This window comes from Lysinibacillus alkalisoli, assembly GCF_014643595.1.
Classification (GTDB): Bacteria; Bacillota; Bacilli; order Bacillales_A; family Planococcaceae; genus Metalysinibacillus; species Metalysinibacillus alkalisoli.
In genome coordinates this window covers 173,014-288,356 of the sequence record NZ_BMJT01000002.1, presented here as the reverse complement: position 1 = coordinate 288,356, position 115,343 = coordinate 173,014, and the positions used below count along the sequence as shown (strand labels likewise).

General features: G+C 36.9%; 123 protein-coding genes and 2 riboswitches (1 of these 125 running past the window's edge). Of the genes, 39 read left to right on the top strand and 84 right to left on the bottom strand.

The genetic code is table 11. From position 1 onward, the window contains the following. Nucleotides 1-42 precede the first annotated feature (42 nt). The 3 genes from IEW44_RS03880 to IEW44_RS03870 all read right to left on the bottom strand — a co-directional run bounded on the left by IEW44_RS03880 (nucleotide 43) and on the right by IEW44_RS03870 (nucleotide 1,839). A complete protein-coding gene (locus IEW44_RS03880) occupies nucleotides 43-564 on the bottom strand; it encodes a hypothetical protein (protein ID WP_188613711.1) in 522 nt (173 codons plus the stop codon). Between the two features lie 105 nt (nucleotides 565-669). Beyond that, complete coding sequence (locus tag IEW44_RS16105) at nucleotides 670-777, bottom strand: DUF4260 family protein (protein WP_188613710.1); 108 nt, start codon at nucleotides 775-777, stop codon at nucleotides 670-672. 222 nt (nucleotides 778-999) lie between these two features. Continuing rightward, nucleotides 1,000-1,839 carry a pyridoxamine kinase gene (locus IEW44_RS03870; protein WP_188613709.1) on the bottom strand — a complete coding sequence of 280 codons (840 nt, stop codon included), beginning with the start codon at nucleotides 1,837-1,839 and terminating at the stop codon, nucleotides 1,000-1,002. 307 nt (nucleotides 1,840-2,146) lie between these two features. On the opposite strand from IEW44_RS03870, the gene IEW44_RS03865 reads away from it, so the two are divergent. Then, on the top strand, nucleotides 2,147-2,986 hold the full coding sequence (locus IEW44_RS03865) for a DUF4352 domain-containing protein (RefSeq protein WP_188613708.1): 840 nt from the start codon (nucleotides 2,147-2,149) through the stop codon (nucleotides 2,984-2,986). A gap of 17 nt (nucleotides 2,987-3,003) precedes the next feature. Here IEW44_RS03865 and IEW44_RS03860 read toward each other — a convergent pair whose 3' ends face one another. From IEW44_RS03860 to IEW44_RS03850, 3 genes are all read right to left on the bottom strand, one after another. Then, complete coding sequence (locus IEW44_RS03860; protein ID WP_188613707.1) at nucleotides 3,004-3,399, bottom strand: hypothetical protein; 396 nt, start codon at nucleotides 3,397-3,399, stop codon at nucleotides 3,004-3,006. A 121-nt stretch (nucleotides 3,400-3,520) separates the two neighbouring features. Then, nucleotides 3,521-4,714 (bottom strand): AI-2E family transporter, encoded by a 1,194-nt coding sequence (locus tag IEW44_RS03855; protein WP_188613706.1) that lies wholly within the window; start codon nucleotides 4,712-4,714, stop codon nucleotides 3,521-3,523. Nucleotides 4,715-4,879: 165 nt separating this feature from the next. Then, complete coding sequence (locus tag IEW44_RS03850) at nucleotides 4,880-6,055, bottom strand: MFS transporter (protein WP_188613705.1); 1,176 nt, start codon at nucleotides 6,053-6,055, stop codon at nucleotides 4,880-4,882. A gap of 187 nt (nucleotides 6,056-6,242) precedes the next feature. Between IEW44_RS03850 and IEW44_RS03845 the strand changes: the two genes are divergently transcribed. Then, a complete protein-coding gene (locus IEW44_RS03845) occupies nucleotides 6,243-7,844 on the top strand; it encodes an ABC-F family ATP-binding cassette domain-containing protein (RefSeq protein ID WP_188613704.1) in 1,602 nt (533 codons plus the stop codon). A gap of 45 nt (nucleotides 7,845-7,889) precedes the next feature. Here IEW44_RS03845 and glpK read toward each other — a convergent pair whose 3' ends face one another. From glpK to pdxR, 6 genes are all read right to left on the bottom strand, one after another. Next, the gene (gene glpK, locus IEW44_RS03840) at nucleotides 7,890-9,383 is read right to left on the bottom strand and encodes a glycerol kinase GlpK (RefSeq protein WP_188613703.1); all 1,494 of its coding nucleotides are present in this window, start codon (nucleotides 9,381-9,383) and stop codon (nucleotides 7,890-7,892) included. Nucleotides 9,384-9,405: 22 nt separating this feature from the next. Next, nucleotides 9,406-10,212: an MIP/aquaporin family protein gene (locus IEW44_RS03835; RefSeq protein ID WP_188613702.1), complete on the bottom strand. Its 807-nt coding sequence runs from the start codon at nucleotides 10,210-10,212 to the stop codon at nucleotides 9,406-9,408. 149 nt (nucleotides 10,213-10,361) lie between these two features. Next, entirely contained in the window at nucleotides 10,362-10,928 is a 567-nt protein-coding gene (locus tag IEW44_RS03830; protein ID WP_188613701.1) for a glycerol-3-phosphate responsive antiterminator, read from the bottom strand. A gap of 12 nt (nucleotides 10,929-10,940) precedes the next feature. Next, on the bottom strand, nucleotides 10,941-12,584 hold the full coding sequence (locus IEW44_RS03825) for a glycerol-3-phosphate dehydrogenase/oxidase (RefSeq protein WP_188613700.1): 1,644 nt from the start codon (nucleotides 12,582-12,584) through the stop codon (nucleotides 10,941-10,943). Nucleotides 12,585-12,734: 150 nt separating this feature from the next. Next, nucleotides 12,735-14,714, bottom strand: a complete 1,980-nt coding sequence (locus tag IEW44_RS03820; protein WP_188613699.1) for a cation:proton antiporter — start codon at nucleotides 14,712-14,714, stop codon at nucleotides 12,735-12,737. A gap of 48 nt (nucleotides 14,715-14,762) precedes the next feature. Further along, nucleotides 14,763-16,148, bottom strand: coding sequence for a MocR-like pyridoxine biosynthesis transcription factor PdxR (pdxR, locus tag IEW44_RS03815; RefSeq protein ID WP_188613698.1), 1,386 nt, complete (start codon nucleotides 16,146-16,148; stop codon nucleotides 14,763-14,765). Nucleotides 16,149-16,249: 101 nt separating this feature from the next. Between pdxR and IEW44_RS03810 the strand changes: the two genes are divergently transcribed. Then, nucleotides 16,250-16,690 carry a GNAT family N-acetyltransferase gene (locus IEW44_RS03810; RefSeq protein ID WP_188613697.1) on the top strand — a complete coding sequence of 147 codons (441 nt, stop codon included), beginning with the start codon at nucleotides 16,250-16,252 and terminating at the stop codon, nucleotides 16,688-16,690. Between the two features lie 288 nt (nucleotides 16,691-16,978). Beyond that, nucleotides 16,979-18,094, top strand: a complete 1,116-nt coding sequence (locus tag IEW44_RS03805; RefSeq protein ID WP_188613696.1) for an S-layer homology domain-containing protein — start codon at nucleotides 16,979-16,981, stop codon at nucleotides 18,092-18,094. Between the two features lie 42 nt (nucleotides 18,095-18,136). Here IEW44_RS03805 and IEW44_RS03800 read toward each other — a convergent pair whose 3' ends face one another. The 7 genes from IEW44_RS03800 to IEW44_RS03770 form a co-directional block, all read right to left on the bottom strand. Further along, the gene (locus IEW44_RS03800) at nucleotides 18,137-18,838 is read right to left on the bottom strand and encodes a hypothetical protein (RefSeq protein WP_188613695.1); all 702 of its coding nucleotides are present in this window, start codon (nucleotides 18,836-18,838) and stop codon (nucleotides 18,137-18,139) included. Beyond that, on the bottom strand, nucleotides 18,835-19,701 hold the full coding sequence (locus IEW44_RS03795; RefSeq protein ID WP_188613694.1) for an ATP-binding cassette domain-containing protein: 867 nt from the start codon (nucleotides 19,699-19,701) through the stop codon (nucleotides 18,835-18,837). Before IEW44_RS03795 ends, IEW44_RS03800 begins: the two co-directional genes overlap by 4 nt. Nucleotides 19,702-19,714: 13 nt before the next feature. Then, the gene (locus IEW44_RS03790; RefSeq protein ID WP_188613693.1) at nucleotides 19,715-20,065 is read right to left on the bottom strand and encodes a GntR family transcriptional regulator; all 351 of its coding nucleotides are present in this window, start codon (nucleotides 20,063-20,065) and stop codon (nucleotides 19,715-19,717) included. 132 nt (nucleotides 20,066-20,197) lie between these two features. After that, nucleotides 20,198-20,779, bottom strand: a complete 582-nt coding sequence (locus tag IEW44_RS03785; protein WP_188613692.1) for a hypothetical protein — start codon at nucleotides 20,777-20,779, stop codon at nucleotides 20,198-20,200. Next, nucleotides 20,776-21,408: an ATP-binding cassette domain-containing protein gene (locus IEW44_RS03780; RefSeq protein ID WP_188613691.1), complete on the bottom strand. Its 633-nt coding sequence runs from the start codon at nucleotides 21,406-21,408 to the stop codon at nucleotides 20,776-20,778. The genes IEW44_RS03785 and IEW44_RS03780 overlap by 4 nt, the downstream gene beginning before the upstream one ends. A gap of 14 nt (nucleotides 21,409-21,422) precedes the next feature. Next, nucleotides 21,423-22,151 (bottom strand): hypothetical protein, encoded by a 729-nt coding sequence (locus IEW44_RS03775; RefSeq protein WP_188613690.1) that lies wholly within the window; start codon nucleotides 22,149-22,151, stop codon nucleotides 21,423-21,425. After that, on the bottom strand, nucleotides 22,148-22,969 hold the full coding sequence (locus IEW44_RS03770; protein WP_188613689.1) for a hypothetical protein: 822 nt from the start codon (nucleotides 22,967-22,969) through the stop codon (nucleotides 22,148-22,150). Before IEW44_RS03770 ends, IEW44_RS03775 begins: the two co-directional genes overlap by 4 nt. Before the next feature lie 466 nt (nucleotides 22,970-23,435). Between IEW44_RS03770 and IEW44_RS03765 the strand changes: the two genes are divergently transcribed. After that, the gene (locus IEW44_RS03765; protein ID WP_188613688.1) at nucleotides 23,436-23,675 is read left to right on the top strand and encodes a hypothetical protein; all 240 of its coding nucleotides are present in this window, start codon (nucleotides 23,436-23,438) and stop codon (nucleotides 23,673-23,675) included. A 67-nt stretch (nucleotides 23,676-23,742) separates the two neighbouring features. Here the strand turns inward: IEW44_RS03765 and IEW44_RS03760 are convergent, their stop codons facing one another. From IEW44_RS03760 to IEW44_RS03750, 3 genes are all read right to left on the bottom strand, one after another. Beyond that, the gene (locus tag IEW44_RS03760; RefSeq protein WP_188613687.1) at nucleotides 23,743-24,582 is read right to left on the bottom strand and encodes a YitT family protein; all 840 of its coding nucleotides are present in this window, start codon (nucleotides 24,580-24,582) and stop codon (nucleotides 23,743-23,745) included. A 121-nt stretch (nucleotides 24,583-24,703) separates the two neighbouring features. Continuing rightward, nucleotides 24,704-24,853 (bottom strand): 50S ribosomal protein L33, encoded by a 150-nt coding sequence (rpmG, locus tag IEW44_RS03755; RefSeq protein ID WP_188613686.1) that lies wholly within the window; start codon nucleotides 24,851-24,853, stop codon nucleotides 24,704-24,706. Nucleotides 24,854-24,875: 22 nt separating this feature from the next. Beyond that, on the bottom strand, nucleotides 24,876-25,874 hold the full coding sequence (locus IEW44_RS03750) for a ZinT family metal-binding protein (RefSeq protein ID WP_188613685.1): 999 nt from the start codon (nucleotides 25,872-25,874) through the stop codon (nucleotides 24,876-24,878). A 132-nt stretch (nucleotides 25,875-26,006) separates the two neighbouring features. On the opposite strand from IEW44_RS03750, the gene IEW44_RS03745 reads away from it, so the two are divergent. After that, a complete protein-coding gene (locus IEW44_RS03745; RefSeq protein WP_188613684.1) occupies nucleotides 26,007-26,381 on the top strand; it encodes an iron chaperone in 375 nt (124 codons plus the stop codon). A gap of 43 nt (nucleotides 26,382-26,424) precedes the next feature. On the opposite strand, the gene IEW44_RS03740 is transcribed toward IEW44_RS03745, so the two are convergent. Beyond that, nucleotides 26,425-26,895, bottom strand: a complete 471-nt coding sequence (locus IEW44_RS03740) for a hypothetical protein (RefSeq protein WP_188613683.1) — start codon at nucleotides 26,893-26,895, stop codon at nucleotides 26,425-26,427. 14 nt (nucleotides 26,896-26,909) lie between these two features. Then, a complete protein-coding gene (locus IEW44_RS03735; protein WP_229704148.1) occupies nucleotides 26,910-27,122 on the bottom strand; it encodes a helix-turn-helix transcriptional regulator in 213 nt (70 codons plus the stop codon). A 120-nt stretch (nucleotides 27,123-27,242) separates the two neighbouring features. Here IEW44_RS03735 and IEW44_RS03730 point away from each other — a divergent pair, with 120 nt between their 5' ends. The 4 genes from IEW44_RS03730 (at nucleotide 27,243) to IEW44_RS03715 (ending at nucleotide 30,314) form a co-directional block, all read left to right on the top strand. Further along, nucleotides 27,243-27,836 (top strand): helix-turn-helix domain-containing protein, encoded by a 594-nt coding sequence (locus IEW44_RS03730; protein ID WP_188613681.1) that lies wholly within the window; start codon nucleotides 27,243-27,245, stop codon nucleotides 27,834-27,836. Nucleotides 27,837-27,991: 155 nt separating this feature from the next. Then, on the top strand, nucleotides 27,992-28,789 hold the full coding sequence (locus IEW44_RS03725; RefSeq protein WP_188613680.1) for a hypothetical protein: 798 nt from the start codon (nucleotides 27,992-27,994) through the stop codon (nucleotides 28,787-28,789). Between the two features lie 62 nt (nucleotides 28,790-28,851). Continuing rightward, the gene (locus tag IEW44_RS03720) at nucleotides 28,852-29,832 is read left to right on the top strand and encodes an S-layer homology domain-containing protein (protein ID WP_188613679.1); all 981 of its coding nucleotides are present in this window, start codon (nucleotides 28,852-28,854) and stop codon (nucleotides 29,830-29,832) included. Nucleotides 29,833-29,852: 20 nt separating this feature from the next. Next, a complete protein-coding gene (locus IEW44_RS03715; RefSeq protein WP_229704147.1) occupies nucleotides 29,853-30,314 on the top strand; it encodes an NUDIX domain-containing protein in 462 nt (153 codons plus the stop codon). A 75-nt stretch (nucleotides 30,315-30,389) separates the two neighbouring features. Here the strand turns inward: IEW44_RS03715 and IEW44_RS03710 are convergent, their stop codons facing one another. From IEW44_RS03710 to IEW44_RS03690, 5 genes are all read right to left on the bottom strand, one after another. Further along, nucleotides 30,390-31,073, bottom strand: a complete 684-nt coding sequence (locus IEW44_RS03710; protein ID WP_188613678.1) for a hypothetical protein — start codon at nucleotides 31,071-31,073, stop codon at nucleotides 30,390-30,392. Between the two features lie 128 nt (nucleotides 31,074-31,201). Then, nucleotides 31,202-31,879: a M23 family metallopeptidase gene (locus tag IEW44_RS03705; RefSeq protein ID WP_188613677.1), complete on the bottom strand. Its 678-nt coding sequence runs from the start codon at nucleotides 31,877-31,879 to the stop codon at nucleotides 31,202-31,204. A 239-nt stretch (nucleotides 31,880-32,118) separates the two neighbouring features. Then, nucleotides 32,119-32,391 carry a hypothetical protein gene (locus IEW44_RS03700; protein WP_188613676.1) on the bottom strand — a complete coding sequence of 91 codons (273 nt, stop codon included), beginning with the start codon at nucleotides 32,389-32,391 and terminating at the stop codon, nucleotides 32,119-32,121. Nucleotides 32,392-32,417: 26 nt separating this feature from the next. Then, nucleotides 32,418-32,717, bottom strand: coding sequence for a hypothetical protein (locus IEW44_RS03695; protein WP_188613675.1), 300 nt, complete (start codon nucleotides 32,715-32,717; stop codon nucleotides 32,418-32,420). Between the two features lie 84 nt (nucleotides 32,718-32,801). Continuing rightward, entirely contained in the window at nucleotides 32,802-34,400 is a 1,599-nt protein-coding gene (locus tag IEW44_RS03690) for an AAA family ATPase (protein WP_188613674.1), read from the bottom strand. Nucleotides 34,401-34,537: 137 nt separating this feature from the next. Between IEW44_RS03690 and IEW44_RS03685 the strand changes: the two genes are divergently transcribed. Continuing rightward, entirely contained in the window at nucleotides 34,538-36,217 is a 1,680-nt protein-coding gene (locus IEW44_RS03685) for a methyl-accepting chemotaxis protein (RefSeq protein WP_188613673.1), read from the top strand. A gap of 611 nt (nucleotides 36,218-36,828) precedes the next feature. Then, complete coding sequence (locus IEW44_RS03680; protein WP_188613672.1) at nucleotides 36,829-38,178, top strand: alanine/glycine:cation symporter family protein; 1,350 nt, start codon at nucleotides 36,829-36,831, stop codon at nucleotides 38,176-38,178. Between the two features lie 87 nt (nucleotides 38,179-38,265). On the opposite strand, the gene IEW44_RS03675 is transcribed toward IEW44_RS03680, so the two are convergent. From IEW44_RS03675 to serC, 8 genes are all read right to left on the bottom strand, one after another. Then, the gene (locus tag IEW44_RS03675) at nucleotides 38,266-38,652 is read right to left on the bottom strand and encodes a DUF4181 domain-containing protein (protein ID WP_188613671.1); all 387 of its coding nucleotides are present in this window, start codon (nucleotides 38,650-38,652) and stop codon (nucleotides 38,266-38,268) included. A gap of 37 nt (nucleotides 38,653-38,689) precedes the next feature. After that, entirely contained in the window at nucleotides 38,690-38,974 is a 285-nt protein-coding gene (locus tag IEW44_RS03670; RefSeq protein WP_188613670.1) for a hypothetical protein, read from the bottom strand. 83 nt (nucleotides 38,975-39,057) lie between these two features. After that, the gene (locus tag IEW44_RS03665; RefSeq protein ID WP_188613669.1) at nucleotides 39,058-39,231 is read right to left on the bottom strand and encodes a hypothetical protein; all 174 of its coding nucleotides are present in this window, start codon (nucleotides 39,229-39,231) and stop codon (nucleotides 39,058-39,060) included. An 83-nt stretch (nucleotides 39,232-39,314) separates the two neighbouring features. Then, entirely contained in the window at nucleotides 39,315-39,938 is a 624-nt protein-coding gene (locus IEW44_RS03660; RefSeq protein WP_188613668.1) for an HAD-IA family hydrolase, read from the bottom strand. Further along, a complete protein-coding gene (locus tag IEW44_RS03655; RefSeq protein ID WP_188613667.1) occupies nucleotides 39,935-40,294 on the bottom strand; it encodes a hypothetical protein in 360 nt (119 codons plus the stop codon). The genes IEW44_RS03660 and IEW44_RS03655 overlap by 4 nt, the downstream gene beginning before the upstream one ends. A gap of 13 nt (nucleotides 40,295-40,307) precedes the next feature. Continuing rightward, entirely contained in the window at nucleotides 40,308-41,054 is a 747-nt protein-coding gene (locus IEW44_RS03650) for a DUF3298 domain-containing protein (protein WP_188613666.1), read from the bottom strand. Further along, entirely contained in the window at nucleotides 41,047-41,559 is a 513-nt protein-coding gene (gene sigV, locus IEW44_RS03645; RefSeq protein WP_188613665.1) for an RNA polymerase sigma factor SigV, read from the bottom strand. The genes IEW44_RS03650 and sigV overlap by 8 nt, the downstream gene beginning before the upstream one ends. Nucleotides 41,560-41,685: 126 nt before the next feature. Then, nucleotides 41,686-42,771 (bottom strand): 3-phosphoserine/phosphohydroxythreonine transaminase, encoded by a 1,086-nt coding sequence (serC, locus tag IEW44_RS03640; protein WP_188613664.1) that lies wholly within the window; start codon nucleotides 42,769-42,771, stop codon nucleotides 41,686-41,688. A gap of 172 nt (nucleotides 42,772-42,943) precedes the next feature. Here serC and IEW44_RS03635 point away from each other — a divergent pair, with 172 nt between their 5' ends. After that, on the top strand, nucleotides 42,944-43,306 hold the full coding sequence (locus IEW44_RS03635; RefSeq protein WP_188613663.1) for a hypothetical protein: 363 nt from the start codon (nucleotides 42,944-42,946) through the stop codon (nucleotides 43,304-43,306). A 94-nt stretch (nucleotides 43,307-43,400) separates the two neighbouring features. Here the strand turns inward: IEW44_RS03635 and IEW44_RS03630 are convergent, their stop codons facing one another. The 11 genes from IEW44_RS03630 to IEW44_RS03580 all read right to left on the bottom strand — a co-directional run bounded on the left by IEW44_RS03630 (nucleotide 43,401) and on the right by IEW44_RS03580 (nucleotide 54,010). Then, entirely contained in the window at nucleotides 43,401-43,766 is a 366-nt protein-coding gene (locus tag IEW44_RS03630) for a methyl-accepting chemotaxis protein (RefSeq protein WP_188613662.1), read from the bottom strand. Nucleotides 43,767-43,837: 71 nt separating this feature from the next. Next, a complete protein-coding gene (locus IEW44_RS03625) occupies nucleotides 43,838-44,146 on the bottom strand; it encodes a hypothetical protein (protein ID WP_188613661.1) in 309 nt (102 codons plus the stop codon). Nucleotides 44,147-44,267: 121 nt separating this feature from the next. Beyond that, a complete protein-coding gene (locus tag IEW44_RS03620) occupies nucleotides 44,268-45,062 on the bottom strand; it encodes a VOC family protein (protein ID WP_188613660.1) in 795 nt (264 codons plus the stop codon). After that, nucleotides 45,049-45,549 carry a nucleoside 2-deoxyribosyltransferase gene (locus tag IEW44_RS03615; protein WP_188613659.1) on the bottom strand — a complete coding sequence of 167 codons (501 nt, stop codon included), beginning with the start codon at nucleotides 45,547-45,549 and terminating at the stop codon, nucleotides 45,049-45,051. Before IEW44_RS03615 ends, IEW44_RS03620 begins: the two co-directional genes overlap by 14 nt. 18 nt (nucleotides 45,550-45,567) lie before the next feature. Beyond that, nucleotides 45,568-46,872 carry a purine-cytosine permease family protein gene (locus IEW44_RS03610; RefSeq protein ID WP_188613658.1) on the bottom strand — a complete coding sequence of 435 codons (1,305 nt, stop codon included), beginning with the start codon at nucleotides 46,870-46,872 and terminating at the stop codon, nucleotides 45,568-45,570. Nucleotides 46,873-46,986: 114 nt separating this feature from the next. Continuing rightward, nucleotides 46,987-47,304, bottom strand: a complete 318-nt coding sequence (locus IEW44_RS03605) for a cupin domain-containing protein (RefSeq protein ID WP_188613657.1) — start codon at nucleotides 47,302-47,304, stop codon at nucleotides 46,987-46,989. Nucleotides 47,305-47,319: 15 nt separating this feature from the next. After that, nucleotides 47,320-49,053 carry a hydantoinase B/oxoprolinase family protein gene (locus tag IEW44_RS03600; protein WP_188613656.1) on the bottom strand — a complete coding sequence of 578 codons (1,734 nt, stop codon included), beginning with the start codon at nucleotides 49,051-49,053 and terminating at the stop codon, nucleotides 47,320-47,322. Between the two features lies 1 nt (nucleotide 49,054). Next, nucleotides 49,055-51,100: a hydantoinase/oxoprolinase family protein gene (locus IEW44_RS03595; RefSeq protein WP_188613655.1), complete on the bottom strand. Its 2,046-nt coding sequence runs from the start codon at nucleotides 51,098-51,100 to the stop codon at nucleotides 49,055-49,057. 16 nt (nucleotides 51,101-51,116) lie between these two features. Further along, the gene (locus tag IEW44_RS03590) at nucleotides 51,117-51,662 is read right to left on the bottom strand and encodes a helix-turn-helix domain-containing protein (protein ID WP_188613654.1); all 546 of its coding nucleotides are present in this window, start codon (nucleotides 51,660-51,662) and stop codon (nucleotides 51,117-51,119) included. Nucleotides 51,663-52,219: 557 nt separating this feature from the next. Further along, the gene (locus IEW44_RS03585; RefSeq protein WP_188613653.1) at nucleotides 52,220-53,311 is read right to left on the bottom strand and encodes a serine hydrolase; all 1,092 of its coding nucleotides are present in this window, start codon (nucleotides 53,309-53,311) and stop codon (nucleotides 52,220-52,222) included. A 147-nt stretch (nucleotides 53,312-53,458) separates the two neighbouring features. Then, complete coding sequence (locus IEW44_RS03580; RefSeq protein WP_188613652.1) at nucleotides 53,459-54,010, bottom strand: hypothetical protein; 552 nt, start codon at nucleotides 54,008-54,010, stop codon at nucleotides 53,459-53,461. Nucleotides 54,011-54,542: 532 nt separating this feature from the next. Between IEW44_RS03580 and IEW44_RS03575 the strand changes: the two genes are divergently transcribed. Both IEW44_RS03575 and IEW44_RS03570 read left to right on the top strand, forming a co-directional pair. After that, nucleotides 54,543-55,865 carry an MATE family efflux transporter gene (locus IEW44_RS03575; RefSeq protein WP_229704146.1) on the top strand — a complete coding sequence of 441 codons (1,323 nt, stop codon included), beginning with the start codon at nucleotides 54,543-54,545 and terminating at the stop codon, nucleotides 55,863-55,865. A gap of 53 nt (nucleotides 55,866-55,918) precedes the next feature. After that, nucleotides 55,919-56,740 (top strand): helix-turn-helix domain-containing protein, encoded by an 822-nt coding sequence (locus IEW44_RS03570; protein ID WP_188613650.1) that lies wholly within the window; start codon nucleotides 55,919-55,921, stop codon nucleotides 56,738-56,740. Between the two features lie 44 nt (nucleotides 56,741-56,784). On the opposite strand, the gene IEW44_RS03565 is transcribed toward IEW44_RS03570, so the two are convergent. From IEW44_RS03565 to IEW44_RS03550, 4 genes are read right to left on the bottom strand one after another with little or no spacing between them, the layout of a single operon-like run. Next, on the bottom strand, nucleotides 56,785-58,770 hold the full coding sequence (locus IEW44_RS03565) for an iron ABC transporter permease (RefSeq protein ID WP_188613649.1): 1,986 nt from the start codon (nucleotides 58,768-58,770) through the stop codon (nucleotides 56,785-56,787). Nucleotides 58,771-58,774: 4 nt separating this feature from the next. Next, nucleotides 58,775-59,740, bottom strand: coding sequence for an ABC transporter substrate-binding protein (locus IEW44_RS03560; protein ID WP_229704145.1), 966 nt, complete (start codon nucleotides 59,738-59,740; stop codon nucleotides 58,775-58,777). Nucleotides 59,741-59,753: 13 nt separating this feature from the next. Further along, nucleotides 59,754-60,716 (bottom strand): ABC transporter substrate-binding protein, encoded by a 963-nt coding sequence (locus IEW44_RS03555; protein WP_188613648.1) that lies wholly within the window; start codon nucleotides 60,714-60,716, stop codon nucleotides 59,754-59,756. Nucleotides 60,717-60,731: 15 nt separating this feature from the next. Continuing rightward, entirely contained in the window at nucleotides 60,732-61,508 is a 777-nt protein-coding gene (locus IEW44_RS03550) for an ABC transporter ATP-binding protein (protein WP_188613647.1), read from the bottom strand. 203 nt (nucleotides 61,509-61,711) lie between these two features. Between IEW44_RS03550 and IEW44_RS03545 the strand changes: the two genes are divergently transcribed. The 3 genes from IEW44_RS03545 to IEW44_RS03535 all read left to right on the top strand — a co-directional run bounded on the left by IEW44_RS03545 (nucleotide 61,712) and on the right by IEW44_RS03535 (nucleotide 63,849). Beyond that, nucleotides 61,712-62,575 (top strand): helix-turn-helix transcriptional regulator, encoded by an 864-nt coding sequence (locus IEW44_RS03545; protein WP_188613646.1) that lies wholly within the window; start codon nucleotides 61,712-61,714, stop codon nucleotides 62,573-62,575. Continuing rightward, the gene (locus IEW44_RS03540) at nucleotides 62,572-63,075 is read left to right on the top strand and encodes a hypothetical protein (protein ID WP_188613645.1); all 504 of its coding nucleotides are present in this window, start codon (nucleotides 62,572-62,574) and stop codon (nucleotides 63,073-63,075) included. The genes IEW44_RS03545 and IEW44_RS03540 overlap by 4 nt, the downstream gene beginning before the upstream one ends. A gap of 132 nt (nucleotides 63,076-63,207) precedes the next feature. Further along, nucleotides 63,208-63,849, top strand: a complete 642-nt coding sequence (locus IEW44_RS03535; protein ID WP_188613644.1) for a response regulator transcription factor — start codon at nucleotides 63,208-63,210, stop codon at nucleotides 63,847-63,849. Nucleotides 63,850-63,981: 132 nt separating this feature from the next. Here IEW44_RS03535 and IEW44_RS03530 read toward each other — a convergent pair whose 3' ends face one another. Further along, nucleotides 63,982-64,731: a class I SAM-dependent methyltransferase gene (locus tag IEW44_RS03530; protein ID WP_188613643.1), complete on the bottom strand. Its 750-nt coding sequence runs from the start codon at nucleotides 64,729-64,731 to the stop codon at nucleotides 63,982-63,984. Between the two features lie 245 nt (nucleotides 64,732-64,976). Here IEW44_RS03530 and IEW44_RS03525 point away from each other — a divergent pair, with 245 nt between their 5' ends. Continuing rightward, the gene (locus IEW44_RS03525) at nucleotides 64,977-65,378 is read left to right on the top strand and encodes a GyrI-like domain-containing protein (protein ID WP_188613642.1); all 402 of its coding nucleotides are present in this window, start codon (nucleotides 64,977-64,979) and stop codon (nucleotides 65,376-65,378) included. A gap of 70 nt (nucleotides 65,379-65,448) precedes the next feature. Beyond that, nucleotides 65,449-66,435 (top strand): alpha/beta hydrolase, encoded by a 987-nt coding sequence (locus IEW44_RS03520; RefSeq protein WP_188613816.1) that lies wholly within the window; start codon nucleotides 65,449-65,451, stop codon nucleotides 66,433-66,435. Nucleotides 66,436-66,497: 62 nt separating this feature from the next. Here the strand turns inward: IEW44_RS03520 and IEW44_RS03515 are convergent, their stop codons facing one another. Continuing rightward, entirely contained in the window at nucleotides 66,498-66,785 is a 288-nt protein-coding gene (locus IEW44_RS03515) for a hypothetical protein (RefSeq protein WP_188613641.1), read from the bottom strand. Between the two features lie 104 nt (nucleotides 66,786-66,889). Here IEW44_RS03515 and IEW44_RS03510 point away from each other — a divergent pair, with 104 nt between their 5' ends. Then, the gene (locus tag IEW44_RS03510; RefSeq protein ID WP_188613640.1) at nucleotides 66,890-67,282 is read left to right on the top strand and encodes a hypothetical protein; all 393 of its coding nucleotides are present in this window, start codon (nucleotides 66,890-66,892) and stop codon (nucleotides 67,280-67,282) included. A gap of 134 nt (nucleotides 67,283-67,416) precedes the next feature. On the opposite strand, the gene IEW44_RS03505 is transcribed toward IEW44_RS03510, so the two are convergent. Then, nucleotides 67,417-68,496: a branched-chain amino acid aminotransferase gene (locus tag IEW44_RS03505; protein WP_188613639.1), complete on the bottom strand. Its 1,080-nt coding sequence runs from the start codon at nucleotides 68,494-68,496 to the stop codon at nucleotides 67,417-67,419. A gap of 195 nt (nucleotides 68,497-68,691) precedes the next feature. Next, nucleotides 68,692-68,787: riboswitch (TPP riboswitch) on the top strand. A gap of 75 nt (nucleotides 68,788-68,862) precedes the next feature. On the opposite strand from IEW44_RS03505, the gene thiM reads away from it, so the two are divergent. The 4 genes from thiM to IEW44_RS03485 all read left to right on the top strand — a co-directional run bounded on the left by thiM (nucleotide 68,863) and on the right by IEW44_RS03485 (nucleotide 71,370). Next, nucleotides 68,863-69,639, top strand: a complete 777-nt coding sequence (gene thiM / locus IEW44_RS03500; protein ID WP_188613638.1) for a hydroxyethylthiazole kinase — start codon at nucleotides 68,863-68,865, stop codon at nucleotides 69,637-69,639. After that, nucleotides 69,608-70,429, top strand: a complete 822-nt coding sequence (gene thiD / locus IEW44_RS03495) for a bifunctional hydroxymethylpyrimidine kinase/phosphomethylpyrimidine kinase (RefSeq protein WP_188613637.1) — start codon at nucleotides 69,608-69,610, stop codon at nucleotides 70,427-70,429. Before thiM ends, thiD begins: the two co-directional genes overlap by 32 nt. After that, a complete protein-coding gene (gene thiE / locus IEW44_RS03490) occupies nucleotides 70,416-71,030 on the top strand; it encodes a thiamine phosphate synthase (protein WP_188613636.1) in 615 nt (204 codons plus the stop codon). The genes thiD and thiE overlap by 14 nt, the downstream gene beginning before the upstream one ends. A 64-nt stretch (nucleotides 71,031-71,094) precedes the next feature. Beyond that, nucleotides 71,095-71,370 (top strand): hypothetical protein, encoded by a 276-nt coding sequence (locus IEW44_RS03485; protein WP_188613635.1) that lies wholly within the window; start codon nucleotides 71,095-71,097, stop codon nucleotides 71,368-71,370. Between the two features lie 147 nt (nucleotides 71,371-71,517). Here IEW44_RS03485 and lepB read toward each other — a convergent pair whose 3' ends face one another. The 4 genes from lepB to IEW44_RS03465 are packed head-to-tail and all read right to left on the bottom strand — an operon-like array spanning nucleotide 71,518 to nucleotide 75,807. Beyond that, the gene (lepB, locus tag IEW44_RS03480; protein WP_188613634.1) at nucleotides 71,518-72,057 is read right to left on the bottom strand and encodes a signal peptidase I; all 540 of its coding nucleotides are present in this window, start codon (nucleotides 72,055-72,057) and stop codon (nucleotides 71,518-71,520) included. A gap of 60 nt (nucleotides 72,058-72,117) precedes the next feature. Beyond that, a complete protein-coding gene (locus IEW44_RS03475; protein WP_188613633.1) occupies nucleotides 72,118-74,487 on the bottom strand; it encodes an ABC transporter permease in 2,370 nt (789 codons plus the stop codon). Then, complete coding sequence (locus IEW44_RS03470) at nucleotides 74,487-75,269, bottom strand: ABC transporter ATP-binding protein (protein ID WP_229704158.1); 783 nt, start codon at nucleotides 75,267-75,269, stop codon at nucleotides 74,487-74,489. Before IEW44_RS03470 ends, IEW44_RS03475 begins: the two co-directional genes overlap by 1 nt. Beyond that, nucleotides 75,262-75,807, bottom strand: coding sequence for a sigma-70 family RNA polymerase sigma factor (locus tag IEW44_RS03465; protein ID WP_229704144.1), 546 nt, complete (start codon nucleotides 75,805-75,807; stop codon nucleotides 75,262-75,264). The genes IEW44_RS03470 and IEW44_RS03465 overlap by 8 nt, the downstream gene beginning before the upstream one ends. Before the next feature lie 182 nt (nucleotides 75,808-75,989). Here IEW44_RS03465 and IEW44_RS03460 point away from each other — a divergent pair, with 182 nt between their 5' ends. Next, complete coding sequence (locus tag IEW44_RS03460) at nucleotides 75,990-76,379, top strand: hypothetical protein (protein WP_188613631.1); 390 nt, start codon at nucleotides 75,990-75,992, stop codon at nucleotides 76,377-76,379. Between the two features lie 75 nt (nucleotides 76,380-76,454). On the opposite strand, the gene IEW44_RS03455 is transcribed toward IEW44_RS03460, so the two are convergent. From IEW44_RS03455 to IEW44_RS03435, 5 genes are all read right to left on the bottom strand, one after another. Next, nucleotides 76,455-76,997, bottom strand: a complete 543-nt coding sequence (locus tag IEW44_RS03455; RefSeq protein ID WP_188613630.1) for a CueP family metal-binding protein — start codon at nucleotides 76,995-76,997, stop codon at nucleotides 76,455-76,457. 97 nt (nucleotides 76,998-77,094) lie between these two features. Then, nucleotides 77,095-78,351, bottom strand: coding sequence for a hypothetical protein (locus tag IEW44_RS03450; RefSeq protein WP_188613629.1), 1,257 nt, complete (start codon nucleotides 78,349-78,351; stop codon nucleotides 77,095-77,097). A 14-nt stretch (nucleotides 78,352-78,365) separates the two neighbouring features. After that, a complete protein-coding gene (locus IEW44_RS03445) occupies nucleotides 78,366-79,409 on the bottom strand; it encodes a dihydrodipicolinate synthase family protein (protein ID WP_188613628.1) in 1,044 nt (347 codons plus the stop codon). Beyond that, the gene (locus tag IEW44_RS03440) at nucleotides 79,409-80,425 is read right to left on the bottom strand and encodes an NAD-dependent epimerase/dehydratase family protein (protein WP_373286127.1); all 1,017 of its coding nucleotides are present in this window, start codon (nucleotides 80,423-80,425) and stop codon (nucleotides 79,409-79,411) included. Before IEW44_RS03440 ends, IEW44_RS03445 begins: the two co-directional genes overlap by 1 nt. Before the next feature lie 15 nt (nucleotides 80,426-80,440). Continuing rightward, nucleotides 80,441-81,676, bottom strand: coding sequence for an Nramp family divalent metal transporter (locus IEW44_RS03435; RefSeq protein ID WP_188613626.1), 1,236 nt, complete (start codon nucleotides 81,674-81,676; stop codon nucleotides 80,441-80,443). 214 nt (nucleotides 81,677-81,890) lie between these two features. Here IEW44_RS03435 and IEW44_RS03430 point away from each other — a divergent pair, with 214 nt between their 5' ends. Next, entirely contained in the window at nucleotides 81,891-82,190 is a 300-nt protein-coding gene (locus IEW44_RS03430; RefSeq protein ID WP_188613625.1) for a hypothetical protein, read from the top strand. Nucleotides 82,191-82,235: 45 nt separating this feature from the next. On the opposite strand, the gene IEW44_RS03425 is transcribed toward IEW44_RS03430, so the two are convergent. After that, nucleotides 82,236-82,550 carry a DUF3784 domain-containing protein gene (locus tag IEW44_RS03425; RefSeq protein ID WP_188613624.1) on the bottom strand — a complete coding sequence of 105 codons (315 nt, stop codon included), beginning with the start codon at nucleotides 82,548-82,550 and terminating at the stop codon, nucleotides 82,236-82,238. A gap of 89 nt (nucleotides 82,551-82,639) precedes the next feature. Here IEW44_RS03425 and IEW44_RS03420 point away from each other — a divergent pair, with 89 nt between their 5' ends. Beyond that, a complete protein-coding gene (locus IEW44_RS03420) occupies nucleotides 82,640-83,287 on the top strand; it encodes an HAD family hydrolase (RefSeq protein WP_188613623.1) in 648 nt (215 codons plus the stop codon). Nucleotides 83,288-83,507: 220 nt separating this feature from the next. Continuing rightward, the gene (locus IEW44_RS03415) at nucleotides 83,508-84,500 is read left to right on the top strand and encodes an LLM class flavin-dependent oxidoreductase (RefSeq protein ID WP_188613622.1); all 993 of its coding nucleotides are present in this window, start codon (nucleotides 83,508-83,510) and stop codon (nucleotides 84,498-84,500) included. A 130-nt stretch (nucleotides 84,501-84,630) separates the two neighbouring features. On the opposite strand, the gene IEW44_RS03410 is transcribed toward IEW44_RS03415, so the two are convergent. From IEW44_RS03410 to IEW44_RS03400, 3 genes are read right to left on the bottom strand one after another with little or no spacing between them, the layout of a single operon-like run. Further along, a complete protein-coding gene (locus IEW44_RS03410) occupies nucleotides 84,631-85,104 on the bottom strand; it encodes a glutathione peroxidase (RefSeq protein ID WP_188613621.1) in 474 nt (157 codons plus the stop codon). 41 nt (nucleotides 85,105-85,145) lie between these two features. After that, a complete protein-coding gene (locus tag IEW44_RS03405) occupies nucleotides 85,146-85,505 on the bottom strand; it encodes a DUF5391 family protein (protein ID WP_188613620.1) in 360 nt (119 codons plus the stop codon). 11 nt (nucleotides 85,506-85,516) lie between these two features. Continuing rightward, nucleotides 85,517-86,959, bottom strand: a complete 1,443-nt coding sequence (locus tag IEW44_RS03400; RefSeq protein ID WP_188613619.1) for an MDR family MFS transporter — start codon at nucleotides 86,957-86,959, stop codon at nucleotides 85,517-85,519. 162 nt (nucleotides 86,960-87,121) lie between these two features. Between IEW44_RS03400 and IEW44_RS03395 the strand changes: the two genes are divergently transcribed. After that, nucleotides 87,122-87,442: a hypothetical protein gene (locus tag IEW44_RS03395; protein ID WP_188613618.1), complete on the top strand. Its 321-nt coding sequence runs from the start codon at nucleotides 87,122-87,124 to the stop codon at nucleotides 87,440-87,442. Between the two features lie 81 nt (nucleotides 87,443-87,523). Here the strand turns inward: IEW44_RS03395 and IEW44_RS03390 are convergent, their stop codons facing one another. Beyond that, entirely contained in the window at nucleotides 87,524-88,699 is a 1,176-nt protein-coding gene (locus IEW44_RS03390) for an aminotransferase class I/II-fold pyridoxal phosphate-dependent enzyme (protein ID WP_188613617.1), read from the bottom strand. A 185-nt stretch (nucleotides 88,700-88,884) separates the two neighbouring features. Between IEW44_RS03390 and IEW44_RS03385 the strand changes: the two genes are divergently transcribed. The 6 genes from IEW44_RS03385 (at nucleotide 88,885) to yfkAB (ending at nucleotide 92,807) form a co-directional block, all read left to right on the top strand. Further along, on the top strand, nucleotides 88,885-89,379 hold the full coding sequence (locus IEW44_RS03385; protein ID WP_188613616.1) for an RNA polymerase sigma factor: 495 nt from the start codon (nucleotides 88,885-88,887) through the stop codon (nucleotides 89,377-89,379). After that, the gene (rsiV, locus tag IEW44_RS03380) at nucleotides 89,372-90,199 is read left to right on the top strand and encodes an anti-sigma-V factor RsiV (RefSeq protein WP_188613615.1); all 828 of its coding nucleotides are present in this window, start codon (nucleotides 89,372-89,374) and stop codon (nucleotides 90,197-90,199) included. The genes IEW44_RS03385 and rsiV overlap by 8 nt, the downstream gene beginning before the upstream one ends. A 111-nt stretch (nucleotides 90,200-90,310) precedes the next feature. Continuing rightward, nucleotides 90,311-90,637: a fluoride efflux transporter FluC gene (locus tag IEW44_RS03375; protein WP_188613614.1), complete on the top strand. Its 327-nt coding sequence runs from the start codon at nucleotides 90,311-90,313 to the stop codon at nucleotides 90,635-90,637. Continuing rightward, nucleotides 90,630-90,944: a fluoride efflux transporter FluC gene (locus IEW44_RS03370; RefSeq protein WP_188613613.1), complete on the top strand. Its 315-nt coding sequence runs from the start codon at nucleotides 90,630-90,632 to the stop codon at nucleotides 90,942-90,944. Before IEW44_RS03375 ends, IEW44_RS03370 begins: the two co-directional genes overlap by 8 nt. A gap of 17 nt (nucleotides 90,945-90,961) precedes the next feature. Beyond that, nucleotides 90,962-91,582: a YczE/YyaS/YitT family protein gene (locus IEW44_RS03365; RefSeq protein WP_229704143.1), complete on the top strand. Its 621-nt coding sequence runs from the start codon at nucleotides 90,962-90,964 to the stop codon at nucleotides 91,580-91,582. A 115-nt stretch (nucleotides 91,583-91,697) separates the two neighbouring features. Beyond that, a complete protein-coding gene (gene yfkAB, locus IEW44_RS03360; RefSeq protein ID WP_188613611.1) occupies nucleotides 91,698-92,807 on the top strand; it encodes a radical SAM/CxCxxxxC motif protein YfkAB in 1,110 nt (369 codons plus the stop codon). Nucleotides 92,808-92,929: 122 nt separating this feature from the next. Here the strand turns inward: yfkAB and IEW44_RS03355 are convergent, their stop codons facing one another. From IEW44_RS03355 to IEW44_RS03295, 13 genes are all read right to left on the bottom strand, one after another. Then, nucleotides 92,930-97,957, bottom strand: a complete 5,028-nt coding sequence (locus IEW44_RS03355) for an S-layer homology domain-containing protein (RefSeq protein ID WP_188613610.1) — start codon at nucleotides 97,955-97,957, stop codon at nucleotides 92,930-92,932. Nucleotides 97,958-98,119: 162 nt separating this feature from the next. Then, nucleotides 98,120-98,295, bottom strand: a riboswitch (cobalamin riboswitch). Nucleotides 98,296-98,427: 132 nt separating this feature from the next. After that, on the bottom strand, nucleotides 98,428-98,877 hold the full coding sequence (locus IEW44_RS03350) for an HXXEE domain-containing protein (protein WP_188613609.1): 450 nt from the start codon (nucleotides 98,875-98,877) through the stop codon (nucleotides 98,428-98,430). Nucleotides 98,878-98,929: 52 nt separating this feature from the next. Continuing rightward, the gene (locus tag IEW44_RS03345) at nucleotides 98,930-99,946 is read right to left on the bottom strand and encodes an inorganic phosphate transporter (RefSeq protein WP_188613608.1); all 1,017 of its coding nucleotides are present in this window, start codon (nucleotides 99,944-99,946) and stop codon (nucleotides 98,930-98,932) included. A gap of 15 nt (nucleotides 99,947-99,961) precedes the next feature. Next, entirely contained in the window at nucleotides 99,962-100,582 is a 621-nt protein-coding gene (locus IEW44_RS03340) for a DUF47 domain-containing protein (protein ID WP_188613607.1), read from the bottom strand. 360 nt (nucleotides 100,583-100,942) lie between these two features. Continuing rightward, complete coding sequence (gene leuD, locus IEW44_RS03335; RefSeq protein WP_188613606.1) at nucleotides 100,943-101,530, bottom strand: 3-isopropylmalate dehydratase small subunit; 588 nt, start codon at nucleotides 101,528-101,530, stop codon at nucleotides 100,943-100,945. Beyond that, nucleotides 101,531-102,943, bottom strand: a complete 1,413-nt coding sequence (gene leuC / locus IEW44_RS03330; protein ID WP_188613605.1) for a 3-isopropylmalate dehydratase large subunit — start codon at nucleotides 102,941-102,943, stop codon at nucleotides 101,531-101,533. 18 nt (nucleotides 102,944-102,961) lie between these two features. Next, on the bottom strand, nucleotides 102,962-104,062 hold the full coding sequence (gene leuB / locus IEW44_RS03325; RefSeq protein WP_188613604.1) for a 3-isopropylmalate dehydrogenase: 1,101 nt from the start codon (nucleotides 104,060-104,062) through the stop codon (nucleotides 102,962-102,964). Between the two features lie 108 nt (nucleotides 104,063-104,170). Next, on the bottom strand, nucleotides 104,171-105,205 hold the full coding sequence (ilvC, locus tag IEW44_RS03320) for a ketol-acid reductoisomerase (RefSeq protein ID WP_188613603.1): 1,035 nt from the start codon (nucleotides 105,203-105,205) through the stop codon (nucleotides 104,171-104,173). A gap of 53 nt (nucleotides 105,206-105,258) precedes the next feature. Next, complete coding sequence (ilvN, locus tag IEW44_RS03315) at nucleotides 105,259-105,771, bottom strand: acetolactate synthase small subunit (protein WP_188613602.1); 513 nt, start codon at nucleotides 105,769-105,771, stop codon at nucleotides 105,259-105,261. Continuing rightward, complete coding sequence (gene ilvB / locus IEW44_RS03310) at nucleotides 105,768-107,528, bottom strand: biosynthetic-type acetolactate synthase large subunit (RefSeq protein ID WP_188613601.1); 1,761 nt, start codon at nucleotides 107,526-107,528, stop codon at nucleotides 105,768-105,770. The genes ilvN and ilvB overlap by 4 nt, the downstream gene beginning before the upstream one ends. 329 nt (nucleotides 107,529-107,857) lie before the next feature. Next, nucleotides 107,858-109,528: a dihydroxy-acid dehydratase gene (ilvD, locus tag IEW44_RS03305; RefSeq protein WP_188613600.1), complete on the bottom strand. Its 1,671-nt coding sequence runs from the start codon at nucleotides 109,526-109,528 to the stop codon at nucleotides 107,858-107,860. A gap of 238 nt (nucleotides 109,529-109,766) precedes the next feature. Beyond that, a complete protein-coding gene (locus tag IEW44_RS03300) occupies nucleotides 109,767-111,077 on the bottom strand; it encodes a D-arabinono-1,4-lactone oxidase (protein ID WP_188613599.1) in 1,311 nt (436 codons plus the stop codon). Then, complete coding sequence (locus tag IEW44_RS03295; protein ID WP_188613598.1) at nucleotides 111,065-112,222, bottom strand: alanine racemase; 1,158 nt, start codon at nucleotides 112,220-112,222, stop codon at nucleotides 111,065-111,067. Before IEW44_RS03295 ends, IEW44_RS03300 begins: the two co-directional genes overlap by 13 nt. 358 nt (nucleotides 112,223-112,580) lie before the next feature. Here IEW44_RS03295 and IEW44_RS03290 point away from each other — a divergent pair, with 358 nt between their 5' ends. Together IEW44_RS03290 and IEW44_RS03285 are read left to right on the top strand one after the other, a co-directional pair. Then, nucleotides 112,581-113,123: a cysteine hydrolase family protein gene (locus IEW44_RS03290; RefSeq protein WP_188613597.1), complete on the top strand. Its 543-nt coding sequence runs from the start codon at nucleotides 112,581-112,583 to the stop codon at nucleotides 113,121-113,123. Nucleotides 113,124-113,218: 95 nt separating this feature from the next. Continuing rightward, nucleotides 113,219-113,479 (top strand): GlsB/YeaQ/YmgE family stress response membrane protein, encoded by a 261-nt coding sequence (locus IEW44_RS03285; protein WP_188613596.1) that lies wholly within the window; start codon nucleotides 113,219-113,221, stop codon nucleotides 113,477-113,479. Nucleotides 113,480-113,534: 55 nt separating this feature from the next. On the opposite strand, the gene IEW44_RS03280 is transcribed toward IEW44_RS03285, so the two are convergent. Then, nucleotides 113,535-114,080, bottom strand: coding sequence for a hypothetical protein (locus tag IEW44_RS03280; RefSeq protein ID WP_188613595.1), 546 nt, complete (start codon nucleotides 114,078-114,080; stop codon nucleotides 113,535-113,537). 109 nt (nucleotides 114,081-114,189) lie between these two features. Beyond that, nucleotides 114,190-114,825, bottom strand: a complete 636-nt coding sequence (locus IEW44_RS03275; protein ID WP_188613814.1) for a lytic transglycosylase domain-containing protein — start codon at nucleotides 114,823-114,825, stop codon at nucleotides 114,190-114,192. A 175-nt stretch (nucleotides 114,826-115,000) separates the two neighbouring features. Here IEW44_RS03275 and mscL point away from each other — a divergent pair, with 175 nt between their 5' ends. Beyond that, nucleotides 115,001-115,343 carry the 5' portion of a large conductance mechanosensitive channel protein MscL gene (gene mscL, locus IEW44_RS03270; RefSeq protein WP_188613594.1) on the top strand. 38 nt of this gene lie beyond the right edge of the window, so only the first 343 of its 381 coding nucleotides appear in the window; it begins with the start codon at nucleotides 115,001-115,003; the stop codon falls past the right edge of the window.

The following is a 115,343-nucleotide window of genomic DNA, read 5'->3' as shown; positions in this document are numbered from 1 at the left end:
TAAAAGAGGCTGAACACTAGTTATGTCCCAGCTTCTTTTATTTTAAATGATGGTAATCATTTTTATATGCTCTGTCTGTGCTTGCTGTTCCGTTATAATGTGGACTTTCCCTATTAAAAGAGGAACGTTATATACATTCAATGGTTTTCCTTCATACTTTACTGTTGTTTGAGTGATCTCTAATTCTGCGAAATTAATAGTAAAGATTTCATTTTTTAAAGATTTTTCAAATACATCAGTAGGATTACTTGCAATCATACCTTCATCCCTTGCAAATAAAAAGATTTCATTCAACTTCTCTTTTACAAAAATGGCTGCCTTACCTGTTTTAAATGACTGTAAATGATATCTAGCTAACCCCTCTTGTTGTTTGTCGATTCCTTCTTGTAGCAATGTCGATATACGAAAATCTGTATTCATCTCCTTGACTTCTTCTACAGTCGTTTCTTCTGAAAAATCAGCTAACGAAAACATAAAAACAACAATAACACTAAATACAGTAATCACTACTAGATAGATTAAGTTTTTTACAATATCCAATGTTGATTTAATAAATGACTTCATATCTTTTCATCCTTACTATTCATCTCTTGTCTATACTAAGCAGAAATAGGCTAATTTTGCAAGTTATGTTTGACTTTACACAAGGTCTATATGTGTGAAGTGATCCTAATACTTTACCCTATATCCCGTCATGCGATCAAAATAAATATGAGCTAGCCAAATTAAAGTTATCATAAGCCCTATTTGAGAAGATAGACTAATGGCAATAATCATTGTAAGCAAACACTATGCACCATATTATATACATACGTCCTACCTTTGTATTGATAGCATAACCTAGCATCAACAAGGCAAACAAGAAGAAGAATCAACAAAGTACAATTATAAGCCTGTTATTAGTAGAAAAATAACCGTAGATTCAATCCGTAATAAGAGATTGTCATTTTAGCCGCTCTCCTTCATTAAATAAATCCAGTACCCTTTGCTCTATGGCGCTTATAGCAAGAGGGATAGATGTTGTTCAAAATGTACCCCTTCAATTTCTGGCGTGTGATACTGTGCTGTTGTTGTAATAGCTTGAGTTAAAAAGTGCTCTGCTAAAAGCATGCCTTCTTGTATGCTCTCCCCGCGTAAGATACTTCCCATAATAACAGAGGCAAATAAGTCACCTGTACCCGAATAATTTTTGCCGTTGTATAATTTTTTATTAAAATATGTAGTCGTATCATCTACAAATAAGTTGCCAATATAGGCTTGATTAGCAGGTGGTATGATACCTGTAATGATAACTTGAGCTTTTGTTTTGTTTTGTAAAATTTGTGCTTGTTCTTGCAACGCTTGAATAAAATCTGCCTCATGTTTGTATCGAGAAAGCTTTTCGTAACTTTGATTCGTTAATAAGCAACATTCTGTAATATTAGGTGTAATAATATCTGCCTGTTCAACCAATGCACGCATACGTGATAGCATATCACCTTTATACAACTTATATGCCTCGCCCTGATCTCCCATAATAGGGTCGACAAGCAGCTTTGTGTGGGATGTTTTAAATTGTGCTAGTAAATCAAATATCGCATCTATTTGGGCACGCCCTGTGACAAAACCCGTATAAATCCCATCAAATGTAGCCTTATACTTGCCCCATTCTTCAAAATAATTGGGCATCTTCTCTGTTAAATCTTCGTAAAAAAAACTTGGATAATCCGTTTGTGCAGACAATACAGCCGTTGGTAATGGGCATGCTTGTACCCCCATCACTGATAGTACGGGAATTGCCGCAGTCAGCGAACACTTGCCAAATGATGATAAATCTTGCACGACAGCAACTTTTTTCATAATAGCCTCCAATATAAAACAATATGTGGCTTTATTTTAGCATATAATTACACAAGTATTGGTTGTAAATATAGCTAGTTCATTTGTCCTTATTTTGAGCTATTTTAACATCAATCAATTCCATATTAGTAATCTGTTTATAATATTTAACTATCACAAAGGCTTTAAATCTATTTTAAACTCTTAACTTTAATATATCTAAAATAAATCTTATAGCTTCCACTTTTTTAAAAGTATCTAAAAATAAAATGATATAGCATTAAAATACTTTTTATGTATAATAATTGTATATAAGGAGGTATTTTCTATGAAAAAAATATTGTTGAGTGGTTCCATTTTATTGTTTTTATTAGGAGGATGTGGAAGTAATAACGATGAATCACAGAAAAAAAGTGAGGTTTCTACGGAAAAAAACGAAAAATCTGCTGGCAAAATCACAGAAGATGATATAACAAAGTTATATACATCTCCAAAAAAATTTAAAGGTTATGAATATGAATTTGTAGGTAAATTATTGGGTGAACCTGAGCAAGATGATGAAGGTACTTATCTTCAAATCTATGCTGATCCTCAAAACTATGAAAAAAATACGATTGTAGCTATAAAAGATCCAACACTTAAAATAAAAGAAGATGATTATGTCCGAGTAAAAGGAACTATTGAAGATACATTTGAAGGAGAGAACATGTTAGGTGGTAAAGTGACTGCACCTATGGTACTTGCCTCGTCTGTTAAAGTAATTGACTATGCTGAAGCATTGGCACCCACCCTTAAAGAAATCAAAGTAGAAAAAGAAATCAATCAAAACGATTTTATTGTAAAAGTAGAAAAAATCGAATTTGCTAAACCACATACTCGTGTATTTTTCACAATTGATAATAAGACTAATGATAAAATTTCATTTTACACATTTAATACTAAATTGATTCATCAAGGTAAACAATTAGAAGAAGATACAGACTACGATGCTAACTACCCTGAATTACAATCAGAGCTGCTTCCTGGGGTCTCATCTACGGGTATCATAACTTACCCTGCTATTAATATTGATGATCTTAACGACCTAAAGATTTATGCTGAAGGAAGCAGCAATAATTACGATATTGAAATGGAGCCTTTTGTCTTTGAAATAGAGAACACTAATTAAATAGTATAATTCATATTTTACTCCTGTAGATGACTTTTAAGTTGCTTGAATCGCTCATCTAGTAATTCATATGGATTAATTTGTTTGACATTGATGGCTTTTGCAGAAAAGCTTGCGAAATTTAAACCCGCACCAAAAATTTGAAGAGCACCGTCTGCTAGATGACCTTTCTTTAAGGCTTCAATACCATCTGCTAAAAAGTGATCACTCTCATCAAGATGGCAATCAGGCATATATTTAGCCCCTTCAGCAAATTGTTGAAGATTATCTACAATCTTTTGCGCTGTTTCTTCAGTAATAGCAGCATCTATCTCCAACAACATGTCATTAATAGGTTTTACTAATTGTGCATACGCACTTGGATATGCGTCACATTGTGCATTAATTCGTTCACGTAACACTTTTACATTCATTTATCTTCACCCTTTGCTTCCTACTTCTCGTAGTTGAGATAATACTTCTTTACCCTTTTTAACTGCTATATAGACAAAAAGATGGCTAGTTCATTTCCTAGCCATCTCATTAATAGAAAGATTATACTTCGTATTTATCATCTAATTTGTCACTAAAACGATTGTAACGGATTTTGAATGCTGCAAATAAATGGGTGACTAATACTTTTAAGACCGCATAACCTGGGATACCTAACACAACACCTGGTACACCAAATAAGGAACCTGCGGTAAGCAATACAAAAATGATAGTGATTGGATGAATGGCTAAGGAATGCCCCATCACTTGTGGTGAAATAAATTTACCCTCAATTAATTGTACTACCGTCCATACAACCGCTAACTTTAATAACATCACTGGCGATGTGACAAGAGCGATAATAACGGCAGGTGTAATCGCAATAATTGGTCCTAAATACGGGACAACAGATGTGACCATAGCTAATGCACCGAGTAAAACGGCATAATCCATACCAATAATTAAAAAGCCGATTGTTACCATTACACCGATACAAAACGACACAATTAACTGACCTTGAATATATGAACTTACTTTATCGTCCATATCATGTAAGACAGAATGAATTTCCTTACGTGCACGTGGTGGAAACATGTTTAAAATATATTTTGGTAACTTTTCCCCGTCTTTTAATAAATAAAATAAAATAAATGGCACAGTCGCAAGGTGCAATAATAAGCCTGTCACTGTCGAAACAATACTTGTAATACCGCTTGCGAAACCTTGCACAGCACCTGTTACAGTATCTTTAATACTCGTGCCTAAATCACCGGATAGTTTATCCGAAATCATATTAAAATCGAAATCAAAGTCTTGCAAGTACTTGCTGAATCTAGAATGCTCTATGAAATGATTAATACTTGCTACAAAATTGCGATAATAGTCAGGGAAATCTTTTGCTAGATTTGTTAACTGGTCGCGTAGAAACGGGAATACGAGTCCAATTAATAGCGCAATAATACCACCTGCAATGAGTAGCAATAACAAAATGCCCCATATGCGTTTTATGCCCCATTTTTCTAACTTGCGTAAAATAGGTCGCATTAAATAATATAAAATACCTGCTAAAATTACAGGCAACATAATGGTTGACAGTAGCACTCTTAATGGCTTAAATACATAGTCTACTTTACCAAAAACAAAAATCACACAACCTAATAATAATAAAACAGCTAACATAAATACTAAGTTCTTTCCACCAAGAAAACGAATGAACTTTGTAGAAAAGATACTGTCTTTCTTTTCATTTGGCTCCATAGCACTCACCTCTTTTTTCTATATTGCTTTATTCCCTCTAAGCACATCTTATTAAACGTTTTTACGACTTCTCTCATCATAACGTTATCTTTCATTGTTTTGTTGCGATAAACATTAAAATAAAAGAGATGTCCAAGAAGCTACACTTCAAGAACATCTCTTTGTTTACATACGAGATTTTGTGCGTTGTAATTGTAAGAGAATGCATAAAATTAATACAACAAGTACAAACAATAAAAAAATCACATAGGTATAATTTTTCGTATAATCTATCATAATACCGATACATAATGGCAAAATGGCACTTAACATAAAGCCGCCTGACAGCACCATAGAAGACCATCGATTTGCTTCATCTTCATTACGGGCTTCATCAAGTGGCAATAATAAACCGATTGGAAACATACCACTTAATGCCAATGCTATTACGATAATACTACTCCAAATCATCACACCTTGTCCTAAATATAAACCGATTAAACCAACGCCAACTAGAGTGGTTAAGGTAAATAACCACATGATACGATGTGGAAAGCGTTCTAACAATAGCGGGATGGCTAAATTCCCTAACATTTGTACGAGAGCAAATACCATTAATACTTGACCTGCACCTGCTTCTGTAAACCCTTTAGCTTGTACAAGTGGCGATAAAAAAGCCATCAACGTAAAGAATAGTGCTGTTTGCATCCCAAAAAATAATAAAATAAGCCACGCACGTTTCGAACGCCACGGGTTCCTTCCCTTATGTGTGACCGTTTGTTCATTACAAGTAGTTTGTGCTTGTTTAGTGGCTGTCACTGTCCAAATGATGTAAGCAAATACGGCAAAGAGACCCCAACATGCGAGTGCTATTTCCCAAGTCGTTTTTACATACAAAACATATGTAAAACTTGCGCTTAGTGTGGCGCCAGCGCCAATCCCAAATGAGTAGACACCTAACGCACTTGCTGTATGCGATGGAAACGTCGTTTTAATAAAAGTGTTAATCAATGGGCCAATAACAGCAATAGCAAAGCCTGCCAACAAACTTGTGATCACTAAACTCGTATAACTTGGCCATATCAATCGACATAAAAAAGCGATAACTAATAGCAACAGCATCATACGCATCGTGCGATGTAAGCCTAGTTTTTGTTTTAAGGGAATCGCTAAAGAAGCAAAGAGACCCATGCAAAAGACAGGTACGCTTGTTAAAATGCTAATTTGTGTATTCGTGCTTTGTAAATCATGTAATAAGGTTGTTGTTAATGGCCCGATAGACGTGATAGCGGGTCTTAAATTGAGCGCCACAAAGAAGATGGCAATAAGCCAAAGAAATGCTGTGGCTGTTTGTCGTTTCATAGTTGTTTCCTCTCTCTCTGTAACTATTGAAGCATAGCATTATCTAAACAACAACCCCATTCACAAAACTGCTATAAAGCGTTGTAATAATTTAATAAAAATGGTCGTGAGTTATCCCCCTATGTATGAAAAAACGTGTTATACTTGAAACACTGTGTAAAATTTAATTTTTTTTAGGAGGATTTTCATGATTCAAGTAAGTAACGTAGGTCTTCGTTATGGCGACCGTAAACTATTCGAAGATGTTAATATAAAATTCACACCAGGTAACTGTTATGGTTTAATTGGTGCTAATGGTGCTGGTAAATCCACTTTTTTAAAAATCTTATCTGGCGAAATTGAAGCGCAAGAAGGTAATGTGGCAATGGGTAAAGATGAGCGTTTAGCTGTCTTAAAACAAGACCACTTTGCTTATGAAGAATTTACCGTGCTTGATACTGTAATTATGGGACATGAACGTCTTTATGATGTAATGCAAGAAAAAAATGCGATTTATATGAAGGAAGACTTCTCGGATGAAGATGGCATGCGTGCTGCTGAGCTTGAAGGTGAGTTTGCTGAGTTAAATGGTTGGGAAGCTGAATCTGAAGCAGCGACTTTATTAAATGGTCTTGGTATTACGGAAGAGCTATTACATGTGACAATGGCTGAACTTGAAGGTTCTGATAAAGTTAAAGTCCTATTAGCGCAAGCTCTATTTGGGCAACCTGATGTACTATTACTAGATGAGCCTACTAACCACTTAGATTTACAAGCGATTCAGTGGCTAGAAGAGTTCTTAATTAATTTTGATAATACAGTAATTGTTGTCTCACATGACCGTCACTTCTTAAACAAAGTATGTACGCATATTGCTGACCTTGATTTTGGTAAAATTCAACTTTACGTAGGTAACTACGACTTCTGGTATGAGTCATCTCAACTTGCACAAAAAATGATGCAAGACCAAAACAAGAAAAAAGAAGAGAAAATGAAGGAATTACAAGAATTTATCGCTCGTTTCTCTGCGAATGCCTCGAAATCGAAACAGGCAACTTCACGTAAGAAAATGTTAGATAAAATTGAATTAGATGATATTCGTCCGTCTAGCCGTAAATATCCATTCATTAACTTCCAAATTGGGCGTGATATTGGAAATGATGTGTTAACTGTAGATGGCTTAACTGCCTCTCAAGAAGGTGAGCAATTATTCAAAGATATCCGTTTCTCTATGAATAAAGATGATAAAATTATTCTTCTTGGTAGCCCTATCGCAAAAACGGCTCTGTTAGACATTTTAATGGATCAAAAAGAAGCTGATGCAGGTACATTTAAATGGGGTGTAACAACATCTCAAAGCTATTTTGAATTAGACCACGACAATTACTTCCAGGGTGGCGAAAAAACACTTGTAGATTGGTTGCGTCAGTACTCACCAGATGATGAGACAGAAAGCTTTTTACGTGGTTTCTTAGGTCGTATGTTATTTAGTGGGGAAGAAGTTAAAAAATCACCATCGGTATTATCTGGTGGGGAGAAAGTGCGTTGTATGTTATCCAAAATGATGTTATCAAGTGCTAACGTTATTTTATTAGATGAGCCTACTAACCACTTAGACCTTGAATCCATCCAAGCATTAAACGAAGGCTTAATTCGCTTTAAAGGTGCCATGTTATTTACATCACATGACCACCAGTTTATCCAAACGATTGCTAACCGTGTCATTGAAATTCAGCCAGACGGTTCGATTTTAGATAAACAATGCACATATGATGAGTTTTTAGAATGGAAACAAACGAATAAAAAATAACATATAAAACCCCTATTGTGCTTAATCAATAGGGGTTTTTTATTCTTATTTAAACGTTTGTGCAGCAGTCACTGCCTTTTTCCATCCGCTATAAATCTTCTCGCGATATGCTTCTTCCATATGAGGTGTAAATTGGCGGTCTAAGTGCCAGTACTTACTAATCTCATCCGTTGACTTCCAAAAACCAACGGCTAACCCAGCTAAATAAGCTGCACCTAGCGCTGTTGTTTCGTTAATTTCTGGACGATCTACTGGCACATTTAATAAATCCGATTGGAATTGCATTAAAAAGTTATTGGCTACCGCTCCCCCGTCTACACGCAAAATAGCTAATGGAATGTTTGCGTCCGCTTCCATTGCACCTAACACATCTTTAGTTTGATATGCTAATGATTCCAATGTGGCGCGTACAAAATGCTCTTTAGCCGTACCTCTAGTTAAACCGAAAACAGCGCCTCGTACATCTGAGTCCCAGTACGGTGTACCTAAACCAACAAAGGCTGGTACAACATAAACACCTTCTGTAGAGTCTACGCGAACCGCATACTGTTCAGACTCTGCTGCATTGCGGAACATCCGAAGCCCATCTCGTAACCATTGAATTGCAGAACCTGCCACAAATATACTTCCCTCAAGCGCATACGTAACTTTACCATCCAAGCCCCATGCTAAAGTCGTTAAAAGTCCGTTTTCTGACTTAACAGCTTTTTCACCTGTATTCATTAACATAAAGCAACCTGTACCGTATGTGTTTTTCACCATGCCTTCTTCAAAACAAGCTTGACCAAATAAAGCTGCTTGCTGGTCACCTGCTGCACCTGCAATTGGTACAGATGAACCAAATAATAATGTTGCTTGTGTTTCCCCATAAATTTCGGAAGAAGGACGTACTTCTGGCAACATAGAAGCTGGTACACCTAAAATATCAAGTAATTCTTCGTCCCATTTTAAGTCGTAAATATTATACATGAGTGTACGTGAGGCATTAGAGTAATCTGTAACATGGACTTTACCACCAGATAATTTCCAAATTAACCACGTATCAATTGTTCCAAACAATAAATCGCCTGCCTCAGCTTGCTCACGAGCGCCCTCCACATGATCTAAAATCCACTTCACTTTTGTGCCTGAGAAGTAGGCATCAATGAGAAGACCCGTTTTATCGCGAAACTTATCATTATAACCCTTTTCCTTTAGTGCCTCACAAATTTCGTTCGTTTGACGAGATTGCCACACAATGGCATGATAAACAGGTTTGCCGGTATGTTTGTTCCAAACAACCGTCGTTTCACGCTGATTTGTAATGCCAATCCCAGCAATTTGATTAGAGTCAATGCCTTTTTCTGAGAGCACGGCAGCAATACAAGATAAAATAGAGGACCAAATCTCTTCGGCATTATGTTCAACCCAGCCTGCATGCGGAAAATATTGCTGGAATTCTTGCTGTGCAGTATGAACAATAGCACCATGCTCATCAAATAAAATAGCACGTGAACTTGTTGTACCTTGGTCTAAAGCTAAAATATATTTCTTTGTCATACGTTTCCCTCCAATATATAGTTCATGATACATGATGTTTTACATTTTTTATGGTCATCTGCGCCCCTATGAAAATGAACACAATGACGACGGCAAATAACCAGAATGCGATACTTTCTTCCCCTTGAAAAATACGTTTAAAAAATAATGCGCCAAATACGCCACCTATCATAGGACCAACTACAGGAATAATAGCATAACGCCAACCTGAGTCGCGCTTTCCTGGTATAGGTAATAAAAAGTGTGCAATACGAGGACCTAAATCCCGTGCTGGATTAATAGCATACCCTGTTGGCCCACCAAGTGCCATACCAATAACAACAATTAACATACCGACTAAGAAAGGATTTAATCCATCTGTTATCACGTTTGTGCCTAATGCTAATATACCCAGCACAAGTGCAAATGTACCAATTATTTCTGCAATTAAATTAGATAAGGGGTGTGATATTGCAGGCATAGTAGCAAACACCGCTAATTTGGCATTGGCATCTGTTGTACCTTCCCAGTGCGGCAAATACATAAAGTAAACAAGTGTAGCACCAAGCATAGCACCAAGCATTTGAGCAATAATGTATGATGGTACATCCGCCCAAGCAAAATCGCCTATGGTAGCTAATGCCATTGTCAACGCAGGATTCAGATGGGCCCCACTAATTCCTCCTACTGCATAGGCAGCCATCGCTACTGCTAACCCCCAAGCAAAAGTAATGACAACCCAACCGCCACCAAACCCTTTTGAATCCTTTAATGATACACCTGCAACTACGCCACCGCCAAATAAAATTAATAACATTGTACCAACAAGTTCAGCTGTAAATGCGGACATCATATTCCCCCTTGTTTTACATCATTTAGTTAACAACAAAAAAACCACATGTAACACACCTGCTCTTACCAGCAGATGCCTCCATGTGGTTTCCTTTTCCTAATCACGCGTCTATGAACTTAAACTACATTCTATTTTAAAAATTTTGGCTAGTCAACCTCTTTCTTGCTGGCTTTCCATAATTTTTTACTAGAAGTCGTAATAGCTATGGCACCTGCTGCAAGCGCTTGTTCCATATGTTCAACAGAGCGGATTAACCCACCTGTAATCACTGGCGTTTTCGTTTGGGTATAAATTTCTTCTATCATTGATGGTATTATACCCGGTAATAACTCAATATAATCCGGTTTTGCATTCTCAATCATTGTATAGCTTTTTTCTAATGCAATAGTATCAATTAAAAACACACGTTGAATAGCTAAAATCCCTCGTGCCTTTGCTTTAATTAAAACATTAGAACGCGTTGAAATAATGCCAGCAGGGCGCACATCATTACATAAGAAATCAGCAGCAAAATTATCGGTTTTTAAACCATGAATTAAATCGGCATGGATAATGAGCTTTTTATGCTTGCGATCTGCCTCTCGTTTTAATGAGAGTAAAAGGCTAATATGAACTTCTAATAACACAATATATTCGTAATCACTCGCTAACATCTCATCAAACTGCTTTATCGTACGTGCCGCTGGCATAATTTTTTGATCATTAAAGTGCATAACGACTCTCCTTTACTTTGCAGTAGTAGCTCTTATAATTTCGGCAGCTACATCTTTAGCATAGCGATTTTGTTGGGCCTCTGTCCAATCTAATTGCTTTGCCATCTCTATTAAAATCGCTTGTTGATACTGTTTAACTTGCGCAATAGCAAAAAACATAGCACCTGTACGGCGTATTAGAAAATCATTAGGATGCATGACCATCTCATAGTCAATACCATAACATAATTCCGCATATAACCCGTTAGGTAGTGACGTATCATTGGCTTTTACATAGGCAAAAACTACTTCTGCATTACTACCATATTGTTGTGCAATCCTTGTTGCCTCTTCTTTTGTTAAACCAAGCGCCATACCTTTTTCCGTGCGGCGTTCTATATAAGTAGCTAAATGTTTAGAGCCACCTATATCTCCACCCGAGATCGGTAGTTGTTTAGTACGACAAGGCGTAATCGTTTTTCTTAGTTTAGGTGCTAACGTTGTTAACACTTCATCCAACACAGTTTCTGCCATTTTACGATAGCCTGTTAATTTACCACCCGCAATGGTTACTAATCCTGATGTAGAAGTCCATACTTCATCTTTACGAGAGATTTCTGATGGGTTTTTTCCGTCTTCATAGATTAATGGACGCACACCTGCCCAGCTCGATTCGATTTGGGCATCGGTTACTTTAACTGCTGGGAACATATAATGAATCGCCTTTATAATATAATCACGGTCCGCTTGTGTAATATCCATCTCTTTGGCGTCCCCTTCATAAAAAGTGTCTGTTGTACCAACATATGTTTTACCATTACGAGGTATGGCAAATACCATGCGTCCATCAGGTGTATCAAAATATACTGCCTGATGGAGAGGAAAATCATTTTCATCGAATACTATATGCACACCTTTTGATAACATCAAATGCTTTTTTCCTGGTGATGCATCATCGTATTTACGTACATCATCTACCCAAGGTCCTGCAGCATTAATTACAGTTTTCGCACGAACGGTAAATGTCTCCTCTGTCATCTCGTTTTGTGCAATCACACCATTAACTTTGTGATTTTCATCATATGTGAAGGATTGTACCTTTGCATAATTTAATAATGTTGCACCTTGTGTCACAGCTGCCTTAGCGACTTCTATTGTCAATCTAGCATCGTCTGTGCGGTATTCCACATATACACCACCACCTTGCAGACCCTCTCGTTTTACAAGAGGCTCTTTATCCAATGTAGCTTCTGCACTTAGCATAGCGCGTCTCTCAGAGCGCTTCACACCTGCTAAAAAATCATACACACGTAAACCAATATTGGTAGAGAACTTGCCAAATGTACCTCCTTTATGGAAAGGTAACAACATCCAAACAGGTGTTGTAACATGTGGTCCATTCTCATAAACAATGGCACGTTCTTTACCTAACTCCGCCACCTCTTTAATTTCAAACTGTTTTAAATAACGCAATCCTCCATGCACTAACTTTGTAGAGCGACTTGATGTACCAGCAGCAAAGTCCTGCATTTCTAATAGCGCAACAGACAATCCTCTAGCGCTAGCATCCAGTGCAATCCCACAACCTGTAATACCTCCACCAATAATGACTACATCAAAAGTTTCATTTTGTAGTTTTTCTATTGTTACTTGTCGACGTTGTTGTGCTGTTGTCATAGTTGTTTCCTCCTTTTAATACGAAAAAAGAGACCAACAAATCATAACTATAGTTATATAGTTATCATCTGTGGTCTCTCATTCGCTCAAACCAATTATTAACTTATCCTCAGTGTACTTGCTTTCTAGTAAAAAGGCAAGTGATGGGTATTAATCTTGGCCGTCTAACAAAATAACTGTCTCTAAATTATTTACAAATCGTCGCAACTCTTTTGCGGACTCCGTTGTGATTTCACCTTTTTTATACATCATATTCACCATTTGACGTTGTGCTTCTATCGCTACTAGTGATAAATACTCTTTTTGTTCTTCACGCTCATCTGCATCTACATCAGTAGCAGCATATTGTAATTGACGATAATATAATTCAATACGCTGCGCTAACTCAGGCTCTAAGTCTGGAGCATGTTGCACATGATCAATAATTGCATTAATCACATAATTCGTCATATGTTTACGCACAGTTTCAATATGTGTAATAACTTCATCTTCTTGTTTGTTCAATTGCCACTCATGTATAAACTGTCTTGCACGTCGCTTTAGCAAAGCAAAAGCAGAATGCTTTAAATGATCCTTGCGCTGTTTAAGTACATAGTGAATTTCTTTTACAACTGCTTCACTACATGGATTGTGCTCCGTATATACTTTAGCATAATGTTCTTCTAATTGTAGCCCAATCATACGAACCTTTACCATTTCTTGTTTGCGTGATTGCAATGTTTTTTCCGATTGTTTACGTTCAAGAGAGAGTTGCATTGTTTGATATTGACGCATTAAAGCAATTGCGGCTGTAGCGTTGTCATCCCTCGCTTCTCGCTGTACAGCCTGCATAGCAGCACGTATCATTTTTTGTTTTTCAGCTGTAAGATCTAATTGCTGTGTAACTTGCTTTTCATTTAATAAAGGCAACATAATGGTAGCTAAAATTAGCGTGAACAAAATCACCCCTGCTGCTAAAAATATTAACAATTGACGATGAGGAAATGTCTCACCTGTAACAGTAAGAAAAGGTAAAGAAATAATACCTACCATTGTAATTGTTCCTCTTACCCCTACAAGTGTAGTAATTACATGTTCTTTCATACCCATTTCCTCTGAACGTTGTAAAAATCGTTTTTCAAACCACCCAACACCAACCATCCAACAAAATCGTATAGCTAACACTACAACACCTATGGCTAATACATAACCGACAAGGACAGTATTTTTCATATCATTATTAGCTAAAATATCGGAGGTGGCAGATGGTAGTAATAAGCCTAGTAATAAGAAAATGACACCGTTTAAAACAAAGGTTAAAATCGTCCACATATGGTCTGTTACAATTTGTTCTTGTGCTATCATATTCTCGCCTTTTTCACGTAAAATGGCTGCAATAATACCACCCGTAACAACGGCCATCACGCCTGAAGCATGAAATACCTCTTCTGAGACAAAGTATAAAATAAAGGGCGTTAAAATTTGTAGTAACACATAAAAAGTAGGGTCTACAATCCCGATACGTCTAAAATGCATGCGGACAATAAATAATGCAAGCGCACCAAGTAGACCTATGACTACACCTACGATAAAGGTATAGAGAAAATCTAGCGAAGCTGTTTTTAATGAAAAGTAGCCTGTGACGATGGCTGCTACACCATACTTAAAGCCAATTAATCCTGAAGCATCATTAATGAGTGACTCTCCGCGTACTAAATTCATAATGCGCTCTGGAATTTGTACTCGACTTGCAATACCGTCTACTGCAACAGGGTCTGTTGGAGACAAAATAGCCATTAAAGCAAAAGCAGCCGCAAGCGGTATGGACGGGATTAACCAATGGACAAATAAACCACCAATTATGGTCGTGAGCAGTACTAATACAATAGCATTACCTAAAATCGGAAAACGCATACGCCATAACTGCTCTCGTGGAAAATGTGCACCGTCATGGTACAGTAACGGCGCAATAAATAGTAATAAAAACCATTCTGACTCTATTTCAAATGTATGTTGAGACAATAGAATGGCTGCTACTAAACCAATGCCTATTTGAATTAATGCAATAGGTATAAAAGAAATATAATGCGCAATCACATTTGAGATAATGAGCAAGATTAATAATAACAAAATAAAGATAAGCAGCTCCATAAATCAACCTCCCTAAAAATTCACTATGGTACAAAGTTCTGTACTTGGTTATACCCTATTTTCCTTAACTTCATGTAGCCACGCCTTTTTTAATTGTGCCACTCCCATGAACATTTGCTCATCAGTTACATTAGCAAAGCCCATTAAAATATGAGGCGTCAACTCATCATGAGTTATATATAAATCCGAACTTGGATAAACTTTTACGCCCATTTGTAACGCTCTATCTAGTAAAGTAGCTTCATCCATGGACAAATGGACAGCAATCATAATATAAATGCCTGCTTGTTTGCCAATGATTGTAATAGTATCACCAAATGCTTTTGTTAAGGCTTGTACTAGTGCTTCCATCTTACTTTTGTATACTTTACGCATACGTTTAATATGCCGCTCCCACTCTCCCGTTGTAATAAATTGTGCTAATGCTAGTTGATGGATATGTGAGGCATTGTTTTCAAGTAATGCAAACTTTTCTTGGTAACAAGTAGCAAGGTGCGTAGGTAAAATCATATAAGCAACCCGCACTGCTGGCAAAAAAGCTTTTGAAAAAGTGCTCATATAAACCACACGTTGTGGATCTAGTGAGGCAAGCGCTGGAAAAGCTTTTTGACCGTAACGATACTCCCCGTCGTAATCATCTTCTATAACATAACCCTGTCTTTCATGCGCCCATTGAATACATCGCCAACGTTCCGCTACATTGAGAGCGGTGCCATACGGGTATTGATGTGACGGTGTAATATAACATATCTTGCTCTTACACTGAAATAATGCCTCAATGTCTGTACCTTGTGCTGTAACAGGTATCGTTTCCAACTGATAGTTTTGCAATTGAAAAATCGTTTTCACACCACTATATCCAGGCTCCTCTACAATTAAACTCGTAAACTCATCACGTAATAAAATGGTCAAATGCATGAGTAATTGTTGGGTACTACTGCCAATCACAATTTGACTGGCTGTTGTTTTTACACCTCTTGCTTGAAAAACATATTGAACAATCGCCTCCCTCAACACTTGCTCACCTAACATTTCACCATATTGATAACCAATGGGCTCTTTAAGCACTGCTTGAGTCAATTGACGCCACTTCGTTAGTGGAAAATGTTGTTGATCAACAGCGCCTAGTCGAAAATCAATCATTGGTGGACAGACGTTTGGTTTTTGAGGTATGGTTTGCGTTTCACTATGCATAAAAATAGGCTCCATTGGCTCAACAAAATAGCCACGTTTTGCAACAGCACGAATATATCCTTCAGCCACTAATTGTTCATACGCTTGTAAAGTTGTGTTACGACTTACTTGCAAATCTTCCGCTAAAGCGCGTATTGATGGCAGTGCATCATCCGCTTGCCAATGCTTTTGTTCAATCCCTAGTTTAATCTGCTCATAAATTTGTTGATATTTCGGACGATTTTCATCTAAAATAAACATTTTATTCTCCTTCTGACATGTCGTTTTTTATAATTTTGTACCTTTTAACATGTCATAATTCTTTATATAGTAGATATATCACAACGAAATGAGGTATGACAATGACAATTTTTCAAGCTACATTAAAAGACCTTCCTAAACTTGTTCCATTGTTTGATGGCTATCGTCAATTTTACAAACAAGCGAGTGATTTAGAAGGTGCTACACAATTTTTAGAACAACGTTTAATTAACCAAGACGCTGTCATATTTATTATTACCGTTGGTGATGAATACGCTGGGTTTACACAGCTATACCCTATCTTTTCATCAAAAGCCATGCAAGATGCTTATTTATTAAATGATTTATTTATTGCTCCTGAGTTTCGTCGCTCAGGTATTGCAGAACAGTTAATGCGTTATACTTTTGCATTCGCTAAAGAAGAAGGCGCAAACTTTGTAATGCTTGAAACAGCAGTAGATAATATTAAGGCACAAGCATTGTATGAAAAGGTAGGGATGATTCGCGATACAGAACGCTATTATTACGCGATTCAACCTTAATTTTACTTGTATCTCCTCCTACAGATACGAGTAAAGGCAAGTCATGTATCCTCCTACAGATACGAGTAAAGGCAAGTCATGTATCCTCCTACAGATACGAGTAAAGGCAAGTCATGTATCCTCCTACAGATACGAGTAAAAGAGGTTAGCTAATTAGCTAACCTCTTTTATACTGTTATTCAGTTCATCATAAGCTTATTTTTCGACTTGTATCATTACACAATATTTCTTTTTTTCCATTTATCGTATATTATAAGAGATAGTATATTAACAAGGAGGCATATTATCATGAAAAAAATAGGCTTAATAAGTATGACTATAGTACTTTTTTTGATATTTTGCTTACCTATAGCCGAAGCTAGCCAATTCAAAGACGTACCTAAACAACACTCTCTACAAATCGAAATTGAATACCTAGCTAATAATCAAATTATAAAGGGGTATCAGGATGGAAATTTCAGACCAAATCAGCTCATTAGTAAAAAACATATTGCTAAAATGATGGCAGATGCCCTAGATTTACACAAAAATGAGCTTAAACATCCAAATTATAAAGACGTGCCACGTTCGCATCCTTACTATGAAGAGATTGCATCTTTATATACAATAGGTATTTTTAGTGATGCTGAATACTTCAAACCAGACTCTTATATTTCTAGAGCTTTTATGGCAAAAATATTGGCGCAAGCATTTGATTTAAAATCAATTGCTGACAACTCTGTAACTTATGAAGATGTGAGTCAAACACATGCTTTTTATCGCCCAGTCCAACTTGTAACAATGAATCATATTGCAAAAGGTTATAGCGATAATTATGGCGTGTTACATTTTAAACCCCATCAGTTACTAACACGCGCTCACTTTTCCGCCTTTTTAGCTCGTGCCATTACACTACAAACTGGGAATTTCACACCAAATACAAATTATACGTACTATTACACTACAAAGGATGATACTAGTATTGCAACATTATCCTTTGAAAAAGATTATAGTTTTAACCTAAATAGGGAGACTCATTGGCAAGCTTTTTCTAAAGATGAACCTCAAGGTTACCCTACTGTATACTTGCAAAATAGCAATGAATGGTCATTTGGTATTCGCAATACGGGGATTGGCCTATTCCTTCCCTATCCGTTCACTATTGGATTAAAACATGATAACTTATCTGGTGGTTATGATCCTAGTAGGCAAGAGATTATAGAAACAAACGCGACGATCACTTTAAACGATAAAACATATACAAATGTTGTTATTGTGCAAGAAACCTATTGGAATTATGACGACAATTACCAACCATCAAGTTTAAGTAGCGATAAGATTTATATTGCTCCTGAATATGGTATTATTGCCGCTTCAACACATGGTGAGATGAAGCAACTATTACATCATCGCGAAGCATATTAAAATAAAGCGAGCCACAATATTGTGTGACTCGCTTTTTTCAACTTATGATGTAACAGAAACGGCTGGTAACTTTTGAACAGCCATTGTCATTAAACCATATAATAAAATACTCATGCAAATTACACCACCATAGATCGTTATGAAAGAGACTCCTGTTAAATGCTCATATATTTTGCTATACCACTCTAATGGTAACGCTACGATAATTAATAAACCAAGTAGTCCCATTGCAGAGTACCCGCCAATTGTGCCAAAACGATAAAAAATATAATTAGCGATCAAGCCGATGACTAAACTGAATAATAGAGCAGCTACATCTGCGATAAAAATTAGGTGTAAGGGTAAGGTTTCATCAAACCAGTAAATAGGATGTAAAATAAACATTGTTTTCATATTAAATAGCGTTACAATTTGAAAATACAAAGCATGTAAACCTACTAAGAATAAGGCGCTCACCGTACTTAATGCGATAAAAATTACACCGACCATTTTTAAATAATGTGTGCGACTCATACCAAATCGTAAAAAATAATTAAATGTCTTTGTTAACACCTTGGTACCTAAAATAACAAAGAAAACATATACAGGTACAGAAAAAGAAATAAAAATAGTAATATCTGTTTTAATAAGTTGGGCAACCATAAAAGAAATAGCAATGATACATAATAAAATTGACCAAAATATGGTGATTTGTCGTTTGTAACTTTGTGTAAAAACAAACATGCTGCCTGTCAACATCTTCATACTGCTACGCCTTCTTTCTTTTGGTTGCTTAAATATACGAGTACATCTTGTACAGAAACGCGCTCTACAACTATAGAACTTGTCTCATCTAAAGGTTGTTGTAAACGTAAAACAATCGTCTTTTCTTTCATAAATACATGTTCATGAATAATAGTATGTTGTTGTGCTATTTTTTCTACTTGCGCTTTGTCACCACGAATCGCAATGATTGTATCATCCCAATCCATAATAGCGGTATGTAAAATTACTTCACCTTGTTGTAAAATTAATACTTCTTCAAATAAATCGCTCACTTCATCAATTAAATGTGTAGAGAATAAAAATAGTCTAGGATTTATTTCTTGTTGTTCTAATAACACATCATAAAATTTACTCCTTGCTGCAACATCCATTCCAATATATGGTTCGTCAAAAATAGTAATTGCTGCTTGACTAGCCAAACCTACAATAATACCTAGTGCTGATGTCATACCTTTTGATAAATTTTTTACCTTTGTTTTAAGTGGTAAGGCAAATATCTCTACTAGCTCATCAGCCAATGCACGGTCCCACTTCGGATAAAAGAATTGATTAGCTTTTAAAGCTTGTTCGACAGACATTTCAACTTGAAAATTACCTGTTTCCGCAATGAAACAAATCTCTTGTAAAACAGCTGTATTATTAAAAGCTGGTTGACCATTGACTTTAAACTCACCTGTAGTAGAAGGAATTAAACCTGCTAATAAGTTAAGAAATGTAGTTTTTCCAGCACCATTATGTCCTAAAAATCCAATGATTTTAGGGCCTTCTAATGTAAAGTTAATATCTTTCAATACTTGCTTCTGTTTGTATTGCATTGTAATGTGACATGCTTCTATTTTCATATAGTCATACTCCTTATAACATTTGTCGTAAATCTTCTTCTGAAATGCCTAATCGCTTTGCTTCTGCTTTTAATGGTGTAATAAATTGGGCAATAAATAATTGCTTGCGCTCTTCTAATAAAATACGTTTTGCCTCTGCACTAACAAACATACCAATGCCGCGTTTTTTATAAACAATCCCTTTATCGACCAATTCATTTACGCCTTTACCTGCTGTAGCAGGATTAATTTGAAATTCTTTTGCGAACTCATTTTTAGAAGGGATTTGGTCCTCTGGTTGTAATACCCCATCTAAAATATAATCTTCAATTCGCTCTCGAATTTGTTGGTAAATTGGTTTTTCATCATTAAGTGAATGTCTCACAAGCCCTCCATAACAACTTTATTCGAGTTAGGTTGGTTACTCGTATAACCAACTATACTACCTTCGTTTTTTGCTGTCAATTATTTTTTGCAAAATAAAATACTGCTACCTTATGGCAACAGTATCTCTGTGTTAGTTATAAAAATTATCATCATACGCAATTGTCATGGAAAAAATCATTTTTTCAGCATCAGAAAAACGCTCACTTACCCCTCCCATCAAACTTGTTCTTGCTGTTATCGTCTCACTAAGATCTATTACTGCTAGATTACCACCATTGACTATTTCAGTAGGATTAAATAATTTTTCTACTGCTTTTTTATCATACGTAACGGGCATTGCCTGCATGAAGGGATCAAAAAAACGATAAAACTCTGGTAAAAATTGCGGGTCTTTTAAAGGCGCTGTATTGTTAATCATCACTAAAATAGAAATAACACCTTGTTCTTGGATTTTTGTAATAAAGTGCTTCGTGATACTTACAGAAAACAACTCATGATTAAATTCATACGTATCAGACGCATAACCTTCACCCCTATCTTCAGTTGTTTTACTAGCAAAAGGAGATAATATATACTCTGTTTCTTCTAATGTAACGGGGAAATATGATGGGTCATAGTCAGGTATCTCTCTTAACTCTGGACGTAGCTGACCACAACCTGTCAATGAAAACATCACCAGTAGTATGAAGAGCAAGTTTGTATATTTTTTCAATGTAGCATCTCCCCATTGTTTAATTCGTACACAACATCACATAAATAATCAATTTGTCGCTCATCATGGCTTGTAAGTAAAATCGTGTTACCTGCATTTTTATAATCTAGCAGTAATTTTTGGATTTGTTCAACGCTTGTTTTATCTAATCCGTTAAACGGCTCATCAATAATTAAAATGGATGGTTTCTCCATCATAGCTTGAGCAATTCTGAGCTTTTGCTTCATACCTAAGGAATATGCTCCCACTTTTTTATGTGCAACGGCGTGTAACCCTACAACATCTAGTGCTTCTATAATCGTCTCATCTGTAATATTATTTTGGATTTCAGCTAATAGTTTTAAATTTTTAAAACCTGATAAATGATTAAAAAATGAGGGGGATTCAATAATGACCCCTGTATCTTTAATAAAATGTTTACCACATAGCACAGTTTGACCATGTGCCATAATACTGCCTTGATCTACAGGTGTAAACCCACATATTGCCTTCATAATCATTGATTTCCCTGACCCGTTATGTCCAATAATGCCTGTACATGTACCTTCATGTAATGCGAATGAAATGTTGTGAAATATCGTTTGTTGTTTAATTGTCTTTGTAATGCCTTGTACTGTGATAACTGCCATATTAAAACCTCTTTTCATTGAACTTCATATACTATTTTTTTAAGTAAAAATTGAATACTAACGATCCCTATTACACCTAATAACATACCGTCCACATAATAACTTGTCCTATCGAAAAATAAGATTGTAACAAATGGTACAGACCGATCTACCATAAATAAAACAATAATAGCTAGTAATGCACCTAACTGGGCAACGACTGCTGTAAATTTTATGTAAAGGATAAAGGCCAGTTGCACAATAGCTATCAAAAGTACGACACGACAAACCCCAAATAAAATGAGAAATATTAACCATTCTACTTGTGTCATATCAGCATCATAAGGCGCGTGATAATGTATTAACATAAACACAATAAGTAAATGACTCCATGTATACCCTATGATTGGCAAGATAAAATGACCTTTAATATATGTGAACAATTTTTGCTGCGTACCAAAACGGAGGGCTAAAAATTGGTGCTGTGACTTCTTTTTCATGAGAAATGGCATAGAGCCTATCATTAAACCACAGAAATAAAAAAGCAGTGAATGTAATAGTATAAATGGGCTTTCTTTATCTAAATAAGGAGTGTTATTAAAATGAGATGGTACAAATATTTTATTGAGTACATCTGATTCATAAAATATAAATTCTTTAGCTATAAGAGAGGTATTAATATCATGAATAGCCGAAAAATAACTATACACCCCTAACAAAATACCTAAAATAATGGCTATTACAGAATGTTGATATGTCTTCATGTTTGATACCCTTTCACATTTCGCTTCACCCCAAATATAATAAGTATCATCGCAAGTACTATAATTGGTAACAGGGGATAAAATAATTGCAACGTTGGTGTAACCGTATTATAAGCGACTACCATCTCGACAATTTCAAAATATTTATTGCCTGTTTTAACACCCAACTCAACATATGATTGATACAAAATCATCATGATAAATACTACAATATAGCCTTTATTAATCCACAGCATAATACCACTTGCTAATAAGGAAAATACAAAGGCCACAGCGCCGTAAATGACTACAACAATAAAAAGAAAAACAAAATAAGGGTATTTATTATAAAAACCATCAGGGAAAATGGCTGTCACTCCGCCTATATCGTCTAATGCATTTGTTAAAAACAAGCCACCTAACGTAATATAGACCACAAACACGCTAACCATCACTATTGCTGCAATACATGCATATTTTATAATGCTTGTATAATAGGCTTTACTTAGCGAAGTAAAACGATTTCTTCCTAAAATAAAATAACTATTTTTTTCTTTTAAGAAAGGTAATGTCATAAATGTTGGAAATAAGACAAATATAAGAACAAGATGGTACATAGAAGCACTAATAAAACTTTCCCATGTTAAGCTTTCTATAATAAAGTTAAATTGAATATCTTTTCTAAACGCTTCTGGATAATCGTTGCTAAAATGAAATAAATACGCCAAAATATCACTTTCAAAAACCCAAGAAATACATAATAAGAGCCATAAAATCGTAGCGGATAGTATCGTATAGCCGTTAACAATGGCTTGCTGTAATATGATCTTTTGTTTCAATTCAAAACCTCCTCATCGCATTATAATAACTTTAATTCATACATTCTAAATTTTTCCCATATGGGTACAACCTCCTTGATCTACCATCATTAGTGTAAGATAAAGTTATTGCTAAATTATTACTAAAGTTGATATATACCATAATTGTTTATTTTGATAGGTATGGTAATAGTGTTATAATGAAAAATTTTACGCAATATCAAGTCAAATCAGCTCCTATATCGGCAGCGTTTGCTGGCCATATCACGTTACAATTATGAGCGTCGTCATGTAGTTCGAGCTATGTACGTAATCCATTGTCATACCACCTCATGCAGTAATAAATGTTTTAAAAGGGTTAGGATAAAGTTATTAAGGCTAATGTTTTAATATATTGTAAATTACATACAAATACCTAAATAATTTTACTTTAAATGCTATTTTTATTATAATTAATGTTATCTTTTAATGATTGGAGGTTATTGTATTGTATAGTGTGCTAGAAGTGCTTAAGAGGTTGCCAACGGATGAGTTACCCACATATGGTGAAATCATTACGTTTGCTCGGATTTATAAAGCGAGGCCCCGTTTTGGTATTATTACGGTTGATTTGTTAGAGCAAAAACTTCACTTGTTAGCGCAAAAGGGCGAGATTCGCTTAGTTTATGCTGAAAACACCGACCACCCTCATGTTTTAGTCGGTGTGAAACTACCACATTTCATGTAATGTGTGTGTATTCATATGATAATAAAAAAACACGATAGACGCTGTCATCTCAGCGCCCATCGTGTTTTTATGATTTGGATAAATCAATAAAGCCTTCGCCAAATACATCACGTACATCATGTACGGTAATAAATGCATGTTGGTCAATGTCCTTCACATAATTTTTCAGTTTCACAATTTCTTGACTGCTAATAATAATGTAGAGTACATCTTTTCGTTCTTTCGTATAATAGCCATAACCTGATAAAACCGTCACACCACGATTCATTTTATAGGTTACTTTTTCTGCAATCTTATCATGCTCACTTGAAATAATCGTGACTGCTTTTTTATGATTTAACCCTTCAATCACAAACTCCATCGTCTTTGTGCCTACATATAACATAATAACTGTTAATAATAACGCTTCAAAGCCAATAACAAAGTAAGACAGACCAACTACAATTAAATCAAAAAATAACAACGCATAACTGACACTCCACCCTAAATATTTACTAGCAATTTTAGCTAGAATTGTCGAGCCTGCTGTTGTACCACCTACACGTATTATTAGACCAATACCTACGCCTGCAAATACGCCACCAAAAACTGCTGCAATAATGCGTTCATTTGGCAATACTGCCCAAGACTCTGTGAAATGTAAGAAGATTGATAAGAAACAAATCACTATAATAGTGTAAATCACCGTTTTTCGACTTAAAAACTTATAGCCTATGACTAATAAAATCGCATTCAAAATAAAACTTACAATACTTGGCGCCCATTGGAATAAGTAATACGCAATAATCGTAATACCCGTTACACCGCCCTCACCTAACTCATTCGGGATGGCGAATAAATTAATTGCCAGCGCGAAAATAAATGACCCAATGATGAGCATAACTAAGTCGTATAAAAATTTCTTCATGTCAAAACCACCTTTTTCGCCTAAAATCACTACTATCACTATACCGTATTATTATGGGGGAATACCAAGCTTTTTTTCGGTTTTCCAGCGATTCTTCTTAATTTTAGACAGGTGGCCCTTGTTATTTACTTTCTTTATGCCAAGTCACTTTATTTAGACGTGGGCAATACTTTTTTAATGCTAGTCGTTCGGGATGGTTGCGTTTATTTTTTGTTGTATGATAATTTCTGTCGCCACACTCTGTGCAAACTAAGGTAATTTGTACACGCATTTCTGTCTCTCCTTCTCTACTATTAATGAGCTAATAAATCATGAATAATATCATCTGTCGTAAAATCACTTGGGAAGTATGTTGGCCAATTGCTTAATTGTGTTAATAATTGCGTGCGGTCTTCTCCCCAATATAAATGAAAGTGATCTACTACTGTAGGTGCAATATTATGATCACTAAATTGCATATATTGAGGCATACTTTCATCCCCCGCTTCTTTTTTAAAGATGTATCGCACACCACGATTGCCTTTATCATAGGTTAAAATCTCGTAACCATCGTAACTATAATTCGCTTTTTGTGCTTGGTTACCTTGATAAAACGTAAATGTATAATTATCAATCACAATACGGTCAACATCAGTTTTATACCCTTTTTGATAATAGGTTTTATATTCGGCTACTGTTTTATCGCCTTTTTCTGCCTTATGCTCAAACACAGCTTGAAATGCAGGTTCATTCATTAATGGATAGATCGATTGCCAGTCTCCTGCCCAATCTGTTAAGGGACGGTCTTTTACTTCTGCATCTTCAAAAAAACCTTCATGAATTTTTACAGTTTCATCATTATGTGCATGCTTGTGGTCATGTTGCTCATGTTTATGGTTATGCCCGTGGTCGTTAATTTTAATAGGCATAATGGGGGTACGTGCTATCGCTTTGCCTTCCCGATAAAGCACTGCCACTATTTCAAAATCTTTAGTAGCTGTGATAGCGAAAGTATTATCTTTTGCTAATTCATCCAGCCGCCAATCGTCTTTATCTTGCTTTACATACCAGTGCCAATGCACATTTTCTTCATCTGTCTTGGCGATTAAGTTAATACGATCACCTGTATGATAATGGTCAGATAAACCTTCTACCTTTGCTTTTTCGGCTAATGCTTCAATATCAATTGCATCGTGTGTATGTGCTGTCTCCTCTTGTTTAATGGCTTCTTTTGTTTCTTCTTTTGCTTGGCATGCTGTCAATAGCGTAAAGGCTGTGCCTATTGCCAACCACTTTGTCCATCTTTGTAACATCGTTATTTTCTCCACCTTTTTTAAATTGTAATGATTACGATTTAAAAGATAGCATATTGTGAGAATCATTGTCAAACTGTTTTTTCTCTTTTATTCCATGTAAAATGAAAAGGTAAAGGAGTGATATTGATTATGGATGTATTTAAAGATGTCATTTATCGTATTGACGAGCAAGACCAACGCGAACGTTTGATAACAGTATTACAATGGGTACATGACAATTTCCCTTCATTAACTCCTGTTGTAAAATGGAATCAAGCTATGTTTACCCAACAAGAAACGTTTATTATTGGCTTTAGTATGGCTAAAAAACATATGGCTGTCGCACCAGAAGCTGTTGCTATCACTCATTTTTCAGATGCTATTATTGAAGCAGGTTATGATCATACAAAACAACTTATTCGCATCCCCTTCACAATGCCTGTTGATTATGTATTATTACAAAAAATTATTGCTTGGAACTGTAGCGAAAAACAGCAATGCACTACATTTTGGCGTGCACCATAAATAAAAATGACACTAATTCGCTGTAGCAAATTAGTGTCATTTTTTAGTGCCATTGTATCGTAGGGTATTTAGCTGGTAACTCAGCATACTGCTGATACCATAATGGATCTTTAAAAATAATAGTTAAGGGGATATGTTTATGTTGCAAAAAACGCAACCAGATTTCTATAGTTGCCAACTGCTCTAATGTTGTAACATGCCAATAAATACGATCCATTAAGGGCAACCACTTGCGCCAAATCATCTGCGTAGTTTCGATTGTTAAACTATAATTCTCCTCTTTTAATTGTGTCATTACTTGTTCTAAATTTTTATGTAATCCTCCTATGAAATGAACACTTCTATTATTAGAATATTGAAGTAATTTTAAAAACTTTTCTTGTGTATAAAACTGCTGATTTGTCATTTGTTTATTGCACCATGCACATTTTAAATGACACATGGTAAACTGTACAAGCCATTTTTGAGATGATGATAATGTGATTTGTGTGATTGGTAGTATATTTTCTTTCATAGCTTCCTCCTGAACTACAGTTTTTCTGTATCTTCTATGCTAAAAAAGATAATGTCGTCAAGTGAAAGTTGGACGACTTTCGCAAACTCTAATGCTTGGTCCATTCTAAAAATTTTCTTATATCTTTCGTATTCCATGTATGTATTTACAGATATACCAAGCGAATTAGCTACTTCTTTAGTCGATATATTACTTTTTAATCGCGCTTTTTCTAACGTGTATTTCATCATTATCCCCCCTTTATCCCGCTTTATACTACTACATTTTAACTGTAGTTTCAATTTCTAACTATAGTAATACTGTACCTACTAAGCGAATCAGTATATATTAGACCAAGGGGTGAAATCATGAATACGGCGCATAAAATTAAACAATTACGGAAAAATAAACAAATGACACAAAATGATTTAGCAAAAGCTTTACAAATCTCTCCTACAGCGGTTTCTGCTTGGGAACGCGGCGCAAATTATCCCATGATGGATAAATTAACTATTATGGCTAAGCTATTTCAAGTGCCTATTTCGTATTTTTTTGATGATGATACGTTAACACATGCAGAAGAAATCAAACAGATTCCTATCGTTTCTTCATTGCCATTATATGCACTTGAACAACTACATAAGCATGCATTAGATTATGTACCTGTAAAAATTTCACCAAATACAGCGATTTCTTTTGCTTTCTATGTTGCGGATGATGCTATGGAACCCATAATACCTAAAAATGCGCTAGTACTGGCAGATTTACAACAACATATTCATCATAATGCCCTTGTTGTTTGGCAAAAAGACGGATTCGGTTTAGTTGTGCGACGCATAAAATTTATTGAAAATAAAATTATTTTAGTCGCTGAGCAAACTAACTATGACCCTGTTATCATTAAAGAAGCCGACAAACATCATATTGTCGGACTTGCTGTGAGCTTTACAAAAAAGTTGTAAATCTTCCTCACACTACACATGTTCACTCATTTATGCGAGTTCTTTTATCCCAGTAATTCAGAACAAAAACAAGATTTTTCATAGCCGACACGTTATAATATGAAAGACTCGTTGTAAATAATGAGGGATAGTGTTTTTCTATAGGAGGTATGAGGATGAAAAAATGGTTAGTGATTTTAGGTACTACAGCTTTATTAGCGGCGTGTACAGCAGAAGAACCAACAGATCAAACAACTGAAAACTCACAAAACGAAACCACAACCGAACAAAATGATACGAATAATAAAGAACAAGCAGCTACAAATGATACAAAAAAGGATGAAGATAAAGCAGCTACAGCTGCTAAAGATGATAGTACGCTAAAGTTAGAAGAAGAGAAAAAAGTAGAAGATAAACAAGAACAAACGAAAAAAGAGGAACAACAAGCAAAATTAGAGAAAGTAGACTTTGCAAAATATTTTTTACAAAATGGGAAAAAGGCCTTTTATCTAGGTGAAGGGATTGAGTTTGCTACGTATAATGTGCAAACTAATTGGTTAAATGATAAATATGTCCAGCATATTCAAGATGATGGTGCTGTTTTAGTCCAACGTATTTATCGCATTACGGATACAGCTATTGAAGTTGTCGTTGATGAGACCATTCAAGGTGACAAACTAGAAACCCCCTCCATTGAATGGCTAGACAATGTAAAAGCTATGGATACATTGTTAAAAGCACCCTTAAAAAAAGGAACGACTTTTGGCAATTGGGAGATTACAGATACAAACGCAACAGTCGAAACCCCATTACAAACGTTTAAAAATGTAATTGTTGTGGAAGATAAGGAAGAAGACTACCTTGACACCCGTTATTATGCGGAAGGTTTTGGGGAAATCAAATCCATTTATCATATGCAAATGGAGGAGAATGAAGAGTATAATATTGTTTCTACACTTGAAAAAGTGCAATAATCAAACAGGCAAATTCGGCTTTATTAACGAGTTTGCCTTCTTTTTAATGAGGAGGTTCATTAATGAAAAAATGGATGCAAGGCGCATTACTTGGTGCAGGACTATTGTTTTTTAGCACACAAACAGATGCTAATGCTATGACATTACATGAAAGAGCTGAAGTATTTACTGGGGAGACTATAGCTATTCCTACTTTATTTGGTGCCATACCAGGCGTTACAGTGGAGATTGCTATGAATGACCGTTTTAAACAACATATTATTGTGCATATTGACCGTGCATTATTTAAATCGACAAGTCATGAAGGACTACCTGAAGAAGAAGTAGCATTAATTGCATTAGTACTCGCTTCCACGCCTGAGCATGCTAAAGTTGCACTTGAGTTTGAAAGTTATATTGTACAAAATGAACATATTTTTAAAACGATACTTGTCGTCGATCAAACAAAACATATTAGTGATGAAGAACGTACAGAATTAGCACGATATAAACGCATTGTTAACCCACAATTTACCGATATTGAAGCATTGGAATCGCGTGAGGCTATTTTACGTTTAGCTCGTTTAGGCATTGTAACAGGCACAACTAGCCAAACCTTTACACCTAATGCACCTATCACACGTGCGCAATTTTCGGCTATGTTACGTCGTACCATTCCAAATACAGAGCCCTTTTTACACAGCCCTTTTACAGACCTTGAAACGGCATGGACAAAAGAAGATATTGTTACATTATACTCATTTGGTATTGTAAAAGGCTTACCTGTCTTTAACCCTGGTAACTCTATTACGCGTAGCCAATCTGCAGTAATGATTAAACGTTATTTACAAGCATTAGACTTAGATATCTCCACAATAGCTACGACTTCACCATTTATCGATATTAAAGATTTAGCGCTTGAAAATCAAGAAGCAATTGGTCTCATGTACCAACTTGGCATCATCAAGGGTAAGTCGCCTGAGCATTTTGATCCTCACGGCAAATTGACACGTGCACAAATGGCTAAAATTTTAGATGGCATTTTACAACTTTCCATTCATTAATACGAAAGGAGAGGATTTTATTGACAAAAACCGTAATTTATACTGTATGTATGATTCAAAAAGGTGAGCAGTTTTTATTTGTGCACCGCCCAGCAGAGCGAGGATTCCCAGGTTTTATTGCACCGGGTGGCAAGGTTGAAGCTCACGAAAGTCCTTCTGAAGCGGCGATTCGCGAAGTAGCGGAAGAAACAGGATTGCAGGTTACAACGCTATATTTTAAAGGTTTAGACGAATTTGTTGAACCTACCCAAAATTATCGCTATATGGTCTTTAATTACTTAGCTACTTCTTTTGACGGAGTATGTTTGGCTCATCCCCCAGAAGGCTCCCTACATTGGCTAACATTGGATGAAGTGAAGGAACAGCCTATGCAACCTTGGTTTTCTAGACGTTTACCTTTATTCCTACAAGAAGGTACGTTTGAGATTCACCAAATAAAAAAGAATACAAGGTCAGCCGATGTAATCATACGCTATTTATAAAAAATAAAAACACCTTTTCGTTGAGTTATTGGCATTCAATGCCTATTTTTCAACAAAAGGTGTTTCTTTATTAAATCAAAAGTAAGTTTTCTCGTTTTTCTTATGTAATGCTAAATGTCTTACGATGTAAGACACTAGCGTATCTAATGGATTAATTATGGTATGTAAGGTCAGCAGCTCTACTCCCTTAGCCGCTTCAACCATAGATAACTGCGCAACGGAAACCATGTTATTTTCTTTCATCATTCTATGTAGGAACTCACTAATTTTTTTATTATATTCTTGTTTCAAACCTTTCATTATTAAGTCAAACGTATCCTTAATCACAATAACCTCTACATTCAATACTTTTTGGCGAACAGTAGCATATGTCTTGAGACGTTCCATTGTACCATTAACAGTTAGAGGGTTTGTAAATACAATTGTTTGAGGTTGCGCTACATCACATATAGCTTCAAAGTATGGTTCGTCAATTTTTAAAATAGGCATTGTTATCAAAAAGTTGTCTTTAGGTAACAATGTAATATAGTTTGTACAAGTAATTAAAATCGCATCTACCTGGCACTTAGCAATCCATTCTATTTGTTCTTTAACCTTCTTTTGAGCGTTCTTCACTTTAAAATTTTCGTCTGATGTAACTTGATGCATTAATGCCGGGTCAACAAAATGGATTAATTCAACATCATATAAAGAAAGTGCATCTTCGATATATTCAATATTCGAATAATGTGCATGTAAGCATCCTAATCTTTTTCTCAAATAACCCCACCCCAATTATTCATTATCACATCAAAATATAACTGTTGATCTTTTAATCGACGATGATAACAGTTTTAGTACTGTTTGCATGTAGAGTATTTTTTCATTTCATAGTGTCGTGTAACTTGTTATTTGCGTATAAATTGCATAGGTTCTAATGCCATATCACTATAATTGACGCCTGCACGCACTTCAAAATGTAAATGTGGTCCTGTAGAGCGACCTGTATTCCCCATAGTGCCAATAAAGTCACCTTTTTTCACAGTACGTCCAATCATCGTATCAATGGTATCCAAATGTAAATAACGTGTACCAATCGTAACGCCATCAATAGTATGACGAATCACAATATAATTCCCTGCAGTAGTATGTGAATCAACAAAATGAACAATGCCATCACCTGCTGCATATACAGGCGTTCCAATTGCATTAGCAATATCTTGCCCTTCATGCAACTCTTGCCCTGCGCCAATGTTACGCCAGCCATATGGTGAAGTTAATGTACCTGTTGTAGGCAGATCGAAAGGTTTTAATAAGGCGAGTTTCGTATATTGATCAAACTTTAGTGTAGAAGTTAAACTTGTTTTAATTTTACCCGCAATTCCTGGTTTACTACTATTCTCTACAATGGGTAAATTTTTTGCTACCTCTGCCTGTTGTTCACGCGTAATCGTTAAGTGAAAGTCTTTTTCTATAGCTGATGTACTTGGTGGTGAAGTATTTGTTCCTTCATTAATAGAAAGCCCTTGTGCAGATGCCGTTATAGGCACAAGTAATAAAGTACCTGTTAATATGATTCGCTTCATTATCATCATCCTCCTCTTCCACTTTAGCATAACTTTGTCGATTTGTTAGGTTATTTTACGATAGTGTTGTGTAATTACTATGTACCATTTAGCTACACTTCTCTATCCATCAAGTTGCATTATAAAAAGGCGCAACAAAGTAAATGGTAAAGGAAGAATACCCCTTTACCACTTTTTTCACGTAAGACAAATTGTTTCATAGACATCATATGAGCCAACACCTCATCGAACATGAGTAGTTATTTGTTACTGTGACTACTTTTTAATCTTTGCACATATAAAGTAGCTTCTTGTAGAGTCATATGATATAGCTTTTGTGCTTGTTCTACAGCCGCTCCCTCTCGCCCTGCCACAATAAGATCATATACATCAAGATGTGTATCATGTTGCTGATAAAGGACACTTTTATGTTCAAGTTGCTCCATCTGCTTTTTCAATTGTCGAACTTTGCCGTTTGCAATCAAACTGTTAAATAAAGCGATACATGCTATGCATGCTACAAAGTAAATCATCTTAGCACCACCTAGATTGTCACCATCTATGCCTTTTGTAAAATTAAATAACCTGTGTCTAATAATGCTTCATTACGTACTTTAATAGGAAAACTAAAAATCCATGATTCTTCATCTTCTACTACGCTTAAATTTTTGACATTGACTGATTTTTTTATTTCAATACACTCAAATACTTTATCGTCTAAACCATCTTTATAATATTTCTCTACAAGACGATTTAAACTTTGTTTCATTAAATTCACATCATCTTGGGTAGCTGGTCTTGTAAGATTATGTTCAGTGTATAATAGTTTCTCTACTTCCGTTTGAGTTAATGGTAGCATTGTCATCACTCCTAGCATTCTTCGCTACGCTTTCTAAAGGTGCCTTCTTATGTTCTTACAATCTATTACCCATTAATTCTTTTTTTAATACGTTTTTTCGAATAATTGTAATTGAATCGCCATTTCAATATCTTCAACCGTTAATGTCATCACATCTTCTCGTGTTAACTGCTTCACATTGGCTAGACGATTGGATTGCATCGTTACAAGTTTTTCAAATAAGTTCCGCACATACCGACCATTTGAAAAATTGGTTATAGCATCAATAGGGATTTGGCTAATTTCTTGCTGCATGCGCTGTTGAAATGCCTCATTAAATTGATAATCATTAATCTCACACAAACGGGCGAATATTTCAAACAATTCTTCATGACGATAATTAGGAAAGGCAATAAACCGATTAAAACGAGACTTAAACCCTGGGTTAGCTTGTAAAAAGTGTTGCATGCGCTCTTCATAGCCTGCCACAATAATAACTAAATCATCTCGTAAGTCTTCCATAGCTTTTAATAAACTATCAATAGCTTCTTGGCCAAAGGCATCATTTTTATCGTTCACTAAAGCATAGGCTTCGTCAATAAATAACACACCACCTGTAGCTTTTTTGACTACATCTTGCACTTTTAAAGCCGTTTGTCCAACGTAACCTGCCACTAAGCCAGCACGGTCTGTCTCTACAAAGTGACCGCTTGATAAGACACCTAAATATTTATAGAGCTGGCCAATAATGCGGGCAACTGTTGTTTTTCCTGTACCTGGATTCCCTGTAAACACTAAGTGATAGGTCATTGGGAAACTGGCTAAGCCATAATCAACACGAATCCCTTGCATTTTAATAAAATTAATAAGTTGGTCCACTTCTGCTTTCACATCGTCTAATCCTACAAGCGCATGCATTTCGTGTTTAAGACGTGCAATTTGTGCTTCTATCTCAGGTGTAATACGCAAACGCTCACCATTCACAAACTCACCACTATAAATCAACTTACCATCCTCTGTGAAATAATCGCCACGACCATGAGCAACAGCACCTTCAATTTGTCCTTCGTACTTTTTAGCGCCACTTGGATAATATAAAACGCCTTCACCTTGCATTACATTTTCTTTAAACTGGCCTTCAGCAACTTTAATGCCTTGTTCATATAAAATCCCTTTTCCGTGACGCATATCGTCGAAATAATAGCCTTCATAAAGGAGCTCACTCGCTTCATTATCTTCATACAATTTGCCAAAACCTTGACGATTTTGCCACATAAACTCCCCTACATACATGATGCGGCCATTTGGATAATACATCATGCCTTCACCTTTACGCATGCCTTGAATAAACTGCCCTTTATAGTACAGTTGTGTATCCCGCGGATAAAATAATTCGCCGTATCCATCCATCTGATCATTTTTAAATTCCCCACGATAATACAAAAAGCCATCTTGGTACAGTTCACCATGTCCGTGCTTTTGGTTACGTAGAAACTGTCCTTTGTAACGTAGCTCACCTTTTAAAAACATGGCACCTTCACCTTGTTTGGCCTGTTCATAAAAGGCACCTTCATAGAGTAATCCACCTGACTCATCATATAACTTACCCATACCATGATATAAGTCATGCCCAAATTCATTTTTACGTAGCATACCTTCATACTTTAGTTTCCCATTCGGGTAAAACAATTGTTTATTTTCCATGAAAAAACCTCATTTCAACAATATTCTGATAAAATAATTACGAAAAATGACCTACTTTTCTTCAAATTCTTCACACATATTACCCATTATCCTTTATAATAAAGGTGATGGTATAACATATGTTAGGAGAGAACAAAATGAAAATTACGATTGGTAATAAATTAAAGCTTGCCTTTACCATCATTATCGCCGCAATGCTCATTGTAACAGGGATTAGCTATGTATATTTACAAAATAGTAATCATGCCCTTCAAGGTATTGACTATGAAACAGAACGTGTGGACCTTTATAATGATATCGCCTTTCAAACGGTACGTGCAAACGCGGCTATTCGAGGCTATATGATTTATAAAGATGAAGAAATGTTAAATAATCATAAAGAAATTCGCCAAACATTACGTGATAGTGTTACTAAGCTTAGCGAAACTGGTGAAAAAAGTGAAGACTTTAGTACATTTGTGAAACAATTAGATGAATGGGAAAGCAATATTGATACTAAAATACTTACAAATTTAACTGCTGGCAACTTACAAGAAGCTGAAAAGAATGCGAAACCTATTTTAGGGAAGGGTTCACAAAGTTTAGTTGTCTTTAGTAAACAAATGGCAAATGACCATACAAAAGCCATACATAAAAAAATTGAAACATTAGAAAACGATGCTGACCGTCAGTTAATTACGATTATTATTATTGCTACCATCATTATTTTAGTGAGTATTTTAATTGCTACTATTACAGGACGTAATATTGGCCGTCGTATGCAACGTACCATTGATACGTTAAATGTTTTTTCAACTGGCGATTTAACCCAACGCCTAGAGATGGGCTCAAAGGATGAATTTGCACAATTAGCACAGTCTTTCAATAGTATGGCAGATCGTTTAGGACATATGATGCAAACAGTCAATCAGTCTTCACAAACAGTTGCCGCTGCCTCAGCAGAGCTAACAGCTAGTAGTGAAGAAGTAAGTAATGCGGCTATTAATGCAGCTGATAGCATTCAAGGCATCTCTTCAAGCCTTGAAAACCAAGAACAACGCACACATCAAATGCGTGAAGTGACAACAGGTTTATTAACAACTATGCATGATATTTCTACTATTGTAGACGCTACTACAGACGCAATGCATGAAGCTAAACAAATGGCAGATGAAGGTAGTAATGCGGTCACAGATGTCACACAACAAATGGATATTATTGCTACACATACTTTAGCCCTTAATGAACGCATGAGTGATTTAGACGACAACACCTCATCCATTGAACTAGCGGTTAACGTCATTAAAGACATTGCTGACCAGACTAATCTGTTAGCGCTTAATGCTTCCATCGAAGCTGCTCGTGCTGGTGATGCTGGTAAGGGCTTTGCTGTAGTAGCTGAGGAGGTAAGAAAACTAGCAGATGAGTCTAACAAAGCTGCTGGTGAAATTGAAGAAGTTGTCTCTAAAATCATGTCAAATACAAAGTCAATTGAACAAGACATTACAGATAGTCATTTCTCTGTAACGATCGGAAAACATAAAGTAGACACAGCAAGTGAGCTCTTCGCTAAAATTGTGAATGGCTTTGATATTGTACATGAGCAAGCAAATAGTGTGAATGAACGCATTCACCACATACATGATGATATTGCAGTTATTGTGGATCAAACGACAGCTATTGATGCAAGCGCCGAACGTTCACTAACAAGAGCACAAAATATTGCAAGTGCTGCTGAAGAACAAACAGCTTCTATCCAAGAAATCGCAGCTGCAACAGCGAATTTAGCAGAGCAAGCAAATGAACTGGCAGATACAATTAAAAACTTTAACTATTAACACATACAACTCCTTGCAGATGATTTAACCAAAGCAAACTGATGAATCAGTTTGCTTTTTTTATCATATCTCATATCGCAGCCCTTATTACATTGTATTTTAACTTTTCTTACAATCGTATATCATTGTATATCTATACAATCCATCGTTTTTTATCTTCTTTTTTCATACTCTTATCTATATATCCTTCTCCTTTTTATCAATGCTATAAAGCGTTCAAAATTATAAAAATCCCTAAAAAAATCAGGTACATATCAATTGATATCTATTAATAGCTATGTGAAACTAGCCTTTAATTGCTTGTTAAATGTATTTTTTCCGTAATTAATTCTAGTTAATAATATTTTTTTGATATTCTACTTCTCCTTCATTGATCCACCTTATTTTCCCATCAAAAATACAATGTTGTACATAATCCTTTTTTTATCTACTTTAAAAAAGTACAGCGCCATCTTTTTTCGCAATTAACTGTCATTAATAATTAACCAAAATGATGCATGTAAGCGTTTTTTTATTATAGACTTCAATACTTTCCTTTGCTAAACTTACAACTACGAATTGGTTTTCATTCGTTTCACATAAAAGAATAAGACAGCAAGAGGGGTTTTACGATGGGAACATTTGAACAACAATTAGCCAACATTTCAGATTTTATTTGGGGTTGGCCACTTATGATTTTATTAGTTGGTGGGGGTATTTTTTTAACATTGCGCCTTGGATTTTTCCAATTTCGCATTTTTCCGCATATGTTGAAAGAAACATTCGGTAAAATTTTCACAAAATCTGAAGGAGATGGTACAGTTTCTCCTTTTCAAGCCACTACTGCTGCGTTAGCTTCTACTATTGGAGCTGCTAATATTGTTGGTGTGCCTGTTGCGATTGCATTAGGTGGGCCTGGTGCAATTTTTTGGATGTGGCTTGTTGCTATGATTGGGATGGCAACAAAGTATGCTGAGGTTGTACTAGGTGTGAAATATCGCACTAAAAATGCTGAAGGCGAATGGGTTGGTGGCCCCATGTATTATATTGAGCAAGGGTTAGGTTGGAAATGGCTAGCATGGTGTTTTGCTTTCTTCTTAATGATTGAAATTGTGGCTAGTTCAATGGTGCAATCCCATTCCCTATCTACAAATATTGAAGTAGCTTTTCATATTCCACCTTTTGTCACGGGCATTATTATTGCCATTGTTATTGGATTAATTACGATTGGTGGCATTAAACGGATTGGCTCTATCACAGAACGTTTTATTCCTTTAATGGTTGGACTTTATTTAATTTGCGCCTTAATTGTTATTGTAGCCAATTGGTCTGAAGTCCCACATGCATTTGCTCTAATCTTTACGCATGCATTTGCGCCAGCGCCTGCTGTAGGCGGCTTTGCTGGTGCTGGTATTGCCATGGCCATTCGTTGGGGCTTAGCACGAGGGTTATATTCTAATGAAGCAGGCATGGGAACCGCTTCAATTGCACATGCTACAGCTAAGACGGATCACCCAGCAAAACAAGGTTTATGGGGCATATTTGAAGTAGCGATTGATACGTTAGTCGTTTGCACAATGACAGCATTAATTGTGTTAACTTCTGGCGTTTGGAAAGATGTGCCTAGTGAAGATGCTTCAACCATGGTTGTACGAGCATTATCAGATGTGGTTGGTGGTCATGCAGCAGGTATTGTAATTTCGATTTGTCTCTTCTTCTTTGCCTTATCCACGATTGGTGTTATTGTATATTATGGCGAAAAACAAGCAGAATTTTTATTTGGCACTATGGCATCACATGTTATGCGTTTTGTTTATTTAGGCGCTATTATTGTGGGAGCTATTGGTGGTTTACAATTCATTTGGCAATTCCTTGATATTATGTTAGCACTCGTTGTCTTACCAAATATCATTGCACTTCTCTTTTTAAGTGGCGAAGTCAAAACCATTACACAAGATTATTTGATGCGGTTAAAGCAATAGTTGAGATTCACTACTCTGTATCAATTGCAACAGGCACTGACGAAGTACATTCGTCAGTGCCTGTTTTTGTAATAAATTCTTGTTACATTAAAGTGTATCATTCATGGCATAATACATAACGCCTAGTATAAATACGAGTAAAATTATTAGCTCTTGTAAGGTGGCAAGCCACTCTTTCTTATTATTTCCATAACGATATAACATATAAATACGTACACTTTCTGTTAGCGTAATAAAAAGTAACACAGCAATGCCGAAAAGCTGTGGATATGATGAAAACCATGAGCCACTAAAAGCAAGTATAACAACAATTACAAGACAGCTCATCTGTATATATTTCGTTATTTTGCGATGTTGGTCATTCATATAGTCGTCTACAAATGAACGACGTTCTACACCTAAAACTTTTCGAATCCATACACTGTTTACATATAATAACAAGATGAGACCAAGCAAAACAAGCCAAGGTAACAACTGCTACACCTCCCCTTACATTATACGTGATTCTGTATTAAAAGGCGATATATGCAAGCATTGTTAAGCCTATTATTGGTGATACTAAAACAGCTAGCGTCATGACAAGCCAAATTACTCTTGTCATGTTTGTAGCACGTCTAGCATAAAAACCAAGCGTTGTAATGGCTAATACTAAATATGTTAATGCTTGACTAAAATACGTAGTGGCCGTGCCATCTTGTAAAATCCGATCATTAAAAAGCCATTCGCGGTAGGCAATCCATGTAAATAATAACATAAAAGTGACTGTTAACATAAAAAGCCATCTGCGTTGTAACATAACCTTTCTCTCCTTACGTTTATCCCCCTAAACGGATAGCAAGACATATTGCCATGCATTTATATAATATGTCTTAGTATTACTCACTTACAGTAAGGGCGACTATCATTATCATCTTCATGCAGTGTCGTATGAATATCATGTAATAATTGTTTTAAATCCAATGATAGACGTTGCATTTCATCTTGTAATGTGAGTAATTCCTCCCGATAGTTTCGACTTTCTGTTTGTAGGGCTGTTGCAATAGTTATTGTCATTGTAAACACTCCTTAAGTCGTTTATCGGTTCAATGCCCTACTTCTTTGTAGCTAAAACCTAATTCAGTAAAATAGTTGCGCCTTTAATTTTTAACGATATGACTAAAGATGTCAGACGGCTTGTGTGCGATAAAATCGGGTTGGTATTTTTCGACTAGTGACGCAGCATCATACCCCCAATCAACCCAAATAATTGGTATTTTACTATGACGACAAGCCTCTATATCGCGTACCTCATCTCCTACATAAATGAGCTCTCGCTCGTGCGATGGCCTTTTCTCTTTGATTTTCATAATCATTTTATCTTTACCGAAAAGTTTGCGTGAAGTATATATGGTCGAGATGGGAATATGGTGCTGTGTTAAGACAGCTCTAATATTATCTGCATCATTAGATGACACAATGGCCAGCTCGCAGCCTGCTTGTTGCAATTGTTCGATGGTTTCTTTTATACCATCAAATAGAGGCACTTCATGACTACGTGTTTTAAAACTTGCATAAAGCGCGGGGATCAATAATGGTATTTTATGAAACGGAAGTTTAAAATGCTGACATCGCTCTTTAATCGTCATCGTTTGTGCAAGCTTCATGTCTTCTTCTGTTGCTTCTTTATATCCTTTTTGTGCTGCAAGTTCATTCCAACAAGCTAAAAATACTTTCTTAGAATCCGCTATCGTGCCGTCAAAATCAAATAATACTAATGTCATTTATGTTCCCCCTCAAAATACATCGTAATTTCATCATAGAGGTCTGGTGTAGTGATCGTTAATGTATCACCAACCTCAACTATTTTATCACCATCATATAATATCATGCGATAACGCCAACCTTTAGCGTCCATATTATTACCATCTTGAATTTGTGTCTCCTTTATTTTTTGCCATAGCGCTTTACGTTGCTCAACTGTTAAGACGACCTTTTCTCCTGTAGTGCCATGCTGTAAAGTAATTTTATCTAAATGACGGACATCATGTTTTATCACATAATCTTGCAATGTTTGCTCATTCGCACACCCTGTCACCAATAATACTAACATTATCCCACTCATTAACCATCGTTTCATCTACTATTACCCCCTACTTTATATATTGTGTAGACACTAATAAAGGTTGTAAAACCGCTGTTGGTATTTTAAATGCTAGTTGCTCACCTATTGTAGATTCGATAATAATGACTAGTTTATGCTCACTTGTGATGTAGAAACTTTGATAAGGGGTAATCGTTGTAAAGTGATCCGCCAATTGAGCATGTTCCCCGTCATATGATTTTGTTTGTATTTGTTGACGTATCACATCATTAATAACTTTGATATAACGATCATTCACAAATAAATCAGGTAATTGTAATGTCTCCATTTTCGCAGTATTAAATGTATAGTAGTTAAGATGACCTGGTAATGAATAACTTGCTGTTGAATATTTACTAAGTGATAATAACTCATTACTTTCTAGTGCTACAACATAATTATTAGTAATACGAGCTGCCTGTTCACTTATTTTATAATTGTCATACACTTGTTGAGCACTTTCTTTACCTTCTAACGCTAACAGTTGATCATGATGAGTAGTCACCGTTTTTGGCATTGAAATCTCTGCTTCATTTACAGGCGAGGTCTTATGCAAGAACTGAGTAAAAAAAGAACTATTGTTCACTACTATAACTAAAAGAGCAAGCATTATTCCCCAAGCTACAGGACGCCATACCCGCTTACGTCTCTGTAAACGTTTGTTCTCTTGCAAAGCATATTCCACTACAAAATCGAGCGCATCAGGGATTGGGGTAGCGGTATAATGTTTTTCTAGTTGCTTTAACTTATTACTCATCAGTGGTTTCCTCCTCTTGCAAATCAATTTTTAATAACTGTAGAGCACGGTATAAACGTGACTTAATGGTATTGATATTTACGTTCAATACAATGGCTACATCAGCTAGCGTTAAGTCTTCAAAATAATGCAAAATAATAACCTCTCGATATTTTAATGGCAATGCGTCTAAAGCTTTTGTTAAATCGAAGTCAGTATAATCATCTTCATAAGCAGGGATAAAGTGTTCAAGTTGTGCATCATCCGTGACTTGTAAACGTTTATTTTTGCGTAAAAAGTCAATAGCTGTTCGCACTACAATTTTATAAAACCAACTTTTAATATATGTAAAATGTTCTAGTCTATGTAAGGCTTGCATCGCTTTTTGAATGCTATCTTGTACAATATCAAGTGCATCTTGTTCATTTTTTGTATAGCTATATGCTAAAAAATAAAAACGTTGCCGGTTCGCTCGTATAAACGCGATAAATGCCTCCTCCATTTCATGGGAATGTTTTTTTCTCATTCAGAAGCTCCTTTATAGGTTCTCGTTGTCTATATTTATAAGACGAGGTAAAGGCTGTAAAAGGTTTAATTTTAGACAAAATAAAAAAAGAACAGCTGTTTAAGCCGTCCTTTTTAGAGGTATCATTTAGTTATGTTTTTTCATAAAAGCCTTCATAAAGTCTGCTAATGCTTGGCATGCCGCTACTGGAACAGCATTATAAGTAGATGCTCTGCATCCTCCTACTGAGCGGTGACCGTTTAAACCAACAAAACCAGCCTCAGCAGCTTCTGTTAAAAATTGCTTTTCAAGCGCTTCATCTTGTAAACGGAATGTGATATTCATTAATGAGCGACTCTCTTTTGTTGCGTGCCCAACATAAAAACCTTCGCTTGTATCAATGACATCGTAAATAAGTGCTGCTTTGTCTTTATTTTGTTGATCAATTGCTGTCAAGCCACCTTGTTCTTCAATCCATTTTAGGATTTCACCTAACATATAAATGCCAAATGTAGGTGGTGTATGGTAAAGGGAATTATTTTTAGCATGTGTTTCATATTTTAATACGGTTGGGTTCTCCGCTTTTGCTGTTGCTAAAAAGTCCTTTTTAATAATAACTACTGTTACACCTGAAGGACCTAGGTTCTTTTGTGCACCTGCATAAATCATATCAAAATTAGTTACATCAATTGGCTTTGACATAATATCGCTAGACATATCGGCAATTAATGGTACATCAAACGTAGGAAACGACTTAAACTGTGTGCCAAAAATAGTATTATTTGTTGTCATATGCACATAACGTGTTCCTTCTTGTACATCAAATGTTGTAGGAATATAATTGTAGTTGTCCGCTTTCGATGAAGCTACTTCATATGTAGCTCCTTCTGCTGTTGCTTCTTTACAAGCTTTTTCTGACCATGAACCTGTCATAATATAGCCTGCTTTTTCACCTTCCGCCAAAAAGTTCATAGGAATCATGGAGAATTGTAAACTTGCGCCACCTTGTAAAAATAATACGTCATAATCTGCTGGAATGTTGTATAATTTGCGTAGACGTTCAATAGCAGCATTATGTACAGCCTCATAAACTTTGCCACGATGGCTCATTTCCATGATAGACATGCCATTGCCTTCAAAGTTTACTAGTTGTTCTTGAGCGCGTTCTAGCACAACCGTTGGTAATGCAGAAGGACCTGCATTAAAATTGTATGTTGTTTGTCGATTACTCATTTATTACACCTCATCTAAAGTAATTGGATATTTACAACTTCATTATAACGCATTATGCTTGATTTACTTTGATTTTTTATGAAATAGACACAATATTCTACGAAAAAAGAAGGCTCCTGTGTTGAACAAGCATATTTGTACATATGGAGTACACAGTTTGAGAGGTGCATTGATGCATTATGTATACTACGTTTTAGGATTACTACCTGTTGCCTTTTTATTTCATCATTTTGAATATCGCATTTTTTTACGCGAGGGCCCAGATGACTTTATTATTTTCACTTGGATAGCCTATATGGTAATTGCAGGATTTTGTGCCACTTTTGTACGTAAACGTGAAGTTTCACTTGTCAATGCCATTGCTTTTGTCTTGTCATTTGTGTTAGCCATGTTATTTATGCCAAAAGAGGCATCTTGGTTTAAAGGATTTCAACGTAATGATTTAATTATTATTATTGCAATGTTTACCTACATTGGACAGTTAACTGTTCGCTCCTTATTACGTCTTATTGTGCATAAACCAACACAAATCTAATAACGCATTCTAAAATAAAGATAAAACAAGTGGTAAAGAAATATACTTTATCACTTGTTAGCTTGCTTACCGCGTGAATAAACAACGGTTATTCTTATTTATTTCGTACGTTTTTTTCTCCTTCTTTCAGCTGAAAACGTGTAATTTGTTGTTCTAATTCTTCCATACTTGCCTCTAATATCTCTGCTATTGCAGTTATCTCTTCCATTGCATTTAACTGTTCTTCTATAGCTTCAGCTATTGTTTGTATCACATTACGATTTTGTTCAGTGATTTGTGTAAAACTTTGCATATCTTGTTTGACATCTTGACTATTTTGAGCTATTTTTTTAGCATTAGTCAGCACTTGTGATAATTGTATTGTAATCGTCTCTATAAATTGGTTGACTTGCACAAAATTCTCTTCTGTTTGTATAAACATGGCTAAACCTTTTGTTACTTCGTCACTTGTACGCTGCATAGAATCCACTGATCGCATGGATTCTCGTTGAATGGCTATTGATACATCTCCCCATTTATTGTACCTATAAATTAGGATACTGTATCATCACTCGTTTCATAGTATTGTGTTAAACGCTCCAAAATAATAACTTTGTCTTCTGTTTCAATATCTATTGTCTTACCAAAATAAGCAGCTTTTTTTACAATGGGGTCTACATATTGTTGAATAACATCTTCTAACGTTTGCATGCTTTGTTTAGCGCTATTTTCAATCTGCGTAGTAATTTCATTTTTAGCTGCAAAAAAAGCATTACTTGCTATTAAAATTGTAGGTACAAGTAAAGCTAATAAGAAGGCAACACTTAATTTTGTATTGATTGAAACTCTTTTCTTTTTCATATTGCACTTCATTTTCCATATATATATCCATCATATCTTTAAATACATGTCTTTTAACATAGGATATATGGCAACTTTAGCACTAAAAAAGAGACCTTATTTTTAACAGGTCTCTGTTTTATTATTTCATATGATAATGCATGGCGTCGATAGTAAAATCATCTTGTGAACGAGCACTTATCATTTCTAACGCCTTTATCTTATTGTCGGATAACAGGTTATCTCTTTGTTTGCTATACTTGGGCTGATAAAAGGTTATCGTAAACCCATCTTGTAATGCAACAGGATATGCTGTTGCTTGAAAAGGTTGATATTCAAAACTTGGTAATGCTTGTAATTGTAAATGTTCACTCCACAATTGTTGCATCATTTGAGCGTGTGATGTTTGATAAGCAATCCCTGTAATATGAGCAGGTTGTTCAACAATCATGCCTTCTTGTTGCATCGTTTGGAAACGCGTATTGTCATCTTCTTTCCATTGGATAAAAAATGGCATATCAAACACCATATCTTTACGACCAATAAATAATAATTGCCATTCAATAATCTTACCATCAGGACGTTTACGACTAAAATCTTTAGGCCCTGAGCATGTATAACCTAATGCCTGAAAATGCTCTGCTAAGCCTTTAATATTGGTTGTACGTAAAGCAAAGCGTAAACCGCCTTGTGCTTTATTTTGCTTTACAAATGTGGCATTTAAACTATAGGGCAACGAAGCTTGCTCTAACAATCGGACATCATCAAATACCCCAATAAATTCAATATAACGTAGACCAAAGTAACTTAACGTATTGTAAGTACCTAATTTTTCGTGCTTACCACCCATAACGGTATGAAAGCCGTGTGCTTGAAATTTTGTAGCAGCTGCTTCAGGAGAAGCTGTAAAATGAACGAGATGGTCAAATTGAAGCATTCTCCCACTCCTTTGCATGTTGTTGAACGATTGTAACAGCCTGTGCTAGGGAATCTACAATGACACCACGTTGTTTTATCAAACCTACGACAAATAAATTGCGATATACAAATTGATTTTCTGTAGCATCTTGCTGTAGGATCGCTAACTTATCTGGATGAGTACGCCCTTGTTGACGCACATCTGTAAATACACCAATAATAGGGCGCTCTAATGTCGAGAACAAACCAATCTCTGCTGCAACACCTGAATCAATCTCAATGCCGTCGAGCACTGCAATTAGCACATCACTTGCTCGTAAAGCCTCGGTATCTGCCTGTGCAATTGCCTCACTAGTCGCAAAAGCTGCCTTATCATTAATTGCTGGATTCTCTTGTGGTACATACAAATCGAGTGTTGGTATTGCGGTTCGTAATTGTTGTGCCAACGTCTCATTCACGTAACGATCACCTACTGAGAATAAACCATTTGCTAAATATGCTTTCATCTTCTCACCTCGTGTTTATTATACACGAGTAAAATCATCAGGTGCTACGTTATGTTTGATGCGCATGGTAATGACATAAACAAGCCCTGCTACAACTAGCGATTGCACTGCTGGCAATCCAAATGGATACACATACTGCGTAATATAACCCACTGTTACACTACATACTAAAGCAATCGTTGCCATCCAATTCCAGCCTTCATTCTCACGCCATTGTTGTTTGCGGATCAAGAAAAAGTCGGCTAACATAATACCACCAATTGCTGGATATAATAATGCAGTTAAATATAAGAAGTCTTCAAAATAAGCTAATACGCCCATTAACGCTACAATAATCGCTAATACAGTACCTATTAATGTTAATATGGCTCTTCCCTTATTAGAGCCAATGTTTAACATATTAGCAAGCGCTAAGCCCATACTATAGTTATTAACAATTTGGCTTGTCCAAGTAGCAATCCATAAAATTAAAAAACCCCATACAGGAAAGCCTAAGTTCATCATAACATTTACAATATCCGCATCTCCAACACCCACAGCCATAACGGCACCTACCATAAATAGTGGGAAACCAATTACGATAATACCGCTCGGGATCAGCCAATTGTCACGCCATGTTGGTTTTGCATATCGCGTATAATCGGAAGCAATTACCCACTGTGAAACATTGACCCCAATTACTAAACTAATAGCAGCTGTAATGGTCATAGTCGGCTCAGGTTGCCAAGAAGTAATCGTCTCCCAACCTGTATTTTTTAATGCTAAATAAATCCCACCTATGATTAATAATAACCCAGAAGGTACTGCCAAATAATCTGTCCACTTCATTGAGCTATAACCTATGATGGAAGGTAAGGCAAATGTAAAACCTGCAATCGTTGTAACAATGGCCCATCCTAGCCAATTTGTTTTATAATCAATGCCAAGCATGGCAGATAACGCATTACCTGCTACAGCCGTTTGCAAGGCCCACCATCCTAATGACACAATAAAAATGGTAAAGCCAACAATGACTTTTGCTTGAATAGTACCAAAGCTTGATTTAGCAATTACAGACGAAGCAAGACCCGTTTTAGCCCCAATATAGCCTTGTAATGTGTTTCCAATCCATTGAAATCCGAATAATGCGATAATTAAAATAATAACAATCTTACTCATACCAAAGCTTGCTGTTAACGCTGCCCCTACCATTAGTACAGGTATCGTAAACTCCAAACCGCCAAAAATCATTGCTGGTGTTAACCAATGTTGACGTTGGTCAACAGGGACTGGTAATAATGCAGAGTCGTTATGAGCCATCCCTTGTGTTTGTTTTTTTGTCATACTTCATTCACCCCTTGAATAAAATAAACGTGCTTTTCTCTCTTCATTTTTGATTTTTTCGTATAAGAAAAGCGCAAAGCGATTTCGCTTTAACTTTGCGCCCTCTTGTTTTATTTATTTAGTTTCTACCATCGCATAGACAAGCTCAACAGCCTCTTGTCCTTCATTAACACACCAATGCGGTTCACCTGCAGGAATATAAGAAAATTCACCTGCATTAATTTCATAAGGCTCCTTACCTGACTCACCCTTTAATGAGCCTTTTAACACATAAGAATATTCTTGCTCGTGATGAGCGGTCGTACCTTCTTTTGGCAAACGCTCTCCAGCAGGTATAGTTACATAACCTACTGTTACATTTGCATTAGGATATTGATGTTGGAAAAATGCTTGTACGACATCTGTTTGTTTTTCTCTCTGTTTAATTTCCATGATGACACCTCAATTTTATTCTGTTCGTTGCCCTGTAATCTCATACGTAAACGTTTGTTCATCTACATTAACTTGGTAATAGCGAGCTGCTTCAGCTGCTGTAATATAACCATCCTTTACATCTTGTACAACTTGCTGGGCTGGTCGATTTAATGGATCACCATACCCGCCACCTGTACCTGTCATCAACTGTACAACATCGCCTTTATTCAATGGATAACGTGGATAAACACCATAAGGACCATCTACTTCACCATTTGCTTTTTTTACATAAAATTCATTAGGTGAACCTTGCGCACCACCATCAACGCCCCATGGTAAAAACTTATTGCGGCCAAACGTTACCGTTACAGCTTGTTGGTCTGTCATAGCACGATAGGAACGAATGACACCTTTACCACCCATAAACTCACCCACACCTGCACCATTACCTTCTGTACGTAAAGCATACTCATCTAACATAACACCATAACGAGTTTCAGCTACTTCTACTGGTACATTGTATGTTTCGCCATCTGCGAAACAAAATTGACCCGATGCTCCATCTTGATTTGCGCCAGCTCCCCAGCCACCTACTGAAGGCTCGACAATTAAGAATGGTTCATCTGTATCTTGATGTGTACCGGATAATGTGACAGCACATACAGATAAAAATTGACCTGCATTTAAGCGCTCTGGTAAATGTGGTGCTAATGCTTTCCAGACTAAATCCAAGCTACCTAACAAAGTTTCAAAATAATTAGACACGGGAACAGGTCGTTCAGCTGACATAATAGATTTTGGATCTACAATAATCTCGAGTGGTCGGAAAACGCCATCATTCACATCTTGTGCTGGATTAGTAATCGCTAAAAAAATAGCACGCACAGCGGAAGCAAGACCTGTATAAGAGCAATTCATTGGCCCTGGCACTTGTGGCGAACTCCCTCTGAAGTCACAAATGAAAGCCTCATCCGTAATAGTCACTTTCACTTTAATAGGGAATGGCCCATTGCCTATGCCATCTGTATCAATAAAGTCTTCAGCATAAAATTCACCTTTAGGCAACTTCTTTAATTCTTGACGTGAAATGGCTTCACCATGGTCAAGATGATATGTGATAGAAGCTAAAATAGTATCTACTGAATGTTTCTCACAAAGTTCTTTCACACGGCGTTCGCCTGTCTTTAATGCTGCTACTTGAGCATACATATCGCCTAACGAGAGCTCTGGGAAACGGACATTTGAGCGAATAATCTCTACAATCCCATCGTTTATTATTCCTTTATTGTATAGTTTAATACATGAGAACTGTAAACCTTCTTGAAAAATACTAATCGAGTCATTTGTAAAAGAACCAGGGTCTTTCCCGCCAACTTCTGTCCAGTGCGCTTTGTTTGCGGAGAAGGCAACAAGCTTTCCTTCGTAGAAGATTGGCATAACAAGTCCCACATCTGATAAGTGAGAGCCGCCACCTTGGTAAGGGTCATTTATGATGATAATATCTCCTTCATGTAATTGGTCTCCAGGATACTTTTTCAATGTTTCCTTAACCATAAATGTCAGCATTCCAATAAATCCTGTGACACCATTCCCTTGTGTCAACAGATTACCTTCCGCATCTGTTAAGCCACTCGCATAATCTAATACTTCATAAATGATTGGACTCATAGATGTGCGTGCTAACGCTACAAACATTTCATCACCAGCAGATAATAAGGAATCTTTCACAATTTCTAATGTAAATGGGTCAACTTTTTGGTGCGTCATGTTATTGTTCCCCTTTCTTCTCGATGATTAAGTTACCATAATCGTCCATGTGTAGTTGTTGCTGTTGATAAATAACCGTAACAGCCGCTTTTTCTTCCACAATAGCAGGACCTTGAATGACCTCATTTGGAATGAGTAAATCACGATCATAAATCGCAGTATCTACCCAACCCATATGCTCATAATACACACGACGTTGCTCTTTAATAGCTGCTTCATTTGTACCGTCACGTTGGATTTTTTGTAGTTGTGGCTTTGGTACTTTACCAAATGCTGTTACATGTAAATTCACAATTTCTGTTTCGGCATCACGCAAGCTAAATGTATAGTTCTTTTCATGCAACGCATGGAAGTCCTGCACAACTTGTAACTTCGTTGCTTCTTGCCACTCGCCTGTTGTTACAGGTACTTTTACGGTATGTTCTTGCCCGATATAACGCATATCTACTGCATAGTGGAACTCGACTTGTTCTGCCTTCATACCTTCATCTTCAAAATGTTGTAAAGCACTTTGTTTAATGTCATCCCATTGTCGATTTAATAATGCTAGTGGTACTTCATTTAAACGTTTAATATACGTTTGAATATAGTCATGACGTAAGTCTGTCATTAACATGCCCCAAGCCGAGAATACAGGGGATGCAATTGGAATCACAACTTTCTTTACCCCAAGCTCTAATGCTAATGCTGGTGCATGCATGGAACCACCACCGCCAAAAGCAAGTAATGTGAAATCTTTTGGATTATGCCCTTTACGAATTGAAATTAACTTTAAAGCGTTTAACATGTTGGAGTTAGCAATACGAATAATACCAAGCGCTGCCTCTTCCTCTGAAATTTGGAAAGGTTCGCCGATTTTTTCGGCAAGTACTTGTTTTACTTTTGTTAAATCGACTTTATAATCAAAGTTATTTGCCGATAAACGCCCTGTCACTAAGTTAGCATCTGTCGTGGTTGGCTCTGTCCCCCCTTGACCATATGCTACAGGACCTGGTGTTGAGCCCGCAGATTGTGGGCCTACTTTTAGTGCGCCGCCTTCATCGATCCACGCAATTGAGCCACCGCCATTACCAATTTCCACAATATCAATGACAGGGGTTTTAATGGGGTAACCTGCATGGCGATTATCTTTTTCAATATAATAATCAGTTGAAACTTTAACCTCGCCATTTTCAATTAGAGAGCATTTTGCTGTTGTACCCCCAATATCGAAGGCGATGATATTTTTTTCACCAATCATTTCTCCAAGTACTGCGGCTCCTAAAATTCCTGCTACGGGGCCTGACTCTACCATATTGATGGGTGCTAATTTCGCATTTTCAAATTTTGTTGTACCGCCATTCGACTGCATAATATAGCGTTGATCAATTGTCATGGCTTGTGTTAATTGCTTTTCTAAACGGTCAATATATGTGGTGGCTGCTGGCTGTACATAGGCATTTAACACGGCTGTATTCATACGCTCGTACTCACGCCACTCTTGTGTAATATCGCTTGATGCTGTAACCATCACTTCCGGCCAAAGTTCTTTGATTATTGCGACAGTTTGTTGTTCATGCGTAGGGTTAGCATACGCATGTAAATAAGCTACTGCAATGGATTCTACACCTTCACGTTTAAACAGAGCCACAGCTGATTCAATATCTTCTCTGTGGAGCGCTGTTAACACCTCACCTTTATAATTTAAACGCTCATTCACTTCTTGACGTAAATAACGAGGCACAAAAGGTGTTGGCTTTTCATATTGCACGTTAAATAAATCTGGGCGATTCCCCCTTGCGATCTCTAATACATCACGAAAGCCCTTTGTTGTAATAAGCGCTGTTTTTGCACCTTTTCTTTCTGTCAGTGCATTTATAATAACGGTTGTACCATGAATGAACATCGTGAGCTGTTCTTTGTCCATACCGCTTTTTTGTAAGACATGTAATACCCCTTTTTCAAAATGAGGTGGTGTTGTGCTGCTTTTATCTGTACCAAAATTCCCTTGTTCATCCACATATACTAAATCGGTAAATGTGCCGCCAATATCTGTTGCAACTCTCATTTCTCCCACTCCTGTCCTAGAAAATTAATGGTGTAACGATACTTAATACAATCGTTTCTGTTGGTAGAGGATTCTCCCAGTGGTGACGCAAATAAGACGGATAGTGAATCGTATCACCTGCACGCAAATGATATTTTTCTTGGTCAATCGTAACAATGACTTCGCCTTCTAACACATAATAAAATTCTTCGCCATTATGACTAAATGGATGGGACTCATTCATATATGGAGGCAATGTAACAACAATAGGCTCTAATTTACGCCCTGTGAATGTGCCATTAACTCTTGTATATACTTGACTTCCCTGCTTTGTCGTAAAACTGTGACGGTGTTGTTTGTAAACAACAAACTGTTGATGTTCTTCATCTTCCACAAAAAAATAATTAATCGGAATTTGCAGAGCATCTGCAATCTTTTTTAGTGATGTGATGGAAAGTGATGAAGCCCCGCGCTCAATCTGAGATAAGAAACTTAAAGAAAGTCCCGTCTTTTCACTCAAATCCTTTAATGTTAGTGATTGCTCCTGTCTTAATGCTTTAATCTTTAAATGAATATCCTCCACAACCAAAACTCCTTCCAAAATTACAGTATTTCCATAATTATAAGATTTTTTTACACTTTAAGCAGTATAAATTTCTAAAATATCGTAAAATCTCTTTTCAATTACAGTGTAACTATAATTTTTCTTATCATATCATAATCCAAAAACATTTCAAGTTAAATTTCTGAAAATTTCATATCTTCTCTCATTATAGAATTCTACTATAAGTGTTATTTTGTTTATTAAAACAATAAGAACATACAATAAAACTGACTTTCTAGTGTCACTGTAATTTATCTGTACATTTGCACAAAAAAGCATCTTTAAAGAAGATAACCTTCTTTAAAAATGCTTTTGTTAACATGTCTTTTAATATGTAACGATACGTAATGGCTATTGCACATGGCATACTGTGCACCATTGCTACTAAGCAGAAAAAACACGAATAATGTTGTTTATCCCAAAGGATTCCTTGATCTTATGCTGATGTTATCCCATCTTTTTTAAGAGTAATATCACAACTACAACCATTCATTGGCGAAAAAATAAATAAAGACACTAACTCATGGTATTGTATACTACTTTGGGATTGTAATAGTGTGGCATACTTTGTTACGAAACGTGTTGTCTTGTAAAAAAGATTTATGAAAATCAGCAATACAATTAGTAATCCACATAAGGTCAACAGATACGGTATCTTCAATAAAGAACGCATAACTCAGTTGTTCCTTCTCATTCTGTTGAAAAGCAGCATAGGTTAATACGTACATTGTAGATCCCCCTTTTGTCCATAGACGTATAGCATCATGCTCATATAGGGGGCCCATAATTTCATCGAATCGCTCTTGTTCTTCATTTGATAAGCTGTCACCCGCACCTAATTCATACATGAACGTAGCATAATTTTGACTTGTGGCAGCAGGTAATCTCTTAGTAATTTCTTTTTGTATTTTCCGTGGTGCAATAAGGCTGACATGTTCTTTTAACGATTCTGCTTCATTGCGCAAGATTTTATGAAGTAGGTTGTCAGCAATTTGTGCATACTCCTCTGATGTGAGTTGCTGCATTGTTTTCGCTAATGCTTTTTTTGTTACTTGCTCTTCAATATGCAAATAACTCGGTATAAGAACAGCAACACCTATTGGGAATATAGCTGTTTGTTGTGTTAACTCGTATTTTATAGCGACTTGCTCAATCGCTTTCTTACCTAAACGGTAGTATAAATAATCTGTACATGCATTGGAGCTATACTTCATCATACCTTGTGCAATTTGCTTTAATGTTACCTCATCACCAATGTGTTCTCTTTCTTTCCATTCTGTATGCGCATTGCCATCTGTGTTTGGTATATATAACAGATTGAGGTCCTTTATAGCAACTACTTCTTCAGGGTCTAATCTTTGTTCACTGACAGCTTCGATAAATGCAACGGCGTGCAAAATTTTAACCGTACTTGCTAAAGGAAAAACAGTATCCTCATTATGCTGCATCACTACTTCCCCATTTTGAATAACCGATAGTGACCAATCTTCTGGATTTTTCTTCATAAAAGTAATGATATCATCTTTTGTTTTTTTTCTATTTCTTTGTAATGAATACTTAGCACCTAATATAAAAATAATAAATAAACCTAACAATACAAGACTACTTATCACAATAATTTTCAACATACACACCTCCTACATTTCTTTTCATAAGACTCCTGTTAAAGTTGTCTATTTTAATTATAATTAATAAAACCTATAATTGGTATTAATAACATTTATTAAAAAATCCGTCTTTACAGCGTGTAAAAACGGATTTTGCAAAAGGTACTATTATATGGCATACGGTACAACTGGTAAACGTACAGCGTGTAAGTAATCAGCTAATGACCCCTCATAAACAGGCTCTGCATATTCAAGATTAGATAAACAGTGTGGTGTCATAAACGCAGGATTTTCACGTACTTCGAGCCCACCCATTTTTAAAATGGTTGCCACGAATTGTGAACAAAAGTAAGCGCGGTCACGCTTTACTTCTTTATGAAACATTACACCAAATAAACCAATGAAATTATATTTATAACGATCGCGATTATCGTGCATATAACGTACTTTCTCTTTCATACGTAAATATTGATATGTAGAAACTTCAACTTTATAAATCATACATCGCGCATTTTCAAATAAGCCTGTTTCCGCTTGTTCTCGTAAAAAACCACCGCTTAATGGATTATGCAATTGTAAACGACCGAAACTATACATATCATGTAACTCATCGTCAAATGCAATCGAAGCATGGTTCATTTGTTTACCTGTATACATACCAATGGCTCGAGATAAAAATGTTTTCGTTTGCGTCAATATGATGTATATTGTTTTTTTCATGTTCATCACCTTCACTAAAATATCCGCTCGTTTGCGTATGTGTATCGTTATATTTAGTATAGGCAAGCAACCTTAAATTAACCTTTCCTACTTATGAAGAAAATCTTAAGATTACCTTAAACATGATATTAAGAATTTAGCGCTATAATTAAAAGAGGGCTATGTCATCTATTACCTTTCTGACATAGCCCTCTTTATTTGCTCCCTCATATGTAACCACCCTTTTACTTCTTCTTTTCTCCAGGTTTTTTGTTATCTTTTGGTTTGAACCATTCGTCATAGGTATACAGGATCATCATAGCTTATCACCCCTTTTATCCAGTAACGATGTACAATAAAAAATACCTTTTACCTATTTTATGTAGTGCGTACATACTATAGCTTATAGTAACGATAGACTATGTTATTTTCAACCTTTTTGCTTGTTCTTAATAAAACTTTTACAAATAAATGATGAAAAGTCATTGACTATATGGTAACCGTATACTTTACACTACTATAAGAATCTGAAAAGGTATAGGTGAATAAAATGATGGAAACAAAACAACCATTACGTCTTTTTTTACATTACTTAATCCCATCAATGATTGGTATGTTATTAATGGCGATCAATATATTAGTCGATGGACTGTTTGTGAGCCACGGTGTGGGGGATCGTGCACTTGCAGGTGTTAATATCGCAGTACCTATTTACTCTATTTTATTATCCATTTCATTATGGATTGGCATGGGTGGGGCAACGCTTTACTCCATTCATATGGGTGCTAATGAAAGTAACAAGGCTAACGCTATTTTTACACAAGCCATTGCGTTAGCTATTGGGATTGTCACAATTATCATTGGTTTATCTTTACTATTTGAACGACAGCTTGCTTATTTTTTTGGCGCAAATGATAGCATTTATCCCTATGTGCATGACTACCTCCATTTAATTTTATGGTTCGGCTTAGTCTTTATTTTAGAAAATATTTTAAGTATTTTTGTGCGCAATGATGGCAACCCTCTGTTATCTACCATTGCACTTGTAGCAACTGCTGTTTTTAATATTATTTTTAACTATATATTTATCTTTCACTTCGGTTGGGGCGTTAAAGGGGCTGCTATCGCTACTATTATTGCTACATTTTTAGGTATTTTAATTTTACTTGTGCATTTCTTTTTACCAAAAAGTCATTTACGTTTTACAAAATTCACATGGTCAAATGCTATGATGATACGTATTATGCAAATTGGCTTACCGAGCTTTATTATTGAAGGGTCGGCTGCTATTATTGTTATTGCTTATAACATTACATTTAGTCACTTTGCTGGTGAGGTTGGCATTACATCCTACGCTGTAATCAATTATATTCATGCGGTATCATTAATGCTGTTTATTGGCGTTGGGGCAGCCTTACAACCTATTACAAGTTATCATTACGGCGCCAAATTATTTGCACGCTTACATCGCTTTGTGCGCATTGGTGTATTAACGGGTTTTATTATTGGCGTCTTATCCTTCGTAATAGGTGTAGTAGCCAATGGTTGGATTATTGCCATGTTTGGGATTGATGACCCTGACGTGATTGCCTTTACGAAAGATGGTATTGTGTTATTCTTTAGTGGTTATTTATTTTTAGGTGTCAATATGGTGTTTGCTGAGTTTTATCAATCTGTCGAAAAAACAAAATTAGCTACTATTATTATTATGGCACGTAGTTTAGTGTTATTCTTACCACTCCTCTATGTATTGCCTCGTTACTTTGGCAATCATGCGATTTGGTTAGCGTTCCCTATTGCTGAAGGCTTGACGATGATTGGTATTTTTATCTACGTCTTTTGGCGCAAACAAAAACAGACCACTAACAATTTTTAATTGATAAGTTTTTTCAACTCCTTTATACTTTGCGTGTAAAGGAGTTTTGATGTATGCACACATTTCTAACTTCGCTTGGCGAAGAACAAGCTTTTCCTGTTGGTCATCTTTATCGTGCCAACGCTTCATTAGGGACAGGTAAACTGTGGTTTTTTGAAGGCGAACATTTCTATTTTATGCATTATGATTTACATCTTAATGAACCATATCCCCTCCATTTACCAGGGCGCTACGCTTTATTATTACAAGACCAACATGTGTCAACAGTAGAATTAACAAATCTGCAACTTTATCAAGAAAAGGCGATTTTGTTCATTGTAGATGCACATTTTTTGCATTATATTGAAAGTTGGTACAATTTAAACCCTGTCCTAACAGCACAACTCTTTACGTTATTTTCTAATGAATATTCAATGGAGTTAAAAAGTGCTTTAGAAATTATTGCGCACTTCCTACCAACACCAACAACAGCTACTAATTATTATAAAAGTAAAGCGTATGAGTTAATGGCGATTCTTGTGTATTATGGTGCTAAAAGACAAACGCCAGATCGTGATGCGCTCACTCGTTTGCATAACTTTATCACCATGCATTTTGACCAAAATTTATCCTTACAAGATTTAGCTAGTCAGTGGCATATGAGTAAGAGTAAAATGACGCAAGATTTTAAAGCACGTTATGGCATTTCAATTGGTGAGTATGTACAATCTTTACGTTTAAAACGCGCCAAACTATTGCTACACACATCTGACGAACCGATGTACGTTATTGCGGAGTCATTAGGATTTAAGCGACAGAGTAGTTTCTCTGAGTGGTTTAAAAAGGCTACAGGGCAAACGCCTGTTACGTATCGCAAAGCGTTATCTTCTTCATAAATTAATAAAAATCTCGAAAACCTTAATAGGCTTCCGAGATTTTTTTAACGTGTAGTTACTTCATTTGTCTTTTTTAATAAATACAATAAATACGGCGCGCCAATGAGGGATACAATAATGCCTGCTGGTAATTCTTTTGGTGCTAGAGCAAAGCGCCCTACAAAATCGGCAACTAACAATAACACGCCACCCGTTAATAATGTGAGTGGCAATAAACGTAACATCTTTGGCCCAATTAATTGCCTGGCGATATGTGGCGCTAATAAACCAATAAAACTAATAGCACCAACAACAGATACACTAATTGCCGATAAAATCACACCTAATACAATCATAAATAAACGCATTTTAGCTGCATTGACGCCCAAACCAATTGACAACTCATCACCAAATGATAATACATCAAAAGTGGTGGCAAAATAGATAATAAAAGGCACAACGATAACGAGTGTAAAGACGACAATAAGCAAATGATGCCAACTAATGCCATACGTGCTACCAGAGAGCCATGTTAATGCTTGAGAGGCGTGTACATTAAAGCGCACTAATAAAATTTGAATAATCGCTGCACCTACTGCAGAAATTGCCACACCCATCAATAATAAAATCATAGGTTGAAAACCGCTTCTTGCACTAATGAATAGTACAAGTGCCATCGTTAATAATGCACCTAGCAAAGCGCCTAACGGTACAAAAATAGCAGATGCGGATTGAAAGACTAATAAAAATAACATCGCCATAACGCTAGCACCAGATGTAACCCCTAACACAGAAGCATCCGCTAATGGATTGCGTAATACCGTCTGCAATAATAAACCACTTGCAGCCATCATCATACCAATACCAAAGCTAACTACAACACGTGGCACACGAAAATCCCATACATAGGTGTTATACATCAATTCTTGTGGCAAATCTCGTAAGGCGGTAAACGTTGTACCACCAAATGATAAACTAACAACAACTAATACGAGTACAACAAGTGTAGCGATACGATAAAATCGTTTGCGCTTATGGATGCGTACTTTACCTTCTAGTACACCGCCCTTTGTTTGTGTATTCTTGCTCATTTTTAGCGCTAAATAAACCAACCAAGGTGCACCGATAATAGCTGTCATTGCACCAACAGGTAGCTCAGAAGATGTTGAAATAATACGTACTAAAATATCCGCACCAACGAGTAAGCCTGCACCTACTATGATATTAGCGATAATCATAGTACGATGCATGCGAAAACCCATTAAACGTACGATATGTGGTGCGATAATACCTACGAAGCCAATAGGACCAACAACTGTTACCGTTACGGATGCCAATAAAATTGCCAGTAACCAGCCTAATATTTTACTAACCGTAACATTTTGTCCTAATCCAATAGCTACTTCCTCGCCCAGTAGTAACACATCAAAGCGTTTCGCCAATAAAAATGCGGCTAATAATGTAAGTAAAATCCAAGGTGCAGCAAATTGCGTGCCACCCCAGTCTAATTGCAATAATGTACCTGAGCCCCATAAAAATAAACCTGATACTTCATTTTCAAATAATAATTGCAAGGCGCTTGTAAATGAAGAGAAGAGCATCGTGACAATTAAACCCGTCAGTGCAATACGTACAGGATCAAAAGATTTACCGACTAAAAAGGTGACAATTAAAGCTGCGATAATACCACCTGTCATTGTGATAAAAATGGGATAAGCACCTTTTAAAGCAGGAAAGAAAATAGTAGCTGCCACAACAAAAAAGTAAGCACCCGCATGAATCCCTAGTGTACTTGCACTCGCTAAAGGGTTTTTCGTCATCGTTTGTAATAACATACCCGCTACAGCTAATGCTGCTCCTGCTAAACAACCAATCACAAAACGTGGCATACGACTATAGAGTAAAAAGTTCATTTGTTGGTCATCATGCCACACTTCTCGCCAAAAACTAAAGAAACCAGACGAAGCTTGTCCTTGACTAACATGAATTAAACCAAGAACAATAAATATGAGAACACAACTAGTAAAATAAAGATAAGGTTTAACACTCATACTATCACTGCACCAACGCTTTTTCTACTTGGTCAACGAGTGTTTCCATGGATAACACACTACCAAATGTCCATACACCCGCCCCTGCATCATAGAGCGCTTCTTTTTTCACAAAATCAAAATTATTCCATGCCTGATTATTCGCTAGATTTTTAAATAAAGGGTCATCCTCTTGCACAGTATAAATCAATAAAGCATCTTGATACGCACTTAAGCCTTCCACATTAGTCTCTACTAAACCTGAAGCATCTGCTTGATCTTGAATGCGATTGGTGAGCCCCATTCCTTCTAACACATGACTTACTATGGCATTTGGTGTGAAAATGCGGAATGTCGGTGCTTCATTCACTGAGAACGCTTGAGTAAATACAAAGTTTTTTGTAGGTAAATCCACATCTTTTAGCTTGTCCTTAGCCGTCGTAATACGTGCCTCTAGCTTAGCGATGGCTTCTTTTGCCTCTTGCTGTTTACCTACTAATGTCGCATTTTGTGTTAATGTATTTATCATATGCGCATATAAATCCTTTTGTGCTTCAGGAGTTGCACTATCATATAATAGTACAGGTGCAATCTTCTCTAGTTCCGCTTTTACTTTTTCATGACGTCCCTTCATGCCTAAAATAACATCGGGTTGCAGTTTAGCAATCTCTTCAATATTAGGTTCTGTACGCTGCCCAACATCTACCACATCATCAGCTAATGTAGCATCAATAGTTACCCATTTATTAAAGTTTTCGATATCCGCTACACCTGTTGGCTGCACACCAACAGCCAATAATTCCTCGGCCAAACTCCATTCTAATGCAACAACCTTTTGTTGTGGGCCTTCAAAATCATGTTTGCCATAAGCATCTTCTACTACAATTTTATCGTTTTTTTCGCTTGTTGCTGGTGATGTGTTTTCTTCCTTTTTCATACAACCTGCTAGTACAGCGGAAAGTATCATTAACGTTAACCATAATTTTTTCAAGTGAGCGCACCTCTTATTTTGTCATTGTTGTCACAACGTTTTTAATTAATGTTTCTGCAGATAACACACTGCCAAACGTCCATACACCACCGCCTAAATCATACATTTCATTATTTTTAACAAAGGCGAAATTATTCCAAGCTTTATTGTTAGCTAAGTTTTTAAAAAGTGGATCTTCTTTTTGTACTGTATGAAGTAACATCGCTTCTTGGTACTTCGCTACGCCTTCTACATTAGTCTCAAGCATGCCCCATGGCTGTGGCGTTTGATCTTGCATCCGATTCGTTAATCCCATTCCTTCTAACACATGACTCACAGTACTATTTGGTGTAAATAATCGGAATGTCGGTGCTTCATTGACGGTAAACGCCTGTGTAAATAAAAATTCTTTTGTAGCAAGATTGGCTTGAGCTAATGCTGTTTTTGCCTCAGCCATTTGTGCTTCTAAATGAGCGATTGCTTCTTTCGCTTCTTGCTCTTTACCAACTAATTTACCAGTGTTTTCTAGCGATACAATCATTGCTTGATATAAATCTTTAGTTGCTTCTTCTGATGCATGGTCAAACAATACGACTGGAGCGATTTTCTCTAACTCTGCTTTAATGGGCTCGTGATTTTTCAGTCCAATAATTAAATCAGGTTTAGCTTTAGCAATTTCCTCGATATTAGGCTCATTACGCTGCCCAACATCTACAATGCCATCTGCTAATTTTTTATCAATGGTCACCCATGTATTAAAACCTTCAATATCGGCTACAGCTGCTGGTTGTACACCTACTGCTAGCAACTCCTCCACAATATTCCACTCTAATGCCGCAACACGTGTAAAAGGTTTATCAAATTCCTGTTTGCCATAAATATCTTCTACTACAATTTTATTGCCTATTGTTTCTTTAGCAGCTGGTTCTTCTTCTTTTTTCATACATCCTGCCAATGCTAATGTTAAAATGACTAATACTACTATTATTTTCTTCATGTTGATGCTCCTTCTTTATGCTTTACCATATGATAAACAGATGGGATTTTGACTAAATGGACAAGCCGTTAACATAGCCTGTATTTGAAACACTTGCTGTAAGACCGAGGCTGTCATTACTTCTGCGGGTGTACCTTCTGTCACAAGTTGCCCCGCTCGCATCGCAATTAAATAATGAGAGAAACGCGATGCATGGTTTAAATCATGCAGTACCATGATAATGGTTTTTTCTTGCTCTTGATTTAAACGGGCTAATAATTGTAAAACATCAAGCTGATGCGCCATATCTAAATAAGTTGTAGGCTCATCCAATATAACAATATCTGTATCTTGCGCTAATGCCATCGCAATCCACACACGCTGACGTTGCCCACCAGATAAAGCTTCAATGGGACGATTATGGAATTCGCTTAAATTAGTCGCTTGTAATGCCCAGTCAATGGCGTCTGTATCTTCTTGCTTTAACTTGCCAAAGCGTGACTGGTGCGGGAAACGTCCATATGTTATAAGTTCGCGCACAGTTAACCCTGCTGGAGCCTCTGCTGTTTGAGGTAAAATAGCCATTTTCTTAGCAATCTCTTTAGAGCTTGTTGTAGCAATTGTTTTACCATCTAATAAAATCGCACCATCACTCGCTTTTAAAATCCGAGCTATCGTCTTTAATAAGGTCGATTTCCCACAACCGTTAGGACCGATAATCGTTGTTATTTTTCCTCTCGGTATGTTCACAGAAAGATTCTCTATAATTGTCGTATCGTTATAGCCAACCTTAATATGTTCTACATCTATCATATACTCACCTCAATTGATAATGATTATCAAACATAATTCTATTTTAATTGAGAGTGTTTTTCAATGAGTTATTATTCGGCAAATGCGCATCTCTTTTCGGCAAATGACCAGATCGCAACTTTATTACCTCGCACAAATAGCAATTTCAATCAAAAACAATCATTGTATTATCGTTATACTACTAACATAAAGGAGTGAAGGGAATGCGTTATGATGACAGTATTCAACGTGTATTAACACTAATTGAACAAAGTGAATATATGCCCACCTTAGAAGATATGGCACAAGTGGCGCACTTATCAAAATTTCACTTTTTGCGTATCTTCAAAAAGCAAATGGGCATAACACCTGAACAATATGTGCGCATGCGTCGCTTAGTACAGGCATCGTTACAGTTACGCTTAACTAAACGTCCCATACTTGTTATTGCACTTGAAGCAGAATTTCAGTCTCAAGCAGCTTTTACAAGAGCCTTTAAACATCAATTTGCTTTAACACCAAAACAATATCGACAACATTTTACAGTGTTACTTCAAAAGGAGCGAAAAATTATGACAACAATTACGGGTTGGCTACTATCAGGCAGTAACCCTGCAGATTATGCGATTACGCTTGATCACAAAATCGTACATGGTGGTATGCGTTCTGCTAAACTCTATAGTATAACGGCTACCAACGAAACTTTTGCTACATTAATGCAACAATGCAAAGCGACAAATTACCTTAACAAACGCATTCGTTTATCTGCTTTTGTAAAAGCAGAAAATGTGAGTAGTTTTGCTGGCTTATGGATGCGTATTGATAATGCTCAAGGGGAAGTTTTGCAATTTGATAATATGTATGAACGCCCTATTACAGGAACGATGGACTGGAATTACTATAGTATTGTCTTGGACGTGCCAAATCATGCCACAGCTATCTCTTTTGGTATATTATTACAAGGAACAGGTATAGTATGGATGGATGGTATAAAATTTGAAGAAGTGGATGATAACGTACCGACAACTGCGGTAGACCTTGTGGGAGAAATTAACGAAGCACCTCAAAATCTGGATTTTGAACAGTGAAGGCATGGCTTTGGTATGAAGGCATACAATTTATAAAAATCATTGTTACAGGACAATTGCCGCCTTTCTTTTATATTGGTTTGATTAGCATTTTACTTTTATTAGGCCTACAATTATTTTGGTTACCAGACAAATGGTTAACAGCTATAGGCTTTATACTGGCTTTCCCGTTATGCTATATCATTGCTAGAGTCATCTTATTAGGGTCCCGATCGATTTTGCATATTGACGATATGACAGCTTTTTGGCTAGCACTCGTCTTATTATGTGGCACCTTATTTGCAGACACATGGGCGCAACATTCTTTATGGCTTACCTTTTTACATGTTACTGCGCTCACTTTACTTGCTTTTATCATCTTACCACTCCCGTTTGTAGCGCCACTTTACTGGATGATAAGCCTTGCTCTCATCTTTGCCTTATTATTGTGTGCATTACATAAGATGAGTCAGCACTTTGATAACAATACGGCGATTAAAGACGATACTAAAACCAACTAATCGACATGTGTTCGTTTGTTGGTTTTTTTACTATTTTTGCTACGTTGTGATGAATAAGCAGACGGATTATATTTTCGTGTTTACATTCTCCCAACAAGTCTTTTATAGTAGATATGACAAAGGAGTGGAATTATGGAAACTATTTTAGTTGTAGAAGATGACGCACATATTGCGGATATTTTAACCTACAGTTTAAGACGTGATGGCTTTACTGCCTTACATGCAACAACAGGTGCTAAAGCACTCGAATATGCACGAACAACTTATATTGATGTAGTCATTTTAGATGTGATGTTACCTGATACTACAGGTTTTGAATTATGCAAACAACTACACTTGCCGATTATTATGTTAACGGCACGTGATGACATTACAGATAAAATCGTTGGATTAGAACTTGGTGCTAATGACTATATCACTAAACCTTTTGATATACGAGAAGTGCTCGCTCGTGTGCGTGTACAATTACGAAAACAAACCACTGTTTCACCTACCATTAAACTAACAGAAGGCATTATTATTGACATTCTGGCTCATACTGTTACTAAACATAACGAGGTAATTGCCTTAAAGCCAAAAGAATATGATCTTCTTTTATTATTTGCTGAACATAGAAATCAAGTATTCACACGTGAAGCCATTTTAGATACGGTATGGGACTTTGACTTTGAAGGCGGCTTGCGCACCGTTGATGTACATGTACAGCGATTACGAAAAAAATTAGGTGCTACAATTATTGACACTGTCTTTGGAACAGGTTATAAAATGGCTTAATACGTATACTAGTATGACCATACATATATCACGTAACACGATCTTATTTATCCTCTAATCAAAATAAAAACATGTGGCGATTTTCACAATCACCACATGTTTTTTACAAGCATACTATAGTACAAGTTTAGCTTATTTTTTTATCGCTTCAAACGTTAATAATGAACTAGTAGCTGTTGGTTGCTTACCAAATGTATAATCCGTACTCACCGTAATGTCTGTGAATCCTACTTCTTCTAACATATACATAAACTCACGTACACCATACCAATATAAGGTGAATTTTTGGAGTTCTGCTTCTTGCAATACGCCATCTTGCCATTGCTCATACTTTAAATACGTAATGGTTCGCTGTGCTACCCAATCTATTTCGACTAATTTACTTTCTAAAGAAATCCCTGTTGTTGGAGTCATCTCAAAATAATCTGTCGTGATTTCACCTTGTACAAAATCAATAGGTAATAATAGATCAATTACCACCTTGCCACCTACAGTAAGGTGGTTGTAAAAGCTCTGTAAGGCGCCTTTTGCATCCTCAATCAAACAAAATGTACCACTTGGCACAATGACAGCCTCATATGTTTCACCTAACGAAAAGTCACTTAAATCAGCGTTGTATAGTGTTGGCGTTACATGCAGAGCTTTTGCTTTATCTCGACACGCAGCTAACATTTCTTCTGAGTTATCTATCCCTTCTATAACCATACCTTTTGCTAAAAAAGGCAATAAGACACGTCCTGAACCAACGCCCGCCTCTAACACTTTTCCTTTAACATTTTTTAAACGACTTTCATAGTATTCCATATCCCCATCAATCGAATATCCTGTCGGTTTTGTGAAATCGTATAGTGCTGTGCAAAGTTTACCATATGAACTGTACATATTATCTTCTCCTCAATAATTGTAATTGTGGAGAGTTTATAAACCAACACTCTCCTTAGTTGGTTGAATTGTTTTAGAGCTGACTATCATTTTAACCACTCACTTTCCTATCATAATATTCTCATTATACACATCATTTCTACTCTCCTTCAATCATTAACATTACATCCTTGCTTTGTATTCTTTTAAAATTATTGTTGAAAAATATTTTAAAGGAAATTATGCTAATTGCAGGAGGCGATACAATGTATCATATTGAAAACATTACACACACATTATTGTACTATTTACGTCAACAAGGCCCTTATGGAGAAGGTAACCGTGTATTAATTAACAAAATAAGAAAACTAGCACCACAGCATACGATATATGCCATTGCTCAAGATAACCCAGCTCTCACAACTGCTAGCGAGTGTCGCTATGATGTTGGAGTTACAGATGCAGCTCACCCCTCTTTACAGCAGCAACCCTTTCCAGATGGGAAATACGCTGTTTTTACCATTCCACATACAGTAGAAGGGGTGACGCATTTTTGGGCACAACTTCCTACATTAGCTTTGACAATAAGAGATGCACCTATTATCGAACGTTATAGTGAAAAAATGATTGCTCATGCATATTGTGAAATGCTTGTCCCCATCTTTTAATAAAAGACAAAAAACGAAGAAAAATAACGCGATTTATGATAATGTTGCCTATTGAGAGGATGTGAGCAACATAAAAAAAGCATGGCTAATTGGGCTTAGTGCCACGTTAGGTATTGTCATTCTTGCTTATTTTGGTATCGGTCTTTATTTTTATAATTTCGCGTTAAATGCCCAAGATGAAAAGGAGTTTCTACAAGATAACGAACATTTAGAGGCTAGCCCCTTCATTAATATACAAAATGAGACGTCAGAGCAAGACGAGGATGAACGTTTCAAACTTGACCATGAACCTCGTGAAAAAACGATGAAATCTTTTGATGATTTAAAGCTTGTAGGTTATATCTATGAACAGGTTAATGATACAAATCAATGGATGATTGTTGCCCATGGCTATACAAGTAAAGCTAGTGAAATGACGCGTTATATTCGTCACTTTTATGAACAAGGCTACAATGTATTAGCGATGGATTTACGCGGGCATGGGAAAAGTGAAGGTGACTATATTGGTATGGGATGGCATGACCGTCTAGATATGAAACAATGGATCGATATTGTCATTCAGCAACAATCTGATGCAGAAATTGGCCTCTTTGGTGTTTCTATGGGCGCTGCTACAGTAATGATGACTGCTGGAGAAAAACTCCCTCATCACGTGAAAGTAATGATTGAGGATTGTGGGTACACTGCGGTTAATGAGGTCTTTACTTATCAACTTGATGATTTATTTGGCTTACCCCCTTTCCCTGTCATGCAGGCTGCTAATACAGTGACTCAATTAAAAGCAGGTTATGATTTATATGAGGCATCTGCTGTTAAGCAATTAACACATAATACTATACCGATGTTATTCATTCATGGGGATCAAGATTCTTTTGTCCCTTATGATATGCTTGATAAAGTATATGCTGCTACTAAAGGCGATAAACAAAAACTTATTATTGAAGGCGCTAATCACGGAGATGCTGTCAAAGTAAACCCTGATCTTTATTGGGAAACAACAGACCACTTTATCAGTCAACACTTTTCCGCTAATCCTTCATACAACACAAAGTCATGAAAAAGCATTGCCCCTCATCTGATGGGGCAATGCCTTTTACAATGTTCAACTCCTAACCTTACTTATTGTCCATCCCCCCAATGCCCAGATAATTGATAAATAGCGCAAAGTAACACTTGATAACTCATTGTATCTCCTTCTACAATAGCAGACGCAATACTTTTCTTAACAAGTATAAAATAATGCGCTGCCTCCATTTGTTGCGCCTCATTTAACAATGGTTCAGCCTTTGCTCGTACTGTTTGTAATAATCGCTCATTACGTTTTAGTAACAATGGTTCATCTTTTAGATCACGTTTTATCCTTGCAAGTAAAATACCATGATACACCTCAATATAATATTTCCCCATTTGCCACACCACCTTTAACTCCATTAACATTGCACATGACATGTCGTTATCATTTTAAAGTTATGTATTATTGACCGATAGTATATAAAAAGGAGGTGACTTTAATGAAGATCTATCCCATTACATCATTAGGCCATGTTTCAAGCGCTAAAAAAACGACAATGCCTTCTACTGTCTTTGAAGACTTTATGCCAAAAACATTTTTCAAAAATCCTTCCAAGCAAGTAACAACAGAAGATGATCGTCAAAAACAAATGAAAGAGTTACGAATGCAATTACAAGAATGTATTTTACTCTATAATTTAACAAAAGATCCAAAGATTTTGCGTCAAATTGAAACAATTCAACAGCGTTTAGAGAAGTTAATGAAAACAACAACAACAACAAATGTAGATGATGCTAATGAAAGCCCACAACTTTCTCCAACGATGAAAGCAGACATAACAGACAATGATCGCTCAACTACAAATTCGTTTAGTCAAAACAATCACACGTAAACTTGCACAGCATATGACAAACGAGGTGACTATGAGTTCTCATCTTACAAAGTCTCCTATCAATGATGACGAAATACAAAAAGAGTCGCGCTCATTGCGTGACTCTTTTTTATGGTTACACAATAGCGTTAACCTTATGTCGTTGCTACTTGTACACGCCAATCGAATGGGTCTTCCACTGTACCAAACTGAATACCTGTAATTGTATCGTATACTTTTTGTGCTAATGTACCGATTTCACCTTCATTTACTACAATTTTTTGCCCGTTATAAAACAGCTCGCCAATTGGCGAGATAACGGCTGCTGTACCTGTGCCAAATGCTTCTTCTAATTGACCATTATTCGCTGCTTCGATTAATTCATCAATAGATAGTTGACGCTCCACTACATTTTCGCCCCAATGTGTTAAAAGTTGTACAACCGATTTACGTGTGATACCTGGTAAAATGCTACCATTAAGAGCAGGTGTTACAATCTCACCATTAATTTTAAAGAACACATTCATGGCGCCTACTTCTTCAATATATTTATGCTCACGACCATCTAACCATAGTACCTGAGAATAACCATTTGCCTCGGCTACTTCTTGTGCTTTTAAAGAGCTCGCATAGTTACCTGCTGTTTTCGCAGCGCCCGTACCGCCTTTGACAGCACGTACATACTCGCCTTCCACTGCGATTTTAACAGGGTTAATCCCTTCTTTATAATAAGCACCTACTGGTGATAACAAAATAAGGAAACGGTATTTTTTAGAAGGTGCTACACCTAAATACGCCTCTGTAGCAAACATCACAGGGCGTACATATAGCGCCATGCCTGCTTTCGCAGGTACCCAGTCCTTTTCAATTGCGATGAGCTTTTTCATTGCATCAATGACAAATTCACCGTCTACATGAGGCATACAGAGACGATCATTAGAGGCATTTAAACGCTTCATATTTTCATCTGGGCGGAATAATGTAATTTCACCTGCTTCATTTTTATACGCTTTTAATCCTTCAAAAACGGTTTGTCCATAATGAAATACCATCGCCGCAGGGCTAATTGTCATATCGCCATATGGTACAATACGCGCATCATGCCAACCTTTCCCCTCTTCATAATCCATGACAAACATATGGTCTGTAAATGTTTTACCAAAGACGAGCGTTGATAAATCTGGTTTCTCCTTTGGAGTTGTTGTGTATTCAATCGTCATGTCTTGTACTTTCATTTTCAACATCGCCTTTCAATCACTTCTGAATTATTAGAATATTCTTATTCTAGCATAAAATGTGTAAAGGGCAAGCGCTTTTTCGCCTCACAGCAAAAAAAGGAGGTACTAGCCCGTTTTAAGACAAAAGTTAGCGCTAGAAATGTATCATTATCGCCTTATTTATGAAGTATGTTACAATGACGATAATCGAATGATTGTTTGCAGGGGGACATATTGTTGAGAAGGTTAAAACCTGACCCTTTGAACCTGTTAGTTAACACTAACGTAGGGAGCAAAATAACGCTTTTTGTCGTTTTCTGCCCCCGTCTCTTTGTCGGGGGTTTTTGCTATTACACATTATTCGTAATTTAATGAGGTGAACTTATGATTACAAGTTATGAAGTAAGACAAAAAAATCCGTTAATTCATTGCATAACAAATATTGTCGTTGCAAATTTCCAAGCAAACGGACTACTTGCTATGGGGGCATCACCTATTATGGCAGATGCACCTGAAGAAGCTAGTGATATTGCTCGTATTGCGAATGCTGTTGTACTTAATATCGGGACGTTAAACCAGCGTACTGTAGATGCCATGGTATTAGCGGGTAAAACTGCCAATCAACTTAATATTCCTGTTGTCTTTGATCCTGTAGGTGCAGGAGCATCACCCTATCGCTTAACTACAACAAGACGATTACTTAAAGAAATCAATATGAGTGTCATTCGTTGCAATGCTGGTGAACTTGCTGCTATTGCTGGTGTTGATTGGCAGGCGAAAGGTGTCGATGCAGGTGCGGGACAAGCGGATGTTACCGCTATGGCGAAACATGTCGCTTCTACCTTTAATACCATTGTAGCTGTAACAGGCGAAAAAGATATCGTAACTGATGGCCTACAAACTGCAGCTATTTTAGGCGGTGATGCCCGCTTAACACAAATTACAGGGGCAGGTTGTTTACTAAGCGCTGTTGTGGCTGCCTTTTACTGTACAAGACCTTCTATGGAGGCTGTCATTAGTGCCATGACATTTTATAAGCGAGTTGGCGAACAAGCTGTGCAAGGGACATTTGGTGATATTGTTTCGCATTTAATGACCGCATTATTTGAATTAAGTCAGGAGGATGAACATGAACGTAACACTCACAATAGCAGGTTCTGATAGTGGTGGGGGCGCAGGTATCCAAGCCGACCTTAAGACATTTCAAGAGCTTGGGACATTTGGTACATCTGTGATTACCGCGATTACCTCTCAAAATACACAAGGTGTACATGCTGTACATGCAATACCTGTTCAAGATGTTGAAAGTCAATTAAAAGCAGTGCTCGATGATTTCCCTATTCAAGCAGCGAAGACAGGTATGTTATTTTCTGCTGCTATTATTACAACCGTAAGCCGTTTAATGAAAGCGCATAATATCCCTCTTGTTGTGGATCCTGTAATGATTGCTAAAGGTGGTGCTTCACTCTTACAACAAGAAGCCATCACAGCGATGAAGACGGAATTATTGCCACTTGCAACGGTCATCACACCCAATATTCCTGAAGCCGAAGTATTAACAGGTATGACGATTGTAGATGATGCTACCATGATTGCTGCTGGACAAGCGCTCTTAACAATTGGTGTGAAAGTAGCGATTATTAAAGGAGGGCATTTAGCAGGCAGCCATACAGCACGTGACATTATTGTCAGTACAGATGATATCTTCATTGTGGAGACACCATTTATTACAACAAAGGATACACATGGCACAGGCTGTACATTCTCAGCTGCTTTAACGGCTGAGCTCGCCAAAGGTACAGCGCTACGTGAAGCTGTTACCATTGCTAAACAGTTTATTCAAGCTGCGATTCAACACCCTTTACACTTAGGCTCTGGTCACGGGCCTACTAACCATGCAGCCTACCATAATTTTGAGAAAGTGCAGGTCACCTTATATGATGACTTATAATTTGCATACTTATTTCATTATGGGCTCTACAAATGCCAACCTAGCGATTTTAGAAGAAGCGCTACAAGCAGGCATTACTTTATTTCAGTTGCGTGAAAAGGGGAAGGGTGCCAAAACAGGGGACGATTTACTACAATTTGCTAAAGCATGCCAACATTTATGCCAACAATACAATGTACCTTTTATTGTAAATGATGATGTACCATTAGCCATTGCCTTACAAGCAGATGGTATACATATTGGGCAAGATGATGCACATGCAGCCACTGTACGTAAACAACTACCACATGCCATACTCGGCGTATCTGCTCATAATAAAAAAGAAATTAAACAAGCGGTATTAGATGGTGCTGACTATGTGGGGATTGGCCCTATTTTTACGACGGCTTCAAAAGATGATGCACAACAGCCTTGTGGCATTGAAACTTTACAAGCACTACAAGAGGCATTTCCTCGCGTTCCGAAAGTGGCCATTGGTGGTATTACTACCGATAATGTACAGGCTGTGCGTGCTACTGGCGTAAATGGAGTTGCTGTTATTTCAGCGATTAGTGCGGCTGATGATGTGAAGGCTGCTGTCACCTCTTTGCGTAACATGTGACTTTCATTTTATATGTCTTTTTATGTGCAAAAAGTGGTATGATATGCTATAAGAGGTGGTTATCATGATAAATTTTTTAGCTAGTAATGATAAAGACTATGTATCATTAAAACTTACCGTTTCCATGTTAATTTTAGCTTTATTGTTTTTTACCATTGGTATTTTAACAAAAGATGCTGGCACAATGATTATTAATATGTCGTTTTTAATAGCTGGTGCTGGTTTAATTGTCTCATTTATCATGGGCATTTTAACACAAAATAGTGGCGTAATCGTTGTTAATTCTATCACTGTAGTAGCTTCACTTGCAGCTATGGTATGCTTTATTGTTTTTTATTAAGCCACTACAAAGAAGCCTCACTTGACACAATACCTGTCAAGTGAGGCTTCTTACATTTATTTAACTATGATTAACGTGCAACTCATCTAGTCGCTATAAGGAAAAGCAATAAAAACAACATTGCTATTCACCATTTTTATACATATCTTATTGCTTTTTTGCTAGCCCTATATTGGTAAATGGGTACACTGTTGCTAATACTTTACCCATAATAATATCCTTTTCGATAAAACCAAAGTGGCGACTATCCATACTATTTAAACGATTATCCCCCATCACAAATAATTTATCTTTAGGTACTATTATCGCTTCAAAATCTTCTGTTGTACGTAAATTAATCCCTTTTGCACTGCGCTTAACATAATTTTCTTCATAAGGCTTATCATTTACGTATAAGACATCGTTTTTCATTTCGATTTTGTCACCTGGTAAACCAATCAAACGTTTAATATACCATTCATCTGGATTATTAGGTGATTCAAATACAACTTGTTGAAAGCGTTCTAGTGATGTCACGCGATCCACTAAGACAACATCTTTATTCACATACGTTGGCTCCATTGACACACCCTTTACATTAACAGGTGTCAAAATAAATGTCTTGATTAGTAACACAACAATAAATGTAATAATGACAGTCTTTAACATACTAAAAAACTCATTTTTTGCAGGGGCTTGATGCTCCATTCACAACATTCTCCTTTATTTGATTGTTGCTGTTATTGTAGCATCTCACCAAGTTAAAATTCAACTTTTGAATCCCACTGCATCCATACGCATACGACTGATGGCATAGCCTTGCCACACAAAAGCTAGTGCTGTAAGACTAATTAATGTAAGTAATGTACCACCGATAAAAAATACGTCGTACATATTTAACTGTTCCCCGCTTGATACTTGCCAGAACACTTGCGTGAAGCCAATGCCAAGTAATAAGCCACAAACTATACCGTAACTAATAAAAATCAGTGCCTGATATAAAATCAACTTGCGTAAACCTTGAGGTGTTACCCCTAATAAACGATTAATTTGATAATCGCGTAAACGCATAAAACTAGCATGTAGCAACGTTTGAATAATGCCTATAATCGCAATAAAGAACAGCAAAGATAACGTAGCCTTCACCAATATGTTACGCTGCATTATCAATTGACTATTCTCTTTTAGTATGGCGGTTTTAGTCTCAAAATAAAGCGATGGATATTGTGTTTGTAGCTCTGAGAAATCGGTCTCACTAGGCGCTTCAATATAAAGTTCATATAAACCAAACGTTGCCATTTTATCAGGTTGCCATGCTAATTGAATGTGATAATTCTCATTGTGATGGAGTTCCGGTTCAATTCCGACAATTGTTACATTTGTAACTTGCTGATTCCCCTCGTCATCAAAACCTTCTAATGGGATCACATCTCCTATTTCTACATGTAATAGGGCTGCTTTCTCAGCTGTAATAATTGCCTCGTTTGGCGCTAACGCACTCGTAAATACGGCATATCCATTCAAGTTATTACCGTCCGATGAATAGCCATGTAGCATACTCACACCTGTTACAGACTCAACACCTTTCATCTGCTGTACAGTCTCTAATAAATGCGCATTATAAGCGATATCTGTATGTACCACATCATGTGTCGCAATGACTTCTGTTGTAAAACGCTCATGAATATAATCAAACCCTGATTGCTGTGCTGATTTCATTGTTGTCGTTGTAAAGATTAACATAATCATCAAACATAATATCGTTATTAAAACACTACTATTTTTACGCAACTGTGGCATGAGCTGTTGTAACGCTAAATAAATATGTTTGCCAAAGACAGCACGCACCATCACTAAACTACATTGAATGAGCCACTGCATCACATAAGGTAACACAATGACGCATTGCATAACGATCATAATGGTACCTATAAGTGTTGGAATAGGGGCATGCTCTTTACTTCCTAAGGCAAGTAATAATGCCGACACTAGACTAACCCCCATATACCATATCGTATATTGTTTCGTCCACACTAAACGCTTTAGTTGTTTTTGAGTCATTTGCGCAGGCATTAATCGAGATGTGCGATACACTTGATAACCGACAAATAATTGTAAAACAACAATGCAAACTCCAGCTATACTACTCACAATCCATAATGGAAAAGCAGGCATCATTGGTAATAAATCAAAACGTTGAATAAGTAATGGGACAATTTGTGTCATTAATACGCTACCTACTATGGCACCTAAACCGACACCTATTGCTGTAATGCAAAATAATTGTGTGAAGACAATGCTTGCTACTTGTTTCGTCGTTGCTCCCATCAAGCGCAATCTTCTCAACTGATTGACTAATTTACTAAAAATAATTTGAAAGTTTGTTAACAATAATGTACCTGCAATGATAATGGTAAAAACACTCAATACAATAATAAAAATGAGTAAACTTTCTATATTTTTAACAACAGCTTCAGCCTCATTTTGAATATCAACTCTAAACTTTGCATCTGTACGACTAATCTTCGTTGCGACATCTGTAATATAAGCATCATCTGTCACTTGTACAAGTGCAAATTTCCCAGCCATCATTTGTGGATACAATTGTTGCGCACGTTGGTATGACAGCCATATGATAGGCTCATGTTGTTGAATGATTTCTTGTATAGTAAATGATTGGCCTTCAAAGTGAATGTCATCACCAATAGTCTTTTGTAGTGATGAAGCGACACGCGACGTCACAGCTACAGTATGTGATGATAAATCTTTTGTAAAATGAAAGCGACTCTTTACTAACGCATCATTTTTCACACCAAATACTGTAATAGCCATTGTATCAATATGGCTTGATACTTGTAAGACAACAGGTGATATGGCCTCTATATTATCAAGACGCTCCATCTCTTGTAACAAAGAAGGCGTTAAATGAAGATCATCTGTCATCTCATAACCAAACATCATATCCGTGTCTCCATATTGTGCATACTGTTCTTGATCAAATTGCTTTTTTGCACTAAAGCCATACGTACACATCATCACAATTAAAGCAACAGCAGATGCAACTGTCATAATACTAAGACAAACTTGTAGTAAACTAGCCCGAAAGAGCTTTAATGCTATCGTACGTAAGTTAAACATTACACGTCACCTCGTGCAATTTGTTTAAACTTCTCTAAAATATGACCAACATCATACTCATTTCTTTCGTTATCGTAATGGTCAACAATGCGTCCATCATGAAAAAACAACACACGGTCTGCATAGCTTGCAACATAGGCATCATGCGTTACAATAATCATCGTTTGTTGTTTCTTTGTTTGGATCGTTTGTAGTAATGCTAATATAGTATTTGTTGTATTAAAATCAAGAGCACCTGTAGGTTCGTCAGCTAGCAAAATAGGTGGTCTTGCAATAAGTGCACGTGCAATAGCTACACGTTGTTGCTGTCCACCCGATAACTCTGCTGGTAAATGTGTGCGCCATTGTAGCATCTCCACTTGAGTTAAAACTTCATTTACACGAGTTTCAATTTCTTTATGTGGCATATCTTGTAAGATTAAAGGCATGGCAACATTGTCAGCTACTGTTAAATCTTCTAATAGCTCAAAAGATTGAAAAACAAAGCCTATATTGTCTCGTCTAAAAAGTGTGGCTTGTGGCTCTTGATAAATATTAGCTTGCTCTCCCCGTATTAATATTTGACCACTCGTTGGTGCATCTATTGCGCCTATCATTTGCAATAATGTGCTTTTGCCTGAGCCACTCGTCCCCATAATGGCTACCATCTCACCTTGATAAATAGTAAAGTTAACATCTTGCAATGCTGTCACTTGATGTGACTCATGTTGAAATGTTTTGGTCATACCTTTTACTTGTATGACTTCGATTAATTGAGAAGTTGGTACTGGAATATTATTCATCATGGTTTTTAAAGGATTGGAAGTCATCATAATACGCCCCCTTCATTCGTTTTTTTAATTGTTGTAGTCCTCTACGAATGCTTGTTTTCACTGTACCTTCAGGTAACTGTGTAACCTCCGCAATTTGCACCACTGTATAATCTTGATAATATCGCAATAAGAGTACGGTCTTATATTGATCATTTAACTCATTTAAAGCTTGCCACAAATCAATGTTTTCATCTGGTGATGGTACATGATCGGCAATATGCATGAATTGTTCTATTGGGGCACTTGACTCGCGAGCTTGTTTTTTCATAAATGTAATGCTCTCATTAATCGCAATACGCATAAGCCATGTTACAAAATACGTTGGTTGCTGTAATGTAGATAACGCATAAAATGCTTTTACCACAACGTTTTGAAAAACTTCTATAGCATCTATTTCATTATGTACATAAGCATAAATCATGCGATATAAAGACGCATGTTGTTGAGTAATTAAACGCTGAAAAGCTTCCTCATCACCTAGCATGGCTTGTTGTATATCATCAATCACTTTATTCACCTCTACTCATTAGACTCAGGACTGACACAAAACGATTCAACTTTTTTATTTTAGGTATATCGGTTATGTATTGAGGGAATATTGCCATGTAACGATCTTCTTTATGCCAAAAGTCGAATAGGTTTTTTAACCATTATTCGCTATAATATAAAGGAATTAAAGGGGGCACTTGTATGAAAAAATGCTGGCTATTATGGCTAACATTGCTTATGCTAACCGCTTGTCAGTCTCAACATAATACATTAGCAGCCGATTTACAGGCTGTTATACAAAATCCAAAACTCGAAAAAGTCGAACTTACTTCAATGGTAGAATTTGATTGGCAGGAGGCATATTTATTCCCGCCCTACACACAGCACAATGAGATTACATCAACATTAGGCTTTCCGTTCTCTGAACAAACTAATGTGACGAATAGTGACAATATTTACTTACTTGTCTTTTTACATGAAGATAAAATTATAGAAAGTGTAGACATTCACCGGGCTCACTGCGATTTTACCATTGATAGTACAAAGTTAACGCCTGACCAAGATACGATTTACATTCAAAGATACTCTTAACGAGAAAAGTGGTACAGAAAGCGTTAACGCTTTCTGTACCACTTTTTTACTTTAGAGGGGTATGAAGATGCTACTTTAGACAGCTGGCAGTTGCATTGTTGTAATGCAAGTTAAGCTATCATTAAAGGTTTCAATATTGGCTGTTACACTAGCCTCACCTTTTTGAATTGTAACTTTTAAGTTTTCATCGCGTGGTAACCATAGATCAACAAAACCATTAACTCCACTATTACGCGTTTCATTCATTACTTCTTTGCCTGAGTCGTCGGTTACTTTTACAATAAACTCCTCTTCTACTAACTCACCTTGGCATGTCGTTAAACTATGCATACGGCAATCATGGGTTTCTTTTTCATAGGGCGCAATGGATACAAAAAACTCATCCTTAGGTAACGCAATATTACGCTCTTCTTTTTCACTTACAATGTAAAGCTCTTCTCCCGTAATGGAAGCTACATTACTTGTAATTTCTCGATCTCCATAAGCACGAACAAGCTCTTTTAACTCCTGTACCGGGATTTCTTCTGTCTCGCTCGTCACTGTCCCTTCACTATTACAAGCACTTAATATTACTGCTGCTAGTGTTAGCACACTAGCTACTCGCCATCTTTTCACCATTTATTATCACTCCTTTTAACACCTATACCCCGTATATGTTAACAGAAAAATATGCAAAAATTGTGCATAAAAAAAGAGCTATGAAAATAAGCTCTTTTTACACATCCACAAATGTGTAGTATTGACGTGGTCGCCCCTTACGATTAACGCGCTCTACCCCATGAATATCAATATAATTGGCATCCACCCACTGTGTGAGCAGACGATTAGCTGTACGTACTGTAATTTGTAAAACTAATGCCACATCATTGGATGTAAAAATCGTACGCTCATTTTTTTGTACATAGGCGCGTACCTTTTCAAGTTGATAAGCTTGTTTATCGTTAATACGAGTATTTGTTAAACTATATACGACAGGTGCATCTACCGTAATCGGACCAAATACATTGCGTTGTTCTGTCACAATAAAAGCACAAGTTGTTTTATGTTGTTGAGCTTGTGTTAACGCAATATCTGCATGTGCAGCAGCTGCTTGAATTGTCATCCCAAAACCTACCCCGCAACAAATAATCGCTTGCTCAATTTGAAAAATATCACGTAATACAGGTAAGACTTTATAACCTTCTGTAATGCGTTCAAATTCACCTCTATGGCATATAAAATTATATTGTAAAGTTGTCGTTGGCAATAAGTAACCATTTAATTCATCTGCAAAATTAGCGACAATGCGATCCACTTTATACTTTTTTAATGATTGAGACTTAAAGCTTTTGTTTAATAACGTTTGGCTATGTACCTCAATTTTCCCAAGCACGATTTGATGTTCTTTTTGACGACGCTCATCTGTAGACAGTAAGATCCGCTCAATTAACACCACAACATCTTCAATTGTTGGCTTTAATAACACAACCGTTATCCCTCTCGCTTGTAACTCTTGCGCCACATAATGACTACATGTCATCACACCATGTTTAAGGTGATGACAATGAATAAGATGAGCCTTTACTGTTTCGGCTTCATTTGTTAAATGATAGGTAACTGCTGCTGTTGTACATGCTTGGTTCATCTGAGTTAAAGGCTGTGTCAAATAGGCTAACTCCATACCATCGACACTTAATGTTGTAATCTTTTGTTGTTGTACGAGCTGAAAGTATGCCTCATAGATACAGCCTCCCTTCAATGGTACATAATACGTAGGAATTGGGAGTTGACGCTGTTCACGTACAGATTGTTCGTAAGCGCGATGTGTAAACAGTATGCAATGTGCTTGGCGCAGAGCATGTACTACATTAGGCATCAATTCACTTATGTCATTTGTCTCAAAGTAGTGCATCGTAATATTTGGAAACATAGCAAATGCCTCGTGTATTCTACGCTTTAACCAAGTGGGGCCAATAACCGCAATCGTCAACATGTCAACTCCTCCTTCTATTCGTTATCTTGTTGTAAAAACTGCTCAACAAAAGCGTCGTCATGTAATTGTGGATACAGGCGGTAAACACGGTCAATTTCTTCCGCCTGCCCTACACTTAATACTTCTTTTTCACTTAGGCACCAATTCCCTTGTAAGAGACCTTGTCTACGTAATACTTCGTTGATGCCTGCTATACTTCCTTTAAATTGATGACGACTGTCAAAAAAAGCAGCATTACTATCTGTGACTTGTTGCGCTATGGTATGCCATTTAATATCCATTTGCTCTAGGTTACGCGCTGCTTTAATTTGCTCAAATAATGCCACAGCTGTATGTGTCCAAACCGACCAATGCCCCAATAAGCCACCTACTATTCTTTTACTTTGTAAAACACCATCTACCTCTTCTGTAAAGGTAGTGAATAAGTCATTCACAATATTATCGTCATTCCCTGTGTATAAAGCAATCTGCTCTCTGCGACTTGAATGTAATACTGCACGCGCCACTTCAATTGTTAAATAGCGGTCAAATGGCGCCATTTTAATGGCAATCATTCGGTCAATCTCCGCAAATTTCTGCCAATAAGCATAGGAGAATATGCGCCCACCTACCGCTGGTTGTAAGTAAAAGCCAATAATAGGTAGAACTTGCGCCACTTCTTCAGCACGTGTTAGTAAACCTTCTTCTGATACATGGTGTAAACCATTATTACTTAATAAAATGGCATGGTAACCTAATGACTTTGCAATTTCTGCTTCTTGTAGTGCCGCTTGTAGCTCACCACTTACCCCCGCAATGCGAATAAAGTCATCAGGTGCATGCTGGTTCATCTCTTCTGCCGCTAATGTTAAAACACGTTGATATAAGGTAAGATCATCATGAATTTCAAATTGAGTAGTATGCACACCAACCGCAATGCCACCTACTCCTGCCTTAATATAATAACGTGTCAAACGACGCTGTGCATATTCATCAATCTTTTTGTCTTTAGTTAATGCAAGTGGATGTGCAGGAATAAATGCGCCATCTTGGATTTTTGTTGCTACAGATGTTTGCATTAGTATTGCCCCTTTCGCTCTTGGAAATGAGTAGGCTTATTAATAAGCTCACCATCATTCATAAGCCATGATGCAATTAGATCTATCATCTCTTGTACTGTCACACTTGGATAACCAAATGTTTGATGTGCTTTTGACGAATTGCTGAGTAATGCATTTGGTGCTTCTTCACCAATGAATGTTGGCGTTTTTTGTATACGTTTACCAAATTGCTGTGCCACCCATCGAATGGATAAAGTTTCAGGCCCTGTAGCATTAAAAATAGTGGGTGGTGTTGTCGCATGTAATAAAGCACGAATCGCATATTCATTAGCGCTACCTTGCCAAATCACATTAAAATATCCCATCGTTACATCAATCGGTTGTTCATGATAAACTGACTTTGCAATTTCTACAAGTACGCCATAGCGTAAATCGATGGCATAGTTTAAGCGAAAAATAGCGACTGGCGTTTCATTCTTATGAGAAAAATACGTAAATACTCGCTCTCTCCCTAAAGACGATTGTCCATATTCGCCAATCGGCTCAGGATGTACCGTCTCATCACAACCACCGTTTCCTACTGGGCTAAATGGGTACACATTGCCTGTTGAGAAGACTACAAAACGTGCGGTTTTAAAGTGGTCTGCCACTCGCCCTGGTAAATAGCTATTCATTGCCCATGTGAAGTGTTCATTGCCCTGTGTGCCAAACTTATTGCCAGCCATATAAATCACATTCTCCACTTGTGGTAACTGTTGTAACGCCGCATCATCTAATAAATCACAAGCGATAGTTTCAATGCCTTGCGCTTCTAATTCTGCTTGCAAGGTACTGTTAGAGAAACGAGATACACCGATCACACGTTGCGAAGAGCCGAGAGCAATTAACGCTTTTTTTAACGCATAGGCTAATGTTGGCCCCATTTTACCACCAATACCTAAAATCATAAAATCACCTTGCATTTGTTTAACATCATCGATTAATCCTTGTGATGGTTGCGTCATATAATTTTCTAATTGTTGAACATTTTGTATCATATTGAAATCCTCCTATGTTAAAAAAATATTTTTAAAATTAGTAAAGGCTAAATATAGTAAAACAAGTAATCCTATAACACCTAACGTATTGCTTAATAGACCATTCTTCAGCTCACCCATAACATCTTTACGGTTTGCCATAAGTAAAATCACAATGGCAATAACAGGTACAATAAAAATGGTAATCCCTTGCGCAAAGATAATAAGATTAACAGGAGCACCATCAAATAATAACGCGACTATGGAGCCAAACGTCATCACAGCAATAATGGCCATTCTCACCTTTTTATCCTTTAAATTTTTGCCAAAACCAAAGCCATCTGATAATAATGAACCACCAATTGTCGCATTACCAATTAAAGATGAGAATGATGCCCCAAAGAGCCCTAGCATAAAGATAAACGTAGCATAACTTCCAAAAGAAGGACGCAATGCTTCACCCATCTCTACAGCATTATCTACTACAATGCCTACAGGCTTTAGTACAGTAGCTGCGGTAATCATAATGAGAAAAGAAATAATACCTAGTAAAAAAATACCGAAAATTGCCTCTTGCCCACTCGCTTTAGCATCTTTTAAACCTAGCCCCTTCTCACGTACTAAATACGATTGATACACAGCGCCTACAATAGAAAAAGATGTGGCAAATAAGGCAACGACTAAACCAATACTCCCCTCAGGCAATGTCGGAATAAATCCCGAAAAAATATCGTGTAATGAAGGGCGTACAATGAGCGTTGTAATGAGAAAAGTACCTAACATTAATACGACTAAACCTAACATTAACTTCTCTAATAGTTGGTAAAACTGCTTGAAAAATAGTAATGAAATTGCGAGTAAGGTAAGTGTAACAATCCACACTTTAGCATTAATACCTGTGACAGCTTCAACCGCAATACCTGTACCAATCGCATTTCCTGCTTGAAAAGACGTTGTTACTAAAAATGCACCAATACCAATGATGGCACCAATACCAACCCCCATCTTCTCTTTAACAACGCCAATAAAAGTGCCGTTAGCTGCTATACCAATCCGAGCACTCATCTCTGTATAACCCATCATTAACACAACAGCAATTACTAATGTCCAAACTAACTCTGCCCCGTAAATCGCACCTATTTTAGATGACAACGTAACAGACCCTGGTCCTACCATTAAGGCAGCTGTAATTAAACCTGGTCCTAAATAACGTAAAAAATTTTTCTTTTTTACTGCTGGTGTTGCCTCCCCTTTGTGTTGAACGGTCATCGCTTTCACTCCTTTGAATGTTCTGAATATTTAATTTGATTATAAGAGACAAATTTATTTAAAGACACAACCTTTATATGTCTTTAAATAAAAAGAAAGCGCTATCACATCTTATTCATATGTTTATTAGTCGCCAAACTTTGATTAAAAAGTTATAATTTTAACATCATACAGGATATTTGAGGACAATTAAAAGACAAAGGTTGGAATTACTTTGGAAAGAATAAGCGCACAAATTAAGGAAGTATTGCTACAACTTAGTAACAAAAATAAAGATTTCTTTATTACACAGCAATTATGCAGTGCCAAAACATATGAAGAAATACAAATGATTTTACAGTGGCAAGGAACGCTCACGCCGCATCATACCTCAAACATTCATCTTGATGAAAAGGATGGACATACATGGATTGATGTTTGTTATTTATGGTTTAACGATGAGGAAAGTTCCGTTATCTTACAATGTGAGCTCACAAAGGAAGGACAGCTTTATGTGATTGGTCTAGAGGCATAAATAAAAGGCTCACCACTAGTGGTAGCCTTTTTGACATTCGGTTGATCATCGCTTAAATCGACTATGTGTATTCACATAAATAATGCTTATTATCGTTAAACCTACGATTACAGCAATACCTACATATTGTAGCCCTTCGTACCCTAAGTAATCACTTAAAGGAAACAAATATAAGCATAGTATAATAGCGACTAAAAGTTTCCCTAAAGCTTTTGCTAAGGCTACTTCATTTATTTTAGCCTGCTCTTCAGGGCTCATCGTATTATACCCTGCAATCAAATTAGCGCCCTTCCCTTGTAATAAAAAGAAAGCCATGATACATAGCGGGATCGCAATCAATGTAATAATGAGAAATGGCATTATACGTCCTCCTCGCTCTTAAAAGACCTTTGTCCTTTTGCTTTTTTATTATTCCATTATACAATGTAACGATAGAGAGAGGTGTAACAATGAAAAACTATATTTTTGATTTTGATGGGACATTAGGCGATTCTAAAACATGTAGTATTTTAGCAACACAAGCCGCCTATAAGGATTTATCACTTATCATACCTAATGATGATGAAATCGCACACTATATGGGGATTCCGATCGAAATTTCATTTCGAGAAATGGCATCTGAGCCACTAGATGATGCGACTTTCAATGAGTTACTTACTACATTTCGGGCACATTATAAAAAATTTGAAGCAGGTTCACTAACACTATTTCCTGATGTTGAGCTTGTCTTACACACATTACAGCAGCAAGGTGCTTCCCTATTTGTTGCCTCGAGTAAAAGTTCTGCTGTCTTATTACGCAACCTACAAGCATTAAAGATTGCCAATTACTTCACTGCCATTATTGGTGCTGATGATGTCACACGTTTTAAACCAGACCCTGAAAGCATCAATTATTTAGTTGAGCGCTTTCACTTACAACGAGAGCAAACGATTATGATTGGCGATGCCACCTTTGATATAGAGATGGGGCACGCTGCGCACGTTGCTACTTGTGGCGTAGCTTGGGGGAGCCATGGCACAGAAAAATTGGCAACAGTAAAACCAACATACCTCATTCATACAATGAAACAATTATTAACGATTTCATCACAATAAAAGGTAAATGAAGGCATGGTAAAGAGAAAATCTTTTTCTCTTACCATTTTTATTTTGTCTCAATATTTGCATGAGCATAAGATATACTTCTTCGTTTGTACTTTACATCACATCATGGCATTCCCATTCATTATGATAAAGCCTAGCTAATTTTATAGAGCATATCGGTATGTAATACCTAAGCATTGCGCTATGATATGTACAGGAAGGGGATGTTTTTTTGAAATTAAGTATATTGGATCAGGCACCCGTAACAAAAGGGCATTCGCCTACCACTGCATTACAAAATAGTGTGGAACTTGCTCAACTAGGTGACCGTTTAGGCTATGAGCGTATGTGGTTAGCTGAGCATCATAATACAAACGTCTTTGCAAGCTCCGCACCAGAAATATCAGCAGCTTATCTTAGTGCTAAAACGGAACGCATTCGCATTGGTACAGGCGGTGTTATGATGATGCATTACTCGCCTTTAAAATTAGCTGAAGTATTTAAAACGTTGAGTGCTTACGCTCCAAACCGCATTGATTTTGGTGTTGGTCGTGCTCCTGGTGGTGATGGTCAGTCTATGTATGCCCTTGCCGAAGGACGTCAACCTATGTTACACAATATGTATGAAAAATTAGACACCGCTTTATCTTATTTACAAGATATCCCGCCAACAGATGACCTCTATCGCCCTGTACGTGCAACACCAACTGCTGTTGATTTGCCTCAAACCTGGCTGCTAGGCTCTAGCGGAAATAGTGCTCTAAAAGCCGCTCAAAAAGGGATGGGCTACTCCTATGCCCAATTTTTCACAGGTGAAATGGATAAAATGACTTTAGCACATTACACAAAAAACTTTGTGCCATCCTCTTTTATGGCGCGCCCTCAAATTGTCGTATCTTATATGGCAACTGTCGCTGATACAGAAGAACAAGCCATCTATGAAGCGTTACCACAAGATATTTGGCGCTTAAATTTTATGAAGGGACGCATTGAACAATTGTTAACACCTGAACAAGCAGCGAACTACCCTTTATCTGAGTTAGATCATATGGAAATTTTAAACAATAGAAAACAACATCTTGTTGGCTCTGCACAACAAGTGAGTGATTTATTACAACAGCAACAAGCGTATTATGGCTTTGATGAAGCTATGATTATTAGTATCCCTCATAGCCAAAAGCAGCGCTTGAAAACTTACCAATTGCTTGCTCAGCAATTATTATAATGTAAAACGCTAAATAAAAGTTTTACCTTCACTCATAAAGTATGATTATACAAATTTTCGCGTATTAATTATAGTTAGTCTGCACCAACTACAAAAAAATCCCTCGCGCTACTAAATGCGAGGGATTTTTTTATACTAATACTTCTTTAATTTTCGCTTCAAAACTTAATGGCTTGTCTTTAGAGCCAAAGCGGTCAATCACTTCACCTTCACGATTTACGAGAAACTTTGTAAAATTCCACTTGATGCTACTCCCTAAAAAACCTTTAGAATGACTAGTTAAGTAGGCAAATAACGGGTGCGCCTCTTTGCCATTCACTTTTACAATATCATGCATTGGGAATGTTACACCATAACTTAAGCGGCAAGCTTCTGCTGCTTCTTTAGCTGTATCTACTTCTTGTTTAAATTGGTCAGAAGGAAAACCCAACACGACAAAGCCTTGAGACTGATATTTTTTATATAATTGTTCAAGCTCATCAAATTGTGGCGTAAAGCCACATTTAGTTGCTGTGTTAACAATTAATAATACCTTACCTTTATAACGAGATAATTCATAATCCTCACCATCTTCAAGTGTTACATTAATATCATAAATACTCATATCCTCGCCTCCTGCTATACTTTACCATGCCTATACACGGCTTAAACCTTTCTTGAAAAGGCTGTACGAAACCATTGGACATGTGTAGCTAATGCTAGTAATCCAGAGAGTATGACAAATAACGTTCCATCTCTCGCAAGTGAAGCAGCCATGGATACAAGCGAGAAAGCTAGCAACATGTGTAAAACAAATAAAGGAGCTAGTGCATAACGTATGGCGCGTATGCCTAATTGTAATAATAGTAAGGGTAGTGCATAGAAAGCAAATGTGCCTATGACTGTTAACAACCGTTCATCACTATTGATCCCAATATATGCTGGTAATTGAGAAGATAACGTTGCTAAGATTAAGACTGCAAAGCTAGCTACAGCTACTAGCCCATCTTTCACTTCTTCTTTCACTGCCTTTTCACCTACGCTTGTGCTTTTGATTTAGTTGCTACAAAAAAGGATAACACACAAGCTAGCCCTGCAAATACAAGTGCCGCAAGATAAACATAAGCTACCCCGCTTGCAATGGTCGTTTGCAAAAAGCTAACTTCTTCTGTTGTAAAGCCTGATTTAGCAAATGCACCATTCAATTGTACTTCACCTTTGTTAAGTGAAGCGATTTTTGTGCTCGTCACTAAATTAAATAACATACCAAATAAGGCTGCTCCCATCGCTTGACTAAATGTATTTGTGAAAGAATTTAAGCCAATTGATGTGCCAAGCTGTTTAGGGTCAGCCACCTTTTGAATCGAAATCATTAACATTGGCATAATTAACCCCATGCCAAGCCCAATCAGTGACGAACCAATGTACACACGTGCACTGCCAGAGCTTGCTAGTAAACCTGCTAATAAAAAGGTGCCTATGACAAGTAATACCGTCCCCATCTGAATGATGCGTTTATTCGTTAAGCGACCAATTAAATTACCTGCTACAATCGCATTAACTGTCCATAATACGGATAATGGCGTTAACATCAGTCCTGCTTGTGTTGCATTTTTCCCTAGTACACTTTGTGCATAGATGGGGATGTATACTGTCACACCAATTACTACTGACATTGCACTAAACGTTAACCCATTTACCACCATTAGGCGCCAATTTTTAAATAACGACAATGGAATAATAGGCTCCTCAGCACGTAACTCAACCATAATAAACACTGTTAAAAATAACAAGGCTACACCATATAAAAGGAGGGACTGTGTAGAAAACCACGCTTGTGTTTTACTGTTATCAATAATAACGTATAAAAGCGAGACCATACCTACTGTAAATAATGCCGCTCCCGCATAGTCAATTTTACGTTTCACAGCTGTAATCTCTTCTTGGTAATGCTTTACGATTAAATACATCGATGCTAAACCAAATGGTACATTAATAAAGAAAATGAAATGCCATGTAATTTGGTCAACGATAAAACCACCAAACAAAGGCCCTACAACGCCTGAGACACCCCACACCATACTTAAATACCCTTGCCCTTTAGCTCGTGCCTTCTCTGTTGTAAATAATTCACCTACCATTGTTAATGTCAATGGTAAAATCGAGCCAGCACCAATCCCTTGAATAGCACGGAATATAATTAATTGCTCCATAGATTGTGCCAAGCCACACAACATAGACCCTACTAAAAATATTGTAATGCCAATTAAAATCATTCGCTTACGACCAAACAAGTCAGCTAATTTACCAAAAATAATGGCAGCAATAGCAGATGCCAATAAGTATGCGGAATAAATCCAACTAATTAAGTCCACACCCGATAAATCCGCCGTAATACTTGGGATTGCCGTACTAACGATCGTACCTTCGATGGCGGCTAATGCCGTCACTAACAATAAGGCTATAAAAACTTTATTCATACTTCCTTCACCTCTTCAATAAACCTACACTACCAATAGTTTAAGCAATTGAAAAGTGTTTTTTATTGCCATACGGCTAATTATGTAGACAATAAAGGAAAGATGTTATCATTTGTTTTATTTTACCATCACTGATAATGTAACAATAAGGGAGGGAAAAGGATGAAGAAAGTTATTATTTTTCTTATCTCATTAATTGCGATACTTGCTATTATTGCAGGCTGTTCGAGAAGAGGTGGAGCGGTGCATAGTATGACATTTGAAAGTGAAGTGTTAGAAGTAAGAGGCGATACAATTTTCTATAGTGGGCCTGAGGGGTATGAACATGAACGTTTTGTTTATACTAAAACAAAAAAGGACGACAATTTGTATGAAGTTGGACAGCAAATTGACATCACCATTGAGACAGACGAACATAATCAATACGTTGTACTCGAAAGCAACCCACCTAAATTACATATCCAGTCTATTACTATCAAGTAGTTCATTACATGGCTACAGTAATGAGCAAAAAACAGCAAATGGATATACATCCATCTGCTGTTTCTACTACACAAGCCTATTTTATAATTGAACAACTTCTTCTGCCGTCAATTGTAAAAATTGTTCCATGCGGTCTAGTCCTTCTTTCAGTACATCCATACTATAAGCATAAGAGATACGAATATAACCCTCCCCATATTCTGTAAATGCACTGCCTGGGACAACAGCCACTTTTGTTTGCTCTAACATCGTAAAAGCAAAATCCTCAGAATTTTTATAGTGCGTTGGGATTTTTGGGAACATATAAAAAGCGCCATTCGGTTTAATCACTTCTAATCCCATAGCTACAAGACGTTCATATACATAATCACGTCGCTCGATGTACGCTGCATTCATTACTTCGCTATCTTGCCTGCCATAACGTAACGCCTCAATAGCAGCTACTTGACTCATAGAAGCTGCACATACAACATTAAACATATGAATCTTTTGAAACTCTGTTGTTAACCATGCTGGCGCTAATAAAAAGCCTATACGCCAACCTGTCATAGCATGTGATTTTGATAAGCCATGCACAACAATTGTGCGTTCTCTCACTTGTTTAAATGATGCAATCGACACATGTTCATTGCCAAATACATTTTCTGAATAAATTTCGTCTGTAATAATAAAGCAGTCCTTGTCAGCTGCCCAATTAGCAATTGCCTCAATCTCTTGGCGACTATACGTAACACCTGTAGGGTTAGATGGATAATTAAATAACACCGCTTTTGTTTGCTCTGTATAAGCAGCCTCCAGTGCCTCTACAGTTGCTTTGAACTTTGTAGCGCGCGTATCCACATAGACAGGTTTCGCACCTGCAAGTGAGATTAATGGTTCGTATGCCACATAAATAGGAGCGGGTAAAATAACTTCATCACCTGGTTGCAAAATTGTACGGAAAATAACATCAATCGCCTCGCTGGCGCCTGTTGTAATAAGGATTTCTTCCATCGCGTGATAATGTACGTTATATTTGTCTTGAAAAAACGCTGCCACTTCTTGACGTAATTCTGGCAAGCCAGGGTTAGCGGTATAAGCCGTATGATTATTTTTAATCGCCTCAATACCTGCTGTTTTAATATGTTCAGGTGTGTCAAAGTCAGGTTGACCAATCGTTAAATTGACAGCCCCTTCCACTTCAAGCATACGATTAAATATTTTTCGGATACCAGATTCAGGTTGATGTTGAATGAGGGGATTAATAGTTGTTGCCATTGTACAGGACTCCTTACAAAATTAATTTTCAATCCATCATATCATAGTTTGGCTACCTTTTCAGACCTTTTTCATTAATTTATCTAAAAATTTCGATAATTTTTCAACATTTTATTTTTTCGCATGACAACTTTTCAAAAGGGGTATGCGTCAAATATAATAGTAAGTGAAAGGGCTTGTTTGTCATGACAACAGATGAAAAAATCACACAATTAGAAGAATATATCGTAGCGTACCAAGGCGCACATTATCGCCTGGCATACAGCTATGTTAAAAATCAACAAAATGCGTTAGACATTGTACAAGATGCTATTGTTAAGGCACTAAGATCGATTCATCGTTTAGAAGAGATCGCCTACTTGCACACCTGGTTTTATCGCATTTTAATGAATACAGCCATTGACTATTTACGCCGTCACAAGCGCATGATTCCTTCCGATGATGCATTATTTGCTCGCGAGCAAAGTACACCAGCGAACCCTGACTTACATATGGATTTATGGGAAGCTTTGAATCAATTGTCTGTAGAACAAAAAACCATTATTATTTTACGCTTTTTTGAAGATATGAAATTACAAGATATCGCTAAAGTATTAGACCTTAACGTTAACACTGTGAAGGCGCGTTTATATGCCACGCTAAAAAAATTGCGTATACAAATGGAGGAATACCATGAATAATTTACAAAATATGAAACAACAATACCATGACATTCCGCTTCCTAAAGAATTATCTGATGCTGTGCAACATGCATTGCATCAGAATCGTTCTAAAAAGTCTTGGTATCGCCCACTACTTTTGACAGCCGTTGCCATCTTAGCACTCTTCATTGGCAGTATCAATTTAAGTTCTTCCTTTGCCAATCAACTTGCTAGCGTTCCTTTAATGTCATCTGTTGTTGAAGTTTTTTCCGTGCAAGATATCGAGCGTAACTATGGAGATACTGAAGTTGCTGTAAGTAAACCTGTTATTACAGGTTTTAATGACAAGCAGTTTGAACAAATTTTAAACGAAAAATATGAAGAAGAAAATCGTGAACTCTTTAAATCAACAAGTACAGAAAAAGGTCGTATCAGCTTAGACCGTCAAGCTGTTGTACTAACAGATACGGAAAATGTTTTGTCTATTGCTCGCTACACTACTGTTACACAAGGTGGCTCTGCTCAAAGCATTGCGATTGATAATATTGACCCTCATAATGAATGGGTAATTACTTTACCAAGTTTATTTAAAGACAACACGTACATTCCAGCCATTTCAAGCTATATTTATGCTCAGATTGAACAGCGAGAAGACCGTCTATATTTTACAGATGAAGAGGGCTCGATTACTTTTAATACGATCGATGCTAATCAAACATTTTCTATCACCAAAGATGGACAACTCACCATTTATTTTGATGAGTATACGATTGCTGCTGGTGCTGCTGGCATCGTGGAATTTACGATTCCTACAGATGTCATTAAACCTTCTTTAATGAGCAACTACTATATTAAATAACTTTTCGCATGACCTCCCTATCCATATTATACCATACGGGGGTTATGTGTTTTTTTATACGCTTTTTTTGACTAACATATTACGTTACAATAACAGAGGAGAGGTGATCATATGCAAGATGCCTTAAAAGTGGGATTAGGCGGTATGGTTGGGGCTTCATTACGATACGCGCTCAGCTTTATGTTCAGTGCACCGTTTGCTACGTTATGTTGCAATCTACTTGGCGCTTTTCTCTTAGCGTATATTTTAACCAAGTATCAACGCGCCTTATTTTTTGGTACAGGTGTTTTAGGAGCCTTCACTACTTTTTCTACTTTCAGTGCAGAAGTTATCACATTACCACTAAGCTATGCATGTAGTTATGTTGTGATTACACTAATTGGTGGTGCTCTAGCCAGTTGGTCTGGCATAAAGTTAGCAGGTGTTGTGGATGATTAGTGTGGCCATAGGTGGATTTTGCGGTGCAATTTGTCGCTTTATGGTTAGTAAGTATTGGACAAAGGGCACTTTTATCGTAAATATTATTGGGGCATTTATTTTAGGGGTTGTGATCTCTTATCAGGCCTTGGTGCCGCTTGTTGTCACTGGATTTTGTGGGAGTTTTACAACTTTTTCTACCTTTAGCTTTGAAGTTATCACATTATGGCAAGATAATAAACAGCAAGCTGTCACCTATGCACTATGCACTACAGGATTTTCATTACTCGCTGTTTTTTTAGGTATGACAATTACATCTATAGTTTAAACAAGGTAGGGATTGAGTTGAGAGTTTTTATTTGGCGATTGTTCTTTTTTGTTATAGGCACCATTATTTTAGCACTTGGTGTCACCTTAACCATCCGTGGGCAACATATCGGTGTAGGTTCGTGGGATGTGTTACATATCGGGTTGTATGAAACGATTGGATTAAGCATTGGATCATGGTCGATCATTTTAGGGATAAGTATTTTAATTGGCATTGCTTTACTGACAAGAAAGCTCCCTAAATGGGGAACTTGGGTAGATATGTTTCTAACAGGCATCTTTATTGATATTTTTAATTATATGTTACCTCAAGCGACTACTACTTGGATGCAATATGTAGCATTTCTTTTAGGTTTAGTAGGTATTGGATTTGGCGCTGGCATGTATATTACAGCTAATTTAGGTGTTGGCCCACGTGATGCTTTAATGATGTTTGTAGTGGAACAAACGACTTTAAGTGTACAAGTAGCGCGAACAATTATGGAAGTTGGCGTTGCTATTATAGGCGTATTACTTGGTGGCCCACTTGGCATTGGCACTATTATCATGGCATTTGCTCTTGGCCCGATTGTACAGCAGGCTTTGCGTTTTAACGAATATCTCTTTTTTTACATTACAAAAGAAAAAGCACTACCTTAAAAGGTTTAACACAATCCTATGTTGTTGAAAGGGTTGTGTTTTATTCTCTGTAAGACATCTTTTCTTTTCTCTTAAAATATGAGAAAATAGTACGTTAGAGAAAGGAAGTAATACGATGACTACGTTACAAAAAATTTCACCTAGCTATGATCCATGGGAAGCTTATTTTGATATTGAACAACACCATGAATTAACGCTTTCAAATATTGAATTTACAACAACAAATTTGTGTAATATGCGCTGTGCACACTGTGCAGTTGGTTACACACTCCAAACTAAAGACCCTGACCATTTAGATGTAGATATGATGTTGCGTCGCTTAGACGACATCCCTCACCTTAAAACATTATCGATTACGGGCGGTGAGCCTATGTTATCGAAGAAAAGTGTCACTCAAGTCGTATTACCTTTGTTAAAGTATGCACATCAACGAGGTGTACGCACACAAATGAACTCTAATTTAACATTAGAACCTGCACGCTATTTATTAATTGCGCCTTATTTAGATGTGTTACATATCTCACATAACTGGGGAACGATTGAGGAGTTTGTCGAGACGGGATTTGCGATGATGGAGCGTAAACCAACATTCGAACAGCGTGCTAAACTATTTGAGCGTATGATTGAAAATTCTCGTATGTTAGCTGATCATGGTGTGATGGTGGCAGCAGAAACGATGCTCAACAAAAAAACATTGCCCTATTTAGAAAAAATCCATAAACAAGTTGTAGAAGAAATGAAATGCGCACGTCATGAAATTCACCCTATGTATCCTTCTGATTTTGCGAGTGCCTTAACTTCTTTAAGTTTAGACGAAACACGTCAAGCGATCTCCCATCTCCTCGATATTCGAGATGAGAACACATGGATGTTATTTGGTACATTACCTTTCTATCCTTGTAGTACAAATCAAGAAGATTTAGCCTTGCTACAACGTTTGCGCACAGCAAAAAACGTAACACTACGCAACGATCCTGATGGACGCTCTCGTTTAAACGTTAATATTTTTACAGGTGATGTTATTGTTACCGACTTTGGCGATACCCCGCCACTTGGCAATATTGCTAACGACCGTTTAACCGATATTTTTACTAAATGGCTTGAAACCGATTTAGCTAAGTCATTGAATTGTCATTGCCCAGCTGTTAAATGCCTTGGCCCAAATGTACTTGTAAAAAATATGTACTACCCAAACACACAATTTATCAGTGGCAGCGCAAAATAAGTAAAATACATTAAAATCAACAGACCAAAACGCGACATACACTTGAAGTATGTCTAATATGATCGCCTTACATTAGAAAACACTACCGAAAATAATTTTTCAGTAGTGTTTTCTTTGTGTCATTATTGCATAAGTTTGCTCTCATCCATTGTTAAATGTAAAATCTTAGCTAATTGCATACGCGTAAGTTGTCCTTTTGGATCAAATCGACCATCTAACTTACCACCCATAATATTTAACGAGGTTAACCACGCTACTTCCTGTGCAAATTGAGCTTGTATCGTATTTTGATCAACATAGTTTTTATCATTTTGCTGATGCTTTACATCACGGTATTTCAGTACACGTGCCATAATAGCTGCAGCCTGCTCTCTTGTTACAGTAGCACTCGGTGCAAAGGTTGTCGCTGTTTTACCTGTCGTAATACCTGCCTCATACAACGCTTGTACTTCTTGCTCATACCATTTTCCTTTAACATCCGTAAACGCAATAGGCTTTGTCGCTTGTAAGCCAAGTGCACGTGAAATCATAACAGCCAAATGCGCACGTGTAATAGGTTGATGCGGCTCATATGTCTTACCACCGACACCATTAATCACATTGCGACTAGCTAAAAACTCTACATGTTCACGTCCAGCAAGTTTTGCCAGATCAGAAAAGGTTGTAAATTTCTCTACAATAACAAACTCACCACTACCTTTTGTTAAAATTGTCACTACCCCATCTTTAATCGTATGTGGCACTGCTACTAACGTATCACCATCTTTACGTAATACAACTTGATTTTTACGTTGTGCAATGGGCAATGTTACTGTCATATAATCCTTCGCAAAATGTACAGCTGTTGTTTGATCTCCTGCTGTCTTTTCCATCTTCACATGGATACTTGTACCTTGTTGCGCGATTGCGACATGTAATTTTTCGGCTTGTTGTAAACCAAGCTCTTGAATAGAAGCGAGTGGCAATGTGGCTTGTATATTATGCTCACCTTTAATCATTGCTACTTTATCTTTAATGGCTTGTAAATCCTGTAATGTCACATTTGCTTGTCCTGCTTCGCCAATAACGAAAGACTTCGTTTCTTCTTCTGGTTCTGGCTTTGGTTCTGGCGTCGTTGTGCCGCCACCTGTAGAAGGTACTTTAAAACCAATATCTTCCCCTAAATTAGTCGTATACAACCACTCTAGTGTGTCACCATCTTTAATCTGAATCTCACCAGAGAATACAGGTGGGAATTTGCCATTAACACGATACATCCATCCGCTACCTTCACCGTGATCAAATTCAGTCAGACCATCAATGCCCATCACATATACGCCTTCTTTTAAAGGTCTTGATGCTACTTTATTTTTTCCCATTGTTTTCACAAGTACAGAATAAGCGGTATCTTGGTCTTCAATGATCGCTTGTTTCGTTATTAGATCTTTGCCTTTAATACCTTTAACGACAACATTTACTTGCGGCACTTTTTGCGTATGTTCAGCAGCAAATTGTACAGGGATTGTTTCCGTTGTAGTTAAGCCTGCTGAATTAGTTGTTGAGATTTCAACTTTATTATACCCTTTTTGCATAACCGCTTTAAATGTATTACTTGTACTATAAACCGCTTCGTTATTAACTTTGACTTGTGGTGTTAACTCACCATCTACATTGTCATAAGCATTGACTGCTACTGTTAATAATGGTTGTTGGTCGGCTACCTCTAAATGATTCACCTCAATAAAGGGCTTTACTTGAGGATTAATTGTTGGCAACTCATCTGTAATAATAACTTTTTCATTAAACATGGATTGCTTTAAATGAATATCAGCTAAAGCGCCAAATGCAGCTTCTGTCGCTTTTAACTCATCAAAAGCATATTTCTCTTCAAACTCATCACCAAATTTAAAGCCGCCATTGGCAATTTGTTGTTTTAATAATGTTTCAACCATTGTCTTACCATTCTTTTTCCATTTACTAGCTAATGGGTTTTCGCCAACCGCTATTAAACCTTGAATCACAGTACCAATGGCAAATGGATTATTCGTATAACCATTATAGTTAAATCCTGCATCATCATTTTGTTGCGCTCTTAAATACGTCAAAATACGTGTAATTTGCTCATCCACACCTGTAATATCTCGATGTTTACTCAATGCAATTAATGCTAATGCTCTTAACTCTTGTTCTTGATAAGAGCCTTCTGAGATTGGGCGATTTAAACCTGCGATTAAATCTGTAATTGCAGCTTCCTTATTATAATTTGCTTCAATTAAATCTAAAGCTATAATAGACCACGCCTGCGTTGTCACAGATGACTTATCAAAATTAGTAAACATTGTAAAATGTCCATCTTTATCTTGTGCTTGCACTAATGGGGTAACAAGATCAACTTGTGGCCCTTTATAAGTAGTAAATGTTTGTGGGTCTTCGTTTGCTGCTGCTGCTAATAAAATATTTTTAGCATAATATAACGCATACTTTTCGTCGTGATTCCCATATTCACGTAAATGCCCTAATGTACGCATTTGTGCTTGGCTTTTTTTTACGTCTTTGGTCACATTACTATATGCGAGTGCCGAAATATAATCATATTGCTTACGATTTTCCAAGTAGGCTTGCATTTTTTCAACTGCTTGGGCCACTTTTGTTTGAATAGCCGTTTCATTTAAAGTAACTTGTACAGTGCGTGACTTCGCCTTAATACCTGCTACTTCTGCCGAAATTAAATAATTACCTACCTCATTAAAGCGTACAACATCTCCATTTAGCGCAAATTTACCGCCCTCTATCGACCATGTAATTGCTTCGTCTGTAACAATTTTACCCTCACTATCTGTAATTGTTGCTACTAATGGAATAGCTTGGTCTGTTACGGCATCTAGTAATGGCTCAATCTTCACTTGGTGCACTTTCTCATAATCAATAACTTCAATAGTTTGTTTAGCTGTTACACCTTGTGCACTTGCCTCCACCACTATTTGACTTACTGTTGTGGGTGTGTAAGCTGTTACCTCTTCCCCATTTACTTTCCACTTAATATCTCCATCCATATACTCGCCGTATTGGTCTAGTAATTGCGCCTGTAAAGCTAATGGTTCATTCTTCTTCACTTTATGTGGCAATTGCATATGAATCGTAGTAGGTTGTTGTGATACTTGTAAATTATGATAAGAAAAATCATCTGTTACTAGTGTTTGCAAAGCACTTAATGCAATACCTGTTGATTCACTCAGTGTCCCTGCAAAACCTGCAATAGCACCATTTGTAACATAGTTATTGTCATATTGGCTCTGTACAATACTTTCTGCTAATGCTTGTTTAGTCAAGCCACCAAACGTTGTGGTGTTTGTTAAAGCCATATATTGTAAGGCAGCAATATTAGCATGATTGCCTTTTTCATGTACATTTACTTGTTGCGCCATGTAGTTAGCTATTTCTTGTTCTGCCTGTGCGAATGTCTCTTGTTGTATAGCCTTTCCAGATTGATGGATTAAAGTAATCGCTTGCCATACTTTTGATGTACGCATTACATCTGGCTTATCATTTGTGACAACGTATTGCATGTTATCCATCTGTGTTAAACTATTCACTAAAATTTGTTGTATATCTTCTGTCACTGGTAGATCCATTGCATCACTTGCAAATGCAATTACAGCTGCTTCTTCAGCACTGATCTTTTGATCTGTGAGCAATAATTCTCTTAAATCTGCCACATGATCACGGTTATTATAGGTAGATGGGTCTTGCCCTGCTGCTTTTACACTTAAAATATTACGTGCAGCATTATAAGCGGATGCATTGCTTCCATACACATTAATAAGTGGCAATATTTGTGTAGGTTTAACACCTAGTTTACGCAAGGCAATGGCCTCTTCATATGTTGAAAACTTTTCCTGTAATAGGTTATTTTTTGCCTTATGTATTTTTGGCATAAGGGCAACTAATGCTTCATCAGTTGTAACATTAACTTGAATTAATGCTTTTGCAGACGTATTAGCAACAGTAGCTGTAATCATAGCTGTGCCTGCTGTTTGTGCAACAATCTCATTACGCTCATTAATCGTTGCTACATCTGTGTTAGATGATGTTAATGTTATATCGCCTTGACGTGGTGTACCGTATTGGTCTTTAACAACAAAAGTTGGCACTATCTTAGTATTTGGCAATACATAATTTTCTGTATTTGACGTTACTAAAATGGATTTAGGTGATAAGTCAAATGTGAGGTGAGCAAAATCTGTTTTCACTTGTTGTAGCATGGATTTCTCTTCTACAAGGGATTGTAAGCCAAGCAACGACCAATGTGTATTAGCTATATTTTCTGTTGACTGCCCTACATCAGTGCCTACTTGTAAGCGATTATAAAATGTTTTTGTGTCATCTGTATGAATAAGATTTTTCATAGCCTGTCGAGCTGAAATACTTGTATCATCTGTAAGTTGCAAATGCCATTGCTCATCTTCAGGGTTTAAACCTAACGCATATAAATTATTTATATATAATCCAACACCAGATGCAAAATAGGCTTTACTCGTTTTATATTTTTCCATTAATGTCTGCGCATATTCTTGTGCTTGTGGCGAATCATACTGACTTAAAACAAATACAGCTAAACCTAAATTAATACCGTTTAGTGCAAAAATGTCTTTTTCATTATTCTGTAAATAAGATAAAGCACTCTCACGATTATAATCAGCACCTAATAATTCTACAGCTAACAATGCCTTAAGAAAGACATCTACTTTTTTATCTGTATCATTACCAAAAGAAAAATACCCTTCACCTGTCTGTGCGTTTGCTAGTTTTTCAGCATAATTCTTGCCATTAAACATAAATGGATTAGATTCTGTAGCAATAAGAGCCGTTACCAAATTAGCATAGCTACTTACAGTCTCCCCTGATAGTGAACCATTTACTTTTGATTGTAAATCTGTCAGTGGCACTAGCCCTTTAAGGCTCAGTAATTTTTCGGTAGATACATTTTGTAATGCTTTTCCATGATTCCACGTATTTTGTGTAATACGTTCGAGTTGTTGTGTGAGCGTAACAGCTTGAACCTGTTGTTCAATAGGCTCACCATTAGTGGCCATCGCAACAGATGGTGTAAGTAAAGACAGTGTCATTACACTTGATGCTACGATAGATACTGCTCTTTGATAAAACTTCATTTTCTTCCCCCTAAGTGAAATGTCTAAATTTGAATATACATTCTCGTTTTTGCATAAAAAAAACGATAGCTCCATATGTGGAACTACCGGTAAACAACAGAAAAAAGAGCGGAAAAACGCTACTGTACGTTTGCCGTAAGTTCTCTTTAATTCCGAAGAGCGTAAATACGATACGTAAAGGTAGGTCTCCTGGCTTGTGTCACACTTATTTGCCTTCCCATATTACTACAGTGGCATAATAAATAAGTGACGTAACACATACAGTTGCGGAAACAGCTTCGGCTTAAACCGAATTCCCTATTAAACATTAATGTTGTGCCTTTACGTTGCAACATATATTCATTTCAGAAAATTATAACATAACAAAATAATAAAAACTATGTTAATTTAACGGCAACTATTTTATCTTTTATCGTTCAAGCATTACTTTATTAACATATTTTCACTATTAAAGAAATATATGAATCTCTTTATAAAAATAATTGTAAGAACACCACGCCTAATAAAAATAAACCTACTACACCTGTGGATGCAACTATTTCCTTCCATGAACGCGCTAATTTATACAAAATGAAAGTACAGATAGGCAACACGAATAGTATTGCTGTAATAACACCTGGCATCATTGTCCTCGTCATAATTGATATGATCATATGTGGTACAAAGGCGTTTATCCACATAGCACCTGCATAGCCAATAAACAAAAAGCGATAGCGTGGCTTATTGGGATAACATAGCATTAAAACGGTAATTATGTAAGCTAAAAGTGTAATGATACTCACAACGATATAAAAAGGCTTAGGCTGTAAGTGTAATGGCAATGATACCGTAGTTGTCCATTGAGGTAAGTATAACGCTTCTTCAAGATTGTGTAATGTAATGGCGAGACAAAATAAAAGAGCGATGTAAAGTCTTTGCATAAATATTCCCTCCATAGAAAAAGGCTCACGCTAATGCGCAAGCCAACATATTTTAAAAGAATACATTTAGTATATAATAAATAATGGCTGCCATTACAGCAGAGATCGGCATTGTAATTACCCATGTCACTACAATACGACGCGCTGTACCCCATTTTACACCACGTACACGATGTGCAGTTCCTACACCCATAATGGATGAAGAAATAACATGTGTGGTTGACACAGGTAAATGCACGAGTGTAGCACCAAAAATAATAGAAGCAGATGCTAAATCAGCTGCAACTCCGTTAACTGGTCGTATTTTCATGATTTTGCCACCAACGGTTTTAATGATTTTATAACCGCCTATCGATGTACCTAGTCCCATTGCTGTAGCAGCTGCTAGACGTACCCAGAACGGAATATCATCGCCTGTATGTAAGCCTCCCGCAATTAAAGCTAACGTAATAATACCCATTGCTTTTTGCGCATCATTTGTACCATGTGTAAAGGATTGCAGTGCAGCTGTACCAATTTGAACAAAACGGAAATTTTTATTAGTACGATATAAACTATGATTTTTAAATATTACTTTAAATATACTCATCATGATAAAGCCCGCTACAAATGCAATTAATGGGGAGAATAATAGTGCTTGAATAATTTTAGTAAAACCAGCATAGTTTAACACACCAAATCCAGCCGATGCAATTGCTGCTCCAGCTACTGAGCCAATTAGTGTATGTGATGAACTAGACGGAATACCAAAATACCAAGTCAGTAAATTCCAAACAATTGCTGATAATAATGCAGCTAAAATAACAACCGAACCTGTAGTATCACCTTCAAACGCATTTAATGAGAATGGGTCGACAATATCCTTCGTTAAAGCTTTTGCTACGCCAACGAATGTGATTGCGCCAACAAAGTTCATGATTGCTGCCATTAAAATAGCTGTGCGCGGTTTTAATGCTCGGGTAGATACAGATGTTGCGATCGCATTTGCTGTATCATGGAAGCCGTTAATAAAGTCAAACACCAGTGCAAATATAACGACCAATATTGTGATTAGTAAAATTGAATCCATTGATTACACTCCATTTTATGCATTACGCATAATTATTGTTTCAATTGTGTTGGCCACAGTTTGACAGCTATCTGCAATCTCTTCGAACTGCTCATAAATATCTTTAAAGATGATAATACGCAATACATCTTTTTCATTTTTAAATAAATCGCCCATAGATGAACGGAAAATCTCATCACATTGACGTTCATAATCTTTAATTAAAATACAATGCTCACGCATTTCAACGAGTTTTTTCTTGTTTAATAATTCCATTGCTTTTACCATTTCATCTGTACTTTTAGCAATGAAATCTAAAAATTGACGCATCGGTTCTGTAACTTCGATTAAATTATACATATTGAAATGTGCAATACAGCCTTCCACGCCATCAATTACGTCATCCAATTTGTTAGCTAGCGCTAAAATGTCTTCACGCTCAATAGGTGTCATGAATGATTTATTTAACATGACAATCAATTCATGAATTAACTTATCACCGCTCGTTTCATAATCCTTTAGCTTTTGTGTAATTTCTTGTAATGCATCGATATTATCAATGCTCGAATTATGTGCATAATACACACCCTCGTTTACGTTTTTCGCTATTTTTAATAAAGCTTGAAAAAAAGGGTCCTGCTTTTTTGAGTTGAACATGACGTTCCTCCTGTTGAATCAATATTATCTCTTTCTACCTTCTCAATCATAAACAAAATCTTTACACAAAGCTACATTATTTTAATGTTTATATAGGTAATTTTACAATACTGTAATATAAGAAAAGCCATAAAGACTTTATTTTTTACACTTTATAACAATACAATTTCCCTAAAAATAAAATAACTACTGTTTTGCTACATTTATCGCTATTTTGCACAATTTTATGTCATAAGCATTGTTTTTATAAAAATGATATTTTATTTTCAAATATTAATTTTTTGTAAACTTTTTAACGCTATGTAAATGACAAACATAGAAAAAGAGGCCTCCTGTCATGCAGGATAGCCCCCTCATATATTAATACGGCTTTGGACGTGCTTCATATGCAGAAATCGCGTCATCATATTGAATCGTTAAACCAATTTCATCTAAACCTTCTAACAGCATATTTCGATAATACTCATCAATATCAAAATGTACCATTTTCCCCTCTTCATCAGTAACGGTTTGTGTAACTAAATCAACAGCTAGTGTTAAGCCACGGTTACCTCTTGCTAGATAATCATTGACCACATCTTGTGGCAATTTAATTGGCAAAATACCATTTTTAAAACAGTTATTATAAAAGATATCGGCAAATGACGGTGCAATTACCACACGGAATCCATAATCTAAAATGGCCCATGGCGCATGTTCACGTGATGAACCACAACCAAAGTTTTCGTCTGCTACTAAAATCTTTGCACTCGCAAATTGGGGATTATTTAATACAAATGCTTCATTTACTGAGCCATCTTCATTATAACGCCAGTGATAAAATAAATATTTACCAAACCCTGTACGCTCAATACGTTTTAAAAACTCTTTTGAAATAATCTGGTCTGTGTCTACATTTTTATTATTTAGTGGTGCAATTATACTTGTAATTTGTTTAATCGGTTCCATTTATATCACCTCTTGCTTTACAAATTCACGCACATCAATAAAATGACCTGCAATCGCTGCTGCTGCTGCCATAGGTGGACTCACTAAATGCGTACGTGCCCCTGTACCTTGGCGGCCTTCAAAGTTACGATTAGATGTGGAAGCACAGCGCTCTCCTGTAGGTACAACATCATCATTCATTGCTAAACACATAGAACAACCTGCATCTCGCCATTCGAAACCTGCTGATGTAAATATTTTATCTAATCCTTCTTGTTCAGCCTGTAATTTAGTTGAGACAGAGCCTGGCACTACAATAGCTGTCACATTATCATGTACTTTATGCCCTGCTACAACTTTAGCTGCTGCTCGCAAATCACTGATACGTGAATTCGTACATGAGCCAATAAATACATGTTGAATATCAATCGATTCAATTGGTTGTCCTGCTTCAAGCCCCATATAATTTAACGCTTGCTCAAGAGCCTTCTTATCCGCATCGCTTGTATAATCTTCAAATGTTGGTACATTCCCTGAAATACCTGTGCCCATCGCTGGATTTGTCCCCCAAGTAACAACTGGTTCAATTTCTTCTGCCTTAATTTCTAGTACGGCATCATATGTAGCACCTTCGTCTGAAGCAAGACTGAGCCAATAAGCTGCTGCTCGCTCAAATGCTTCACCTTGAGGTGCATAGCGGCGTCCACGAATATATTCGACTGTAGTCTCATCAGGTGCAATTAACCCTGCTTTTGCGCCTGCTTCAATTGACATATTACAAATCGTCATGCGTTCTTCCATAGATAAATTACGAATCGCTTGACCTGTAAACTCTACAATGTGACCTGTACCAACATCAATGCCAAACTTTGCAATAATCGCTAGAATAATATCCTTTGCTTCCACGCCTTCAGCTAAATCCCCTGACACATGAATTTGCATAGTGCGTGGTTTACTTTGCCACAATGTTTGTGTAGATAATACATGCTCCACTTCAGATGTACCAATACCAAATGCAATAGCACCAAAGGCACCATGTGTTGATGTATGAGAATCCCCACATACAATTGTTTTACCAGGCTGTGTTAACCCTAACTCAGGCCCAATAACGTGCACAATCCCCTGGTCTGGATGCCCCATATCAGCTAGCTCAATACCAAATTCCTTAGCATTATCCGCTAATGTTTCAATCTGTTTCTTTGCGATAGGGTCATGAATTGTTGGTAAATTTTTAGTTGGAACGTTGTGATCCATCGTCGCATAACAAAGGTCTGGTCTACGAACTTTACGCCCTGCTAAACGCAACCCTTCAAATGCTTGTGGAGATGTTACTTCATGGATTAAATGAAGGTCAATGTATAATAAATCTGGTTTGCCCTCCTCTTGATATACGACATGTGCATCCCAAACTTTTTCAATAATATTTTTCGCCATCATTTGTCACCCACTTCTTTAAATGTATGAAGTCATAATGCTTTCAGATACAAAGCTCGTATCAATTTCATTAATGACTTTATTTGTCCATTCTGATGTAGTTAATACACGGTCTCCATCTCTTGCTAAGTCAGCCGTAAAATAACCATCTTCAAATACTGCATTAACCGCTCGCTCAATCTCTGCTGCCTCTTCTTTTAATCCAAATGAATATTTTAATAACATCGCTACCGATAGAATAGTAGCTGCCGGATTAGCCACACCTTGACCAGCAATTTCTGGTGCTGAACCATGCACAGGCTCATATAAGCCAAAGTTATCGCCGCGAATAGAAGCAGATGGTAATACACCTAACGAACCGGTAATAACAGATGCCTCGTCACTTAAAATATCGCCAAACATATTTTCTGTTACCACTACATCAAAATGACTTGGATTTGTAATCAGTTTCATCGCTACAGAATCTACTAAATGATGTTCGACTTGTACATCAGGGAAGCGCTTTTTCATTTCCTCTACCACTTCTCGCCATAAACGGCTTGTCTCTAAAACATTTGCCTTATCTACTGAGCATAGTCTACCTTTACGTAAACGCGCTAGATGAAAGGCATTTTCTACAATTCGTTCAACTTCTTTGCGTGAATAAACCGTTGTATCAATTGCACCATCATCTGTGCGCATACGTGGTTCACCAAAGTAAACGCCACCTGTTAACTCACGTACAATCATTAAATCTACGTTCTCTGCTACTTCTTTTTTTAATGGGGAAGCACCTAATAAACTCGGGATTGCCATTACAGGACGTAGGTTCGCAAATAAATCAAAATGTTTACGAATACGTAGAAGTCCTTTTTCTGGTCGTAGTTCTGGTGTGTTTTGGTCCCACTTAGGGCCTCCTACTGCACCTAATAATACAGCATCACTTTGTTCACATAATGAAATAGTTTCATCTGGCAGTGGATTATTGTATTGATCAATCGCTGCGCCACCAATCGCACCATACGCTAAATGAAAAGTATGATTAAAACGTTTGCCAACGACTTGTAAAACCTCTACAGCTGAAGCAATAACTTCGGGTCCAATACCATCACCTGGTAGTACAGTAATTTTCTTTTCCATAACGACACCTCTATTCCTATAGTAATCTTCAATTGTGTGAAAAATACAAAAATTGATTAGTTAAAAGCTGTATGAAGTGGCTATACACTTCATACAGATGAATTTAATTTAGTTTTGTGCGGTTGCACTTGTTTCGCGTACCACTTCTTTTTTATTTTCGTTAATAAATGGCATCATGGCACGTAGTTTGCGTCCCACTTCTTCAATCTGATGATTTTTACCATCTTCTTTGAATTTCGTATAGTTTGGACGGCCATTCTCATTTTCTTCAATCCATTCACGTGCAAACTTACCAGACTGAATATCTGTTAAAATATCTTTCATGCGTGATTTTGTATCTGCATCTACTACACGTGGACCAGCTACATAGTCACCCCACTCTGCTGTATCAGAGATCGAATAGCGCATCGTTTCAAGACCGCCTTCAAACATTAAGTCAACGATTAATTTTAACTCATGTAATGTTTCAAAATAAGCTAATTCTGGTTGGTAGCCTGCCTCTACTAATGTTTCGAAACCTGCTTGTACTAATGCTGTTGCTCCACCACATAATACCGCTTGTTCACCAAATAAGTCCGTCTCTGTTTCTTCTTTAAATGTAGTTTCTAATAAACCACCACGTGCTGAACCAATGCCCTTACCATATGCTAATGCAATATCTTTAGCTTGGCCTGTTGCATCTTGATGGATAGCAAATAATCCTGGTACACCCGCACCTTGTTCAAATTGACGGCGTACTAAATGGCCTGGTCCTTTAGGTGCTACTAAAAATACATCTACATCTGCTGGTGGTGTAATTTGACCAAAATGAATATTGAAACCATGTGCAAACATCAATGCATTACCTGCTTCTAGATTTGGTGCGATTTCATTTTCATATACGGCTTTTTGACGCTCATCTGGCAGTAAGATTTGAATAACATCTGCTTCTTTTGCTGCTTCTGCTACTGTTTTTACATCCACACCATCTGCCTTAGCAGCGTCAAATGAACCACCTGGTCGTACACCTACCACTACATCATAACCTGAATCTTTTAAGTTAAGTGCATGAGCATGCCCTTGAGAACCATATCCAATAATTGCGATTTTTTTACCTTTTAAAATATCTCCGTTGATATTTTGTTCATAATACATTGTAGTCATAATTAATTTCCTCCTAGAGTATGTTTATATGCGAAGGCTAATTGCCGTTGCTATTATTTTAAGATCGATAATTGTGGTGCTGTAAATTGCGTCTCACGTACAGATGCTGTGACACCCGTACGCGTTAGTTCTTTAATGCCATATGAGCGGATTAACTCAATGAAAGCGTCAATTTTTTCAGGTGTTCCTGTCACTTGATAGGTCACCATGTTTTTAGATGTATCCACAATTTGAGCACGGAAAGGCTCTACAATACTATTCATTTCTAAACGTAGATTGGGTGGTGAGATTACCTTGACGAGTGCTAATTCACGTAAAACAATGGAACTGTCTGTAATATCTTGTACTTTTAACACATCAATTTGCTTAGACAACTGTTTGATTAATTGCTCAATTTTACGCTCATCATCAATGTTAACGATAAACGTCATCTTTGAAATTGTAGGTTGTTCGGTATGACCAACCGTAATGCTTTCAATATTGAATTGACGCTTCATTAACATACCTGTAATCCGATTTAATACGCCGCTTTGATTTAATACTGTGAGTGTAATAACACGTTTCATTCTGGCTTCACTCCAATCATTTCATGTAAACCTGTACCTGCAGCAACCATTGGTGTTACATTCTCAATTTGCTTTACACGACAGTCAATCAATACAGGTTCGTCTGATAATAAAGCTTCTTTCATCATGGCATCAAGGTCACTTAACTTTTCAATACGTACCCCTTTAATGCCATAAGCATCCGCTAACTTGACAAAATCAGGCTGTACAGGCATCAAGGAGTGTGAATAACGCTCTTCATAAAAGGATTGTTGCCACTGGCGCACCATACCTAAACAACTATTGTTTAAAATCACAATCTTTACAGGTAAATTAAATTCTTTTAATAAAGCTAACTCTTGCGCCGTCATTTGGAAACCTGCGTCACCACATACCGCAATTACTTTGCGATCTGGTTCTGCAAATTGAGCGCCGATTGCTGCTGGGAAACCAAAGCCCATTGTGCCTAAACCGCCAGATGTTACCCAACTATGATCATGATTTAATGCATAGTATTGAGCTGCCCACATTTGATGTTGTCCAACATCTGTTGTTACAATGGCTTCACCTTCTGTAATTTGATGCACAGCTTGTAAGGCTTGTTGAGGTAGAATCTCTTCCTTATCCTCTGGTAATACATACCAGAGTGGATATTGTGCTTGTAATTGTTGTAATTGCTCATGCCATGCTGTTGTTACTGGTTTGTCAAAGGGCTTTTTAAGCAGTGCTTGTAAAGCTAACTTAGCATCTGCAACAATGGGAATATGTGTTGGCACATTTTTCCCAATTTCTGCTGGGTCAATATCAATATGAATAATCGTTGCATTAGGTGCAAAACTATCTAAGCGCCCTGTCAATCGGTCATCAAACCGAGCTCCGATATTAATTAATACATCACAATCTGTTATAGCCATATTAGATGTTGCTGTACCATGCATACCTGCCATGCCTAAGTTTAGTGCGTGTTCACCATGTATAGCGCCAAGCCCTAAAAGTGTTGTTGTTACAGGTAATTGATATTGTTCAACAAATGTAGTGAGCTCTTCTTTAGCGTCTGCAAATAATACACCTGCTCCTGCAAGCACTAAAGGTTTCTTAGCTTGGCTAATTGCTTTAATTGCTTTCTGAATTTGCAAATAATTTGGTTTGTAAGTTGGCTGATAGCCTGGTAAATCAATTGGTTCATCTGGATCAGGTAAATCTGCAAAATCGAATAATGCCATCGAAACGTTTTTAGGGAAATCAATAACAACAGGACCTTTACGACCTGTATTCGCGATATGGAAAGCTTCTTTCACAATGCGTGGAATATCACGCGGGTCTTGCACTTGGTAATTATGTTTTGTGATAGGTGTGGTAATCCCCATAATGTCCGCCTCTTGGAAAGCATCTGTACCAATGACAGATGTTGCTACTTGTCCAGTAAAAATAACAAGCGGGATAGAGTCAATCATGGCATCTGCAATGCCTGTAACTAAGTTCGTAGCACCTGGGCCAGATGTAGCAATGACAACGCCTGGCTTATTGGACACTCTTGCATATCCTTCTGCTGCATGTATTGCACCTTGTTCATGGCGTGTTAAAATATGACGAATCGGATTGCGATACATGGCATCATAAATTTGTAATACTGCCCCTCCAGGGTAACCAAAAATAATGTCAACGTTCTGGTCATGCAGTGCTTTAATTAAAAGGTCTGCACCATCTTTATATTGCTTTGGTTCTTCTGTCTTCATTGGCTCTTCTACTTGTTCGTCTATTGACGTTTTTGTCGTCATACCTTGTTCCTCCCTCATTTAGAATGTAATAAAAAAAAGCCCAAATTCTCCACACGCAAAGAAGACCTTCGCGTAGGGATGAAAATAGACTTTTCATGGTACCACCCTTGTTCATAGCTATATGCTATCTCAGGAATACAATCCAAAATGACTGTACTCTTTGTTAACGAGCATTCTGTTATGCCCGGAGCTATCTAATTGCCAATGGCGTTTAATAGCTCACTCCAAGGGGATGTCGGATATGGTTGTATTGCTAGCTCCCAGCACCACTAGCTCTCTGTAAATACAAAAGTCCATAACCTTTAACCTTTTCATCGTTTTATACGTTATTAAATTTTCATGATGCCGCCTGTAGATGCACTTGTCACAAGTTTTGAATATCGCGCTAACCAACCACGTTTAATTTTTGGTTCAAATGGGGCTAACTTTTCGCGGCGCTTCGTTAGCTCTTCCTCCGAAACCTCAAGTGCTATTGTACGTTTTGGCAAATCAATTGTAATGATATCGCCATCCTCAACTAAAGCAATGGGTCCACCTTCTGCTGCTTCTGGTGAAATATGCCCAATCGAAATGCCTCGAGAAGCACCTGAAAAGCGACCATCTGTAATTAAAGCTACTTTGGTGCCGAGCCCACGCCCTTGGATCGCTGATGTTGGAGCAAGCATCTCTGGCATACCTGGACCTCCTTTTGGTCCTTCATAGCGAATCACTACAACATGTCCTTCGCGTACTGTACCATTATCAATGTTTTCTTGCGCTGCCTCTTGTGATTCGAACACAATTGCCTCACCTTTAAACACTTGAATGGAAGGATCAACTGCACCAACTTTAATAACACCGCCTTCTGGAGCAATATTACCAAATAAAATTGATAAACCTCCTACAGGACTGTAAGGATTATCTTTAGTACGAATGACTCGGTCATTCGTAATGGTATAATCTTTTACATTTTCACCTATTGTTTTGCCTGTCACTGTGATGCGATCAGGATGTATGCAACCCTCAATCTTAGTTAACTCATTAACAATTGCGCTCACGCCACCTGCTTTTTCGATATCATCCATTGAAATATCTGAAGCTGGCATTATTTTTGCTAAATACGGCACACGCTCTGCTACTATGTTAATATCTTTTACGTTATAATCAATTTCCGCTTCATTGGCAATCGCTAACGTATGCAATACTGTGTTTGTTGAACCACCCATTGCCATATCCAAGGCAAATGCATCGTCAATTGCTGCTTTTGTTACAATGTCACGCGGTTTAATATCTTCTTTAATCATGCGTACTAATTGTTTTGCTGCCTCTTTAATAAGTGTATGACGTTCATTTGAAGTAGCAACAATTGTACCATTACCAGGCAAAGTAACACCCAGCATTTCCATAAGACAGTTCATGGAGTTAGCTGTGAACATGCCTGAGCATGAACCACAGGTTGGGCAAGCGTTATTTTCAATATCCAACAACTCTTCTTCTGTCATATTACCTGACTTTAAAGCACCCACACCTTCAAATACAGACGTTAATGATAACTGTTTACCTGTAGATGAAACGCCGGCTTCCATTGGGCCACCTGAAACAAAAATAGATGGTACGTTTGTACGTACGGCTGCCATTAACATGCCCGGTGTAATTTTGTCACAATTCGGAATATAAAAGACACCATCGAACCAATGTGCGTTAATTACCGTTTCTGCTGCATCTGCAATCAATTCTCGACTTGGTAGGGAATAGCGCATACCAATATGCCCCATTGCAATACCATCATCTACACCAATTGTATTAAACTCAAACGGAATACCGCCTGCTTCAATGATGGCTTCCTTTACTACATCTGCGAATTGTCGTAAATGTACGTGACCAGGAATAATATCAATATAAGAATTACATACACCAATGAATGGTTTATCTAAATCTTTTGCCTTCACTTTACCCGTAGCATACAACAAGCTGCGGTGAGGGGCGCGGTCAATACCCTTTTTAATCATGTCACTTCTCATTTACAACGACTCCCTACAACTTAACTTTTTTGCTTTCGCTTTCACGAATGCGTAATTGAAATTGTTGTTATCATAGTACGAATATAACGCCTCGTCAACACTATTTTTTGAATTGTTTATACAATTTAGAAAAATAAGATTAATTGTAATCGTTTTCATGCTATATGTCGTACACTTTCTAGTCGATTACGCTTTTTTCTTATTTTTTAAACCTTTTTTAAAATTCTCTGAAAATTCATCATATTTTATAAAAAAGTTGCTTCAAGTAGGTGGTAAGAAATACATTATTAGGATCATATTGCTCTCTTATACGTAAAAATTTAAACACATCTGGATACATCTGTTGAACAAGGGTGGCTGTTAAATGATGCGATTTGCCCCAATGTGGACGTCCACCAAATGATTGCATCAAATGATGCACCCAAGAGAAATATGCGCTATCATCCATGCCCTTATACATATGAAAAGCAATATAAGCACAGGCCTCGCCTTGTGTTGGGCTAAGATAACCTGACTCACCTGCTGACACACGGCATTCTAGAGGGAAATGTACAGCAAACGGGGATTTTTGTAAATTTTGATGAATCACCTGTAAACACGTATCTAGATTGTGAAGTGGGATTGCGTACTCCACTTCTGTAAATTTCACAAGTCTTGGTGTTGGGAAAATTTCATAACTTAAGCCATATTTTTCTGTCGTAGTTACATTAGCTGCTGAAAAAGCACTTACCCTTTGTGACAAACTAGGGCGAATACGACAAATCTCTGATAATGCATAAAAACCCATGTTTTCAACAAGTAGTACCTTCATTTTTTCCTTATCTCGTTGCCATTTCCCCATTGCTTGTGGTGGTGCTATATTGGAACGCTTTACTTGCACCATGTCACAACCCGGAAAATAAAACCACTCGATATGTCGATTATAGTGGATGTCATCCGTAAGTTGTTGACGAACTTGTGATAAAGGTTCTCGCGTTGAAATGTAATGCAAGTGATAAAGAGGCACTACTTTTAATCGCACTTTAACTAAAATACCTAATAAACCTAACGATACATGTAACGCTTGTGATAACTCATCCTTGCCACGGCGATGAATATGTACCTGACCTAAGCCGTCAACAAAAGTCCATTCTACTACCATATCTGCAAATGAACCTAACGTAAGCCCTGTACCATGTGTACCCGTAGCAATAGCACCTGCTAATGTTTGCTCTTGAATATCTCCCATATTACTTAATGCAAAACCGTGCGCTGCAAGTGCAGGTCCTACTTCTTTTAAATACGTACCTGCATAAAATAAGGCTTCTTGTCTTACTTCATCTACTTCAATTAATCCTCTTAAGTAGTGGAGTGACAATGCCGTCTGTTCAGGTTTTGCCACAGCGCTAAAGGAATGGGCTGCGCCTGTCACTCGTATGTTGCGTGCTGATGTTACCATTTGTTGAACTTGTTCTATTGATGTAGGTAGTTTCACTTCACTTGGATGAGCAGTTATAGTTTGTGCCCAGTTCGTCCATTTTCCTGTTTGAAATTTTTTTACAGAAAACATTGACCATCCCCCCGATATGTTGACATCTCTCCTCGATATTCTCTTCCTCTCACAGCATGTAGTGTGTTAAAACGTTCACATAATTCACCTGCTTTAGCATGGCGCATATAAACAGTATCTCCAATTTGTAATGGTTGCGCATGCTTATCTATGTGAATAGGCGTTTGTACTTCTCCAGCTCCTTCAAGTGACAGTAAATGATAACCATGTGTAACAAACACAGGTGCTTTCTCTTGCGCTATTGCACCAGAAGCAATATAGCCTCCACCATGCGCTACTACTGTATTAGGCTCTGGGTGACGTGTTACACGCAAGGCAAAACCCGCAGCAGGTTGTAATGATAATGCGTTAAAGTCGTCAAACAACGAAGGCGCATAAAAAGCAGAACCTATGGTCATCTCCGTTACTTCTTTTTGCTTTGTTGTGTAATGGATACTTCCTGTTCCTCCACCATTCACAAATCGAATATGTGGAAAATAAAACTTACAATGAGCAACTAATAAGCGTCGCTGATTGGCTACTTCCTTCTTTGCCCTTCTTTGTAAACTACGAATCATCCATCCCTTTACGCGATTGATAGGATGTGTGCTAACACCCGCAATTTGGGCTTCATATCCCATTACCCCATCCACCATAATATGAGGATGCTGTAAATATGGTAAAAAGTGATTTAATGTTGCAATATTGTGAAGCGAGGAACGTTTTGTGCCAAAGTAAAGCGCTTTAAAGTCTGTAGACATATTCAAATCAATACAAACATGTGCCACTTTATTAGCTTTTCTTGCTTCCTCACGCAATGGCATAATCTGTGCAACATGATCGACCATAAATGTGACATTATCATACTGTAATAATTGACGAATTTGCGTGCGTTCCATCACAGGATAGCCAATTAAACAATGGACATCGCAATGTTGTAATACATATAACGTTTCACTAGCTGAAAACGTCATCACACCAACACATGTATCTAAGCGCTCCATAATATAATGTAAAACAGGTAAAGAGCGTATAGATTTTGTTGCAATACGTATCGGCATTGTCGCAGTCTGATTAATAAAATTAATGTTCGCATCAAGTGCATCTAAATCTAACCAAGCAAAAGGACGTTCCATATGCTCATAGGCTTGTTCAAAATATTTCATACCATTCCACCCCTTCATAATAAAAAAGTAGATAACGTATATTATGCGCTACCTACCCTTTTATGTTTGCCTATCCAATTGTATAAACTCCTTTCCTATTTAACTACCCACATATCAATAGCAATATTCAAAAAGACTAAAGAATGTACTGCCATAAACATCCAACCATATTTATCTAGTTTTTTCATCTCTACTACATTCATATTAACAGCCCCTTTTTGATTTGTATTGTTATTATAATCTCAAATCATACAAAATTCAAACATTTTCGACAATAAAACGTGTAAAACGCATTATTATTTTTATAGGAGACATCTGTCTTGTCATGTGGCATTATAATAAGAAAGGAGTGTTAGCTATGAAAAACGCATTATTAGTTATTGACTATACTGTCGATTTTGTTGCATCTGATGGGAAATTAACATGTGGAGAGCCTGGACAACGTTTAGCCCCTTATATTACACATCTTATGGAAAAATTTATTAAAGCGGATGATACTATATTTATTATTAATGACTTACATGAAGCCGCCGATTCGTTTCATCCAGAGCATGCATTATTCCCTCCACATAATATTCGTGGTACAGCAGGTAGACATTTATATGGCACAACAGCAGAAGTGCTTATGAAACATCAAGATGTTATTATTCAACTGGATAAAACAAGATACAGTGCTTTTTGTGGTACACCTTTATTTACAAAGCTACGTGAACGACAAATTGAAACACTACATATTGTGGGCGTTTGTACAGATATTTGCGTCTTACATACATGTATCGATGCTTATAATCTAGGCTATGATGTTGTCATACATGAACGTGGTGTTGCTAGCTTTAATGAAGAGGCTCATCATTTTGCCTTAGCGCATATAAAAAATAGCTTAGGTTTCACTATTTTGTAAAAAATATTTCATAAGTTGTTTATTTCTTTGTAAAAATGGCAATAGATTATTAAGCAAGTGCAATACTATTTTTTATACAAAGGAGATGAACGACCATGTTCAGTTTCATTTGGTTTTTAATTATTGGTGGGATTCTTGGCTGGTTAGCCGGCCTTATTTTAGGCAAGGACATTCCAGGTGGTATCATTGGTAATATTATTGCGGGGATTGTTGGTTCTTGGTTAGGTAGTACATTAATTGGGGATTGGGGTTGGCAAGTAAGTGACTTCTACGTATTCCCAGCTTTAATTGGTGCTATTGTATTAATCTTTATTGTAAGCCTAATCTTAAAAGCTGTGAGTGGACGTAGCGCATAATTATGTAATAAAAAGTACCCTTAAAAATATTTTCAAGGGTACTTTTTTATAGGTTTCACTTTACTATTGTTATCGTTTTTGCCATTTGTAATAACCGGGCACCATGTCCTTCAGATGTATGAGCTGTCAATTCAATTGTGATCCGATAACTGCCATGATCTTTACGTGGTATGACAATGATATGATCTGTCAGTTTAGTATCGCGATCTGTGGCTATAACCTCCAAACCTTCATACTGATTAAAGGATACGTTTTGTATAGGCGTAATGGTATCAAAATTGACGGTTGCTTGTTCAGTATATTTTTTTATAACTGCCATCGCTTGCTCATTCTCATACGTAACTGTCATACGAACAGGACGCACATCGGATATTGTTGTAATCGGTGTAATGACAAGCATCTCATCCTTTTGCAATGCTTCATAGCGACTTGTATCTATATAAAGAACAAGACGACCACTATCACTTTCAACCGCTTGCAATGTGATTTGCTCTGTTTGACCTTCTACCTCAAAGGTTACAGTTTGTGAGGTGGGATAAGACGAACTAGAGGGGTTATCTTGTGACTTTTGTACAGGCTGTCTTAGTTTAACAATACCCACCCCTACTATAACAAGAAGTATACAAATCACCCATATAATGCTACGTGTGTTCCTTGTAAACTCCCCCTTACATGTCTATTTTTATTACTTTTTCCCAAATCACAAGGCGTTACTCTTCTTTTGCTTGTGCAGCTGGCTTTTTTATTTGTGCTAATAATTGGTCTTTATGTGTCGTGTACAACTCATAAAAGTGCAAGACATCTTTCACATACGCTTCGCTCTTATTGTACTCATGGATGGCCCTTTCAATCTCTCCATCTGCAGCTCCAAAGCGCGATAAGTAATTAGCTGCACTATAAATGGCATCTTCAATATGGTAAGGATCGGCAATGCCATCTCCGTTAGCATCTACACCATAACCGCCATATTGAGCAATCGCACTTACACTTGTTAATTCTTCTTTACTAATATCTCCCTCACCTAGCCCCTCACAAGAAGGATGTTTCCACCCTACAAATGTGCAAGGCATAAACTGCATATGCCCTTGTGCACCTGCTGGTGAGACTAATGTCTCCATTGTGGAGAAGCGGGTTTCAATCCGATGATGGGCAGCTAACAATGGCCACGGAATATTATATTTTTTACCTGCAGCCATATAAATCGGTAAATATTCACTTGGTACCGGAATATCAAAGGGACTTACTTCTTCTTCAATCACTTCTGTGGGCTCTGTATGAATGGCCTCTTGAATCGTTCGAAATAATGAGAATAAAAAAGTGTAAACTATGATGGCAATGGGTATCATAATGATGATAATAATGATATTTAACTTTTTCAATCGATTCACCTATCTCTTTCGTTGTCTAAAATAGCATATATTTTGAAGCTTGACTAATGTTTATGTGCTACATGAACTATTGCCATAGCAATTATTTATTAGTAAAATTAAATTTCAGTAATTTATTAGGAGGTTCACGCATATGTGGAAAGATTTTAAAGCCTTTGCCATGAAAGGCAATGTGCTTGATTTAGCTGTTGCTGTTGTAATTGGTGCAGCATTTGGCGCAATTGTTTCTTCGTTAGTTGATAGTATTATTATGCCATTGGTCGGGATTTTAACAGGTGGTATTGATTTCTCTCAATCACTGATTCTTACTGTAGGTGATGCCAAGGTGAAATTTGGTGAATTTATTCAAGCTATTATTAATTTTGTTATTATCGCTTTTTCTATTTTCATGTTTATACGTGTTTTGTCAAAACTACAAGGTAAGAAAGCTGAAGAAGAGCCTGAGCCTGAAATTGACACTAAGGAAGAATTATTAA

Coding starts and splice junctions, on each gene's coding strand:
- IEW44_RS03880 (WP_188613711.1), bottom strand. CDS start 564: ATGAAGTCATTTATTAAATCAACATTGGATATTGTAAAAAACTTAATC.
- IEW44_RS16105 (WP_188613710.1), bottom strand. CDS start 777: ATGATTATTGCCATTAGTCTATCTTCTCAAATAGGGCTTATGATAACT.
- IEW44_RS03870 (WP_188613709.1), bottom strand. CDS start 1,839: ATGAAAAAAGTTGCTGTCGTGCAAGATTTATCATCATTTGGCAAGTGT.
- IEW44_RS03865 (WP_188613708.1), top strand. CDS start 2,147: ATGAAAAAAATATTGTTGAGTGGTTCCATTTTATTGTTTTTATTAGGA.
- IEW44_RS03860 (WP_188613707.1), bottom strand. CDS start 3,399: ATGAATGTAAAAGTGTTACGTGAACGAATTAATGCACAATGTGACGCA.
- IEW44_RS03855 (WP_188613706.1), bottom strand. CDS start 4,714: ATGGAGCCAAATGAAAAGAAAGACAGTATCTTTTCTACAAAGTTCATT.
- IEW44_RS03850 (WP_188613705.1), bottom strand. CDS start 6,055: ATGAAACGACAAACAGCCACAGCATTTCTTTGGCTTATTGCCATCTTC.
- IEW44_RS03845 (WP_188613704.1), top strand. CDS start 6,243: ATGATTCAAGTAAGTAACGTAGGTCTTCGTTATGGCGACCGTAAACTA.
- glpK (WP_188613703.1), bottom strand. CDS start 9,383: ATGACAAAGAAATATATTTTAGCTTTAGACCAAGGTACAACAAGTTCA.
- IEW44_RS03835 (WP_188613702.1), bottom strand. CDS start 10,212: ATGTCCGCATTTACAGCTGAACTTGTTGGTACAATGTTATTAATTTTA.
- IEW44_RS03830 (WP_188613701.1), bottom strand. CDS start 10,928: ATGCACTTTAATGATCAAAAAATTATGCCAGCGGCACGTACGATAAAG.
- IEW44_RS03825 (WP_188613700.1), bottom strand. CDS start 12,584: ATGACAACAGCACAACAACGTCGACAAGTAACAATAGAAAAACTACAA.
- IEW44_RS03820 (WP_188613699.1), bottom strand. CDS start 14,714: ATGGAGCTGCTTATCTTTATTTTGTTATTATTAATCTTGCTCATTATC.
- pdxR (WP_188613698.1), bottom strand. CDS start 16,148: ATGTTTATTTTAGATGAAAATCGTCCGAAATATCAACAAATTTATGAG.
- IEW44_RS03810 (WP_188613697.1), top strand. CDS start 16,250: ATGACAATTTTTCAAGCTACATTAAAAGACCTTCCTAAACTTGTTCCA.
- IEW44_RS03805 (WP_188613696.1), top strand. CDS start 16,979: ATGAAAAAAATAGGCTTAATAAGTATGACTATAGTACTTTTTTTGATA.
- IEW44_RS03800 (WP_188613695.1), bottom strand. CDS start 18,838: ATGAAGATGTTGACAGGCAGCATGTTTGTTTTTACACAAAGTTACAAA.
- IEW44_RS03795 (WP_188613694.1), bottom strand. CDS start 19,701: ATGAAAATAGAAGCATGTCACATTACAATGCAATACAAACAGAAGCAA.
- IEW44_RS03780 (WP_188613691.1), bottom strand. CDS start 21,408: ATGGCAGTTATCACAGTACAAGGCATTACAAAGACAATTAAACAACAA.
- IEW44_RS03775 (WP_188613690.1), bottom strand. CDS start 22,151: ATGAAGACATATCAACATTCTGTAATAGCCATTATTTTAGGTATTTTG.
- IEW44_RS03760 (WP_188613687.1), bottom strand. CDS start 24,582: ATGAAGAAATTTTTATACGACTTAGTTATGCTCATCATTGGGTCATTT.
- rpmG (WP_188613686.1), bottom strand. CDS start 24,853: ATGCGTGTACAAATTACCTTAGTTTGCACAGAGTGTGGCGACAGAAAT.
- IEW44_RS03750 (WP_188613685.1), bottom strand. CDS start 25,874: ATGTTACAAAGATGGACAAAGTGGTTGGCAATAGGCACAGCCTTTACG.
- IEW44_RS03745 (WP_188613684.1), top strand. CDS start 26,007: ATGGATGTATTTAAAGATGTCATTTATCGTATTGACGAGCAAGACCAA.
- IEW44_RS03740 (WP_188613683.1), bottom strand. CDS start 26,895: ATGAAAGAAAATATACTACCAATCACACAAATCACATTATCATCATCT.
- IEW44_RS03735 (WP_229704148.1), bottom strand. CDS start 27,122: ATGAAATACACGTTAGAAAAAGCGCGATTAAAAAGTAATATATCGACT.
- IEW44_RS03730 (WP_188613681.1), top strand. CDS start 27,243: ATGAATACGGCGCATAAAATTAAACAATTACGGAAAAATAAACAAATG.
- IEW44_RS03725 (WP_188613680.1), top strand. CDS start 27,992: ATGAAAAAATGGTTAGTGATTTTAGGTACTACAGCTTTATTAGCGGCG.
- IEW44_RS03720 (WP_188613679.1), top strand. CDS start 28,852: ATGAAAAAATGGATGCAAGGCGCATTACTTGGTGCAGGACTATTGTTT.
- IEW44_RS03705 (WP_188613677.1), bottom strand. CDS start 31,879: ATGAAGCGAATCATATTAACAGGTACTTTATTACTTGTGCCTATAACG.
- IEW44_RS03700 (WP_188613676.1), bottom strand. CDS start 32,391: ATGATTTACTTTGTAGCATGCATAGCATGTATCGCTTTATTTAACAGT.
- IEW44_RS03695 (WP_188613675.1), bottom strand. CDS start 32,717: ATGCTACCATTAACTCAAACGGAAGTAGAGAAACTATTATACACTGAA.
- IEW44_RS03690 (WP_188613674.1), bottom strand. CDS start 34,400: ATGGAAAATAAACAATTGTTTTACCCGAATGGGAAACTAAAGTATGAA.
- IEW44_RS03685 (WP_188613673.1), top strand. CDS start 34,538: ATGAAAATTACGATTGGTAATAAATTAAAGCTTGCCTTTACCATCATT.
- IEW44_RS03680 (WP_188613672.1), top strand. CDS start 36,829: ATGGGAACATTTGAACAACAATTAGCCAACATTTCAGATTTTATTTGG.
- IEW44_RS03670 (WP_188613670.1), bottom strand. CDS start 38,974: ATGTTACAACGCAGATGGCTTTTTATGTTAACAGTCACTTTTATGTTA.
- IEW44_RS03665 (WP_188613669.1), bottom strand. CDS start 39,231: ATGACAATAACTATTGCAACAGCCCTACAAACAGAAAGTCGAAACTAT.
- IEW44_RS03660 (WP_188613668.1), bottom strand. CDS start 39,938: ATGACATTAGTATTATTTGATTTTGACGGCACGATAGCGGATTCTAAG.
- IEW44_RS03655 (WP_188613667.1), bottom strand. CDS start 40,294: ATGAAACGATGGTTAATGAGTGGGATAATGTTAGTATTATTGGTGACA.
- IEW44_RS03650 (WP_188613666.1), bottom strand. CDS start 41,054: ATGAGTAATAAGTTAAAGCAACTAGAAAAACATTATACCGCTACCCCA.
- sigV (WP_188613665.1), bottom strand. CDS start 41,559: ATGAGAAAAAAACATTCCCATGAAATGGAGGAGGCATTTATCGCGTTT.
- serC (WP_188613664.1), bottom strand. CDS start 42,771: ATGAGTAATCGACAAACAACATACAATTTTAATGCAGGTCCTTCTGCA.
- IEW44_RS03635 (WP_188613663.1), top strand. CDS start 42,944: ATGCATTATGTATACTACGTTTTAGGATTACTACCTGTTGCCTTTTTA.
- IEW44_RS03630 (WP_188613662.1), bottom strand. CDS start 43,766: ATGCAGCGTACAAGTGACGAAGTAACAAAAGGTTTAGCCATGTTTATA.
- IEW44_RS03625 (WP_188613661.1), bottom strand. CDS start 44,146: ATGAAAAAGAAAAGAGTTTCAATCAATACAAAATTAAGTGTTGCCTTC.
- IEW44_RS03620 (WP_188613660.1), bottom strand. CDS start 45,062: ATGCTTCAATTTGACCATCTCGTTCATTTTACAGCTTCTCCTGAAGCA.
- IEW44_RS03615 (WP_188613659.1), bottom strand. CDS start 45,549: ATGAAAGCATATTTAGCAAATGGTTTATTCTCAGTAGGTGATCGTTAC.
- IEW44_RS03610 (WP_188613658.1), bottom strand. CDS start 46,872: ATGACAAAAAAACAAACACAAGGGATGGCTCATAACGACTCTGCATTA.
- IEW44_RS03605 (WP_188613657.1), bottom strand. CDS start 47,304: ATGGAAATTAAACAGAGAGAAAAACAAACAGATGTCGTACAAGCATTT.
- IEW44_RS03600 (WP_188613656.1), bottom strand. CDS start 49,053: ATGACGCACCAAAAAGTTGACCCATTTACATTAGAAATTGTGAAAGAT.
- IEW44_RS03595 (WP_188613655.1), bottom strand. CDS start 51,100: ATGAGAGTTGCAACAGATATTGGCGGCACATTTACCGATTTAGTATAT.
- IEW44_RS03585 (WP_188613653.1), bottom strand. CDS start 53,311: ATGTTGAAAATTATTGTGATAAGTAGTCTTGTATTGTTAGGTTTATTT.
- IEW44_RS03580 (WP_188613652.1), bottom strand. CDS start 54,010: ATGAAAAAAACAATATACATCATATTGACGCAAACGAAAACATTTTTA.
- IEW44_RS03575 (WP_229704146.1), top strand. CDS start 54,543: ATGGAAACAAAACAACCATTACGTCTTTTTTTACATTACTTAATCCCA.
- IEW44_RS03570 (WP_188613650.1), top strand. CDS start 55,919: ATGCACACATTTCTAACTTCGCTTGGCGAAGAACAAGCTTTTCCTGTT.
- IEW44_RS03565 (WP_188613649.1), bottom strand. CDS start 58,770: ATGAGTGTTAAACCTTATCTTTATTTTACTAGTTGTGTTCTCATATTT.
- IEW44_RS03555 (WP_188613648.1), bottom strand. CDS start 60,716: ATGAAGAAAATAATAGTAGTATTAGTCATTTTAACATTAGCATTGGCA.
- IEW44_RS03550 (WP_188613647.1), bottom strand. CDS start 61,508: ATGATAGATGTAGAACATATTAAGGTTGGCTATAACGATACGACAATT.
- IEW44_RS03545 (WP_188613646.1), top strand. CDS start 61,712: ATGCGTTATGATGACAGTATTCAACGTGTATTAACACTAATTGAACAA.
- IEW44_RS03535 (WP_188613644.1), top strand. CDS start 63,208: ATGGAAACTATTTTAGTTGTAGAAGATGACGCACATATTGCGGATATT.
- IEW44_RS03530 (WP_188613643.1), bottom strand. CDS start 64,731: ATGTACAGTTCATATGGTAAACTTTGCACAGCACTATACGATTTCACA.
- IEW44_RS03525 (WP_188613642.1), top strand. CDS start 64,977: ATGTATCATATTGAAAACATTACACACACATTATTGTACTATTTACGT.
- IEW44_RS03515 (WP_188613641.1), bottom strand. CDS start 66,785: ATGGGGAAATATTATATTGAGGTGTATCATGGTATTTTACTTGCAAGG.
- IEW44_RS03510 (WP_188613640.1), top strand. CDS start 66,890: ATGAAGATCTATCCCATTACATCATTAGGCCATGTTTCAAGCGCTAAA.
- IEW44_RS03505 (WP_188613639.1), bottom strand. CDS start 68,496: ATGAAAGTACAAGACATGACGATTGAATACACAACAACTCCAAAGGAG.
- thiM (WP_188613638.1), top strand. CDS start 68,863: ATGATTACAAGTTATGAAGTAAGACAAAAAAATCCGTTAATTCATTGC.
- thiD (WP_188613637.1), top strand. CDS start 69,608: ATGAACGTAACACTCACAATAGCAGGTTCTGATAGTGGTGGGGGCGCA.
- thiE (WP_188613636.1), top strand. CDS start 70,416: ATGATGACTTATAATTTGCATACTTATTTCATTATGGGCTCTACAAAT.
- IEW44_RS03485 (WP_188613635.1), top strand. CDS start 71,095: ATGATAAATTTTTTAGCTAGTAATGATAAAGACTATGTATCATTAAAA.
- lepB (WP_188613634.1), bottom strand. CDS start 72,057: ATGGAGCATCAAGCCCCTGCAAAAAATGAGTTTTTTAGTATGTTAAAG.
- IEW44_RS03475 (WP_188613633.1), bottom strand. CDS start 74,487: ATGTTTAACTTACGTACGATAGCATTAAAGCTCTTTCGGGCTAGTTTA.
- IEW44_RS03470 (WP_229704158.1), bottom strand. CDS start 75,269: ATGAATAATATTCCAGTACCAACTTCTCAATTAATCGAAGTCATACAA.
- IEW44_RS03460 (WP_188613631.1), top strand. CDS start 75,990: ATGAAAAAATGCTGGCTATTATGGCTAACATTGCTTATGCTAACCGCT.
- IEW44_RS03455 (WP_188613630.1), bottom strand. CDS start 76,997: ATGGTGAAAAGATGGCGAGTAGCTAGTGTGCTAACACTAGCAGCAGTA.
- IEW44_RS03450 (WP_188613629.1), bottom strand. CDS start 78,351: ATGTTGACGATTGCGGTTATTGGCCCCACTTGGTTAAAGCGTAGAATA.
- IEW44_RS03445 (WP_188613628.1), bottom strand. CDS start 79,409: ATGCAAACATCTGTAGCAACAAAAATCCAAGATGGCGCATTTATTCCT.
- IEW44_RS03435 (WP_188613626.1), bottom strand. CDS start 81,676: ATGACCGTTCAACACAAAGGGGAGGCAACACCAGCAGTAAAAAAGAAA.
- IEW44_RS03425 (WP_188613624.1), bottom strand. CDS start 82,550: ATGCCATTTCTCATTATTACATTGATTGCGATCCCGCTATGTATCATG.
- IEW44_RS03420 (WP_188613623.1), top strand. CDS start 82,640: ATGAAAAACTATATTTTTGATTTTGATGGGACATTAGGCGATTCTAAA.
- IEW44_RS03410 (WP_188613621.1), bottom strand. CDS start 85,104: ATGAGTATTTATGATATTAATGTAACACTTGAAGATGGTGAGGATTAT.
- IEW44_RS03400 (WP_188613619.1), bottom strand. CDS start 86,959: ATGAATAAAGTTTTTATAGCCTTATTGTTAGTGACGGCATTAGCCGCC.
- IEW44_RS03395 (WP_188613618.1), top strand. CDS start 87,122: ATGAAGAAAGTTATTATTTTTCTTATCTCATTAATTGCGATACTTGCT.
- IEW44_RS03390 (WP_188613617.1), bottom strand. CDS start 88,699: ATGGCAACAACTATTAATCCCCTCATTCAACATCAACCTGAATCTGGT.
- IEW44_RS03385 (WP_188613616.1), top strand. CDS start 88,885: ATGACAACAGATGAAAAAATCACACAATTAGAAGAATATATCGTAGCG.
- rsiV (WP_188613615.1), top strand. CDS start 89,372: ATGAATAATTTACAAAATATGAAACAACAATACCATGACATTCCGCTT.
- IEW44_RS03375 (WP_188613614.1), top strand. CDS start 90,311: ATGCAAGATGCCTTAAAAGTGGGATTAGGCGGTATGGTTGGGGCTTCA.
- IEW44_RS03370 (WP_188613613.1), top strand. CDS start 90,630: ATGATTAGTGTGGCCATAGGTGGATTTTGCGGTGCAATTTGTCGCTTT.
- yfkAB (WP_188613611.1), top strand. CDS start 91,698: ATGACTACGTTACAAAAAATTTCACCTAGCTATGATCCATGGGAAGCT.
- IEW44_RS03355 (WP_188613610.1), bottom strand. CDS start 97,957: ATGAAGTTTTATCAAAGAGCAGTATCTATCGTAGCATCAAGTGTAATG.
- IEW44_RS03350 (WP_188613609.1), bottom strand. CDS start 98,877: ATGCAAAGACTTTACATCGCTCTTTTATTTTGTCTCGCCATTACATTA.
- IEW44_RS03345 (WP_188613608.1), bottom strand. CDS start 99,946: ATGGATTCAATTTTACTAATCACAATATTGGTCGTTATATTTGCACTG.
- IEW44_RS03340 (WP_188613607.1), bottom strand. CDS start 100,582: ATGTTCAACTCAAAAAAGCAGGACCCTTTTTTTCAAGCTTTATTAAAA.
- leuD (WP_188613606.1), bottom strand. CDS start 101,530: ATGGAACCGATTAAACAAATTACAAGTATAATTGCACCACTAAATAAT.
- leuC (WP_188613605.1), bottom strand. CDS start 102,943: ATGGCGAAAAATATTATTGAAAAAGTTTGGGATGCACATGTCGTATAT.
- leuB (WP_188613604.1), bottom strand. CDS start 104,062: ATGGAAAAGAAAATTACTGTACTACCAGGTGATGGTATTGGACCCGAA.
- ilvC (WP_188613603.1), bottom strand. CDS start 105,205: ATGACTACAATGTATTATGAACAAAATATCAACGGAGATATTTTAAAA.
- ilvN (WP_188613602.1), bottom strand. CDS start 105,771: ATGAAACGTGTTATTACACTCACAGTATTAAATCAAAGCGGCGTATTA.
- ilvB (WP_188613601.1), bottom strand. CDS start 107,528: ATGACGACAAAAACGTCAATAGACGAACAAGTAGAAGAGCCAATGAAG.
- ilvD (WP_188613600.1), bottom strand. CDS start 109,528: ATGAGAAGTGACATGATTAAAAAGGGTATTGACCGCGCCCCTCACCGC.
- IEW44_RS03300 (WP_188613599.1), bottom strand. CDS start 111,077: ATGTTTTCTGTAAAAAAATTTCAAACAGGAAAATGGACGAACTGGGCA.
- IEW44_RS03295 (WP_188613598.1), bottom strand. CDS start 112,222: ATGAAATATTTTGAACAAGCCTATGAGCATATGGAACGTCCTTTTGCT.
- IEW44_RS03290 (WP_188613597.1), top strand. CDS start 112,581: ATGAAAAACGCATTATTAGTTATTGACTATACTGTCGATTTTGTTGCA.
- IEW44_RS03285 (WP_188613596.1), top strand. CDS start 113,219: ATGTTCAGTTTCATTTGGTTTTTAATTATTGGTGGGATTCTTGGCTGG.
- IEW44_RS03275 (WP_188613814.1), bottom strand. CDS start 114,825: ATGATACCCATTGCCATCATAGTTTACACTTTTTTATTCTCATTATTT.